At 73.8% G+C, this 94,168-nt stretch carries 85 protein-coding genes; 53 read left to right on the forward strand and 32 right to left on the reverse strand.

What is annotated here, in order from left to right; all coding sequences use genetic code 11:
• A partial coding sequence (locus tag CK505_RS11860; protein WP_095651190.1) for a dihydrolipoamide acetyltransferase family protein occupies nucleotides 1-1,064 on the forward strand: 1,064 nt, incomplete at its 5' end.
• Nucleotides 1,065-1,223: 159 nt separating this feature from the next.
• Here CK505_RS11860 and CK505_RS11865 read toward each other — a convergent pair.
• From CK505_RS11865 to CK505_RS11870, 3 genes are all read right to left on the reverse strand, one after another.
• Nucleotides 1,224-2,477: an alpha-hydroxy acid oxidase gene (locus CK505_RS11865; RefSeq protein WP_095651191.1), complete on the reverse strand. Its 1,254-nt coding sequence runs from the start codon at nucleotides 2,475-2,477 to the stop codon at nucleotides 1,224-1,226.
• Nucleotides 2,478-2,555: 78 nt separating this feature from the next.
• A complete protein-coding gene (locus CK505_RS18480) occupies nucleotides 2,556-2,717 on the reverse strand; it encodes a hypothetical protein (protein WP_017834836.1) in 162 nt (53 codons plus the stop codon).
• Between the two features lie 187 nt (nucleotides 2,718-2,904).
• The gene (locus CK505_RS11870; protein ID WP_017834835.1) at nucleotides 2,905-4,098 is read right to left on the reverse strand and encodes a glycosyltransferase; all 1,194 of its coding nucleotides are present in this window, start codon (nucleotides 4,096-4,098) and stop codon (nucleotides 2,905-2,907) included.
• A 161-nt stretch (nucleotides 4,099-4,259) separates the two neighbouring features.
• Between CK505_RS11870 and CK505_RS11875 the strand changes: the two genes are divergently transcribed.
• Together CK505_RS11875 and CK505_RS11880 are read left to right on the forward strand one after the other, a co-directional pair.
• On the forward strand, nucleotides 4,260-5,126 hold the full coding sequence (locus tag CK505_RS11875; RefSeq protein ID WP_017834834.1) for a UbiA family prenyltransferase: 867 nt from the start codon (nucleotides 4,260-4,262) through the stop codon (nucleotides 5,124-5,126).
• The gene (locus CK505_RS11880; protein ID WP_095651192.1) at nucleotides 5,123-6,556 is read left to right on the forward strand and encodes an NAD(P)/FAD-dependent oxidoreductase; all 1,434 of its coding nucleotides are present in this window, start codon (nucleotides 5,123-5,125) and stop codon (nucleotides 6,554-6,556) included. The genes CK505_RS11875 and CK505_RS11880 overlap by 4 nt, the downstream gene beginning before the upstream one ends.
• 44 nt (nucleotides 6,557-6,600) lie before the next feature.
• On the opposite strand, the gene CK505_RS11885 is transcribed toward CK505_RS11880, so the two are convergent.
• The 5 genes from CK505_RS11885 to CK505_RS11905 all read right to left on the reverse strand — a co-directional run bounded on the left by CK505_RS11885 (nucleotide 6,601) and on the right by CK505_RS11905 (nucleotide 12,386).
• On the reverse strand, nucleotides 6,601-7,782 hold the full coding sequence (locus tag CK505_RS11885) for a prenyltransferase (protein ID WP_095651193.1): 1,182 nt from the start codon (nucleotides 7,780-7,782) through the stop codon (nucleotides 6,601-6,603).
• The gene (locus CK505_RS11890) at nucleotides 7,779-8,135 is read right to left on the reverse strand and encodes a lycopene cyclase domain-containing protein (RefSeq protein WP_095651194.1); all 357 of its coding nucleotides are present in this window, start codon (nucleotides 8,133-8,135) and stop codon (nucleotides 7,779-7,781) included. The genes CK505_RS11885 and CK505_RS11890 overlap by 4 nt, the downstream gene beginning before the upstream one ends.
• On the reverse strand, nucleotides 8,132-10,618 hold the full coding sequence (gene crtI, locus CK505_RS11895; RefSeq protein WP_095651195.1) for a phytoene desaturase family protein: 2,487 nt from the start codon (nucleotides 10,616-10,618) through the stop codon (nucleotides 8,132-8,134). The genes CK505_RS11890 and crtI overlap by 4 nt, the downstream gene beginning before the upstream one ends.
• A complete protein-coding gene (locus tag CK505_RS11900) occupies nucleotides 10,615-11,637 on the reverse strand; it encodes a polyprenyl synthetase family protein (RefSeq protein ID WP_229588493.1) in 1,023 nt (340 codons plus the stop codon). The genes crtI and CK505_RS11900 overlap by 4 nt, the downstream gene beginning before the upstream one ends.
• A 143-nt stretch (nucleotides 11,638-11,780) precedes the next feature.
• Nucleotides 11,781-12,386, reverse strand: a complete 606-nt coding sequence (locus tag CK505_RS11905; RefSeq protein WP_035923226.1) for a MarR family winged helix-turn-helix transcriptional regulator — start codon at nucleotides 12,384-12,386, stop codon at nucleotides 11,781-11,783.
• Nucleotides 12,387-12,424: 38 nt separating this feature from the next.
• On the opposite strand from CK505_RS11905, the gene CK505_RS11910 reads away from it, so the two are divergent.
• From CK505_RS11910 to CK505_RS11920, 3 genes are read left to right on the forward strand one after another with little or no spacing between them, the layout of a single operon-like run.
• The gene (locus tag CK505_RS11910; RefSeq protein WP_095651197.1) at nucleotides 12,425-13,228 is read left to right on the forward strand and encodes a glycosyltransferase family A protein; all 804 of its coding nucleotides are present in this window, start codon (nucleotides 12,425-12,427) and stop codon (nucleotides 13,226-13,228) included.
• Nucleotides 13,225-13,866 carry a hypothetical protein gene (locus CK505_RS11915; protein ID WP_017834826.1) on the forward strand — a complete coding sequence of 214 codons (642 nt, stop codon included), beginning with the start codon at nucleotides 13,225-13,227 and terminating at the stop codon, nucleotides 13,864-13,866. Before CK505_RS11910 ends, CK505_RS11915 begins: the two co-directional genes overlap by 4 nt.
• 3 nt (nucleotides 13,867-13,869) lie before the next feature.
• On the forward strand, nucleotides 13,870-14,418 hold the full coding sequence (locus CK505_RS11920) for a TspO/MBR family protein (RefSeq protein WP_095651198.1): 549 nt from the start codon (nucleotides 13,870-13,872) through the stop codon (nucleotides 14,416-14,418).
• A gap of 26 nt (nucleotides 14,419-14,444) precedes the next feature.
• On the opposite strand, the gene CK505_RS11925 is transcribed toward CK505_RS11920, so the two are convergent.
• From CK505_RS11925 to CK505_RS11935, 3 genes are all read right to left on the reverse strand, one after another.
• Nucleotides 14,445-16,571: a S8 family serine peptidase gene (locus tag CK505_RS11925; RefSeq protein ID WP_095651199.1), complete on the reverse strand. Its 2,127-nt coding sequence runs from the start codon at nucleotides 16,569-16,571 to the stop codon at nucleotides 14,445-14,447.
• Between the two features lie 234 nt (nucleotides 16,572-16,805).
• Nucleotides 16,806-18,461, reverse strand: a complete 1,656-nt coding sequence (locus tag CK505_RS11930) for a S8 family serine peptidase (RefSeq protein WP_095651200.1) — start codon at nucleotides 18,459-18,461, stop codon at nucleotides 16,806-16,808.
• 203 nt (nucleotides 18,462-18,664) lie between these two features.
• A complete protein-coding gene (locus tag CK505_RS11935; protein WP_229587198.1) occupies nucleotides 18,665-19,087 on the reverse strand; it encodes a hypothetical protein in 423 nt (140 codons plus the stop codon).
• 126 nt (nucleotides 19,088-19,213) lie between these two features.
• Between CK505_RS11935 and CK505_RS11940 the strand changes: the two genes are divergently transcribed.
• The 3 genes from CK505_RS11940 (at nucleotide 19,214) to CK505_RS11950 (ending at nucleotide 22,327) form a co-directional block, all read left to right on the forward strand.
• Nucleotides 19,214-19,825 carry a malonic semialdehyde reductase gene (locus CK505_RS11940; RefSeq protein WP_217987552.1) on the forward strand — a complete coding sequence of 204 codons (612 nt, stop codon included), beginning with the start codon at nucleotides 19,214-19,216 and terminating at the stop codon, nucleotides 19,823-19,825.
• Between the two features lie 93 nt (nucleotides 19,826-19,918).
• Entirely contained in the window at nucleotides 19,919-21,091 is a 1,173-nt protein-coding gene (locus tag CK505_RS11945; RefSeq protein ID WP_095651201.1) for a type III polyketide synthase, read from the forward strand.
• A gap of 9 nt (nucleotides 21,092-21,100) precedes the next feature.
• Nucleotides 21,101-22,327 carry an NAD(P)/FAD-dependent oxidoreductase gene (locus tag CK505_RS11950; RefSeq protein WP_095651202.1) on the forward strand — a complete coding sequence of 409 codons (1,227 nt, stop codon included), beginning with the start codon at nucleotides 21,101-21,103 and terminating at the stop codon, nucleotides 22,325-22,327.
• 39 nt (nucleotides 22,328-22,366) lie between these two features.
• Here CK505_RS11950 and CK505_RS11955 read toward each other — a convergent pair whose 3' ends face one another.
• The 10 genes from CK505_RS11955 to CK505_RS12000 form a co-directional block, all read right to left on the reverse strand.
• Nucleotides 22,367-23,458, reverse strand: a complete 1,092-nt coding sequence (locus CK505_RS11955; RefSeq protein ID WP_136341376.1) for a DUF2267 domain-containing protein — start codon at nucleotides 23,456-23,458, stop codon at nucleotides 22,367-22,369.
• Between the two features lie 203 nt (nucleotides 23,459-23,661).
• Entirely contained in the window at nucleotides 23,662-24,984 is a 1,323-nt protein-coding gene (locus CK505_RS11960; protein ID WP_095651204.1) for an MFS transporter, read from the reverse strand.
• Nucleotides 24,971-26,605: an ABC transporter ATP-binding protein gene (locus CK505_RS11965; RefSeq protein WP_095651205.1), complete on the reverse strand. Its 1,635-nt coding sequence runs from the start codon at nucleotides 26,603-26,605 to the stop codon at nucleotides 24,971-24,973. Before CK505_RS11965 ends, CK505_RS11960 begins: the two co-directional genes overlap by 14 nt.
• On the reverse strand, nucleotides 26,598-27,440 hold the full coding sequence (locus CK505_RS11970) for an ABC transporter permease (RefSeq protein WP_095651206.1): 843 nt from the start codon (nucleotides 27,438-27,440) through the stop codon (nucleotides 26,598-26,600). Before CK505_RS11970 ends, CK505_RS11965 begins: the two co-directional genes overlap by 8 nt.
• Nucleotides 27,433-28,374: an ABC transporter permease gene (locus tag CK505_RS11975; protein WP_095651207.1), complete on the reverse strand. Its 942-nt coding sequence runs from the start codon at nucleotides 28,372-28,374 to the stop codon at nucleotides 27,433-27,435. The genes CK505_RS11970 and CK505_RS11975 overlap by 8 nt, the downstream gene beginning before the upstream one ends.
• Before the next feature lie 43 nt (nucleotides 28,375-28,417).
• Nucleotides 28,418-29,839 carry an ABC transporter substrate-binding protein gene (locus CK505_RS11980; RefSeq protein ID WP_229587199.1) on the reverse strand — a complete coding sequence of 474 codons (1,422 nt, stop codon included), beginning with the start codon at nucleotides 29,837-29,839 and terminating at the stop codon, nucleotides 28,418-28,420.
• A gap of 346 nt (nucleotides 29,840-30,185) precedes the next feature.
• Complete coding sequence (locus CK505_RS11985; RefSeq protein ID WP_017834815.1) at nucleotides 30,186-30,944, reverse strand: alpha/beta fold hydrolase; 759 nt, start codon at nucleotides 30,942-30,944, stop codon at nucleotides 30,186-30,188.
• Nucleotides 30,945-31,010: 66 nt separating this feature from the next.
• Nucleotides 31,011-32,234, reverse strand: coding sequence for a PLP-dependent aminotransferase family protein (locus CK505_RS11990; RefSeq protein WP_095651208.1), 1,224 nt, complete (start codon nucleotides 32,232-32,234; stop codon nucleotides 31,011-31,013).
• A complete protein-coding gene (gene speB, locus CK505_RS11995; RefSeq protein ID WP_095651209.1) occupies nucleotides 32,231-33,298 on the reverse strand; it encodes an agmatinase in 1,068 nt (355 codons plus the stop codon). Before speB ends, CK505_RS11990 begins: the two co-directional genes overlap by 4 nt.
• An 82-nt stretch (nucleotides 33,299-33,380) precedes the next feature.
• The gene (locus tag CK505_RS12000; protein WP_017834812.1) at nucleotides 33,381-33,947 is read right to left on the reverse strand and encodes a helix-turn-helix domain-containing protein; all 567 of its coding nucleotides are present in this window, start codon (nucleotides 33,945-33,947) and stop codon (nucleotides 33,381-33,383) included.
• 179 nt (nucleotides 33,948-34,126) lie between these two features.
• On the opposite strand from CK505_RS12000, the gene CK505_RS12005 reads away from it, so the two are divergent.
• The 4 genes from CK505_RS12005 to CK505_RS12025 all read left to right on the forward strand — a co-directional run bounded on the left by CK505_RS12005 (nucleotide 34,127) and on the right by CK505_RS12025 (nucleotide 40,918).
• Complete coding sequence (locus CK505_RS12005) at nucleotides 34,127-35,587, forward strand: sodium:solute symporter (protein ID WP_095651210.1); 1,461 nt, start codon at nucleotides 34,127-34,129, stop codon at nucleotides 35,585-35,587.
• On the forward strand, nucleotides 35,584-37,722 hold the full coding sequence (locus CK505_RS18485; protein WP_255250950.1) for a cytosine permease: 2,139 nt from the start codon (nucleotides 35,584-35,586) through the stop codon (nucleotides 37,720-37,722). The genes CK505_RS12005 and CK505_RS18485 overlap by 4 nt, the downstream gene beginning before the upstream one ends.
• Nucleotides 37,723-37,832: 110 nt before the next feature.
• Nucleotides 37,833-39,254 carry an NAD-dependent succinate-semialdehyde dehydrogenase gene (locus tag CK505_RS12020; RefSeq protein WP_095651211.1) on the forward strand — a complete coding sequence of 474 codons (1,422 nt, stop codon included), beginning with the start codon at nucleotides 37,833-37,835 and terminating at the stop codon, nucleotides 39,252-39,254.
• 80 nt (nucleotides 39,255-39,334) lie between these two features.
• On the forward strand, nucleotides 39,335-40,918 hold the full coding sequence (locus CK505_RS12025) for a thiamine pyrophosphate-binding protein (protein ID WP_095651212.1): 1,584 nt from the start codon (nucleotides 39,335-39,337) through the stop codon (nucleotides 40,916-40,918).
• A gap of 112 nt (nucleotides 40,919-41,030) precedes the next feature.
• On the opposite strand, the gene CK505_RS12030 is transcribed toward CK505_RS12025, so the two are convergent.
• Nucleotides 41,031-42,014 (reverse strand): cation diffusion facilitator family transporter, encoded by a 984-nt coding sequence (locus CK505_RS12030; protein ID WP_176475333.1) that lies wholly within the window; start codon nucleotides 42,012-42,014, stop codon nucleotides 41,031-41,033.
• Nucleotides 42,014-42,493 (reverse strand): ABC transporter substrate-binding protein, encoded by a 480-nt coding sequence (locus CK505_RS12035; protein WP_095651213.1) that lies wholly within the window; start codon nucleotides 42,491-42,493, stop codon nucleotides 42,014-42,016. Before CK505_RS12035 ends, CK505_RS12030 begins: the two co-directional genes overlap by 1 nt.
• Before the next feature lie 272 nt (nucleotides 42,494-42,765).
• On the opposite strand from CK505_RS12035, the gene urtA reads away from it, so the two are divergent.
• The 19 genes from urtA to CK505_RS12130 all read left to right on the forward strand — a co-directional run bounded on the left by urtA (nucleotide 42,766) and on the right by CK505_RS12130 (nucleotide 59,687).
• Complete coding sequence (urtA, locus tag CK505_RS12040; RefSeq protein WP_095651214.1) at nucleotides 42,766-44,022, forward strand: urea ABC transporter substrate-binding protein; 1,257 nt, start codon at nucleotides 42,766-42,768, stop codon at nucleotides 44,020-44,022.
• Between the two features lie 60 nt (nucleotides 44,023-44,082).
• Nucleotides 44,083-44,967 carry an urea ABC transporter permease subunit UrtB gene (urtB, locus tag CK505_RS12045; RefSeq protein ID WP_095651215.1) on the forward strand — a complete coding sequence of 295 codons (885 nt, stop codon included), beginning with the start codon at nucleotides 44,083-44,085 and terminating at the stop codon, nucleotides 44,965-44,967.
• The gene (gene urtC / locus CK505_RS12050; RefSeq protein WP_197722655.1) at nucleotides 44,964-46,157 is read left to right on the forward strand and encodes an urea ABC transporter permease subunit UrtC; all 1,194 of its coding nucleotides are present in this window, start codon (nucleotides 44,964-44,966) and stop codon (nucleotides 46,155-46,157) included. Before urtB ends, urtC begins: the two co-directional genes overlap by 4 nt.
• The gene (gene urtD / locus CK505_RS12055; RefSeq protein WP_197722654.1) at nucleotides 46,154-47,032 is read left to right on the forward strand and encodes an urea ABC transporter ATP-binding protein UrtD; all 879 of its coding nucleotides are present in this window, start codon (nucleotides 46,154-46,156) and stop codon (nucleotides 47,030-47,032) included. The genes urtC and urtD overlap by 4 nt, the downstream gene beginning before the upstream one ends.
• A complete protein-coding gene (locus CK505_RS12060; protein WP_035923281.1) occupies nucleotides 47,032-47,724 on the forward strand; it encodes an ATP-binding cassette domain-containing protein in 693 nt (230 codons plus the stop codon). Before urtD ends, CK505_RS12060 begins: the two co-directional genes overlap by 1 nt.
• 142 nt (nucleotides 47,725-47,866) lie before the next feature.
• Nucleotides 47,867-48,169 (forward strand): urease subunit gamma, encoded by a 303-nt coding sequence (locus tag CK505_RS12065; RefSeq protein ID WP_017834798.1) that lies wholly within the window; start codon nucleotides 47,867-47,869, stop codon nucleotides 48,167-48,169.
• A gap of 31 nt (nucleotides 48,170-48,200) precedes the next feature.
• Nucleotides 48,201-48,578 (forward strand): urease subunit beta, encoded by a 378-nt coding sequence (locus tag CK505_RS12070; RefSeq protein ID WP_017834797.1) that lies wholly within the window; start codon nucleotides 48,201-48,203, stop codon nucleotides 48,576-48,578.
• Nucleotides 48,575-50,287 (forward strand): urease subunit alpha, encoded by a 1,713-nt coding sequence (ureC, locus tag CK505_RS12075; RefSeq protein ID WP_095651216.1) that lies wholly within the window; start codon nucleotides 48,575-48,577, stop codon nucleotides 50,285-50,287. The genes CK505_RS12070 and ureC overlap by 4 nt, the downstream gene beginning before the upstream one ends.
• 66 nt (nucleotides 50,288-50,353) lie before the next feature.
• On the forward strand, nucleotides 50,354-50,842 hold the full coding sequence (locus CK505_RS12080; RefSeq protein WP_017834795.1) for an urease accessory protein UreE: 489 nt from the start codon (nucleotides 50,354-50,356) through the stop codon (nucleotides 50,840-50,842).
• Nucleotides 50,823-51,545: an urease accessory protein UreF gene (locus CK505_RS12085; RefSeq protein WP_095651217.1), complete on the forward strand. Its 723-nt coding sequence runs from the start codon at nucleotides 50,823-50,825 to the stop codon at nucleotides 51,543-51,545. The genes CK505_RS12080 and CK505_RS12085 overlap by 20 nt, the downstream gene beginning before the upstream one ends.
• A 48-nt stretch (nucleotides 51,546-51,593) precedes the next feature.
• Complete coding sequence (gene ureG, locus CK505_RS12090; RefSeq protein ID WP_017834793.1) at nucleotides 51,594-52,247, forward strand: urease accessory protein UreG; 654 nt, start codon at nucleotides 51,594-51,596, stop codon at nucleotides 52,245-52,247.
• A complete protein-coding gene (locus tag CK505_RS12095; RefSeq protein ID WP_095651218.1) occupies nucleotides 52,244-53,140 on the forward strand; it encodes an urease accessory protein UreD in 897 nt (298 codons plus the stop codon). Before ureG ends, CK505_RS12095 begins: the two co-directional genes overlap by 4 nt.
• A 142-nt stretch (nucleotides 53,141-53,282) precedes the next feature.
• A complete protein-coding gene (locus CK505_RS12100; RefSeq protein WP_017834791.1) occupies nucleotides 53,283-53,504 on the forward strand; it encodes a hypothetical protein in 222 nt (73 codons plus the stop codon).
• Nucleotides 53,505-53,595: 91 nt separating this feature from the next.
• The gene (locus CK505_RS12105; RefSeq protein ID WP_176475334.1) at nucleotides 53,596-54,543 is read left to right on the forward strand and encodes an alpha/beta hydrolase; all 948 of its coding nucleotides are present in this window, start codon (nucleotides 53,596-53,598) and stop codon (nucleotides 54,541-54,543) included.
• Nucleotides 54,544-54,679: 136 nt separating this feature from the next.
• Complete coding sequence (locus CK505_RS12110; RefSeq protein ID WP_017834789.1) at nucleotides 54,680-55,153, forward strand: hypothetical protein; 474 nt, start codon at nucleotides 54,680-54,682, stop codon at nucleotides 55,151-55,153.
• A 105-nt stretch (nucleotides 55,154-55,258) separates the two neighbouring features.
• Nucleotides 55,259-56,674, forward strand: a complete 1,416-nt coding sequence (locus CK505_RS12115; RefSeq protein ID WP_095651220.1) for a histidine kinase — start codon at nucleotides 55,259-55,261, stop codon at nucleotides 56,672-56,674.
• A complete protein-coding gene (locus tag CK505_RS12120) occupies nucleotides 56,674-57,378 on the forward strand; it encodes a response regulator transcription factor (RefSeq protein WP_017834787.1) in 705 nt (234 codons plus the stop codon). Before CK505_RS12115 ends, CK505_RS12120 begins: the two co-directional genes overlap by 1 nt.
• Nucleotides 57,375-58,277, forward strand: coding sequence for a hypothetical protein (locus CK505_RS18490; RefSeq protein WP_095651221.1), 903 nt, complete (start codon nucleotides 57,375-57,377; stop codon nucleotides 58,275-58,277). The genes CK505_RS12120 and CK505_RS18490 overlap by 4 nt, the downstream gene beginning before the upstream one ends.
• Before the next feature lie 69 nt (nucleotides 58,278-58,346).
• Nucleotides 58,347-59,687 (forward strand): MFS transporter, encoded by a 1,341-nt coding sequence (locus CK505_RS12130; RefSeq protein ID WP_095651222.1) that lies wholly within the window; start codon nucleotides 58,347-58,349, stop codon nucleotides 59,685-59,687.
• Here the strand turns inward: CK505_RS12130 and CK505_RS12135 are convergent.
• The 3 genes from CK505_RS12135 to CK505_RS12145 are packed head-to-tail and all read right to left on the reverse strand — an operon-like array spanning nucleotide 59,647 to nucleotide 61,624.
• A complete protein-coding gene (locus CK505_RS12135) occupies nucleotides 59,647-60,255 on the reverse strand; it encodes a heme-binding protein (RefSeq protein WP_095651247.1) in 609 nt (202 codons plus the stop codon). The genes CK505_RS12130 and CK505_RS12135 overlap by 41 nt on opposite strands.
• Before the next feature lie 46 nt (nucleotides 60,256-60,301).
• Nucleotides 60,302-61,333, reverse strand: a complete 1,032-nt coding sequence (locus CK505_RS12140) for an NAD-dependent epimerase/dehydratase family protein (protein WP_095651223.1) — start codon at nucleotides 61,331-61,333, stop codon at nucleotides 60,302-60,304.
• Between the two features lie 27 nt (nucleotides 61,334-61,360).
• Complete coding sequence (locus tag CK505_RS12145) at nucleotides 61,361-61,624, reverse strand: DUF3072 domain-containing protein (protein WP_017834783.1); 264 nt, start codon at nucleotides 61,622-61,624, stop codon at nucleotides 61,361-61,363.
• Nucleotides 61,625-61,794: 170 nt separating this feature from the next.
• Here CK505_RS12145 and CK505_RS12150 point away from each other — a divergent pair, with 170 nt between their 5' ends.
• The gene (locus CK505_RS12150) at nucleotides 61,795-62,331 is read left to right on the forward strand and encodes a hypothetical protein (protein WP_035923297.1); all 537 of its coding nucleotides are present in this window, start codon (nucleotides 61,795-61,797) and stop codon (nucleotides 62,329-62,331) included.
• Nucleotides 62,332-62,335: 4 nt separating this feature from the next.
• Nucleotides 62,336-63,163, forward strand: coding sequence for a RibD family protein (locus CK505_RS12155; protein ID WP_095651224.1), 828 nt, complete (start codon nucleotides 62,336-62,338; stop codon nucleotides 63,161-63,163).
• 29 nt (nucleotides 63,164-63,192) lie between these two features.
• Here the strand turns inward: CK505_RS12155 and bcp are convergent, their stop codons facing one another.
• The 3 genes from bcp to CK505_RS12170 all read right to left on the reverse strand — a co-directional run bounded on the left by bcp (nucleotide 63,193) and on the right by CK505_RS12170 (nucleotide 64,864).
• Nucleotides 63,193-63,660 carry a thioredoxin-dependent thiol peroxidase gene (gene bcp / locus CK505_RS12160; RefSeq protein WP_095651225.1) on the reverse strand — a complete coding sequence of 156 codons (468 nt, stop codon included), beginning with the start codon at nucleotides 63,658-63,660 and terminating at the stop codon, nucleotides 63,193-63,195.
• A 72-nt stretch (nucleotides 63,661-63,732) separates the two neighbouring features.
• Nucleotides 63,733-63,918 carry a hypothetical protein gene (locus CK505_RS12165; protein WP_095651226.1) on the reverse strand — a complete coding sequence of 62 codons (186 nt, stop codon included), beginning with the start codon at nucleotides 63,916-63,918 and terminating at the stop codon, nucleotides 63,733-63,735.
• 163 nt (nucleotides 63,919-64,081) lie between these two features.
• Entirely contained in the window at nucleotides 64,082-64,864 is a 783-nt protein-coding gene (locus CK505_RS12170; RefSeq protein ID WP_095651227.1) for an SDR family oxidoreductase, read from the reverse strand.
• A 202-nt stretch (nucleotides 64,865-65,066) separates the two neighbouring features.
• Between CK505_RS12170 and uraD the strand changes: the two genes are divergently transcribed.
• From uraD to aceE, 5 genes are all read left to right on the forward strand, one after another.
• Nucleotides 65,067-65,564, forward strand: a complete 498-nt coding sequence (uraD, locus tag CK505_RS12175; protein ID WP_095651228.1) for a 2-oxo-4-hydroxy-4-carboxy-5-ureidoimidazoline decarboxylase — start codon at nucleotides 65,067-65,069, stop codon at nucleotides 65,562-65,564.
• Entirely contained in the window at nucleotides 65,561-65,887 is a 327-nt protein-coding gene (gene uraH, locus CK505_RS12180; RefSeq protein WP_017834776.1) for a hydroxyisourate hydrolase, read from the forward strand. The genes uraD and uraH overlap by 4 nt, the downstream gene beginning before the upstream one ends.
• A 79-nt stretch (nucleotides 65,888-65,966) precedes the next feature.
• Complete coding sequence (gene pucL / locus CK505_RS12185) at nucleotides 65,967-66,878, forward strand: factor-independent urate hydroxylase (RefSeq protein ID WP_052132657.1); 912 nt, start codon at nucleotides 65,967-65,969, stop codon at nucleotides 66,876-66,878.
• A 236-nt stretch (nucleotides 66,879-67,114) separates the two neighbouring features.
• Entirely contained in the window at nucleotides 67,115-68,674 is a 1,560-nt protein-coding gene (locus tag CK505_RS12190) for a nucleobase:cation symporter-2 family protein (RefSeq protein ID WP_095651229.1), read from the forward strand.
• A gap of 140 nt (nucleotides 68,675-68,814) precedes the next feature.
• Nucleotides 68,815-71,535 (forward strand): pyruvate dehydrogenase (acetyl-transferring), homodimeric type, encoded by a 2,721-nt coding sequence (gene aceE / locus CK505_RS12195; RefSeq protein WP_095651230.1) that lies wholly within the window; start codon nucleotides 68,815-68,817, stop codon nucleotides 71,533-71,535.
• 34 nt (nucleotides 71,536-71,569) lie between these two features.
• On the opposite strand, the gene CK505_RS12200 is transcribed toward aceE, so the two are convergent.
• Nucleotides 71,570-72,343 carry an IclR family transcriptional regulator gene (locus tag CK505_RS12200; protein ID WP_095651231.1) on the reverse strand — a complete coding sequence of 258 codons (774 nt, stop codon included), beginning with the start codon at nucleotides 72,341-72,343 and terminating at the stop codon, nucleotides 71,570-71,572.
• Nucleotides 72,344-72,526: 183 nt separating this feature from the next.
• Between CK505_RS12200 and CK505_RS12205 the strand changes: the two genes are divergently transcribed.
• The 10 genes from CK505_RS12205 to CK505_RS12250 all read left to right on the forward strand — a co-directional run bounded on the left by CK505_RS12205 (nucleotide 72,527) and on the right by CK505_RS12250 (nucleotide 86,230).
• Complete coding sequence (locus tag CK505_RS12205) at nucleotides 72,527-73,942, forward strand: NAD-dependent malic enzyme (RefSeq protein ID WP_095651232.1); 1,416 nt, start codon at nucleotides 72,527-72,529, stop codon at nucleotides 73,940-73,942.
• Between the two features lie 91 nt (nucleotides 73,943-74,033).
• Entirely contained in the window at nucleotides 74,034-75,662 is a 1,629-nt protein-coding gene (aceB, locus tag CK505_RS12210; RefSeq protein WP_035923310.1) for a malate synthase A, read from the forward strand.
• Between the two features lie 11 nt (nucleotides 75,663-75,673).
• Nucleotides 75,674-77,005 carry an aldolase gene (locus CK505_RS12215; protein WP_176337214.1) on the forward strand — a complete coding sequence of 444 codons (1,332 nt, stop codon included), beginning with the start codon at nucleotides 75,674-75,676 and terminating at the stop codon, nucleotides 77,003-77,005.
• Nucleotides 77,002-77,823 (forward strand): bifunctional allantoicase/(S)-ureidoglycine aminohydrolase, encoded by an 822-nt coding sequence (locus tag CK505_RS12220; RefSeq protein ID WP_017834769.1) that lies wholly within the window; start codon nucleotides 77,002-77,004, stop codon nucleotides 77,821-77,823. Before CK505_RS12215 ends, CK505_RS12220 begins: the two co-directional genes overlap by 4 nt.
• A gap of 232 nt (nucleotides 77,824-78,055) precedes the next feature.
• Complete coding sequence (locus tag CK505_RS12225) at nucleotides 78,056-78,862, forward strand: hydroxypyruvate isomerase family protein (protein ID WP_035923312.1); 807 nt, start codon at nucleotides 78,056-78,058, stop codon at nucleotides 78,860-78,862.
• Between the two features lie 75 nt (nucleotides 78,863-78,937).
• Entirely contained in the window at nucleotides 78,938-79,822 is an 885-nt protein-coding gene (locus CK505_RS12230) for a 2-hydroxy-3-oxopropionate reductase (protein WP_017834767.1), read from the forward strand.
• 59 nt (nucleotides 79,823-79,881) lie between these two features.
• Entirely contained in the window at nucleotides 79,882-81,657 is a 1,776-nt protein-coding gene (gene gcl, locus CK505_RS12235) for a glyoxylate carboligase (protein WP_031283718.1), read from the forward strand.
• A gap of 32 nt (nucleotides 81,658-81,689) precedes the next feature.
• Nucleotides 81,690-82,856, forward strand: coding sequence for a glycerate kinase (locus tag CK505_RS12240; RefSeq protein ID WP_095651234.1), 1,167 nt, complete (start codon nucleotides 81,690-81,692; stop codon nucleotides 82,854-82,856).
• A 380-nt stretch (nucleotides 82,857-83,236) separates the two neighbouring features.
• A complete protein-coding gene (allB, locus tag CK505_RS12245; protein WP_255250951.1) occupies nucleotides 83,237-84,640 on the forward strand; it encodes an allantoinase AllB in 1,404 nt (467 codons plus the stop codon).
• Between the two features lie 204 nt (nucleotides 84,641-84,844).
• Complete coding sequence (locus CK505_RS12250) at nucleotides 84,845-86,230, forward strand: 8-oxoguanine deaminase (RefSeq protein WP_095651235.1); 1,386 nt, start codon at nucleotides 84,845-84,847, stop codon at nucleotides 86,228-86,230.
• A 195-nt stretch (nucleotides 86,231-86,425) separates the two neighbouring features.
• Here the strand turns inward: CK505_RS12250 and CK505_RS12255 are convergent, their stop codons facing one another.
• Together CK505_RS12255 and CK505_RS12260 are read right to left on the reverse strand one after the other, a co-directional pair.
• The gene (locus CK505_RS12255) at nucleotides 86,426-88,033 is read right to left on the reverse strand and encodes a nucleobase:cation symporter-2 family protein (protein ID WP_095651236.1); all 1,608 of its coding nucleotides are present in this window, start codon (nucleotides 88,031-88,033) and stop codon (nucleotides 86,426-86,428) included.
• Between the two features lie 158 nt (nucleotides 88,034-88,191).
• Nucleotides 88,192-88,689, reverse strand: coding sequence for a nucleoside deaminase (locus CK505_RS12260; RefSeq protein ID WP_095651237.1), 498 nt, complete (start codon nucleotides 88,687-88,689; stop codon nucleotides 88,192-88,194).
• Between the two features lie 394 nt (nucleotides 88,690-89,083).
• On the opposite strand from CK505_RS12260, the gene CK505_RS12265 reads away from it, so the two are divergent.
• The 4 genes from CK505_RS12265 to CK505_RS12280 form a co-directional block, all read left to right on the forward strand.
• Nucleotides 89,084-90,607 carry a xanthine dehydrogenase small subunit gene (locus CK505_RS12265; RefSeq protein WP_095651238.1) on the forward strand — a complete coding sequence of 508 codons (1,524 nt, stop codon included), beginning with the start codon at nucleotides 89,084-89,086 and terminating at the stop codon, nucleotides 90,605-90,607.
• Nucleotides 90,604-92,988, forward strand: coding sequence for a xanthine dehydrogenase molybdopterin binding subunit (gene xdhB, locus CK505_RS12270; RefSeq protein WP_095651239.1), 2,385 nt, complete (start codon nucleotides 90,604-90,606; stop codon nucleotides 92,986-92,988). Before CK505_RS12265 ends, xdhB begins: the two co-directional genes overlap by 4 nt.
• A gap of 1 nt (nucleotide 92,989) precedes the next feature.
• Nucleotides 92,990-93,844: a xanthine dehydrogenase accessory protein XdhC gene (gene xdhC, locus CK505_RS12275; protein ID WP_095651240.1), complete on the forward strand. Its 855-nt coding sequence runs from the start codon at nucleotides 92,990-92,992 to the stop codon at nucleotides 93,842-93,844.
• Nucleotides 93,841-94,168: radical SAM protein (locus CK505_RS12280; protein ID WP_141246817.1), on the forward strand; the 328-nt coding region annotated here is incomplete at its 3' end. The genes xdhC and CK505_RS12280, both read left to right, overlap by 4 nt.

The following is a 94,168-nucleotide window of genomic DNA, read 5'->3' on the forward strand; positions in this document are numbered from 1 at the left end:
CCGCCTCCGCCGCCCGGCCGGTCCCCGAGCCCGCCCGCGCGCGGGCCGCGGAGCAGGCCGCGTCCCGGGCGGCGCAGGCCGCGGGTGCCGCCCACGACGCGATGGCCTCGGCCCCGCGCCTGGCGCCCACGGTCGTCTCGCCGATCGTGCGCAAGCTCGCCAAGGACCGTGGGGTCGACATCTCCACCGTGCGCGGCTCGGGCCCCGGCGGGCTCATCCTGCGCCGGGACGTGGTGACCGCGGCGGCCGCCCCCGCCGCACCGGCCGCGCGGGAGAGCACGGCCCCGACGTCGTCGGCCCCCGCCCCGGTGCCGTCCACCACCGCGGCGCCGTCCGCCGTGGACGCCCGCACGGGGCTCGGGGTCGCGGAGCGGGTCCCGGTCTCCGGGATCCGCAAGGTCATCGGGCAGGCCATGACCCGTTCCCGCGCCGAGATCCCCGAGGCCACCGTCTGGGTGGACGTGGACGCCACGAGGCTCGTGGAGCTGCGCGCCGAGCTCAAGGCCCAGGACCCCGCGACCGCACCGGGGCTCATGGCCCTGATCGCGCGGTTCGTGCTTGCCGGCCTGGCCCGCCACCCCGAGCTCGCCACGCGGATCGAGACCCTCGAGGACGGCAGCCAGGAGATCGTGCGCTTCGACGGCGTGAACCTCGGCTTCGCGGCGCAGACCGACCGCGGGCTCGTGGTGCCGAACATCCGCGGCGCGCACACCCTGAGCGCCCGCGGGCTCGACGCCGAGCTCCGGCGGCTCACCGAGCTCGCCCGCTCCGGCAAGGCCGGGCCCGCCGAGCTGTCCGGCTCCACGTTCACCCTCAACAACTACGGGGTGTTCGGCACGGACGGGGCCGCGGCGATCATCAACCACCCGGAGGTCGCGATCCTCGGGATCGGCCGGATCATCGACCGCCCGTGGGTGGTCGACGGGCAGCTGGCCGTCCGCAAGGTCACCCAGCTCTCCCTCGCGTTCGACCACCGGGTGTGCGACGGCGGGGCCGCCGGCGGCTTCCTGCGCATGGTGGCCGACGCGGTGGAGAACCCGGTGTCGGTGCTCGCGGACCTCTAGCGGCCCCCGGTCCCGCCGCCGCCCGCGAGGGGTCGCGTCCGGCGCACCCCCATCGCGAGGGGTCGCGCTCGGCCGGTATCGCGGTCACTTGTCGACAGAACGCGACCCCTCGGCAGCGGCGGAGGCGGAACGCGACTCCTCGGTGCGGGGGCCGGTGGTTCAGCGCCGGTCGGCCGGGGCGTCCCGGCGGGAGCGGTCGGGGTGGTGGCGGGCGCCGAGCAGGTGCGGGCCCAGGTCGGCGACCGTCTCGGCGCCCATCAGCTGCATGCTGATCCGCACCTCCTCGGCCAGCAGCCCGATCGCCCGCTCCACCCCCTGCTGCCCGCCGGCCATCAGCCCGTAGAGGTAGGCCCGGCCGATGAGCACGAAGTCCGCTCCGGCGCACAGGGCGGTGATCACGTCGGCGCCGCTCATCACCCCGGAGTCGAGGATCAGCTCGACGCCCTCCCCCACCTCGTCCCGCACCTCGGGCAGCGCGTGCAGCGAGGCGGGGGCGCGGTCCAGCTGGCGGCCGCCGTGGTTGGAGACCACCAGCCCGTCGGCCCCGGCGGCCAGGGACTGCCGGGCGTCGTCCCGGGTCAGCACCCCCTTCACGAAGAGCTTCCCCGGCCACACGGAGCGGATCCACTCGAGGTCCGCGTAGGACAGGGTCGGGTCGAACATCGAGTTCGTGATGGTGGGCAGGTCGGCGCTCGTGCTCGAGAGGGACGCGAACTTCAGGGAGTCGGTGGTGAGGAAGTTGAACCACCACTCGGGCCGGTAGGAGGCGTCGGCCACCGTCCGCAGCGTCAGCCTGGGCGGGATGACCATGCCGTTGCGCACGTCCCGCAGCCGCTGGCCCGCCACCGGGGTGTCCACGGTGACGAGCAGGGTGCCGTAGCCGTGGGCCGCGGCGCGCTCCAGCAGGTCCCGGGACCTGGCCCGGTCCTTCCACAGGTACAGCTGGAACCAGCGGGTCGCGTCCGGTCCGGCCGCGGCGACCTCCTCCAGCGAGCGGGTGCCCATGGTGGACAGCGTGAAGGGGATGCCGGCCCGCTCCGCCGCGCGGACTCCCCCGATCTCACCCTCCGCGTGCATGAAGCGGGTGAAGCCGGTCGGGGCGATCCCGAACGGCAGCGCGGACCGCGCCCCGGCGATCGGCGTGGACAGGTCGGGAGCGGCGATGCCGTGCAGGATCCGGGGCAGCAGCTCGACCGCGTCGAACGCCTCCCGCGAACGCCGGCGGGTCAGTTCGCGCTGGGCGGCGCCGTCCGCGTAGTCGAAGGCCGGGCGCGGGGTGCGGCGGCGGGCGATCCGGCGCAGGTCCCAGAGGTCCGCGGCCCGGGCGAGCCGGGCCGCGCGGCGGTCGAGGGCGGGGGGCTCGAACTGCAGGAGCGGGCGCAGCTCGGACCACTGGGGCAGACGCCGTTCCACGGCGGACCTCCTGACGGTCGGGGTGTTCCCGACCACACTACGTCGGAGGCCCCGACGACGCCTCGGGCGGGGCGCCGTTCAGTCGGTCTCGGGACCCGCGCAGTACGGGCAGTCCTGCTCGACGTCGGCCCAGCTGTGCCGCCCGCCCCGGAGGAGCGGTGCCGCCGGTCCGCGGCCGGCGGCGTCGTCCGGGCGCGAGGAGGTCCGGGGGGAACGGGGCGGGAGCAGGTCGACGGTCATGGTGCAGTCCTCCGGGAGGGGTGGCGGCGGGCGGGGCGTCGCCCGGTCCCTCCAGTATCGGGGGCGTCATCCGTGCGGAACAGCGATGTTTTCCCATGCTGATCCGTCAGCCCCGCTGATGATTTCTGCCGGGGTCGCCGGCCCGGTCACGAGATCCCGGGGACGTGCCCCGGGAGGCGGCCCGCGCTCAGAGGCCGGTGAGGACGTCGAGGGCGGTGTCCAGGCCCTGCTCCGCCCGGACCGCGCGCCCCACGCGCTGCGCCCGCTCCCGGCGGGCGAGGGCGTCGCCCACGGCGGGGACCAGGGCCTCCGCCGTCAGCGACCGGCGCGGGATGGGGGCCGCGGCGATGCCGAGCCGGTGCAGCTGCCGGCCCCAGAAGGGCTGGTCGACGAGGAAGGGCACCACCACGGACGGGACGCCCGCACGGGCCACCGCGTGCACCGTCCCGGCTCCGCCGTGGTGGACCGCCACCGCGGCGTCCGGGAGCAGGGCGCCCAGCGGGGCGGCCGGCACCACCAGCACGTCCTCGCCGCGGCGGTCCGGCGGCAGGGACAGACCGCCCCAGCCCGTGACCAGGAGGGTCCGCAGCCCGTGGGCGCGCGCGCTGTCCACGACCGTCCTCCCCCGCGCGGACGGGTCCCCGGCCGCCATGGACCCGAAGGTCGCCACCAGGCACGGCCCGCCCCGGACGAACTCGGCCACCGCCGGGTCCGGGGCGGGGGCGGCCGCGCCGGGGTGCCAGGCACCGGTCAGGTGCACCCGGGCCGGCCAGTCGGCGGGCCGGGGCAGCAGCTGCGGGCTGATCCCCATCAGCGTGGCGCGGGAGGGTGCGGGGTGCCGGGGCGCCCGGCCGCCGGGCAGCTGCCGGCACGCGTGCTCGACGTCCCGGCGGAACAGCCGGGCGCCGCCGCGGGGCACCGCGTAGGTCGCCCGGTTGAACCGCCCGAGGTCCTTCGAGACCGTGGGCCCGCCCGGTGCGGAGAACTCCCGGGTGGGCGTCGCCACGGGCACGAACTCGGCGAGCGCGCGGGGGACGCCGAGGGCGTCGGCCACGGCCGGCGCGCTGAGGATCAGCGGGTGGTGCAGGACCAGGTCCGGGTCGAACGCCAGGGTCTCGCGCACCGCCGCGGAGAACATCCGCCGCATCCCGGGGCGGACCTCCGCGCGGACGTGGTGCACCGCCGCCCGCGGCGAGGCCCCGGGGGCGTCCATCAGCCGGTGGAAGTCCACGTCCAGGCCGACGGTGTCGATCCCGGCCAGGTCCACCCCGGAGTTCTCCGGCACCCCCAGCCGGACCCGGTGGCCCTGTGCGGCGGCGTGCCGGGCCAGGGCCGCGAAGGGCTCCACGTCGCCGCGGGTTCCGGAGGTCAGCAGCATCATGCGCACCCCCACAGTCTGCCCCGCGGCGGGACGGCGCACGAACGGACCGGCGGAGCACCCCGGGACCGCCGGGGCCCGCCGCCGCAACGGCCCCGGAACCGACGTAGTGTGGGGTGCACCCGGACCCCCGGGTCACCTGACGTCCGAGGAGGTCCGCCGCCGTGCCCCAGGCCGGATTCGCCCCCGCGCTCCAGCGGATCGTGCACATCTCGCGACCGGTGCTCTGGATCAACGCCCTGGGCACCGGCGTGGTGGGCATGTGGCTGGCGGGCTCGCTCTGGCAGTGGGAGGCGCTGCCGCTGCTGCTGTGGCTCACCCTCCCCTTCAACCTGCTGATCTACGGCGTCAACGACGTCTTCGACCAGGACACCGACGCCCTCAACCCCCGCAAGGGCTCGCTCGAGGGAGCCCTCATCCGGTCCGAGGAGGTGCGCACGATCCTGACCGCGGTGCTCGTCACCAACGTGCCGTTCGTCGTCTGGTTCGCCGTGACCCTGCCCCCGGCCGCGCTGGGCTGGATCGCGCTGTACGTCCTGGTCTTCGTGTTCTACTCGGCCCCTCCCCTGCGCTTCAAGGCCCGGGCGTACCTCGACTCCCTGAGCAACGCCGCCTACGCGCTGCCGCTGGTCTTCGTCGCCCACGCGCTCGGGGCGGCCCCCGTGTGGCCCGCGGCCCTCGGCCTGATGGCCTGGAGCGTGGCCAAGCACGCGTTCGACGCCGTCCAGGACATCGAGGAGGACCGCGCGGTGGCCATCACGACGACGGCGGTCCGGCTGGGCGCGCGCGGGACGGCCCTGTGGAGCGGCGGCTGGTGGGCCGTGTCCACGCTGGGCTTCGCGCTGGTCAGCCTCCCGGTGGCCGCGGTCAACGCGCTCATCGCCGGGTGGCTCGTGGTCTCCCTCCTGCGGGACCCGAGGCCGGGGACCGGGCACCGGTTGTACCGGTACTCGATCGCGTTCCCCTACGTCGCCGGCGCCGTGGCCGGCGTGCAGCTGACGGTGGCGCTGTTCTTCGGGCTGTACCCGTGAGCCGCGTCGTCGTCGTCGGCGGGGGGATCGGGGGGCTGACCTCGGCCGTGCTGCTCGGCCACGCCGGTCACCGCGTCACCCTCCTCGAGGCCGCCGACCACCTCGGCGGCAAGAGCCGCCGGCTCGAGGCCGAGGGGCAGCGCCTGGACACCGGACCGTCCCTCTTCACCTTCCCGGGGGTGTGGGAGGAGCTCCTCCGCCGCCTGGACCGGCTGCGGGACGCCGGCCCCGCAGGAGCCGGAGCGCCGAGGGCCGAGGAGACCGCCGGGCTGGAGCTGGAGCGCCTGCCCGCGGTCGGCACGTACTACTACCGCGGCACCCGGTGCGAGCTGCCCGTCCCGCCCGGGCACCCCTGGCACGCGGCCTGGACCCGCTTCGAGGCCGAGCACGGCGTGCTCGGCCCGGACATCACCCGGCTGCTGACCACCGACGTGCTGGACCGGGCGGCCTATCCCGCGCTGGGCCGGCTCGGGACGCTGTACGGGCGCCGGCTCACGACCCGTGACTACCTCGACAGCCTCACCTGGATGCCGGAGGGCCTGCGCGAGGTCATCGCCATCCACACCCTCAACGCCGGTGTCGGCCCGGCACGGACCCCGGCCCTCTACGCGAGCATGCCCGCCGTCATGGCGCGCGACGGCGTCTGGATCCCCCGGGGCGGGGTCTACGAGCTCGTCGAGGCGCTCCGGCGCCTCGCCGTGGACGCCGGGGTCGAGCTCCGCACCGGGGAGCCGGTGACCTCCGTCGCCCGCCGGCGCGTCCTGACCGCCCGGGGCGCGTACCCGGCCGACGCCGTCGTCAGCGGGCTCGACGCCCACCGGCTGGACGGGCTGCTCGCCGGGCGCGCGCCCCGGGCACCGCGCCGGCTCAGCTGCTCGGCGATCGCGGTCTACGCCGTGCTCGACCACGAGCTGCCCGAGGGGACGCCCCGGCACGGGGTGATCATGCCCGACCGGCCCGCCGACCTCTACGCCGACCTGGAGGCCGGGACCGAGCCCGAGCAGACCATGGCCTTCGCCAACCACTACCCGGCGCACGCGGGCCACCCCAACAGCGCGGCCACGCTCGCCCTGCTGCTGACCGCGCCGGCCAACGGGAAGTCCTACACCCTCGAGGACCCGTTCGTCGCGCGCGAGCTCGAGCGCACGGCGCGGGTGCTCGGGCTGCCCGGGCCGATCACGGACCGCTTCCGGAGCGCGGAGATCCTGGACCCCGCGTACTTCGCCGCGCACGGCTCGGCAGGAGGGGCGCTCTACGGCGCCGTGCGTCCCGCGTGGCGCAGCGGCCCGTTCCACGCCCCGGCCCACACGAGTCCGCTGCGGCCGTGGCTGTGGCGGGTGGGCGCCTCCGTGCACCCGGGCGGCGGGCTGCCCGCGGTGCTGGGCGGCGCCATGATCTCGACCGACAAGCTGCTGAAGCGCCTCGGGTAGGGCCGGAGCCCACGGCAGGTCCCCGCCCCGGGCCGGGCGGCCGGTCAGCGGGCGAGCTCCCACGCCCAGAGCAGCAGCAGCGTCGCGAGGAACCCGGTGAGGTAGTTCAGCCACAGGAACCGCCGCCAGCCCCGGTTGGCGCGCTCGCAGCCGGCGTCCGTGATGGTCAGGAAGGGCACGAGGTTGGCGAGGTAGGGCAGCACCAGGAGGGACGCGACCGGCCCGGGCCAGGGGGCGAGCAGCAGGAGCACCCCGGCGGCGAGGTAGAGGGCCGCGGCGGCCCACACCGTGGGGCGGGCGCCCAGGACGGTGGCGATCGAGCGCAGCCCGCCCTCCCGGTCCGCCTGGACGTCCTGCACGGCCCCGAACGCCTGCGAGGCCATCGACCACAGGAAGAACCCGGCGCACAGGGCCACGAGGCCCCCCGACCAGGCCGCGCCGGCGAGCACGAGGCCGTAGACCGCCGGGGACACGAAGTGGGTGGCGGAGGTCGCCGAGTCCAGGAACGGGACCTCCTTGAAGCGCAGCCCCTTGAGGCTGTAGGCCGCCACCGCGAACAGGCTGACCCCGAGCACCGCCGCCGCGGCGGCCCCGCCCGCCAGGAACAGGTACGCCAGGAACGGCAGCGCCGTCAGCACCGAGCCCACGAGGACCGTCCGGTGCTCGGAGCGGTCCACGAGCGCGCCCTCGACACCGCCCTTGCGGGGGTTGCGGAGGTCGGACTCGTAGTCGAAGACGTCGTTGATCCCGTACATCAGGAGGTTGTACGGGAAGAGGAAGAACAGCGTCCCCACCACCAGGGGCAGGTCCACCCGGCCTGTGCTCAGGACGTAGGCCGCCGCGAAGGGGTAGGCGGTGTTGACCCAGGAGACCGGCCGGGAGGTGGCCACGAGGGTGCGCACGGTGGCGGTGAGCCGGCCGCGCTCGGCCAGCCCCCACCACAGCGAGGGCAGCAGCAGCAGCGCGGCGAGCGGGTACGCGAAGTCCTCGACCGGCACGAGGCCGATCCGCAGCTCCGTGATGTGCCCGGCCCCGTAGTCGAAGAACCCGGCGGCGATCATGAGGTTGTCGAACACGACCGTCAGCAGCGCGAGCACGGCGAAGGAGATCCCGAGCACGGCCAGGGCCCGGCGCCGCGGCGGCGCCGGGGAGGGCCGGCGGACCAGCAGGGTGGCCGGGGTCACGGCGAGCGCGAGGAAGACGGGGATCACGAGGGCGTAGGTCACGGGGCGTCCGCTCCTCCGCGGGCCGGACCGGCCGCCGCGGAGCGGCGCGCCAGCGCCTTCTCCGTGAGCCGGACGAGGTTCATCGTCAGGTAGCAGAGGAACACGAGGAACACGACCTCCTCGACGGGGATCTGCGGGGCGACCATCCAGCCGGTCGCCCACGCACTGCGGCTGTGCAGGAAGATCCCGAGGCTGATCCCGGCGACGTCCCAGGCGAGGAAGAACACCAGGCCCACGAGCAGCACGAGGGCCGCCCGGCGGGGGTCCTGGGCGAAGAACAGTCGCTCCCGCACGTCGAGGAGCACCATCCCGGCCAGGCTGAGGAGCAGGAAGCCGAGGTACACGAAGCTCATCCGCGCGGCACCAGGGGTTCTGCCAGCGGTCCGGTGGAGGTGTCCCCGCGCAGGTCCTTGAGCAGGATCTCCGCGCTGATCAGGCACATCGGCAGGCCGATGCCGGGGATCGTCGAGGCCCCGCAGTAGTGCAGGCCGGCGACCTTCCGGCTGCGGTTGGCGCCCCGGAAGAACGCGGACTGCTTGAGCACGTGGGCGGGACCGAGCACGTTGCCGCGCCAGGAGTTGAAGTCCCGCCGGAAGTCCTCGGGGCCCACGGTGTGGCGCACCACCACGCGCTCCCGCAGGTCCGGCACACCGGCCCACGCCGCGACCTGGTCGATCACCCGGTCCGCGACGGCCTCGACCCGCGGGGAGCCGGTGCCGTCCGGTCCGCCCGCGCCCAGCGCGGGGTCGGCGGGGACCGGGATCAGCACGAAGAGGTTCTCGTGCCCGTCCGGGGCCACGCCGGGGTCGGTCGCCGAGGGCTTGCAGACGTAGACGGACGCGGGGTCCGGGACGCTCGTGGGCTCCTCGAAGATCGCCCGGAAGTTCGTGTCCCAGTCCTCGCTGAAGAACAGGCTGTGGTGCGGGAGCTCGGGCAGCTCCCCGCGGACCCCGAGCATCACGAGCACCGCCCCGGGGCCGGTCTGGCGCCGGTCCCAGTACCGCTGCGGGTAGCTCTGCAGCTCGCGCGGGAGCAGCGCGGTCTCGGTGTGGTGCAGGTCCGCGGCCGAGACGACGACGTCCGCCGCCAGCTCGTGCTCCGCCCCGTCCGCGTCCCGCCACACGACGCCGGTGGCCCGGACGGGGCCCTCGGCGGCCGGGGAGGTGCTGATCCGCACCACGTCCGCGCCCGTCCGGATCCGTGCCCCGTGGGCGACGGCGAGCCGCTCGACGGCCTCGACGACCCGGCGGAACCCGCCCTGCGGGTACTGGACGGAGTCCGTGAGGTCCATGTGGCTCATGAGGTGGTAGAGCGACGGCGTCATGCGGGGCGCGCTGGCCAGGAAGACGGCGGGGTAGCCGAGCACCTGCCGCAGCCGCGTGTCCTGCACGGTGCCGGCGGCGAAGTCGTGCAGCGAGCCGGTGAGGTGCCGGGCGAGCTCGGGCAGGCCCCGCACGACCGGCCGGGTGAGCAGCGGCGTGAACGAGGCGTAGGAGGTGTAGAGGAAGTGGTCGACGGCCAGCTGGTAGGTCCGCTTCGCGGAGGCCAGGTACGCCCGGATCCGCTCGCCCGCCCCGGGCTCCACGGACTCGAACAGCGCCACGGTGTCCTCGAGGTCCGAGCGGATGTCGATGGGCCGCTCGTAGCACTCGCCCCAGACCCGGTAGGCGGGGTCCAGGCGGAGCAGCTCGAGCTCCTGGGCGGCGCTGGAGCCCATGAGCCGGAAGAAGTGGTCGAAGACCTCCGGCATGAGGTACCAGGAGGGCCCGGTGTCGAAGCGGAAGCCGTCCCGCTCGAGCCGCCCGGCGCGCCCGCCCGTCGTGCTCCCGCGCTCCAGGACGGTCACGTCCCAGCCGTCCTTCGCGAGCAGGCCCGCGGCGGCGAGCCCGGCGATCCCGGCCCCCACCACCACGGCGTGCCGTCCCCGGGGCCCGGTGGGGCGGCGGCGGGTGCGCGCCCTGACCACGGCGGTCGCGGCGAGCGCGGCCTTGCGGGGGTTCGGCACGCGGATGCGGGAGCTCAGCAGCTCCCGGGCAGGGGTGGCGCGGATCCGCACGGACAGCTCCCGGAACAGGTCGTGGGCGGCGAGGACGGCGGCGCGTGAGGACCCGGGGAGGTCGTCGACGACCGCGCGGGCGGCCGCGAGGTCGGCGTCGATGTCGTCGAGGAGGCGGTTCTTCTCGGTCTCGGAGAACTCCCCGGGCTCCACGCCGGGGAAGTACACGCGGCCGAGCTCCCCGTAGTCCTCGGCCAGGTCGCGCAGGAAGTTGACCTTCTGGAACGCCGCGCCCAGGCGGCGGGCCCCCGCCACGAGCTGCGCGCGGCGCCGCTCGGGCACGGTGCGGCCGGCCAGGAAGACCTGCAGGCACATCAGCCCCACGACCTCGGCCGAGCCGTACACGTACTCGTCGAGGGAGGCGGCGCTGTGCCGGTCCTCGCTGAGGTCGGCGCGCATGGACGCGAAGAACGGGCGCACGAGGTCGGGGCCGATCCCCGCGTGGCGCGCGGTGCGGGCGAAGGCGTGCACCACGAGGTTGCTGCTGAAGCCGCGCTCGATCGCCGCGTACGTCTCGTCCTCGAGGCCGTCCAGCAGCTCCCGCGAGCCCCGGGGCGGGACGCCGGCGCCGGCGCTGGCGCCGTCGACGATCTCGTCGGCGATCCGCACCAGGGCGTAGACGGCGTAGACGTGCGGGCGGATCTCCGGGCCCAGCAGCCGGCAGGCGAGGCCGAAGGACGTGGAGTAGCGGCGGATGACGGTCGCGGCGGCCTGCTGGGCGGTGTCGTCGTACCGGGCGGCGGCCTCGGCCGGTGACCCGGTGTGCTGGGCGGCGGTCACCGGATGCGCTCCGTGGCCCCGGCCACGATGCGGCGCAGGTCCTCCTCGAGGGCGGCGGGCAGGCCCGCGGCGTCGAGCAGGGCGCGGGCCTCGGCCGCGCACCCGGCGACCATGTCCTCGACCTCCTGCCGCGCCCCGCACTGCTCGAGCAGGTCACGGGCGCGCAGGGCGTGCTCGCTGCTGATCTCGTGGCGGCCCAGGATCGCGTCGAGCTCCTCGCCGGCGGGCGTGCGCTGGGCTGCGGCCACGAGCATGGTCCGCTTGCCCTCTCGCAGGTCGCTGACCGCGGACTTGCCCGTGGCCTCCGGGTCGCCGAAGACGCCGAGCAGGTCGTCCACGAGCTGGTAGGCGGTGCCCACGGTGCGGCCGAGGCGCCCGAGCACCTCCACGTCCCGGTCGGGGGCCCCGCCGAGCACTCCCCCGGCCTGCAGGGGGGTCTCGAAGGAGTAGACCGCGGTCTTCAGGCACGTGGCCGCGAGGATCTGCTCGCGGCCGGGACGGGCCCCGGGCAGGGTGTGGTCGACGTCGAGCAGCTCGCCCGCGGCCGAGGAGAACAGGGCGGCGTCGAGCAGGTCGAGGACCCGGGGCAGCCGCTCGGGCGAGAGCCCGGAGCGGGCCACGAGCCGGTACGCGCCGGCCAGGGCGAGGTCCCCGGCGATGACGCCCACGCTCGCGCCGTACTGGCGCGCCTGGTCCGGCCCCGAGCCGGACGCGAACGCCCGGGAGGCCGCGGCGGCGTTGATGGTGGGCTGGTGCCGGCGCAGCTCGTCCTGGTCGATGACGTCGTCGTGCACGATGAGGGCGGTGTGCAGCAGCTCGAACGCCGCCCCGACGGACTCGACCACGGGGTCCGGCTCGGGCGCGGGATAGGCGCCGGCCGTGAGCCGCACGAGGTGCGGACGGATCTGCTTGCCGCCGGAGCTGAGCCGGGCGACCTCGCCCCACAGCCGGGCGAAGCCGGGGTCCACGGCCTCGGCGCGGCCGGTGGCCTCGGCGAGGAACTCCTCCAGGACGGGCACCCGGGCAGGCTCTCGCCCCCCACCGTGCCCGGTCCGCGTCCCGGTGCCCGGACGAGCGCTCGAGAAGGCCGATTCGCGCGAGAAGACCGTCACCATTCCCCCATTCCACCACAGTCCTTCGAAAATCGAATCAATTGTCCGTGTCACGCCGTGCGCGGAGCCGCCCCGGAACCCTCCGGAGCCGCCGCGGGCGGGGTCCCCCCGGTCGCCGCCCCGTCCTCGGGCGCGCCCTCCCCCGCCCGGTGGCCGGCCCGGCGGACCGCCTCGGTGAGCTCGGGCAGGCGCCGCCGCAGGACGTCGATCTCCTCGTCGGTGCAGTCGTCGAGCACCGCCAGGACCTCCTCGCCCATGGCCGAGAACATCTGGCGGCCGGAGCGGTAGGCGTGCTCGGTGGCCTGCAGGCTGACCTCCCGCCGGTCGCGGGGGTCGACCGCGCGCACCAGGTGCCCCGCGGCGACCAGGCGCTTGATCACCGTGGTGGTCGCCGAGCCGCTGAGCACGAGCCGGCGGGCGATGTCCCCGGCGCGGATCGGGCGGCCGGCGCGGTTGGCCTGCATGACCTCGTTGAGGGCGTGGACGTCCTTGTGCGCCAGCCCGAAGCGGCGGCGGACCTGGTCCGCGTACCGCTCGGCCTCGGTGCTGAACTGCTGCAACAGGAAGAGCACGTCGAATCCGCGCCGCCCCCGGTGCGCGCTGCCGCCCGGCGCCGCGGCGCCGGACGTGCTGATCGTGCCCTCGTCGGACTGCATGTGCCGATTCTAGGGCGCGGGCGCGAGAGAATGGGGCCATGACGGAGAGCAGAGACCCCGCCGGACCGGACCTCCCGCCCCCGGGGGCGCCCGGTGCCCCCACGGTGTCCGTGGTCGTGCCGGCCCGGGACGACGCCGTGCACCTCGCGCGCTGCCTGCGGCTGCTCGCCGCGCAGACCCGGCCGCCGGACGAGGTCGTGGTGGTGGACAACGCCTCGAGCGACGGCACCGCGGACGTGGCCCGCGCCGCCGGGGCCCGCGTGGTGTACGAGCCCGCGCCGGGCATCCCGCCCGCCGCGGCCGCCGGCTACGACGCCGCCCGGGGGGAGGTGGTGGTGCGCTGCGACGCGGACACCGTCCCCGGCCCGGAGTGGATCGCCGGGCTGCTCGCGGCCCTCGCGTCCCGCCCGGACGTGGTCGCCGTGGCCGGCCCGGGCCGCTTCCACGGCCTGCCGCCCGGCCTCGACCGGCTGCTCTCCGCCCTCTACATCGGCCTGTACGTGCTCAGCACGGCCGCCGCGCTGGCCCACCCTCCCCTGTTCGGCACCAACATGGCGATGCGCCGCTCCTGGTGGCTCGAGGTCCGGGACGGCGTCCACCGGCACGACCCGGAGCTGCACGACGACTTCGACCTCAGCTTCCGGCTGGACCCGGCGCACCGGATCCTCTTCCGGCCCGGCCTGTCCGTGGGCATGTCCCCGCGGGCGCTGCGGGGCGGGCGCCCCGCCGTCCGCCGGCTGGCGCGCGCCTTCCGGACGATCCGGCTCAACTGGGCCGACGAGCGCCCGTGGGAGCGGTGGCAGGCGCGCCTGGGGCACCGGCTGCCGGGGGGCCGCGCATGAGCCGGCTCGCCCTGGCGGTGCGGTGGCTCGGCCCGCTCTCCGTGCTGCTCACCGCGCTGTTCTTCGACGCCGTGGGCGCCTCCGTGATGATGCTCGTGTGCCTGGCCATCACCATCACGTGGCGGGCCCGGCTGCCCGCGGCCCTGGAGATCATCACGGACCTGACGCTGCTGGTCGCGGCCTGGAGCTCCGTGTTCCTGCTCTACGAGAGGTACGACCACTGGGACCTGGTCGTCCACTTCGCGGCCACCGCGGTGCTGGCCGAGCTGACGTTCCGCGCCCTCGAGCGGTGGTCCCGGCTCTCGTCCCCCGGCCCGGTCTCCCACGTGGTCCTGGTCAGCTCCCTGGGCGCGGCACTGGCCCTCGTGTGGGAGTACCTCGAGTTCGCCGGCTACTACCTCGTGGACCCCCAGGTGAACGTGGGCTACCTGGACACCATGGGCGACATGGCCGCCGGCCACGCCGGGGCGGTGGTCGCCGGGATCCTGGGCACCTGGGCCCGGCAGCGGGCGGACGCCTCCGGCGGCACCCGTCCGGACGGGGACGCCGCCGGCCCACCGGACCGCACCGGCCCCCGGGACGCCGTCGGGAGGCGGCACGCCGCCGAGGACCCGGACACCACCGAGACGAAGGACTGACCCATGTTCTGGACGAACCTGCTCAAGACCAGCGCGCAGACGGGGGCGGCCGCCGCGGCCGGCACCGCGGCCTCCGCCGGGGTGGACAGCCCCTGGTACCGGGACCTGCGGAAGCCGGGGCTGCAGCCGCCGGCCGCCGTGTTCCCGGTCGTGTGGACCGTGCTCTACGCGGATCTCGCGGTGACCTCCGCGGCCGTGCTCACCGAGCTGCAGCGGCAGACCCGCCCGGGCGCGCACCGCCGCGGACCGCGGGTGCGGACGATCCGGCGCCCGGGGTGCACCCCGTCCGAGGCGGCACGGCGCGAGCGCGGCTACCGCCGGGCGCTCGCGCTGAACCTCGCCCTCAACGCGGGGTGGAGCTGGGTCTTCTTCACGAAGCACGACACCGGCCTGGCCACGGTCACGGCCGCGGCGCTGACCGTCAGCACCGCCGATCTCGCGCGCCGGGCGGCGCAGGCACGGCCCCTGCACGGCGCCGCCCTGCTCCCCTACGCCGGCTGGTGCGGCTTCGCCACGGTCCTGAGCGCCCGCATCCACCAGCTCAACTCCTGAAGCGGGTCCGGGCGGCCCGGGCCCGCTCAGCGGGCGGAGACCGTGATCGCGCCGTGGCGGTAGCCGATCGACCCGCCCTGGAAGCGCTGGACGACCGTGTCCCCGGAGCGCTGCTCCGGGGTCACCGGGTAGCCCAGGCGGCCGTGCTCGCCCCGGAGGTCGGCGTGGGCCCGGCCGATCGCCCCGCGCACGGGCTGCGCGCCGGTCGCGGGCGACCACAGGATCCTGCCCCGCTCGAAGGACTGGTGCGCCCCGCCGGCCGGACCGCGGTGCTCACCGCCCAGCGGGTGCCCCAGCAGACCCGTCTCCGCGCCGAGGGCCGCCCAGCGCGCGCCGACGGCGCCGTGCACGGGGGCCGCACCGGTCCCGGCGCTCCAGACGACCGTGCCCCGCTGGAAGTGCTGGTGGACGCCGCCGGCGCCGTTGTCGCGCTCCCCGGTCCGGGGATAGCCCAGGAGGCCGTTCACGCCGCCGGCGCGGTTCCAGGCGCCGCGCACACCGCCGTGCACCCACCGGGCGCCCGAGTCCGCGCTCCAGTAGACGGCCCCGCGCTCGAACTCCTGGTAGCAGCCGTCCTGGGCGAGGCCGCACCATTCGTGCGAGCGCGGCGCCCCGGTGGAGGCGCCGATCCGGGCGTGGAGGGCGCCGATGGCGCCCTGGGTGCGGTAGCCCTCCTGGAGCGTGGCCCGGGCGACGGCGGCCCTGGGGTGCACGAGCCCTGCGCCGCAGCCGCCCGGGCAGGACCCGGGCAGGGGCCGGGCCGTGGCGGCCAGGACCTCCTTGACCTGGGCCGGGGAGAGGGACGGGTCCGTCTCGCGGACCAGCGCCACGACCCCCGCGACCGTGGGGCTGGCCATCGAGGTGCCGTACTTGTAGGAGTAGGTGCCGCCGCCGGGCCGGGCGCTCCCGGTGTCGGCGGTGGACAGGATCTGCCGGGAGGGGTCCCCGCCCGGGGCGGCCAGCGTGACCCGGCCCCAGTTGGAGTACCCGGCGCGGGCGCCCCGGTCGGTGCTGGCGGCCACGGTGATCACCCCCCGGCAGTTGGCCGGGGACTCCATCCTGGCGTCGCGGTCGTGGTTGCCCGCCGCCACGACCACGCTCGCCCCGCGGGACAGGGCCCGGTCGATCCCGTCCTGCAGGGCGGCCGGGCACGTGCCGGAGAGGAAGCCCAGGCTGAGGTTCACCACGGTCGCCGGGTGGGGGTTCGCCGGGACGGCGTCGACGTCCTCGCCGGCGGCCCAGGCGATGGCCACGGCGATGTCGGACACGTACCCGTCCCCGCAGGCCCCGAGGGCGCGCACCGGCAGGAGCGTCGCGCCGTGGGCGACACCGGCCACACCGGTGCCGTTGTTGCCCCGCGCCGCCGCGATGCCCGCCGTGTGCGTGCCGTGCCAGGAGGAGGAGCGGGCGGCGGAGCCGGATCCGCACTCGCCGGGACCGGCGTGGTCCCCCTCGTCCCGCGGGTCCGGGTCCCAGCCGTCCCCGTCGCGGGAGTGGCCCGGCTGCACGCCCCCGGCGTGCAGGGAGACGAAGTCGTGGCCCGGTGCCACGTTGGCGTCCAGGTCGGGGTGGGACGTGATCCCGGTGTCCACGACCGCGATGGTCTGGCCCCTGCCGGTCGCCCGGTCCCAGGCGCTGGGCAGGTCGAGGCCTGCCGCGGCGGGCTGGAGGTTCCACTGCGACGTCGCGTAGTACGGGTCGTCGGGCACCGCGGCGATGCTCGCGAGATGGTCCGGCTCGGCGTACTCGACGGCCGGGTCCTCCTCGAGGGCGCCGGTCAGGGTCTCGAGCTGTTCCGCGTCGAGGAGCCCGTCCGCCGCCACGACCCGGGCCGAGTCCACGGTCCGGCTGATCTCGTCCAGCAGGGGCGCCGCCGCCGGCTCGCCCGCCGCCGCGCCCCCGGGCGCGATCCGCTCCGCGGCCTCCGCGTAGACGCGCTCGCGGGCCCGCGGGGCGGGTTCCGCGCCGTCCTTGAACTTCACGATCACCCGGTCGGTCGCGCCGGGGCTCCCGGTCCCCTCCGCAGCGGGCGCGGGCGCCGGTGCGGCGGGCACGGTGGCCTCGGCCGGGGGCCGGGCCGCGGCGGGGGCCGCGGCGCCGACCAGGATCAGGACCAGGGCGGCCGCCAGGGCGCGGCCGTGGAAGGACGTCATGGACTCTCCAGCCGGTGGGGGTGCAGCGCGCAGCGGGGGAGCTGCGGCGCGCCGACCACGGGAAGGGGAGTCGGCGCCGCTGCGCTCAGCGTACGGAGCGTCTGCTCGTGTTACCGAATGGGAAGATCCATGCTTTTCGCTGGACTTAGAGGTGGTCCCGGAGGAACGGCCCGGGGACGACGACGGCGCCGCCCACCCCGAGCGGGTGGACGGCGCCGGCGGGCGGGGCGAGGGTCAGCCGGCGGCGGGGATCGCCCACCACTGGGCCGGGAGGACCTGCTGCCAGCGGGCCCCGAGGCCGGAGTTCCAGACGATCCAGCCGTTGGCGAACTCCTGGAAGCAGGGCGTGCCGCCCAGGGCGCACAGCTCCCGGGAGCGGGCCTCGCCGGTGGTCGCGCCGATCTTCCGGTGCAGCGCCCCGATGCCGCCCGCGGTGCTGAAGGGCTCGCCGCCCTGCACCGCGACCAGCGCGGAGACCGGGTCGACGATGCCGGCGCCGCAGCCGGGCGCGCACCCGCCGGGGGCCTGCCGGGCCGTCGAGGTCAGGGCGTCCTGGAGACCCGCCACGCCCAGCCCCGGGGCGAGCTCCCGGAGCAGCGCCACGGTGCCGGCGACCGCCGGGGCCGCCATGGACGTGCCGTTGCGCTCCGTGTACGTGGGTGCGCCGAGGCCCTGCGCCCCGGCGTTGCCGGTCGAGAGGATCTGCGCGTAGGGGTCCCCGCCCGGGGCCGCGACCGTGACCGAGCCGAAGTTGGAGTAGGGGGCCAGCGCGCCCGAGACGTCCGTCGCGGCGACCGAGATCACGCCGGCGCAGTTGGCCGGCGCGGACTGCGCGGCGTCCACGGCCTGGTTGCCCGCGGCCACGACCACGGGGATCCCGCGGTTCACGGCCTCGCTGATCGCGGACTGCAGCACCGCCGGGCACTCCCCCGGCACGCCGAGGCTGAGGTTGATGACCGTCGCGGGGTTCGGGTTGGCGGCGGCGCCCGCCACCGGGGCGCCGGCGGCCCACAGGACGCCGGCGGCGACGTCGGTGATGTACCCCTGGCTGCAGGCGCCCACGGCGCGCACGGGCAGGATCCTCGCGTCCGGGGCCACCCCCGCGACGCCCAGTCCGTTGTTCGCGTCGGCCGCGGCGATGCCGGCCGTGTGGGTGCCGTGCCAGGTGGAGCTCGGGGGCATGGGGCTGTTGGGGCACAGCACGGCGTCGGGGTAGTCGCCCATGTCCGTCGGGTCGGCGTCCCACCCGTCGCCGTCCCGGCCGTTCTGGGCCGTGGAGACGAAGTCGTAGCCGGGCAGGACGTTGGCGTCCAGGTCGGGGTGGGCGGTGATGCCGGTGTCCACGACGGCGATGGTCTGCCCGGCGCCGGTGGCCCGGTCCCACGCGAGGGGCATGCCCAGTCCGGCCGGGTCGTCCCACAGGCTCCACTGCAGCGCGGCGTAGGACGGGTCGTTCGGCACGGCGGTGGTGGTCGCCAGGAGGTCCGGCTCCGCGTACTCCACGGCGGGGTCCTGCTCCAGGGCGGTGGTCAGCGCGTCGAGCTCGGCGCCGGCCAGCATCCCGTCGGTCCGCACCACCTGGGCGCCGTCCGCGGTGGCCGTGGTCTCCACGAGCCCGGCGCCCCCGGACCGGCCGGCGGCCTGCGCGTACACGACGTCGCGGGAGTCCTCGGGGGCGGTGCCGTCCCGGAACTTCACGACGACGCGGTCGGTCGCCGCCGCCGTTGCCGAGTCGGCACCGGGAGCGGTTCCGGTGGTCGCCGGGACCGGCTGGACGGCCTGGCCCGCGGTCGCGGCGGCCCCGGGCTCCGCCGCGGCGGAGCCCAGCGGGACGAGGGCGAGGGCGGCCGCGAGCGCGAGGGAAGCGGTGGTGCTGCGGGTGGTGGTCAAGGATTCCTCCGGCCGTCGGGACGGGAGGCGGGATGGTGCGCACGGCCCACCCCCCGATGGACTGGAGCGAGAGCGATCCCCCTGCGGAAACGGAGCCCCCACTCCTGTGCTCTGCCCAGCGTAGGGACGGTGTGCGTGTGTGACCGAATGCGAACCCCGTGGACCGGGGTCCGGGGGACGCCCCCGGGCCGGGCGGCGGGCCCTCAGCCCGCCCGGGCGATGCGCAGGGCTGTGGCGATCAGGGGGACCTGCAGGGGGAGCCGCACGAGCGTCACGGCCCGCCGGACCGGGGAGCCGCGGCGGGCCCGCCAGGCCATGGTGACGTTGCCCGGCCACACGCCCACGAACAGGGCGGCCGCGGCCCAGCCGCCGGCGCGGCGGGTGCCGGGACGGAGCAGCAGCGCCCCGACGCCGATCTCCGCCGCCCCGGAGCCCAGCGTCCAGGCGCGGGGCGGGCCCGGCAGGGACCGCGGGATCAGCCCGTCGAAGAGCGCGGGCCGGACGAGGTGGAGCACGCCCGTCCCGCACAGGGCCGCGCCCAATCGGAGGGCGCGTGCCGCCTCGGCGCCGGAGCGGGCCGCGCGGCGGTCCGGTCCGGACAGGAGCTGCGGGAGACGGAGGGGCATGGGGCCAGGGTACCCAGCGGGAGGCGCCGCGACGTGACGGACGGCACACGACGTCCCCGGCATAGACCCGCCCCGCTCTTTGTTGACGTGTACATCAAGATGACCGTGCCTCCGAAAGGACACCCCGTGGCCCCCGAGACCCTGCAGGACCAGCTCACCCTCGACGCCCTCGCCGCCGACCTCCTCTTCCGCGAGGCCCGCACGGCCTCGGAGTTCCTCGACGACCCCGTGGCCGACGAGCAGCTCCGGGCGGCCTTCGAGCTCGCCAAGATGGGCCCCACGGCCATGAACATCCAGCCGCTGCGCGTGACGTGGATCCGCTCCGCGGAGGCCCGGGAGCGCCTGCTCCCCCACATGGCCGAGGGCAACCGGGCGAAGACCGCCGCGGCGCCCGCCGTCGCGGTGCTCAGCTACGACGTGGACTGGCACGAGCACCTGCCCGTCGTCTTCCCGCCCGCCGCCGGCAACCAGGAGATGTTCGCGGGCAACGAGGAGCTGCGCGCGCAGATGGGCCGGGACAACGCCCACCTGCAGGCCGGGTACTTCGTGCTGGCCGTGCGCGCCGTCGGTCTCGCCGCGGGCCCCATGGGCGGTTTCGACGCCCCCGGGGTGGACGCCGAGTTCCACGCGGGGACGAGCCTGCGCGCGCTGATGGTCGTGAACATCGGCGCCCCCGCCGCCCCGCGCCACGACCGGCTGCCGCGCCTGGACTTCGACGCCGCGACCCGCACTGTCTGAGGCGGCCCCGGGCGGACCCGCCGGCCGCGGGTCCGCCCGGCCCCCGCGCGCCCTCCGTGGCACCTGTCGGCCCGAGGACGGATACTGGACGGGATGACGCCCGCACTCCTGTCCCTCGGCACGGCCCTCCCGCCGCACGTGCTCGAGCAGACCGACGCCCAGGACCTCTACCAGGCCCAGCCCGGCACCGACCGGCTCAACGCCCGGCTGCTGCGCACGGTGTTCGGCGCCTCCGGGGTTCGGCGCCGGCACACGGTGCTGTCCGAGCTGGTCGAGGACGGCGCCCGCGCCGGATCCCCGTACATCACGGAGGACGGCCGGTTCCTGACCCCCCTCACCGGCGTCCGGAACCGGACCTACGTGGAGCAGGCCCCCGCGCTCTTCGCCGAGGCCGCGCGGGACGCCCTCGCCCGCTGCCCCGGGCTCGACCCCGCGACCGTCACCGACGTGGTGACCGTCTCCTGCACCGGCTTCTTCGCCCCGGGCCCCGACTACCAGCTGGTCCGGGACCTCGGCCTCGACCCGGCCGTCCGCCGTGCGCACATCGGCTTCATGGGCTGCCACGGCGGGCTGATCGGGCTGCGCCAGGCCGCGGCCATCGCCACGGCGGACCCGGACGCCGTCGTCCTGCTCGTGGCCGTGGAGCTGTGCACGCTGCACCTGCGCCCGGCCCGGGACCCGGACGCCATCCGGGGGGCCGCGCTCTTCGCCGACGGCGCCGCGGCGGCCGTGGTCAGCGCGCGGGCCCCCGAGGGCGTCACCCCGCTGCTCGAGCTCGACCGGTTCCGCACCCTCGTGATCCCGGACGGGGAGGACGCCATGGCCTGGACCATCGGCGACGCCGGGTTCGAGATGATCCTCGGCGCCGCGGTGCCCCAGGTCCTCGAGGACAACATCCACACCGCCCTCGCCGCGCTGCTGGACGGGCCGGAGGGGCCCGTCGACCGGGACCGCATCACCGACTGGGCCCTCCACCCCGGCGGCCGCGGCATCCTCGACAAGCTCGAGGACACCCTGGGGCTGCCGCCCGAGGCGCTGCGGGAGTCCCGCGACGTGCTCGCCACGCGCGGCAACATGAGCAGCGTGACCGTCCTGCACGTCCTGCGCCAGGTGATCGACGCGGCCCCGGCGGACGAGACCCGCACCGTCTGCGCCCTGGCGTTCGGGCCGGGCCTGACCGTAGAGTCGGCGCTGTTCACGATCCCCGCCCGGGCCGCGGCACCGGCCGCGGAGCTCGATCCCGCCGCGGCCGTCCCGATCCGCTAGGAGGTTCCCGTGGACCACGACGTCGTCGTCGTCGGCGCCGGGCTCGCCGGCCTGCAGTGCGCCCACCTGCTCGAACGGCACGGACTGGACGTGGTGGTGCTGGAGGCCTCCGACGGCGTCGGGGGCCGGATCCGCACCGACACGGTCGACGGCTTCCGCTGCGACCGCGGGTTCCAGGTGCTCAACCCCGCTTACACCGAGCTGCGGCGCAGCGTGGACGTCGCGGCCCTGGGGATCCAGAAGTTCGACGCCGCCGCCGGGGTCCGCCGCGGCGACGGCATCGACGTCCTCGCCGACCCCCGCCGCGTCCCCTCCCGGCTGCCGGGGACGCTGCGCAGCCCGCTCGTGGAGCTGCGCCGGCTGCCCGCCCTGGCGGCCTGGCTCGCCCCGGGCCTGGACCTCCGCGCACGGCGCCGGGAGCGGCGGGACCTGCCCTGGCACGAGTCCCTCGACGCCGCCGGGGTGCGGGGACCGCTGCGGGACCTGGTGCTCGAGCCGTTCCTGGCCGGCGTGATCCTCGAGGACGAGGGCCGCACCTCGGCCGCCTTCGTGCGCGAGCTCGTCGGCTGGTTCCTGCTCGGCACCCCCGGCCTGCCCTCCGGGGGCATGGGCGCGCTCCCGGCCTGGATCCACGACGGGCTCCGGTCCCCGGCCGTCCTCGGTGCCCGCGTGGAAGCGGTGGAGCGCACCGGGAACGGGTGGACCGTGGGCGCCGGGGACGCCGCCTGGCGGGCGTCCTCCGTGGTCGTGGCCACCGAGGGCCCGGCCGCCGCCCGGCTCCTGGACCTGCCGGACACCCCCATGAAGGGCGAGGCGACCTGGTGGTTCGCGGCGGACGCCGCGCCCTCCGACCTCGGGTGCCTGGTCCTGCCGGGCGAGTCGACCGGCCCGCTCGTCGACACGGCCGTGGTCAGCAACGCCGCCCCCAGCTACGCCCCGGACGGCCGGGCGCTGATCCAGGCGACCGCCCTCCTGCCGCGGGGCGCCGAGCTCCCCGCCGAGGCCGACGTCCGCCGGCAGCTGGGCACGATCTGGTCCGCCGACGCCGCCGCCTGGGACCTGCTGACCGTGCACGAGGTGCGCCGGGCGCTGCCGGAGCAGCCGCCCGGGCTCGTGGCCGACCGGCCCGCCGCCCTCGGCGACGGCCTGTACGTGTGCGGCGACCACCGCACCGACGGCTCGACCCAGGGCGCCCTGCGCTCCGGGCGCCGCGCGGCCGAGGCCCTGCTGGCCTGAGCCCGCTGGTTGCGGGGGGGGTGACCCGGCCGCGCCGGGTCAGTCGTCGTAGGTGTCGGCGAGTCGGCGGCGCTGGTGCTCCCGGCGGCTGTAGGTGGCCTCGCGGATGGCCTCGTCGCTGTCGAAGTTCGAGCCCAGGGCGCCGGCCAGGGTGCCCAGCGACGCGGCGAGCCAGGACAGGTGCAGGTAGTCGAGGAGATCGACGGGATGGCCCAGCTGGGACTCGAGGTAGCCGGCCTCGATCACCGCCAGGCCCACGAGGAGCAGCATCGCCCACAGGAGTACGTACATCAGGGCCACGCTCAGCCACACGGTGATGACGGTGGAGGCGTTGTCCGACCGGGACCGCCAGGGTTCGCCGTCGTCCGCGGAACGGTTCCACAGGCCGTTGTGGAGGATGAGCCAGCCGCTGAGCGCGGCGGTGACCACCACGCTGATCGTGGCCAGCCGGAGCGGGGACAGGACGTCGGACATGTTCCAGATGGAGGCGTAGAAGATGCCGAAGGCGCCGGTGGCGGCCGCGGCCGCCACGCAGCTGGCCAGGGCCGGCAGCAGGCGCCCGGGCTGGTTGCTCAGGATCATGCCGATCAGCAGCCGCAGCCGGTTCATCCGCCCGGGAAGCACGACGTAGGCCGCGCCTCCCGCCTCCCCGGAGGAGACCTTGCGCGCCGCCGCCCGTCCCAGGGCCCCGTGCACCGCGGACGGCGAAGGGGCGTCCTCGGCGCCGTCCCGGATCGCGCCGACCAGGGCGGCCAGCAGCCGGCAGGCCTTGCGGGAGAAGTGGTCAGCGCCCAGGCCCGGCAGCGAGACCAGCGCCGCGGCGTCGGCCGCGCCGACCTCGCAGAGCAGCGGTTCCCCGTCGTGGACGCGCGGCAGGTCCGTCAGGTACACCACGAAGTCCCACCCGTGCTCCTCGCGCAGCCGGCCGGCCTTGTCCAGCAGCGGGATGTTCCCCTCGGCCGTCAGGGGCAGGGTCTCGCGGCTGACCTCCACCGTCCAGGAGATCTCCGGGCCGGAGCGTTCCCGGCCGGAGCGTTCCGCGAGCGCCCGCGGCAGGTCCTCGGCCACCCGGCGGGCCACCTTCTCCGGCAACCCCGGATCAGCGAGAACCCCTACGGTCAGTGACTGCACATGGCCTCCTCCCCCGAGCGCACGGCACGTGGCGCCGCGGCCTCGGAGGCTGCCCCGCGGAGCAGCTCGACGTCGTCCCCCGAGCTTAGCCATCGGCAGGCCGACGACCGGACGGAACCAGTGGGGCGCCGGTGCGCGAGGTTCCCGCCGCCGTTGCGGAGCCCCGTCCCCTGCCGAGGAGCAGGCCCCGCGGCCGCCGGTCGTCAGCGGGTTCGTCGAGCCGGTGCCGTGGTGGAGGGCGCGTCGGCGGGCCGGGCGGTGCGGTGGCCGCGGAGCACGGTCGGCAAGCCCGCGGCGGCCAGGAGCGCGAGCACGACCAGAGGCGCCCAGGGGGTGCCGGGCCACCAGTGGTGCCGGTCGGTGAGATCGAGCAGCTGCCCGAGCACGGCGTTGCCGGCCAGCACGGTGATGCCGCCGCAGGTGGCGGCCAGCCCGTAGTAGGCGCCCCGCCCCGAGGTGGGTCCGTGCGCCGGGACGAACGACGGGATCAGGGACAGGATCGTGGGGGTCAGGAGCATGTGGCCCAGGATCAGGACGGCGACGGCGCCCATCAGCGGCGCCATCGAGCCGGAGGCGGTCCCGGGGTGCATCGAGGTCGCGGCGACCAGGGTGAACGCGCCGGCTTCGAGCACGAAGCCGACCGCCAGGGCGGCGCCGGGGCCCATGCGCAGACCGGCGGCGGAGACCGGCAGCTGCAGCAGCAGGGTCAGGACCGAGGCGAGCAGGAACAGCGCGCCGAGCCAGGCACCGTCGAGGCCTCGCCGGCCCAGCTCGACGGGCACGGCGAAGTAGAGCTGGTGGTAGGCCAGCATCTTCATCCCGGCCAGTGCGCAGAACGTCACGAAGCGCCGATCCCGCAGGCAGGCCCACCGGGGGCCGGCCGCGGAGGGCGCCGCGGCGGGCAACGCGGCGTCTCGGTCCGGCTGATGGTGGGCCGGTTCGGCCGGGAGCAGGTACCAGAGCAGGACCGTCACCGCGGTGAACACCCCGATCCCCAGGAACAGGGCCGCGTCGAATCCCCAGCCCAGGAGGAACGACCCCAGCACCGGGCCCAGGACGGCGCCGATCTCTCCGGTGATCGCCAGCCACACGAACACCGACCGCCGGCGGCCGGTCCGGCGGCCCGGGCCCTCCGTCCCCGCCGGCTGGTCGGCGTGGGAGAGCCGGGACTCCAGGGCGGGTGAGAACAGGGCGCCCCCGGCACCGGTGAGCACCGCGCCCAGGAGGAACAGGGCGAAGTCGGACGCCGCCGCCAGCGTGGCGTAGCCGACGATGCGCACCAGGCAGCCGGTGAGGACGGCCCGGCGGGCACCCCACCGGTCGGCCAGCATGCCGCCGATGAGGAACATGCCCTGTTGACTGAAGGTCCGGGCTCCCAGCACCAGTCCGATGGCCGCGGCGCCCAGGCCGTACTCGGTGCCCATGGCTCCGGCCAGGAAGGGCACCACGGCGTAGAAGCCGAGGTTGAACACCAGCTGCGCGCCCAGCAGGGTGCGCGTCTCGGCCCGGTGGTCACGGAAGGGCATCGAGCTGCTCCTCGGACAGGCGGTGGGTGTCCAGGATCGCGCACACCTGGGGCAGTGCCGCCGCCACCAGCTGCCTGCTGTGCTCGTGGCGCGGTCGGGCGAAGAGCTCGGAGGTCTCCGCGAGCTCGACCAGGCGGCCCTGGAAGAGCACCGCGACCCGGTGGCTCATGTAGCGGACGACGCTCAGGTCGTGGGAGATCATCACCAGCGACAGGCGCCGGTCCCGGTGCAGGCGCAGCAGCAGGTCCAGAACGGTGCGCTGGGTCACCGCGTCCAGGGCCGAGGTGGCCTCGTCGCAGATGAGCACCGCCGGTTCCAGCAGCAGTGCTCTGGCGATGGTGAGCCGCTGCAGCTGGCCTCCGGAGCACTGGCCGGGACGCCTGTCCAGCAGCTCCGGCTCCAGTCCCACCTCCCGCACGACCTCGTGGATGCTCGCACGCCGTTGCCCGGGCGTGCCGTTCCGGTGCCGCAGGAGGGGGGCCTCGAGGCTGGTGCCCAGCGGCATGCGGGGATCGAAGGAGTCGTGCGGGTCCTGGAAGACGAGCTGCACGTGCGAGGCCGCCGCGCCGGAGCCGGCGCGGTCGGCGCCCGGGGTGCTGGTGACCCGTCCGCTGTCCGGTGCCTCGAGTCCGACGATCAACCGGGCGAGCGTGCTCTTGCCGGAGCCAGACTGGCCCAGCACCCCGAGGATCTCGCCCTCCCGCAGGTCGAGGGACACCCGGTCCACCGCGGGACGGGCCTCCCGCCGCCTCGGCCCGAAGCGCTTGGTGAGGTCGTCCAGCACCACGAGGGGGCGCGCCCCGCCGGTGGCGGGCGGAGTCCCGGTGGGGGTGAGGGCAGATGCCTCCAGGAGGGCCTTCGTGCACGTGCTGCGCGGATCGTTGAGCACGGTGCCGGCCGGCCCGGACTCCTGCACGCGCCCGGCGTCCAGCACCACGACCCGGTCGGCGTAGGCGGACACGGTGGCCAGGTTGTGGGTGATGTAGAGGACCCCCAGCCCTCGGTCGCGCCGTTCGCGGTCGATCAGCTCCAGGATCTGCCGCTCGAGCACCGTGTCCAGGGCTGACGTCGGCTCGTCGGCCAGCAACAGTCCGGGGCGACCGGCCAGGGCCAGGGCCACCATGGCCCGTTGGGCCATGCCGCCCGAGAGCTGGTGGGGACGTGCCCGGGCGCACCACCGAGGGTCCTCGAACCCCACTTCGGCCAGCAGTTCCAGCGTCCGTGCACGAGCCTGCGTGCCGCGGAGGCCGGCATGGAGCGTCAGCGGTTCCCGCAGGTGCTCGCCGACGGTCCGGCGGGGGTTGAACATGCGCTGGGGCTGCTGGTAGAGCATGCCGATCCGGCCGCCGCGCACACGGTTCAGCTCCGCTTCGCCGGCCCGGGCGAGGTCGGTGTCACCCAGCCGGATCGTCCCGGCGTCCCGGTGCACCTGCGGGGGCAGCAGGCCCAGGACGGACATGGCCGTCAGGGTCTTGCCCGACCCGGAGGCGCCCACCAGCGCCACGAACTCCCCCGGAGCCACGGTGAGGTCGACGCCGGACAGGAGGGGGCGGCCAGCGGCGCCGTCCGCGCCCGGCCGGTGGCTGAGGTGCAGGCCCTCGACGACGAGGCGCTCAGACATCGTGTTCCGTCCGCGACGATGCCGGCAGCAGCATGCGGGTGCTGCTCATGTGCGCCAGCCGTTGGCCGATCAGGGTCACGCACAGCGCAACGGTGAAGACCACCAGGCCCGGGGCGAGGACCGTCACCGGCGCCCGGACGGCGTACGGCTGGGCCGCGGCCAGCATCGCCCCCCAGTCCGACTGCGGCGGCTGCACCCCCAGCCCCAGGTAGGACAGGGCGCCGACGGTGATCAGGAACTGGCCGAACCGCAGGGCGGCCTGCCCGAGCAGGGGCCCGGACAGGTGCGGCAGGATGTGCCGGAGGACGACGAAGGACGGCGAGCACCCCAGGACACGCGCGGCCTCGACGAAGCCGCGGGCCGAGACGTCGTAGGCCAGTGCCCGGGCCAGCCGGGCGAAGGGCGTCCAGCCGGTCACGGTCAGGGCCAGGAGCAGGGACAGGGGGCCGGGACCCAGCACGGCGACCAGGAACAGGGCCACCACCATCTCCGGCAGCGCCAGCAGGACGTCGTTGGTCCGGGTGAGCAGCTCGTCCACCCACCCCCGGCGGCGGGCGCTCAGCACCCCGATCCCCGTGCCGATCGCAGCGGTCAGCACGGTGGCCACGGCGGCGGTCACCAGGGAGAACCGGCCGCCGTCGAGCAGCCGGCTCAGGGTGTCCCGGCCCAGGTGGTCCGTCCCCAGCCAGTGCGCCGGGCCGGGCGGGGCGAGCCGTGCCGTGAGGTCCTGGGCTGCCGGCGGGTACGGTGCGATCCAGGGCGAGAACACCACGGACAGCACGATCAGGGCCAGGAGCGCCGCCGCCGCCCGGACCAGGACGGGCCGGTCACGCATGACGCCCCCTGATCCGGGGGTTGAGGATGCCGTGCACCAGATCCGCCGCGGTCGTCAGGACGACCGCCAGTCCCACGACCACCACCACGCCGCCCTGGGCGAGGGGGATGTCGCTGTTGCGGACGGCGTCGAACAGCAGCCTCCCCATGCCGGGGATCGCGAAGACGACCTCCACGATGACGGACCCGCCCAGCAGACCGGCGAACCACACGGCCACCAGCGTGGTGAGGGGCAGCAGACCGTTGGGGAGCACGTGGCGCCAGACCGCCTGCGGGTGGCTGAGTCCCCGGGCCCGGGCGGCGACGACGTGCTCGGCGCCCAGCGCCTCGAGCATCCCCTCGCGCACCGCCGAGGTGAAGTAGCTGATGGGGCGCAGGGCCAGGACCGCCACCGGAAGGACCGCGGACGCGGGGCCCTCCCACCCGGCGGAGGGCAGCAGGGACAGCTGCAGCGCGAAGACCAGCACGAGCATCGGGGCCAGCCAGTACTCGGGCATCGCGATGAAGGCCTGGGTGACCGTGGTGATCACCCGGTCGGCCGGGCGCCCCTCCTGCAGGGCGGCCACGGCCCCCAGCACCACGGACACCGCGGCCGCCACCCCGAGGCTCACGACCACCAGGCTCACGGTGATCCACAGGGCGGGCAGCACCTGCTCGATCACCGGTGTCCGGCTGGCGTAGGACAGGCCCAGGTCACCGCCGGCGAGCCGGCCGAGCCAGCGCAGGTACTGCACCGCGAGGGGGTCCTGGAGTCCCAGCTCGAGCGCCAGCCCCTGGGCGGCGGCGTCGTCGACCACCTCCCCCGCCACCCGCGACCGGATGATCTTGCGCACCGGGTCCCCCGGGGTGACGTAGGGGATGAGGAACACCACGAAGGACGCCAGCAGGACGGTGACCCCCAGGGTCGCCGTCCTCCTGGCGAGGAACGCCGTCATCGACGCCCCCGCGCTCGCGGGGCTCTGCGGCTGCCGGTCGTGCTCACGAGCCGGACTTCGTCGTCTCCGCGCGCAGCACGTACCGGGACAGCGGGTCCTGGACGTAGTTCTGCAGGTCGGTGCGGACCGCGTCGATGGCCTGCTCGTTGACCAGCCAGACGTTCACGGCCTGGTCCTCGAGGATCTTCCCGGCCTGGGCGTACAGCTCGTAGCGCTGCTCGGCGTCGGCGGTCCCGGCGGCCCGGGCGATGAGCGCGTCGTAGTCCTCGTCGCAGAAGTGGCTGAGGTTGTAGCTGCCCTCGCACGTGTAGTCGGCGGTGAGGAACCCGATCGGGTCGGCGATGTCGATCAGGCGGTTGCGCTGGCTGAGCACCATGTCGTAGTCCCCGGACAGCAGGTCCGGCTCCACCGCGGCGTACTCCTTGGTCGTGATGGTGACGGGGACGCCGACGCTCTCCAGGTTCTCCTGGATGACGGTGGCCACGTCGGCGAACTCGGCCCGCTCCACGATCGCGATGATCTCCAGCGGCCGCTCGGCGGTGTAGCCGGCGGCGTCCAGGAGCTCCTTCGCCGCCGCCACGTCCTGCTGCGGCGTCTCGGCCTCCTCGCCCGCCCAGGGCTCGGACGAAGCGAAGGGCCCGGTGCTCGGCAGGGCCGCGCCCTCGTAGACGCTGCCGGCCAGGGCGTCGAGATCCAGTGCGGAGCGGACGGCCCTGCGGAAGTCGACGTCGTCGAACGGCGCCCTGCCGTTGTTCATGTACAGCGTCGCGGTCCGCGGGGACTCGGCCTTGAGGACCTCGACGCCGGGATCGGCCTCCAGCGCGGACAGGTTGGCGACGGGGATGGACAGGGAGACGTCGGCCTCGCCGGTCTGCACCTGCGTCGCCCGCGTCGCCCCGTCCGTGATGAACCGGACCTCGGCCCCGGCGAGCTGCACCGGTCCGCCCCAGTAGTCCTCGTTCCGGTCCAGGGTCAGTGACTGCTTGGGCTGCTCCGAGACCGGGGTGAACGGCCCGGTGCAGTGCCCGAACGGGTCCACCGCCCCGCCCTCGAAGGCGGCGGGGGCCAGCACGCCGGTGTTGACACTGGCCAGCCGGTAGGGAACCAGGGGGCTCTCCTCCGGAGTGGTGACCCGCACCGTGCGCTCGTCGACGGCCTCGACGCCGCTGACGACGGCCGGGCTGAAGGCCCGGGCCGGGACCTCTGCGTCCAGGACGTTCTGGAGCGAGGTCACCACCGCGTCGGCGGTGAGCGGGGTGCCGTCCTGGAACTGCACGCCGTCCCGCAGGGTGAAGTCCCACTCCGTGGGGGAGACCTGGTCCCACTCCGCGGCCAGGGCCGGGACGATCTCCCCCTGGACCTCGTCGTAGCGGGTCAGGGTCTCCAGGCAACCGGACAGGGACAGGATGTAGGCGGCGTCGCTCTCGAGGGCCCAGTCGGCCACCGGTGCACGGAAGTTGTCCACCACGATCCGCTGGCCGGTATCCGCCGCCTGCTCGCTCCCTCCGTCCCCGCCGCTGAAACCGCACCCGGACAACGTGAGAACGGCGACGGCACCCGTCGATGCCGCTACCCGGAAAACTGCGCGCACAGAACCACCTCAGTTCGACGTCCCTGGACAGAGCGCCCGCCGAGGACATGTGAATGATCGGGGAATCCCCCGGAGGAGAGGTTAGGCTACCCTCAGTCCCCGGTCCACTCGGCGGACCGGGATCGTCACGAACGGGACCGGATCCGGCGTCCGCCGCGGAGGTGCCGGTGCTCCGTCGGGGCCGTCCGCCCGACGGCGACGCCCCGTCGGGCCCGTTCCGTCAGGATCCCGGCCGGCGCCGTCTCGGGGCGAACGTGGCCGGCTTGTCGGCGGCGTGGAAGTCGGTGATCAGGCGCGCGCACAGCTGCGGCTTCTCGACCAGTACGCCGTGGGAGGCGTGCGGGACCACGGCCAGCTCCCCGTGGGGCAGAGCGCGGTACGCGGCCACGGCGTGCTCGAGCCGCACCTCGTCGTCGTCGCCGACGAGCACCAGGACGGGGAGGTCGAGGCCCGCCAGGTCCGCGTCCGTGAAGACCGGCCCCTCCTCGTGCATCCGCCGCAGCTTCGCCGCGACCTCGCCGTAGTGCTCGCGCCCGTCGGGGGAGACCTCCGCGTAGGCGTCGACCATGAAGGCCGGCACCTCCGCCTCGCCCGCCAGGACGCCGGGCTCCCACCCGTCGCGGTGGTGCACCCCCGCCGCCAGCACCAGGTCCCGGACCAGGTCGGGACGGCGCAGCGCCACGGTCAGGGCGACGACGGCGCCGTCGCTGTACCCCAGCAGGTGCACCGGGGCGCCGGCCTCCTCCTCGAGGAAGGCGATCGTGTCCTCGGCCATCGCCGCGTAGGAGAGCGGGCCCTCCCGGTCGGGGGTGCGGCCGTGCGCGCGCTGATCGGGGGTGATCACCCGGTACCGGCCGGCCAGTTCCGCGACCAGCGGGCCCAGGGCCCGGGAGTCCGTGCCCCCGGGGTGCAGCAGGACGAACTCCGGCCCGCTTCCCCGGGCGCGGAACCACAGTCCCCCGGCCCGCTCCTCGCTCATGCGGTCAGTATCGCCCCTCCCGGGGACACCGCACCAGCTCCGGGGGCGGCGCCGAGGCCCAGCAGGTCAGTCGCGCAGCATCTCCCCCACCCGCCGGACCCCTTCGGTGATGTCCTCCGGCGAGGCCGCGGAGTAGGCGAGGCGCAGGCTCGTGGAGGCGCGCCCGTCCGCGTAGCAGGCGCCGCCGGGCACCAGCACCACGCCGTGCCCGATGGCCCGGCCCAGGAGGTCCCCGTGGTCGAGGGCCGGGTCCAGGTCCAGCCACGTGAAGAAGCCGCCGGCGGGACGCGTCCAGCGCACCCTTTCGGGCATGAACCGCTCGAGGGCGGTCATCATGGCGGCGCAGCGCGCGCGGTACAGGTCCACCGCTCGGTCCAGGGCGGGCCGCCAGTGCTCGCTGGCCACGTACTCGGCGGCGAGCTCCTGGCCGAGCACGGACGGGTGGATGGTCACGGCCTCGGCCGCGATCTGCAGCCGGGCCCGCACCGCCGGCGCCGCCGCGATCCAGCCGACCCGCAGCCCGGGCGAGAAGATCTTGGAGAAGCTGCCCAGATGGATCACGGTGCCCGGGTCCAGCGAGTACAGGGACGGGAGCCGGTGGGCGCGGTCGAAGCCGAGCAGCGCGTACGGGTCGTCCTCGAGGATGAGCACCCCGCGCTCGGCGCAGACCTCCACGAGCCGCCGGCGCCGCTCCTCGGTGAGGGTCACCCCGGTGGGGTTGTGGAAGTTCGGGATGGTGTAGACGAACTTCACGCTCCGGCCGGCGGCCCGCAGCCCGTCGATCCGCCCGGCGACCGCCTCGGGGTCCAGTCCGTCGTCGTCGACGTCCACGTGGGCGACCTCGACCTCGTAGCTGCCGAACACGCCGAGGGCCCCCACGTAGGTGGGGCCCTCGGCCACGACCACGTCCCCCGGGTCGCAGAACAGCTTGGTCACGAGGTCGAGACCCGCCTGGGACCCGGCGGTGATCTGGATCGTGTCCGGCGTGGTCTCCGCGCCCTGCAGGCGCATGAGCTCCACGACCAGCCCGGGCAGGCGCCCGATCCCGGCCCCGGAGCCGTACTGGAGCACCTCGGGGCCGCGCTCGGCGAGGATCCGCGCCGACATCGCGGCCACCACGTCGTGCGGGAGCACGCTCATGTCCGGGTTGCCGCCGGCCAGGGAGATGATCCCGGGGCGCATCGCGATCTCGAACACGGCCCGGACCGGGGAGGGGCGGAACTCCTCGGAGCGGTGGGCGAACAGCGAGGTGTGGTCGGGCCGGGGGGCCACGGCCGCGCCCCCGGTCACCGGCCCTCCCCCGCCGGGGCCTGCGCCGGGACGGCGTCCCCGTAGACGTGCCCGGCCAGCCCGTAGGCGGGTCCGCCCGGCGCCGCGCCGGGTCCCAGCGCGAGGAGGCTGATGAGCTCGTAGGCCACGTGGGCGGCCGCCACCCCGGTGATCTCGGCGTGGTCGTAGGCCGGGGCGACCTCGACGACGTCGCAGCCGACCACGTTCGTCCCGCGCAGCCCGCGCAGGATCTCGAGCACCTCCCGGCTGGTCATCCCGCCGGCCTCGGGGGTCCCGGTGCCGGGGGCGTGGGCCGGGTCCAGCACGTCGATGTCCAGCGAGACGTAGAGCGGGCGGTCGCCGACGCGCTCGCGCAGGTGCGCGACGACGGCGTCCACCCCCAGCCGCATGACGTCGGCGGAGGAGACGATGCCGAAGCCGAAGCGGGCGTCGTCGTCGAGGTCCTCGGTGCCGTAGAGCGGCCCGCGGGTGCCGACGTGGCACACGGCGTCCGTGTCGAGCAGGCCCTCCTCGAACGCCCGGCGGAAGGGGGTGCCGTGGGTGTACTCGGCGCCGAAGTAGGTGTCCCAGGTGTCCAGGTGGGCGTCGAAGTGCAGCAGCGCGACCTCGCCGTGGCGCGCGTGGGCGGCGCGCAGCAGCGGCAGGGCGATGGTGTGGTCGCCGCCGATCGCCACGAGCCGGGTGTCCTCGCCCATGAGCTCCTTGGCCTGGGCCTCGATGGAGGCGATCGCCTCGGGGATGTCGAAGGGGTTGGCCACGATGTCCCCGGCGTCGGCGACCTGCGCCCCGGCGAACGGCGAGACGTTCTGCGCGGGGTTGTAGGGGCGCAGCAGGCGCGAGGACTCCCGGACGTGGTTGGCCCCGAACCGGGCACCGGGCCGGTAGGAGACGCCGGCGTCGAACGGCACGCCCACCACCGCGATGTCCGTGTGCTCGACCTCGTCCGTGCGCGGCAGGCGGGCGAACGTGCCCAGCCCCGCCCAGCGCGGGGTCAGGGCGGCGTTGACGGGTCCGACGACGGGGGCGCCGTCCGGGGTGGTGCCGGTGATGCGCTCGGGGTTCATGGTGTGCGGTCCTCTCGGTGGATGCTGACGGGGGTGCTGACGGGGGTGCCGGCGGGGGCGGCGGACGGGCCGGGCGGGGGGCTCACGAGCCGAGGATCCACAGCAGCACGGCGTCCTCGGTGCCGGGGTTCTCCCAGGTGTGCGGTTCGGAGCCGGGGAAGGTGACGGTGTCCCCGGCCGCCAGGTCGAAGGTGCGGTCCGGGACGTGCAGCCGGAACCGACCGCTGATCAGGTGCAGCACCTCGGTCTCGCAGTCCATGCTGTACATCGCGTCCTCGCCCCGGCCCCCGGCGGCCACGCGGGCCCGGATGACCTGGACCTGGCGCTGGGCCGACGGCGTGACGAGCTGCTCCTCGATGCCCTCGCCGCCGAGGTCGATGTGCGGGGCGTCCTCGAGCCGGACCAGCTCCACGTCGGCGGGCCCGGCGAAGAGCGCGCCCACGTCGATCCGCAGCACCTGGCACATCCGCACCAGGGAGTCCACGGACGGGGAGGTGATGTCCCGCTCCACCCGGCTGACGAAGCCCTTGGTGAGGCCCGCGGCGGAGGCGAGCTGGTCGATGGTCATGTGGCTGCGCCGCCGGTGGTTGCGCAGCCGCGACCCCACGGCGGCAGTGTGCCCGGAGCTCTCGATGGGCAGTGCTTTCACGACGACGACGCCTCCTCCCGGACGGTTTTACCCGCCCGTCACGACCCGGACCCGTTCCCAAAACATGATCTGCATCATACTATGTGGGACAACTTTTGTTTCTTGTAGAGCAACCCCGTTCCGGGGAGGCTCCCGATCGACCCCGTGGGCGCCCACGCCCCGAGGAAGCAGCGACACCCATGAACGTGCTGATCATCGTGCTGTACCTGGTCGCCATGGTGGCGGTCGGGCTCTGGGCCAGCCGCCGGGCCCACGACGCCGAGGACTACCGGGTGGCCGGCCGCCGCCTGGGCCCCGGCTTCTACACCGGGACGATGGCCGCGGTGGTCCTCGGCGGCGCGTCCACCGTGGGCGGGGTGGGCCTCGGCTACACCTACGGCATCTCCGGGATGTGGCTGGTGGTGGCGATCGCCACCGGCCTGGCCGCGCTGAGCCTGTTCTTCGCCGGCCGCATCCAGTCCCTCAAGGTGTTCACCGTCTCCCAGATGCTGCAGCTGCGCTACGGCGAGCGCGGCGGGGCCAAGGCGTCCTCGTTCGTGATGCTGGCCTACACCGTGATGCTCTCGGTGACCTCCACCTCCGCGTACGCCGCGATCTTCTCGGTCCTCTTCCCGCTCGACCGGTCGTGGGCGATCCTGCTCGGCGGCGTGGTGGTCGTGGCGTACTCCGTGCTCGGCGGGATGTGGTCGATCACGCTCACGGACATGATGCAGTTCGTGTTCATGACGGTCGGCATCTTCCTGGTCCTGCTGCCGTTCTCCCTCTCCGCGGCGGGCGGCTGGACCGGGCTCGAGGACCGGCTGGACGCCACGTTCTTCACCTGGGACGGCATGGGCACGCAGGCGATCGTCACCCAGTTCGTGGTCTACGGCTTCGGCATGCTGATCGGCCAGGACATCTGGCAGCGCGTCTTCACCGCCCGCTCCCCGCAGGTCGCCCGCTGGGGCGGGCTCGCCTCCGCGGCCTACGTGGCGCTCTACGGCGTGGCCGGGGCCGTCATCGGGATGACGGCCGCCGCCGTGGCCCCGGACCTCTCCGCCCCGGACGACGCGTTCGCCACGATGGCGCAGCAGTACGTCCCGGCCGGGCTCGGCGGGATCGTGCTCGCGGCCGGGGTCGCCGCCATGATGTCCACGGCCTCGGGCGCGCTCATCGCCGCGGCCACGGTGGCCCGCGTCGACGTCGTGCCGACCCTGAGGTCCCTGCTCACCCGGCACGCGGCCCCCGCCCCGGAGGGCACCGCCGAGGCGCTGCGCGGGGACCGGATCTACGTGCTCGTCTTCGGCGTGGTGATCACGGTGATCTCGATCTTCGTCTCGGACACCGTCACCGCCCTGACCATCGCCTACGACATCCTGGTGGGCGGCCTGCTCGTCGCCATCCTCGGCGGGCTCCTGTGGCGGCGCGGCACGAGCCTCGGTGCGGCCCTGTCCATGCTCGTCGGGTCCGTGGTGACCGTGGCGTCCATGGCAGTCTTCGGCGTGCTGGCCAACGCCCCCATCTACCTGGGACTGGCGAGCTCCGCACTGGTCTACGTGGTGGTCTCGCTGCTGTCCCGCCCCACGCACGCCGGGGTGCTGCGGCAGTGGAACGAGCGCCTCGCGGGCTCCGGCGCCGACCGCGCGGAGGCCCGCCCGTGAGCGCCTGGTCCCGGCTCTCGGACCACCTGGACGAGAACTCCGAGGGCTACGGCCCGCTGCGCGGCACGCTGGGCGCGGGCCGGATCGGGATGATCTGGCTCGCGGCGAACCTGGTGGTGACCACCCTGCTGACGGGGACGCTGTTCGTGCCCGGGGTGTCCTGGCCCACGGCTCTGGCCATGATCGTCCTGGGCACGCTGATCGGCGGGGCGGTGCTGGTGCTCGTGGGGAACATGGGCACCCGCACCGGTCTCGCCACCATGTCCCTGACCAAGGGCTCCTTCGGCCTGCGCGGGTCCTTCCTGCCGGTGGCCGCGAACGTGGTCATCCTCATGGGCTGGAGCTGGGTGCAGGCGATGCTCGCCGGCGTCACCGTGAACTTCCTCGTGGCGCAGGCGACCGGCTACTCGAACCCGGTGCTGTTCTCGGTGCTCTGCCAGGCACTGGTCGTGGCGCTGGCCGTCCTCGGCCACGAGGGCATCGCCCGGGTGGAGCCGTGGCTGGCGGTGGTGATCCTGGGCATCATGGCCTGGGTGTTCACGGTGGCGTTCACGTCCTACCCCGTGGCCGACTTCGCCGCCCTGCCCGTGGACCCCGGGGCGGGCTGGTCCCCCATCGCGGTCCTCGACGTCGTCATCGCCACGGCCATCTCCTGGACCGTGCTCTCCGCGGAGTTCAACCGGCTCGCCCGCCGGCAGTCCGCGGGCATGATCGGCTCCGGTGCGGGGTACGTCCTGTCCACGGTCGCGGCCATGAGCCTCGGGGCCACCGCCGTCGCCTACGTGGTGCTCGACGGCGGGGAGGCGGTCGGGTTCGACCCGACGGTGCTCGTCGCCGCCTTCGGCGCGCCCCTGGCGGTGGTGGTCTTCCTGTCGGTGATGGCCACCAACACCATGGTCGTCTACGGCATGGTCTCCTCGGTGGTGAACCTCACGCCCTCGCGGAGGCTGCGGTTCCTGCCCACGGCGCTCGTACTGGGGGCCGTGTCGGTCCTCGGGTCCACCCGGCTGGGCCTGCTGGACCAGTTCACCGAGTTCCTGGTGCTGATCGGCTCGCTGTTCATCCCCGTCTTCGCGATCATGCTGGTGGACTACTACGTGGTCCAGCGCGGCGCCTACGCGGCGGACATCCTGCGCGGGCGCGGCGGCCGGTACTGGTACCGGGGCGGGGTCAACCCCGCCGCCGTGGCGGTGTGGGTCGTCGGCGCGGTCTGCTCGCTGGTGCTCACCTACGTGCTGCCGAGCTCCGTGGGCGCGACCATTCCCACGTTCGTCCTCTCCGCGGCGCTCTACCTGCTCTGGGCCCTGGCGGCGAAGCGGATCGTGCCGGGCCGGCCGGTCCAGCGCCACCTCGCCGAGGCGGGGAGGACCGGGACGGACGGGGCCGGGCGCGGGACGGGGCCGCCGCGCCCGAGCGGACCGGCGGACCCTGCACGGTCGGCACTGTCGGCGCGGCCGGCAGGCCGGAGGAGGCCGCCGATGCGCCTCGTTGACCTGAGCCACCCCGTGGAGGCCGGCATGCAGGTCTTCCCGGGAGACCCGGCCGTGGACTCCCGGCTCGCGGCGTCCGTCCCGCGGGACGGCTTCCAGGTGGCCGAGCTGCACCTGGGCACGCACAGCGGCACGCACGTGGACGCCCCGCTGCACACCGTGGACGGCGGCTCGCCCGTGGACGAGCTCGACCTCGCCCGCCTGGTGGGACCGGCGCGCATCGTGCACGTGCCGGAGCTCCGGGAGCACGAAGTGATCCGCTGGGCGCACGTCCGCGCGCAGCTGGAGGACGTGCGGGCCGGCACGATCGTGCTGTTCCGCACCGACTGGTCCCGGCACTTCGGCACCCCGCGCTACCTGGCGCACCCGGTGCTGGACGTGGAGATCGCCGAGCGCCTGCTGGCCGCGGGCGTGCACGTGCTCGGCACGGACACCCTCAACCCGGACCGCACCCCGGACGCCGGCGCGTCCGGCCCGCCCGAGCTGCCGGTGCACGCGGCGGTCCTCGGGGCGGGCGGGGCGATCGTCGAGAACCTGACGAACCTGCACGCCGTCGACTGGCGGGACCCGTTGGTGAGCGTTCTGCCGCTGCGGTTGCGCGGGCTGGACGGCTCCCCGGTGCGGGCGGTGGCGATGCAGCCGTGAGCCCCGCGCCGCCGCTGCCCGGTCCCCGCCCCGGGACCACGACGCCACCGACGCCGACGCCGACGCCGCCGCCGCCGCCGACACCCGACCACTCCCGAGGAGACCCCGCCATGACCGCCGACGCCCGATCCACCGCCCCGTCCGCCTACCGGTCCGTCAACCCGGCGACCGGCCGGGTCCTGGCCGAGCACCCGACCGCCACCGACGCCCAGGTCCAGGAGGCCCTGGCCAGCGCCGACGCCGCGTTCCACGCCTGGCGGACCCTGCCGATCGAGGAGCGGGCGGCCGTCGCGGCCCGCGTCGGGACGCTGTTCGCCGAACGGGTCGAGGAGCTGGCCGCCGTCATCACCGAGGAGATGGGCAAGCCGCTCGCCGAGGCCCGGGACGAGGTCGCGTTCTGCGCCGAGATCTTCGCGTACTTCGCCGAGCAGGGCCCGGCCCTGGCCGCGGACCAGCCCATCACGGCCTCCGGCGGCGGCCGGGCGGTGGTCCAGAAGCGCCCCGTGGGGGTGCTGCTGGGGATCATGCCGTGGAACTACCCCTACTACCAGGTGGCCCGCTTCGCGGCCCCCAACCTGGTGCTGGGCAACACGATCGTGCTCAAGCACGCCGAGTCCTGCCCCCGGGCGGCCCTGGCCCTCCAGCAGCTCATGGACGACGCCGGGGTGCCGGCCGGCGCCTACGCCAACGTCTTCGCGAGCCACGACCAGGTCGCGGACATCATCGCCGACCCGCGGGTCCAGGGGGTGTCCCTGACCGGGTCCGAGCGGGCCGGGGCGAAGGTCGCCGAGATCGCCGGGCGGAACCTGAAGAAGGTCGTCCTCGAGCTCGGCGGCTCCGACCCCTACGTCGTGCTCGACACCGACGACGTGCGCGAGTCCGCCCGGACGGCCTTCGCCACCCGGATGGGCAACACGGGCCAGGCGTGCAACTCCAACAAGCGGATGATCGTCATGGCCGACCTCTACGACGAGTTCGTGGTCGAGCTGACCCGCCTCGCCGCCGCGCTGGTGCCCGGCGACCCGTCCGCCGAGGCCGACGGCACCTACGCCCCGATGGCCTCCCGCGCCGCCGCCGAGACCCTGGCCGCCCAGATCCGCGAGGCCGTGGAGGCCGGAGCGACCCTGCACACCGGCGGGACCCTCGCCGAGGGTCCCGGGGCGTACCTGGCCCCGGCCGTGCTCACCGGCGTCACCCCGGGAATGGCCGCCCACCATCAGGAGCTCTTCGGCCCCGTCGCGGTGGTCTACCGGGCGGCCGACGACGACGAGGCCCTCGCCCTGGCCAACGACACCCCCTACGGCCTGGGCGGGGCGGTCTTCAGCACCGACCCCGAGCGGGCCCGGCGGCTCGCCGAGCAGCTCGAGTGCGGGATGGCCAACGTCAACGCCGCCGAGGCCGAGGGCGCCGAGATGCCCTTCGGCGGGGTCAAGCGCTCCGGCTACGGCCGGGAGCTGGGCCCGCTGGGCATGGACGAGTTCGTCAACAAGCGCCTGCTCTACGTCAAGGACCGGCCCGCCGGGGAGGGCTGACCGCCGGCGTCCGCCGCACGGCCCGCTCCACCCGCTCCACCCGCCCCGCACCACCCGCCCCACCCCCTGGAGGACCGCTCATGACCGCCCGCAGGACCACCGCCCGTGCCGTGCTGGAGACCCTCCGGGGCTACGGCGTCGACACCGTCTTCGGCATCCCCGGGACCCACTCGCTCGAGTTCTACCGTCCGCTGCGCGAGCTGGGCATCCGGGCGGTCACCACCCGCCACGAGCAGGGCGCCGCGTACGGCGCCGACGGGTGGAGCCAGGTCTCCGGGCTGCCGGGCGTCGTCATCACCACGTCCGGGCCGGGCCTGCTCAACTCGCTGTCCGGGGCGGCCACGGCCTACGCCGAGTCCCGCCCGATGATCATCCTGTCCCCCGGCCGTCCGGTGGGCCACGACTTCCGGGACATCGGCTCGCTGCACGAGACGAAGAACCCGTCCGCGGCCGTGGACGCGATCGTCGGCCGCAGCCGCCGGGTCACCAGCGGGGCCGAGGCCGTGACCATGGTCCACGACGCCTTCCGGGACTTCGCCCACTCCCGCCCCCGGCCGGTGCACATCGAGATCCCGCTGGACGTCCTGGAGGCGGAGCTCGACTACACCGACCGACAGGTGGCCCCGCGCCGGCTCGGCGCCCCGCAGCCGGCACCGGTCGACGACGTGCGCCGCGCCGCCGAGGTGCTGCGGGACGCCGAGCACCCTGTCATCCTCGCCGGCGGCGGCTCGCTGGCCGCCGGCGCGCGGCTGCTCGAGCTCGCCGAGCTGCTCGAGGCGCCGGTCATCACCACGACCAACGGCAAGGGCGCGATCCCCGAGCGGCACCGCCTCTCGCTGGGCGCCGACCTGCGCCTGTCCACCGCACACGAGTTCCTGCGCTCCGCCGACGCCCTGCTGGTGATCGGCTCGAAGGTGGGCGAGGCCGAGCTGTGGGGCGGGGACATCACGCCGCGGGGCCCGGTCGTGCGCGTGGACATCATGCGGGACCAGATGCTGTGCAACCTGGACCCGGACATCGAGCTGCCCGGCCACTCCGCGGCCGTGGTCCCGCAGCTCCTCGAGGCGATCGGCCCGCTCGCCCCGCGCCCCCCGCGCGACCTCACCGAGGTCTTCGCCCGGCTCGACGACGAGGGCCGCCGCACCGCGCCCGAGCTCGCGGCGCTCAACGAGACGATCATGGCGGTGGTGCCCGAGGACACGATCATCGGCGGCGACTCCTCCCAGGTCACCTACCTGGGCTCCACCACGTTCTTCCGCGCCCAGCTCCCGCACTCCCTGCTCTACATGGGGACCTACGCGACCCTGGGCTACGGCCTGCCCGCCTCGATCGGGGCGAAGCTCGCCGCCCCGCACCGGCCCGTGCTGTGCCTCGTGGGCGACGGCGCCCTGATGTTCTCGATCCAGGAGCTGATGACCGCCGTGGAGCTCGGCGTGGACCTGCCGATCGTGTGCGTGGACAACGGCGGCTACGGCGAGATCCGGCAGAACATGACCGACCGGGACATCGACCCGCTCGCCGTGGACCTGCGGCAGCCGGACTGGCCCGCGCTCGCGGAGGCCTTCGGCGCGGTCGGGTTCGAGGCCACCCCGGAGAACCTGGCCGAGAAGGTCGTCGAGGCGCTCGCGGTCGAGGGGCCGAGCCTGGTGCACCTGAAGATCTGACCCCGCCGAGGGGTCCGGTTCCACCCGCCTCCCTGCCGAGGGGTCGCCTCCGGTCGGAACACAGCCCGGATGGACTCGGGACGAGACCCCTCGCGCAGGGGCAGGGAGCCCGTCAGCGCGGGACCTGGTCCTCCGGCAGCTCCGCCACGGGGGCGAGCACCACGTCCTCGATCTTCCAGTCCAGGTCCGCGCAGCGCTTCCGGGCGGCCGCGAGCTGCTCGAGCGTCGGGACGACCCCTTCGGCCGGGACCACGAAGGCCTCCACGTGGAAGACGTGGCCCTCGTCGCGGACCCGGACGCCCACGTCCTGCACCCAGGGCTGCTGACGCAGCACCGTCTCCATCTCCTGGAGGAGAGGGTGCGGCGCGGCGTCGTCGTAGGTGGTCGGGCGGGAGTCCACGAGGTCGGCGACGGCCCCCTGGAGGTTCGTGGCCCCGTCCTTGAGGATCGACGCGGAGACCACGAGCGCCGCGACCGCGTCCGCCCACCACAGGCCCATCCCGATGCCCAGCACACCGACCGCCGTGGCCAGGCCGGTCATCCAGTCCGCCTTGTTCATGTCGGCGTCGGCGTAGAGCACCTTGTCGTGGAGCTCCTCCGCGAGCCTCATCTTCATCCGGCCCAGGACCACCGGCGGGATGCTGGTGAGCGTCATCGCCGCCACCATCAGCCACCCGGACCACACCGGCGTGCCGAACAGGTTCGTGACCCCGATCGGGGGCCGCTCGCCCCGCAGGAGCCCGGAGCCGGAGTCGACCACGAGGAACGCGCCCATCGCCAGGAGCGCGACCGCCGCCACGAGGTGGCCCACGCCCACGGAGCGGTGGTAGCCGTAGGGGTGGCGCGGCGTGGGGCGCCGGCCGGCGACGCGGACCGCCACGAGGAAGGCGAGGGGCGGCAGGAACGAGAGCGAGTCCTCGATCCAGGCGACCTTCATGGCCTGGGACTGCCCGGCCACGAGCGCCACGACGGCCACGGTCACGGCGAGCACCCCGAGGGTGATCTTCTCCAGGCGCACCGCACGCGCCAGGGTGCGCGCCTGCGCGCCGGTGAGCTCGGTGGACCCGAACCGGGCCTTCGCCCCGGACTGCGACATCACCCCTCCTCCCGTTCCACCAGGAACGTCTCGAGCTCGGTGAGGAAGCCGTTCTCCCCCAGCCGGGTGGCGAGCACGATCTTCTCGGTGCGGCCGTCCCCCGTCTCGATCTCCGTGTGCGGGCGGGTCAGCGCGGCGTGCTTCTCCCAGGGGGACGTCTCGGTGAGGCCTGCGACGACGACGTCGAGGTCGCCGCCCTCGAGCGAGCGGATCAGGTGGCTCTCGGCGCCGGGGGTCCAGACGACCTCGGCGTCGATCCGCTCGGCGAACTCCTCGACCAGCTCGACCTCCACCCCCGAGGGACGGCCGCTGTCGGCGACCTCCGTCCAGGGCGGGCTCTCCGAGACCCCGGCCCGCAGCTCACCGCCGCGCACCCGGTCGAGGGTTCCCTCCGGGTCCTTCGGGAACCCGGAGCCGCACCCCGTGACCAGGGCCGCGGTCAGCACCGCCACCGCGAGCGGGCGCACCGAGGGGGACATCGCCGCACGACCTTTCCGCAGCACCGGGGCGGTCCCGGCGGACCGCGCTCTCCATCTGTCCTGAGCATACGGAGTTCCCTCGGACGGCGCCGCTGCGGGACCGGTCGACACACGCCCGAAACCGGGCGCCGCGTCCGACATCGCCGGGAAACCTCTGCGCCGCACCCCGGAAATCCCGGCTGGCTAGCGTCGCTCCCATCCCGGCGGACCGGGTCCTGCCCGCAGGACCGCCGCCCGGCACCCAGCGACTCCTCCCCGGAAAGCAGGACGGCATGACGGTCCCCGCACGGCGCGCTCTGATCCCGGCCCTCGTGGCCGCCACGCTCCTCACGGGGTGCGGCGCGAAGTACGACCCGCGGCCGAGCGCAGAGGCGGCCCAGGCACCCTCGAGCTCGTGCGTGGACACCTCCGGGGACAGCGTGAAGGTGGGGCTGCTCAACTCCCTCTCGGGCACGATGGCCGTGAGCGAGACGACCGTCAACCGTTCCCTGAACCTCGCGATCGAGGAGATCAACGCCGACGGCGGGGTGCTCGGCAAGGAGCTCGACCCCGTCACCGAGGACGGCGCGAGCGAGCCGACGGTGTTCGCGGAGAAGGCCGCCAAGCTGATCCGGCAGGACTGCGTGGCCGCGGTGTTCGGCGGCTGGACCTCCGCGAGCCGCAAGGCCATGCTCCCGGTCTTCGAGGCCCAGGACTCGCTGCTGTTCTACCCGGTGCAGTACGAGGGGCTCGAGGCCTCCCCCAACATCTTCTACACCGGGGCCACCACCAACCAGCAGATCGTCCCGGCCCTCGACCACCTGCGGGAGCAGGGGCACCGGCGGATCTTCCTGGTGGGCAGCGACTACGTCTTCCCCCGCACGGCGAACCGGATCATCAACGCCTACGCCGCGGCCCACGGCATGGAGGTGGTGGGCGAGGAGTACGTGCCGATGGGCTCGACCGAGTTCTCGACCATCGTCAACAAGCTCCTGGCCTCGGACGCCGACGCGGTGTTCAACACCCTCAACGGCGACTCCAACGTGGCGTTCTTCCGCCAGTACACCTCCGTGGGCCTCGAAGCCGGTGAGGTGCCCGTGGTGTCCGTGTCGGTCGCGGAGGAGGAGGTCCCCGGGATCGGCGTGGAGAACGTCGCCGGCCAGCTGACCTCCTGGAACTACTACCAGACCGTCGACACCCCCGAGAACGAGCGGTTCGTGCGGGCGTTCCAGGACCGGTACGGCGGCGGGCGGGTCACGAGCGACCCCATGGAGGCCGCCTACACGTCCGTGCACCTGTGGCGGGCGATGGTCGAGAAGGCCGGGTCCTTCGACGTCGACGCCGTGCGCGAGGCCGCCGACGGGACCGTGGTCGAGGCCCCCGAGGGCACCGTCGAGGTGGACGGGGAGACCCAGCACGTCACCAAGACCCCGCGCATCGGCCGGATCCGCGAGGACGGGCTGATCGAGACGGTCGAGGAGGCCGCCGAGCCCGTGGCCCCCGACCCGTTCCTGACCGGCTACGACTGGGCCGACGGCGTCTCCGGCTGAGCCGCCCCGCCGCCGCCGGCACCGCCCCCGACGCCCCGCAGACCGAGAGAAGAGCCGTCCATGGAAGTCATCGTCAGCCAGTTGTCCGCCGGGCTCAGCCTCGGCTCCATCCTCCTCCTCGCGGCCGTGGGGCTGTCCCTGACCTTCGGGCAGATGGGCGTCATCAACATGGCCCACGGCGAGTTCATCATGGCCGGCGCGTACACCGCGTTCACGGTCCAGCAGGTGCTCGGCCACGCCGGGGTCTCCCTGCTGCTGTCGATCCCGATCGCGTTCCTCGTGGGCGGGGCCCTCGGCCTGCTGGTCGAGGGGCTGCTGCTGCGGCGGATGTACCACCGGCCGCTGGACACGCTGCTCGTCACCTTCGGGGTGTCCCTGGTCCTCCAGCAGGTGGCCCGGGACGTCTTCGGCGCCCCCAGCGTGGACGTGCGGCTGCCCGAGCTGCTGCAGGGCCCCGTGGAGGTCCTGGGCGTCCCGGTCCCGGCGTCCCGCGTGTTCCTGCTGGCCCTGGCCGTCATTGTGGTCGCCGCCCTCGCGCTCGTGCTCCACCGCACCTCCCTGGGCCGCCGGATCCGCGCCGTGGTGATCAGCCGCGACCTCGCCGAGGTCAGCGGGATCTCCTCCCGGCGCACCGACCAGCTGACTTTCTTCATCGGCTCCGGGCTCGCCGGCGTGGCCGGGGTGGCGCTGACCCTCGTGGGCTCCACGAGCCCCACCCTCGGCACCACCTACATCGTGGACGCCTTCCTCGTGGTCGTCGCCGGCGGCATCGGCCAGATCCGTGGGGCCGTGCTCGCCGCGGCGGGCCTGGGCGTGCTCCAGGCCTTCGTCGAGTACTCCACGACCGCCTCGATCGCCAAGGTCCTGGTGCTGGTCGCCGTGGTCGCCTTCCTGCAGCTGCGCCCCCAGGGGATCTTCAGCGTCCGAACGAGAGGTCTGGCATGAGCACCACCAGCGCACCCCGTCCCGCCGCCGCGTGGCGCGACCGGCTCACCGGGCCCCGGGGGGCCGCCGCCGGGCTGGCCCTCGGCGCGCTGCTGCTGCTCGTCCTGGCCCCCCTGACCCTCGGCGGGTTCGGCCTGGGCCTGCTCGGCAAGTACCTGTGCATCGCCATGGTGGCCGTGGGCATCGGCCTGGCCTGGGGCCGCGGCGGGATGCTCACCATGGGCCAGGGCCTGTTCTTCGGCCTCGGCGCCTACATCATGGCCATGCACCTGCAGCTCGCGGACACCCGGCTGCTGGGCGAGCAGGTCCCCGAGTTCATGCGGCAGAACGGCGTCACCGAGCTGCCCGCCGTGTGGGCCGTGTTCGCCCACCCGGTGGCCGCCGTGCTCGGCGTGGTCCTGGTGCCGGCGGCGGTGGCCGCGGCCCTGGGCCTGGCGATCTTCACCCGGCGGGTCAAGGGCGCCTACTTCGCGATCCTGTCCCAGGCCCTCGCCGCGGCCTTCGCGGTCTGGCTGATCGGGCAGCCCGTCCTCACCAACGGCTCCAACGGGCTGAGCAGCTTCCGCTCCCTGTTCGGCTACGACCTCGCCGACCCGCGCAACCAGCTGCTCCTCTACCTCGTCACCGCGGCGCTGCTCCTGGCCATGGTGGCCCTCACCTGGCAGCTCCACCGCAGCCGGTGGGGCGAGCTGCTCGTGGCGGTGCGGGACCAGGAGGAGCGCGTGCGCTTCCTCGGCCGAGATCCTGCCCTCGTGAAGACCGCCGCCTACGTCCTGGCCGCGGTGATGGCCGGGATCGGCGGGGCGCTGTTCGTCCCGGTGGTGGGGATCGTCTCCCCCGCCGACGTCGGGGTGATCCCGTCCATCGCGTTCCTCATCGGCGTGGCCGTCGGCGGCCGCGCGACCCTGCTCGGGCCCGTGCTCGGCTCGATCGCCGTGTCCTTCGCCGAGACGTCCCTGGCCTCCGCGTTCCCGTCCTTCTGGGTGTACCTCCAGGGCCTGCTCTTCGTGCTGGTGGTCGGGTTCCTGCCCGGCGGCATCGCCTCGCTGCCCGGTGTGCTCCGGCGTCGTCGCCGCACCCCCGCGACCGCCCCCGGCGACGGCGACGGCCACGGCTCCGGAGGGGCCACCACCCCCGACGACCCCGTCCCCACCCCGGCAGCGGCCCTGGCCGCGGAGGAGGCCCGATGAACGCCGCCGCACGCCCCGAGATGCTGTCCGCGCGCCGCCCCGAGTGGAGGAGCTCCCTGCTGGGCCGCACCCCGCCGCAGCCCGGCGGGCTGCGCACGGGCCGCCCCTCCTACCTCGAGATCACGGACCTCACCGTGTCCTTCGGGAGCTTCACGGCCGTGGACGGCGTGGACCTCGTGGTCAACCAGGGCGACCTGCGCTTCCTCATCGGCCCCAACGGCGCCGGGAAGACCACCCTCATCGACGCCGTGACCGGGCTCGTCCCGGCGCGCGGGTCGATCGACCACGACGGCCACCAGCTGGTGGGCCGCAGGACGCACCGGATCACCCGGCTGGGCGTGGGCCGCACCTTCCAGACCGCGAGCGTCTTCGAGCAGCTCACGGTCCTCCAGAACCTCGACATCGCCGCGGAGGCCGGCCGCCCGCCCCTGTCCCTGCTCGCCGCCCGGCGGTCCGTGTCCCGGGAGGTGGAGGAGGCCCTCGAGATCATCAACCTCTCCGCCCTGCGGGACGTCCCGGCCGGGGTGCTGGCCCACGGGCAGAAGCAGTGGCTCGAGATCGGGATGCTGCTCGTGCAGAAGGCGCAGGTTCTGCTGCTCGACGAGCCCGTGGCCGGGATGAGCCACGAAGAACGGGAGCAGACCGGTGAGCTGCTGCGCCGGATCGGCGGCGACCGGATCACGATCGTGGTGGAGCACGACATGGAGTTCCTGCGCCGCTACGCCACCTCCGTCACCGTGATGGCCGACGGCCGGGTGATCAGCGAGGGCTCCGTGGCCCACGTGCAGGCCGACCCGCGGGTCCAGGAGATCTACCTGGGCACCGCGGCCACCGCCGCCGCCACCGCAGCCGACTCCCGGGAAGGGGACTCCTGATGCTCGAGCTCCAGGACGTGCACACCGGCTACGGCCGCACCGAGGTGGTCCACGGCGTGGACCTCACCGTCGGTGGGGACGCCGTGGTCGCCCTCCTCGGCCACAACGGGGCGGGCAAGACCACGCTGCTGCGGGCGGTCGTGGGCCTCAACAGGGTGACCTCCGGCCGGATCCTGCTCGACGGCGAGGACATCACCGGGCTCAGCGGGCACGCCCGGGTCCGCCGCGGCATGGCCTACGTCCCGCAGGGCCAGCGCTCCTTCGGCGGGCTCAGCGTCCGGGAGAACCTCCAGGTGGTGGCCGACGGCCGGCGGAACGGGCGGGCCGCCGTCGACCGGTCCCTAGCGATGTTCCCGGCCCTCGAGGGGCTGCTCGAGCGCCGGGCCGGGCTGCTCTCGGGCGGGCAGCGCCAGCAGCTGGCGATCGCCCGCGCCCTGATCACCGAGCCGTCCCTGCTGATCCTCGACGAGCCCACCGAGGGCATCCAGCCGTCCGTGGTCCAGGAGATCGAGCAGAAGATCCTGCAGCTGGCCGCCGGCACCGGGATCCGGGTGCTGCTGGTGGAGCAGCGGATCGGCTTCGCCCTGGGCTCGGCCACGGACTGGTACGTCCTGGACTCCGGGCGGGTCAGCGCCTCCGGCCGCGCCGGGGAGCGGGCCGAGGAGCACGCCCGGGCGGCGCTCGCCCTGTGAGCCGGCGCGGGCGCACGCGCCGGGGCGCCTGCCCGGGCGCCCGCGCCCCGGCACGTGCCGGAAACACCCGGTGAACCTCGCCGAAACACGGAGCCCCTACGGTGACGACTGTCCCTGAGCACCCGCCGTCCCGAGGAGAGCCGTGCACCTGACACCCCGTGAGCAGGAGAAGCTGCTGGTCGTCGTGGCCGGCGACCTCGCCCGGCGGCGCCGGGACCGGGGGCTGCGGCTCAACCACCCGGAGGCGGTCGCCCTGATCACCGCCGAGCTGCTGGAGGGCGCCCGGGACGGCCGGACCGTGGCCGAGCTCATGTCCTGGGGCTCCACGATCCTGGCCCGGGCGGACGTCATGGAGGGCGTGCCGGAGATGGTCCACTCCGTCCAGGTCGAGGCGACCTTCCCGGACGGCACCAAGCTCGTCACCGTCCACGACCCCATCCGCTGACCCGCCCGCCCCCGGCACCGAAGGAGCGCCCGTGATCCCCGGAGAGTACGTCCTGCGGCCCGAGCCCGTCGTGATCAACGCCGGCCGGCCCACCACGGAGCTGGACGTGGTCAACCGCGGCGACCGCCCCGTGCAGGTGGGCTCGCACTTCCACTTCGCCGAGGCCAACCCCGGCCTCGAGTTCGACCGGACGGCGGCCCACGGCTTCCGCCTGGACGTCCCCGCCGGCACCGCGGTGCGCTTCGAGCCCGGCGACCGCAAGCGCGTCCGGCTCGTCGCCCTGGCGGGGCGCCGCGAGGTCCACGGCCTCGCGAACCGGGTGAACGGGCCCCTCGACGCCCCCGGCACGGACGCCCCCGGCACCGACGGCGGCCCCCGCCCCGACGCTTCCGGGAAGGAGCAGGCATGAGCCACGAGATGTCCCGCGCCCAGTACACGAGCCTCTACGGGCCCACCACCGGGGACCTGGTGCGTCTGGCGGACACCGAGCTGTTCCTCGAGGTGGAGCACGACCGCACGGTACCCGGGGACGAGGTGGTCTTCGGCGGGGGCAAGGTCATCCGGGACGGCATGGGCCACAACGGGCGGCTGACCCGGGACGACGGCGTGGTGGACACCGTGGTCACCAACGCCGTGGTGCTCGACGCCTCCGGGATCTACAAGGCGAACGTCGGCATCCGGGACGGGCACATCAGCGGGATCGGCAAGGCAGGCAACCCGGACATCATGGACGGCGTCGACATCCTGATCGGCGCCTCCACCGAGGTGATCGCCGGCGAGGGCCGGATCCTCACCGCGGGCGGGATCGACTCCCACATCCACTTCATCGGCGCCGACCAGATCGGCACGGCCCTGTCCTCGGGGATCACCACGATGTTCGGCGGCGGCACGGGCCCCGCCGAGGGCTCCAACGCCACCACGATCACCCCCGGCGCGTGGCACCTCGCCCGCATGTTCCGGGCACTCGACGGCTACCCGATGAACTTCGGGCTGCTCGGGAAGGGCCACGCGAGCGCCGCCGAGCCCCTCGCGGAGCAGATCCGCGCCGGCGCCGTGGGGCTCAAGATCCACGAGGACTGGGGCGCCACCACGGCGGCCATCGACACGGCCCTGGGCGTGGCCGACGAGTTCGACGTGCAGGTGGCCATCCACACCGACACCCTCAACGAGTGCGGGTTCCTGGAGGACACGGTGGCCGCGATCGGCGGGCGCGTCATCCACACGTTCCACACCGAGGGCGCCGGCGGCGGCCACGCCCCGGACATCATCCGCATCGCGGCCCTGCCCCACGTGCTGCCGTCCTCGACGAACCCCACGCTGCCCTTCACCCGGAACACGGCGGAGGAGCACCTGGACATGCTCATGGTCTGCCACCACCTCAACCCGGACATCCCCGAGGACGTGGCGTTCGCGGACTCCCGGATCCGGCCCGAGACGATCGCCGCCGAGGACGTGCTGCACGACCTGGGCGTGTTCTCCATGACCTCCTCCGACTCCCAGGCCATGGGCCGCGTGGGCGAGGTGGTGCTGCGCACCTGGCAGCTGGCCGACCAGATGAAGCGGCGCACCGGGCCCCTGCCCGAGGAGACGGGCCGCGGGGACAACGCCCGGCTGAAGCGCTACGTGGCCAAGTACACGATCAACCCGGCGGTCGCGCACGGGATCGCCGACGTCGTGGGCTCGGTCGAGCCGGGCAAGTTCGCGGACCTCGTGCTGTGGGACCCGGTGTTCTTCGGGGTCAAGCCCCACGCCGTCCTCAAGGGCGGGCAGATCGTGCACTCGCTCATGGGCGACCCCAACGCCTCGATCCCCACCCCGCAGCCGCAGCTGATGCGGGACGCGTTCGGCGCGAAGGGCACCGCCCCGCACGCCAACTCCATCACCTTCATGTCCCGCGCCGCCGTCGAGGCGGGCGTCGGCGAGCGCCTGGGCCTGCGCAAGCGGGTGCTGCCCGTGGGCGGGATCCGCGGCCTGACCAAGCAGGACATGCGGCACAACCACGCCACCCCGGAGATCGAGGTGGACCCGCAGACCTACGAGGTCCGCGTGGACGGCGAGATCGCCACGTGCGAGCCCGCCGAGGAGCTGGCCATGGCCCAGCGCTACTTCCTGTTCTGACCGGCCCGCCGCCCGGGCCCCGCACACCCTGAGACACCCCGAAGCCCCACGAGAGGACCCGCACCCGTGATCGTCGAAGCCGTCCTCGGCAACCTGGCCGAGCTCACCGAGCCGGAGCGCGCCGGCCTGCACCTGGAGCGGGTCGCGCTCTCCGGGCCCGAGCTGCGCAAGCGCGTCCAGCGGGTCGTGACCGACCACGGCACCGAGGTGGGGATCCGGCTGAGCTCGCGGCGGGAGCTCAGGGACGGCGACATCCTGCACCGGGACGGCCACAGCGCCGTCGTCGTCTCGACCCTGCCCACCGACGTCCTGGTGGTCGCGCCCGCCACGATCGAGCAGATGGGCTTCGTGGCCCACTCCCTGGGCAACCGGCACCTGCCCGCCCAGTTCCTCGGCCCCGCGGCCGGGGTCCCCGAGCTGCCCGGCCACGACGGGGTCATGGTGCTCCAGTACGACCACACGGCCGAGGCCTTCCTGCAGGGCGCCGGGGTGCGCTTCGCTCGCGTCGAGCGGCAGATGGAGGTCCCCTTCCGCCATGCCGAGCACACCCACTGAGCACTCCCCCGCGGGCGCCGCCGGATCGCTCGCCGGGACGCTCGCCGTGCTGCAGCTGGCCGACTCCGCCCTGCCCACCGGCGCGTTCGCCCACTCCCTGGGGCTCGAGACCTACGTGGACGACGGCACGGTCCACGACGAGCCGAGCTTCCTGGCCTGGGTCCGGCACTGCCTGCACCACCAGGTGGTGCCGGCGGAGGGCTGGGCGGTGCGCGCGGTCGCCACGGCGGCCGACGACGACGCCGTGTGGCGCGCCGACGACCTGCTGGCCGCCCAGGCCCTGCCCGTCCAGGTGCGGGACGCCGCGACCGCGATGGGCCGGCGGATGACCGACATCGGCGCCGAGAACTTCCCCTCCCCCCGGCTGCTGGCCTACGCGCAGCGCCAGCGCGCCGGGACGAGCCGCGGCAGTCCCGCGGTGGCCTTCGCGCTCGTGGGCGCCGGCCTGGGCGTGACCTGGGAGCAGCTGGCCGGCGCGTACCTCTTCTCGACCGTGACCTCCCTGACCCAGAACGCCGTGCGCGGCATCCCCATCGGCCAGAACGCGGGCCAGCGCGTGCTGCGCGCCCTGCACGAGGACGTCGCCCGCGGCGTCGAGCGGATCGGGTCCATGGCCGACCACGAGGCCGGGGCGACCAGTCCCGGCCTGGAGATCGCCCAGATGCGCCACGCCTGGCAGCGGGCCCGCATGTTCATGTCCTGACCCACCACCGCACCGACCGCACCGACCGCACCGACCCAGGAGCTCACCATGACCACCGTCTCCCCCGCCCCCTCCGCGCCGACCGGCCGCGGCCCCGTGCGCATCGGCGTGGGCGGGCCCGTGGGCGCCGGCAAGACCCAGCTCGTGGAGCGGGTCACCCGGGCGCTGATCCACGAGGTCTCGATGGCCGCGATCACCAACGACATCTACACGATCGAGGACGCCAGGATCCTGGCCCGCAACGGCGTGCTTCCGCTGGACCGGATCGTGGGCATCGAGACCGGCGGCTGCCCGCACACCGCGATCCGCGAGGACACCTCGATGAACGAGGCCGCGATCGAGAAGCTGTGCGCCCAGCACCCGGACCTGCAGATCGTGTTCGTCGAGTCCGGCGGGGACAACCTCTCCGCCACGTTCAGCCCGGAGCTGGTCGACTTCTCCATCTACGTCATCGACGTGGCCCAGGGCGAGAAGATCCCCCGCAAGGCCGGGCAGGGCATGATCAAGTCCGACCTGTTCGTCATCAACAAGACCGACCTCGCCCCGCACGTCGGCGCCGACCTCGACGTCATGGCCGCGGACTCCGCCGTGTTCCGCAAGGACCGCCCGTTCTGCTTCACCAACCTCCGGACCGACGAGGGCCTCGAGCGGATCCTCGCGTGGATCCGGCACGACGTGCTGATGCTGGACATGGTCCCGTGACCGCCGCCGCGCCCGCCGCCGCGGCACCCGGCCGGTGTGCCGCGCCGGCCTCCGCGCCGGCCTCCGCGCCGACGGGCCGGCTCGAGCTGGTGCTGGTGCCCCGCGGGGACCGGACCGTGGCGGCCCACCAGTTCCACGCCGGCGCCCTGCGCGTGCTGCGCCCGCACCACCTGGACGGGTCGGGGCAGCCGTGCTTCGTCGTCGTCAATCCCGGCGGCGGGTACCTCGGCGGGGACCGCTACGAGCTGGACGTCACGGTCGGGGCCGCCGGCACCGCTCTGGTCACCACCCAGTCCGCGACCAAGGTCTACCGCACCCCGACCGCCCCCGCCCGCCAGGACGTACGTCTCGCGCTCGGCCCCGGCGCGGTCCTCGAGTACCTGCCGGACCAGCTCATCGCCTACGAGGACGCCGACTACGTGCAGTCCACGACCGTGACGATGGACCCCTCGGCCTGCCTCGTGGCGGGCGAGGTGGTCACCCCCGGGTGGGCGCCGGACGGCACCGTCTTCCGCTACCGCGGCGTGGTGCTGCGCACCGAGGTGCTGATGGGCGGGCGCACGGTGGTCCTCGACAACCTCCGCCTGCGCCCGGGCGAGGATGCCGTGGCCGGGCTCGGCTTCCTGGAGGGACGCACGCACCTCGGCTCCCTGCTGGTCGTGGACCCCCGGGCGGACCGGGAGCTGGTGGAGGAGGTCCACGGCCTGCTCGCCGCGGCCGAGGCCCGGGTGCCGGGGCTGCGGTGCGGGGTCTCCGAGCTGCCGGTGCCCGGCCTCGTGGTCCGCGCCCTGGGCCCCGGCTCCGCGGAGCTCACGGCCCTGCTCCTGGACGTCTCGGCGCTGCTGCGTGCGCGGTGGACGGGACAGCCGCGCGTGGCGCTGCGGAAGTACTGAACCCCGCCGGCCCTCCCTCCGGGCCCGGGGCGGCCCCCGGGACCGAGGAGAGGACATGGGACGTCAACCAGCCGGAAACGCCGCGGCCACATGCCGGGACGAGGATGGGGGAACCGGGCGCACGAGACGGAAGGGGCTCCCCATGACCGCGAGCAACAGATGGATCCTGGGCCTGGCCCGGGTGCGGCCGGGTGATCGGATCGAGGCCTGGGAGCACCGGCAGCCCCGCTTCACCGGCACGGTCAGCGAGGTGGTCCCGCAGCTGGGGATTGCCTGGGTCCTCGAGGACCGCACGGGACTCCGGCGGCTGGTCTCGATCCGGGGCCACCGGCTGCGCCGGTCCGAGCTGGTGACCTCGGCCTGACCGCCCGGGACCCTGGCACCGGCGCCGGAACGCGCGCACGATGGACCCCACGGGCGGGCACCAGGACCCGCCGCGGCCGGTGGAGGACACGATGCCAGAGGCTCTCACGTTCGACTCGGGCGGCGTCCCGTGCGCCGCCGCGCTGTACCGCCCGGCGCCGGCCGGCGCCGCGGCGCCCTGCGTGGTCATGGGCCACGGCTTCACCGGCACCCAGGACCAGCTGGCCGAGCACGCCGCCGGCCTCGCGGAGCACGGCCTGGCCGTGCTGACCTTCGACTACCGGCGGTTCGGCCGCAGCGGCGGCGCACCCCGGCAGATCGTGGACGCCGCGGAGCAGCTCGAGGACTGGCGCGCGGCCGTGCGCCTGGCCCGCTCCCTGCCCGGCCTCGACCCGGCCCGCACCGCGCTGTGGGGCAGCTCGCTGTCCGGCGGGCACGTCCTGCGGCTGGCCTCCGAGGACCGGCGGACCCGGGCCGTGGTCGCCCAGGTGCCGGAGTTCGGCAAGGGCTCCGAGAGCACGGCCGACGAGATCCGGGCCAAGAAGCAGCAGGAGCACATCCCGCTCGGGCTGCTCCTGCGGACCACCGTCCGGCTGCTGGCCGCCGCGGTCCGCGACGAGCTGCGGGGACGGCGCGGGCTCCCCCCGCGCTGCATCCCGGTGTTCGCGCTCCCCGGGGACGTGGGCGCGATCATCGACCCGGACAGCGACCGGTATCTGGAGCAGGCCGTGGAGACCGGCCCCACCTGGCGCAACGAGTTCGCGCCCCGGCTGCTCCTCCACCCTCCCGTGTACCTGCCGGGCACCGCCGAACGGGTGCGGGCGCCGCTGCTCGTGTGCGTCGCGGAGCAGGACACCGAGACGGATCCGTGGCGGGCCGCGCGGATCGCCCGGGCGGCGCCGCGGGGCGAGGTCGTGACGTACCCGGTGGGGCACTTCGCGGTCTACGAGGACCCCGTGCGCTCGCGCGTGCTCGAGGACCAGGCCCGGTTCCTGGTCCGCCACCTCCGCCCCGGGGCGGAGCCGGCCGGCGGCCGCTGACGGTTCCCTCGCCCGGAGCGGCCGAGGCTCCGTCTGCCGGGGGAGGCCCCGGGGCGGGCCGCGCCGATAGCGTGCTGGGAGCGGCCCCGGCGACGGACGCGGGCCGGCCGCGCCGACCTCCCCCGGAAGGACCCCGATGATCGACGCCCTGCAGGAATTCACCTCCTCCCTGCCGCCGCTGCTCCAGTGGCTGGGGGTGGTGGTGGCAGGAGCGATCCCGTTCGTCGAGTCCTACTTCGGGTCCGTCGTCGGCGTCCTGGCCGGCCTCGACCCGGCGATCGCCGTCGGGGCCGCCGTCGTCGGCAACGTCGCCTCCATGCTGGCGCTGGTCCTGGGCGCGCACGGCCTCCGCCGCAGGTTCGCCGGCGACCCCCGGGAGCCCTCGCCCCGGCAGCAGAGACTGCGCCGGGCCTTCGACAAGTACGGGGTGGCCGGTGTGAGCCTGCTCGGCCAAACGATCCTGCCCAGCCAGATCACGGCCACCGCCATGGTCTCCTTCGGCGCGGACCGCAACGCCGTCATCCGGTGGCAGATCGTCTCCATCGTCCTGTGGGGCGTCGCCTTCGGCACCCTCGCGGCCATGGGAGTCGGCCTGCTGGACGCCGGCTGAGCCGCGCCGGCGCCCGGAGCGCCGGGCCGGGGTGCGGAAAACCGCAGGCGTACCAGGTGGAGAACGTCGCTGCGGCGACGACCCCCGCGACCGTAGCGTGAAGGCATGAGCACACCGCACGAGACCCGGCCCCTTCCACCCGTACCGTGGGGCAGCCCCGGCACCGATCCCGGCAGCGGTCGTGGGACCCCGGACGACGCCCCCCGCCCCGCAGGCGGTTCCCGGCCCGCGGGCCCCGCCGCCGGGGCCCGGTCCCGGGAGTGGGGACCGTGGTCCCCCAGGACCCTGTTCTTCGGCACCACCGACCTCGTGGTGGACGCCGCGCTCGGCACGCTGTGGCTGACGGCCCTCGTCTCCCTGGTCTCCGCCGGCTTCGCCTCGCTCGCCGCCCTGGTGGGCGTGGTCCTGCTCGTGGCCGCGATCTACGCGGTCCGCGGGATCGAGTGGGTCGAGCGCCGCCGCACGCAGGCGGCGTTCGGGCTGCACCTGCCCGCCCCGCGCCGGCGCCGCTCGCCCCGCACCGACGGCTGGCGGATCGTCCACCAGTGGTGGCTGGACGTCTCCGACGCCGCGTTCTGGACGGGACTGCTGCACCTGCTCCTCACCACGGTCCTGGGCTGGGTCGCCGTGGCGGCCCTGGCCGGCACCGGCGCCGCCGTCGCCCTGGCCTTCGCGCCGCTCTACGCGGCGCCGAACAACCCGCTCTGGCCCTCCGAGGTGGTCGGGACGTGGCCGGACTGGGCCGTGGTCCTGACCGGGATCACCCTGACCCTCCTCGGGCTGCTCGTCGTGGTCCTCGCCGTGGCCGCGCACCGGGGCCTGTCCCGGCTGCTGCTCCGGGTGGACGAGGCGGCGGAGCTGCGCCGCCGGGCCGCCGAGGCCGCGGCCGCCCGCGAGACCGCCGTCCGCGGCGCCCGCACCGAGCGCTCCCGGATCGAACGCGACCTGCACGACGGCGTGCAGCCCCAGCTCGTGTCCGTGGCCATGAACCTGTCGATGGCCCAGCGCCGGATCGACCACGACCCCGCCGGGGCCAAGGACCTCATCGGGGAGGCGCATGCCACCACCAAGGCCGCGATCGCCGAGCTGCGCCGCCTGGCCCGGGGCTTCCACCCGGCGGTCCTGGAGGACCGGGGCCTCGATGCCGCCCTCTCCGCCGTGGCCGCCCAGTCCCCCGTCCCGGTCGCCGTGGACGTGCGGGTGCCGCGGCTGGCGCCGGAGACCGAGGCCGCCGTGTACTTCGCGGTCTCCGAGGGCATCGCCAACATCGTCAAGCACGCCCAGGCCGGCGCCGCGTCGGTGCGGGTGGGCCTCGAGACCGATCCCGCGGGAGGCACCCGCGTGGTCGCCCGGATCGTCGACGACGGCCGCGGCGGCGCCGTGGTGGTCCCCGGCGGCGGCCTGTCCGGGATCGCCGACCGGATCCGCTCCGCGGGCGGGCACTTCTTCCTCGACTCCCCCGCGGGCGGGCCGACCGAGCTGACCGTCGAGCTGCCGGTCGACCGGGGGGCGGGATCCTGATGCGCATCGTCATCGCCGAGGACGCCGTCCTCCTGCGCGCGGGCCTCGTCCGCCTGCTCACCGAGGCCGGCCACGAGGTGGTCGCCGACGTCGACACCGCCGAGGACCTGCTCCGGGCCGTCGAGGAGCACGAGCCGGACTTCGCCCTCGTGGACGTGCGGCTGCCGCCGACGTTCACGGACGAGGGCATCCGCGCCGCCGTCCTCGTCCGCTCCCAGCACCCGCGGATCGCGGTGCTCGTGCTCTCGCAGTACGTCGAGGAGCGCTACGCCTCGGAGCTCATCGCGTCCCGCCGGGACGGGCTGGGGTACCTGCTCAAGGACCGGGTCGCGGACGTCGACCAGTTCCTCGAGTCCGTGGAGACCGTGGGCGCGGGCGGCACCGTCCTGGACCCGGAGGTCGTCTCCCAGCTGCTCGTGCGCTCGCGGCACCGCCAGGACCTGGAGCTCCTCTCCCCGCGGGAGCACGAGGTGCTCGGGCTCATGGCCCAGGGGCTCTCCAACGCCTCGGTCGCCGCGAACCTCTTCCTCACCGAGTCCTCGGTGGAGAAGCACATCCGCTCCGTGTTCACCAAGCTGGGCCTCGCCCACGAGGACGGCGGCAACCGCCGCGTCCGTGCGGTCCTGCGCTACCTCGGCTACCCGGACCCCGGGCCCGGCCACACCCCGTCCGCAAACCCGTCCCACCAGGAGCACCGGCCATGAGCACCCACCCCGAGCACCCCGCCGCCCACGACTCCTCCCACGACGTCGTCAGCGACAACGAGCGCACGGCCTGGCTCGTCCCCACCGCCGTGCTCGGCGGCATCGGCGCCCTCCTCCTGCTGGGCGCCGGCGGTGCCACCGCCGCTGCGTCCCTGTCCGTCCAGGAGCACCGGGTGGACACCACCGTGACCGAGTCCGTGGACACGGTCGTGGTCGACGGCCGGTCGGCGGTCGTCGAGGTCGTGACGGCCGATGTCCCCGATCTGCGGGTGGAGTCCGTGTACGCCGGGGTCAGGCTCGAGAGCGCCCCCGAGCCCCGGGTCGAGGACGGCCGGCTGAGCATCGACGCCCTCCCGTCCCGCTCCTGGCCGGGCGCCGGCAGCGGGATGCACGTGCGGATCACCGTCCCGGCCGCGGACGAGCCCGTGGACCTGCGGCTCTCCGGGGACGCCGGCGCCCTGAGCGTCGAGGGCGACTTCGGCGACGTCCGGCTCGACACGGAGGCCGGCGTGATCGAGGCGAGCGGCAGCGCCCGCACCCTGTGGGCGTCCTCGGAGGTCGGCGCCGTGGACCTCGACGGGATCCGGGTGCGCGAGGACCTGGACGTGCACACCGAGGTCGGGGCCACCGAGGTCCGGCTCGTGGGCGAGGCCCCGCGGCGCGTGGCCGTCACGACCCGGGCGGGGGCCGTCGAGGCCGCGGTCCCGGACGCCGACTGGTGGACCCCCGCGGTCGCCGGCGCGGACGACCGCGACCCCGAGGACCTGACGGCGGCCACCGTCTGCGCCGCCGTCCCCGACGACCGCCCCTGCCTGTACGTGGCCTCGGCCGTGGGCGCGGCGGAGATCACCTACGGCGGCCGGTCCGCCGCCCCTGGCAGCGGGGCGTCCGGGCGGTAGACTGGACCCTGTTGTCCGGGTCGGGCGCACCGGGAGGGGGGACGGTGCGCACATCCTCCGAGGACCCCTGTGAACCCCCTGACCACCCCTTCCACGGCCGAGCGCGCGGCCCGCGTGCCCGCCGCCCCGGCCCCCGCCGCGGAGCACCCCGCGGCCGCCCCGCACGACACCGGCCGCCGGACGACGCCCTCGTCCGGCGGCCGGTACGCCCGGCTCGTGCAGCTCGCCGGGCGCGACTTCCTGCCGATCGCCTTCGCGGCCCGCCTGCCCCTGGCCATGCTCACCGTCGGGGCGCTCACCCTCGCCACCGCCGTCAGCGGCTCCTACGTCGTCGGAGGGCTGGCCGCCGGCGCCGTCGGGGTCGGCTCGGCGCTGGGCGGGCCCCTGATGGGCCACCTCGCCGACCGCCTGGGCCAGCAGGCCGTGCTGCTGGTCTCCGCCCTCGCCCACGCCGTGGCCATCGCGCTGCTGCTGGTCACCGCCTACGCCCCCGCGGGCCCGGACGCGCCGGCCGTGCCGCTGCTCGTCGGCGCGTCCCTGCTCGTGGGCGCCACCTGCCCCCAGGTCGGCCCGCTGGCCCGGGTGCGGTGGCGCGGCCTGGTCGGCGGAAACCGGCGCGAGCTGGACACCGCCCTGTCCTACGAGTCCACCGCCGACGAGCTGACCTTCGTGCTCGGCCCGGCCCTGGTCGGTGTCCTGGCCTCCCTGGTCGCCCCCTGGTCCCCCTTCGTCCTCGCGGCCGTCCTGACCCTCACCATGGTCACGACCTTCGCCGTGCACCCCACGCGCCTGGCGGTCCCGGCCGTCTCCCGGGAGGACCGGCGCCGAGCGGCGGCCCGTCCCGTTCCCGTCCGGGAGCGGGTCCTCGTGCTGCTCCCCGTCCTGGGGATGGTGGCCATGGGCGCCTTCTTCGGCGCCGTGCAGAACGGTCTCAACGCCTTCGGCGGCGAGTTCGGCATCCAGAGCGCGACCGGTCTGCTCTACGCCGTGCTCGGCATCAGCTCGGCGGCCGCGGCCCTGTCGGTGGCGTGGTGGCCGCAGCGCTTCCCGCCGGCCTCCCGCTGGCTGGTCAGCTCCGGCGCCATGGCCGCCCTGAGCCTGCTGTTCCTGCTGCCGAGCGGGATCGGGTCGATGCTCGTGGTGCTGCTGCTCGCCGGTCTGCCGCTGGGGCCCGCCATGGTCACGATCTACACCATCGGCGGGGACGTCGCCCGGCCGGAGCGGCTGGGCACGGTCATGACGATGCTCGCGAGCGGCGTGGTCCTCGGTTCCGCCGTGGGCGCGGCGTCGGCCGGGCTCCTGGCCGAGACCGCCGGGCACCGGGGCGCGTTCGCCGCCGCGGTCGGCGCGGCCTGCGCCATGGTCCTGATCAGCGCGGTGCTGGCCGCGCTCCGGCGCCGGGACCGCTGACGGGCAGGACCACCTCGTTGCGGCGCAGGAACGCCGGGGTGAACGGTGGGTCGAACCGCGCGAAGCGGGCCGCCGCGACGGGCACGAGCCCCGCCTCCCGGACCGCCCGCTCGAGCCGCAGCCGGTGCTTCTCGTAGGAGCTGCGCGTCCACCGGCCCCGGTAGCGCAGCACGGCGGCGAGGACCGCGGGTTCCACCCTGATCCGCACGGCGGGGTCGGACGGCACCGGTGCCGTCGCCGCCGTGACGGACGAGGGCAGCACGAAGGCGACCACGTGCGCGCCGGCCGTGTCCTCGGACCCGCCGGACGCGGACCGCTGCCACACGGGAGCGGTCATCGCGATCTTCTGGGGCCCGGCCCCGCCCTGGAGCACCGGAGCGGTCATCGGGATCTCCCGCCGCCCCTGGTTGTTGCCGCTGATGTAGCGGAACAAGGCGTTGAAGGCGGCGTTGCCCGCCCGCTCGAAGGACCCGTGGACCTCGACCTCCGCGAGCACGTGCTCCGGGTAGTGCCGCAGGTCGAACGTTGGGTAGTGCCGCACCGTCGAGTACGGCTGCTGCTCGGTCATGGCGGCACCGTACGCCACGACGCCTCCAGCGGGAAGGACCGGCCGGCTAGACCAGCGGCGACTTGGGCCGGTGCTCCTTGTTGCCCAGGCCCTCCCGGCCGTCCAGGTTGTCGACGAGCTCCCGCAGCGCCTCGAGCGAGCTCACGCTCTCCGACCAGCCGGTGACCTCGCGGATCCGCGTGGTGTCCATGATCGGCACGGCGCCGGCCAGGTCGATCCATCCGGGGTCGGTGGGCTGCAGCCGCAGCCGGTAGGTGATCGCCACGAGCGCGCGCACCAGGGCCGGCGGCACGGGCAGCACGCGCCGGGCGCCGAGCACCTTCGCCACGCCGTCGGCGCCGAGCACCGGCTCGGCGGCGACGTTGAACGCCCCGCCGGCCCGGTGCTGGACGACCCGCCAGAACGCGTCCGCGACGTCGTCGGTGTGCAGCGTCTGGAAGCGGAACTTCTCGGGGAACGGCAGCACGGGCAGGCGCAGCCGGGCGATGAGCTTCCTGGGCACGAGGGCGCCGAAGAAGTAGTCCCCGATCTCGGGGGCGGCGTCCGCCTGGAACAGGAAGCCGGGCCGCAGCCGGGTCACCACGATCCCGGGGTGGGCCTCCTCGAACCGGTTGAGCAGCGCCTCCGTCTCGGCCTTCTGCACGTTGTAGTGCGAGGTCTCGACCCCGCCGACCGGCCAGGACTCGTCCACGGCCCGGTCCTTGGGGCCGGGGCTGTAGGCGCCGAGCGAGGAGGGGTAGACGATCTGGGGCACGCCGGCGAGCACCACGGCGTCGAGCACGTGGACGAGGCCGTCCACGTTCGTCTCGTGCATCAGCGCGAAGTCCCGGTTCGGGCGGATGAGCCACACGAGGTGGATCACGGCGTCCGCGCCGGCCATGATCTCCGCCAGCGCCGCGGTGGACTCCTTCGCGGCGACGTCGACGGTGTGCCACTCCACGCCGTCGTAGGGCTCCCCGCCCCGCTCGGGCCCCTCGCGGGAGACCCCGACGATGTGGGTGACCTCCGGCGCGGCGTGCAGCCGGCGGAGCACCGCGGTGCCCACGTTGCCCGTGGCTCCCAGGACGACGATCTTCACGGTGCTCCCCCTCCGCCGGTGCAGGACCTACTGGTCCTGGACCCTGCCGCTCTCGCCCTGCAGGCGGTCGATGTGCTTGGACGCCTCGGCCTTGGTGAGGTCCGCCGGCAGCTCCTCCCCGGCCTCGCGGGCCAGGGTGTCGAGGTAGCTGCGCTGCGCGCTGGTCATCGGCTCCTCGCCGGTGGCCCACTCGTCCGGGTCGCGGTCGAGCCCGCTGCCCGGTTCGGGGCTGGAGGCGCCGATGGTCTGCTGCTCGTCGGGGTCCGGGGATCCGCTCGCGTTCTCAGTCATGCGCCCCATGATAGTCACATCCCTTATGGTTTCCGCCCGGCCCGGCGGCCCCGCACCCCGTCCTGCCGCACCCCTCCTGCCGCGAGGGGGACGGAGTCAGTAGGCTGGTGGCCCCGGGGAGATCCGTGCTGGGCCCCGGCGACGCCCTTCCCACGAGCGAGGAGTAGCAGATGAGCGAGCAGCCGCCCACCGGCCCGAACGGCGCCGCGGGCGCCGGAGTCCGGTCCGACAAGCTCGAGGCCTACATGCTCGGGCACTACATGGGGGCCCTCTCCGGGGTGCGGCTCTTCGACGAGGCGGCCACCACGTGGGCCGGCACCCCCTACGAGGGCCGGTTCGCGGCGTTCGTCGACGAGATCAAGGACGACATCGGCCGCCTCGAGGCGATGATCGACCGTCTGGGCTCCGGCCGGCGCACGGTGGCCAAGGGGCTGGGAACCGTCACCGGCATTGCCTCCCGGCTCAATCCGCTGAGCCGGATCCGGGAGCGGACCGGCATCGCCGCCCACGGTGAGCTCGAGATGCTGCAGTCCCTGGTGGTCGCCAAGCGCAGCATGTGGGTCACGCTCCTGGAGCTCGCCCCCGCCGAGCCGCGCCTCGACACCGAGGAGCTGAGGACCCTCGAGGCCGGGGCCGCCGACCAGTACGACCGCCTGCGGGCCATCGCCGCGGAGACGGCACGGGACCGGTTCCTCGCCCGGGACTGACCCCGTGACCGACAGCTCCGCGCCCCGCGGCACCGGGGCCGCCCCACCGCCCGCGGACGACGACGCCTCCGGCCCGGTCGCCCCGGACGCCTCCCCCGCCGCCGCTTGGGAGGCGCTGCTCGCCGGCCGGACCGGCCCCGTGCCGCCGCCGGGGGCGGAGCTCGTCGAACGCTACGGACCGCTCGTGGCGCACCGGGGCCCCCTCGTCCTCGCCCAGCTGGGACAGAGCCTGGACGGGTTCATCGCCTCGCGCACCGGGCACGCCGAGTTCGTGACCGGCCCGGAGGACCGGGAGCACCTGCACCGGTTGCGCGCACTCGTGGAGGCCGTGGTCGTGGGCGTCGGCACCGTGGTCGCCGACGACTGCCGGCTGACCGTCCGCGCCGTGCCCGGCCCCCATCCCACCCGGGTGGTCCTGGACCCCTCGGCGCGCGCCCCGCTGACCTCGGCCGTGCTCACGGACGGCGCCGCGCCCACGCTGTGGGTCGTGGGCGAGGACGCGGACGCGCCCACGGCGCCGGCGCCGCATGTCGCGGTGCTGCGGGTGCCCGTGGACGAGCACGGGCTGGCACCCCGGGCCGTGCTCGAGGCGCTGGCCCGGCGGGGCCTGCGGCGGGTGCTCGTGGAGGGCGGCGGGCGCACCGTCTCCGGGTTCCTCGCGGCCGGGACGCTGCACCGTCTCTACCTCACCACCGCACCCATGCTCATCGGGGACGGGGTGCCGGGCATCCGGTTCCCCGGCGCGGACCACCTCTCCGGGGCGCTGCGCGCCCCGGTGCGCCGCTTCGTGCTCGGCGACGACCTCTGCACCGAGCTGACCTTCCGGGCCTGAGCCCATCCGGGTTCGACGACCGGCGCGGCTCAGGCGCCCAGCCGCTCCCGCAGGCTCTTGACGTGGCCCTCGGCCTGGACGTTGTACTCCGCGGAGCTCACGGTGCCGTCCTGCTCGATGACGAAGGTCGAGCGGAGCGGGCCGGTCCGGGTCTCCCCGTTGACCGCCTTCTCCCCCCAGGCACCCCATGCCCGGGCGGCCTGACCGTCGGGGTCGGAGAGCAGCCGGTAGGGAAGGTGGTACTCCTCGGCGAATCGGGACAGGGTCTCGGGGTCGTCCCCGGAGACCCCGAGCACGGTGTAGCCCAGGTGCTGGAGCGAGGCGAGGCTGTCCCGGAAGTCGCACGCCTCGGAGGTGCAGCCGGGGGTGAAGGCCTTGGGATAGAAGTAGACGATCACCTTGTGGTCGCGCAGCTCGGAGAGCCGGACCTGCTGTCCTTCGTGGTCGGTCAGTGCGAGGTCGGGGGCCTGCCGGCCGGTCCGGATCTGCTGGGTCATGGGTTCTCCTCGAGGGGTGGATCGGTGGAGCGAGCCGGCGCGCTGGTCTGCACCGGCTCCTGGAGGACGTGGTTACGGGAGGCGTCGAGCGGCCGCGCGGCCCACCATCGCGCCCACGCAGGCCGAGGACACCGCGAGCGCCCACAGCGGTGCGGTCCGCCGGTGCCGGTGCAGCGGGCGGCTGAGGTCCGGGTCGCAGTCGATGGCGGTGTAGTCGAAGAAGATCGCGGGTGCGGGCGACGGCGCGGTGTGGTTCACGGGTTCCTCCAGGATTCGTACTATGGAATTAAGTTTCCACAATATGAAATTAGTACCTCCTGGGGCGCTCGTCAAGAGGGGTCGCGAGAACGGGTGCCCCCGGAGACAGTGTCGCGGAGACAGCGTCGCGGAGGTCCCCGGCGCGGAGCGCGGCACCGATCCGTCAGCCGCGGCCGGCGAACGGCATCCCCGAGGCGGTCAGCACGAGCGAGTTCACCGTGGCGGAGGCGGGCAGCTCGGCCATCATCAGCACCGCCCGCCCCACCTCTTCGACGGGGAAGCTCGGTTCCGGTCGCAGCGTGCCGTCGGCCTGCAGGGAGCCGCCGTCCGTGCCCAGGCCCGCCAGCAGCTCCGTGGCCGCGTTGCCGATGTCGATCTGCCCGCAGGTGATGCCGTAGGGGCGCCCGTCCAGGTCCAGGGACCGGGTGAGGCCGGTGACGGCGTGCTTGCTCGCGGTGTAGGCCGCGGACAGGGGCCGGGGCGCGTGCGCGGAGATCGAGCCGTTGTTGATGATCCGCCCACCCCGGGGCTGCTGCCGCTTCATGATCCGGACGGCCTGTGCCGAGCACAGGAACGTCCCGGTCAGGTTGACCTGCAGGGTGCGCTGCCACTCGTCGGGATCGATCTCGTCCGCCCCACCGCGGGGCCCGAACGTGCCCGCGTTGTTGAACAGGACGTCGATCCGCCCGGTCAGCTCCTCGATCTCCCGGAAGGCCGAGGCCACGCTCTCGGCGTCGGCCACATCCACCGGGACGATCCGGGCACCGGGTGCGGCCTCGGCGGTCTCCACCAGGGCGGCACGCCGCCGGCCGGCCAGCACCACCACCCACCCGGCCGCCAGGAAGGCGCGCGCCACCGCGCGGCCGATCCCCGAACCGGCTCCCGTCACCACGAGCACCTTGTCCTCCGCACCCGGACCGCCGTGCCGATCCCCTGCTCCATCCATGACGTTCCTTCCGCACTCCCTCGGCATGACCGCAATCCTCCTGCCCCGCGGTGAAACCGAAGTTTCACTCCCGGCATCTCTCTGCAAAAAATCAGTAACACAAGGATGCGACCATTGACTTCCAGCTTGTGAGCCAGTTCACTATACGTAGTGAAAGTTTTCTTCCACATTACGGAATACAGAGAGGTGACAGGCACACTCCATGGAGCTCACCGCGTTCAACTCCCTCAACAGGACCCAGGCGGCCGAGGTCGTCCGTCCGGCGCTCGACATCCCGCGCTGGGTGGAGGCCGTGGTCGACGCCCGGCCCTACGCCCACCATGATGCCCTGCTCAGCACGGCCCGGACGGCCGCGAAACCGTTCGGCGCCGAGGAGATCGAGAGAGCCCTGTCCCACCACCCTCGCATCGGCGAGCGGGCCGAGGGCGACCACGCGGAGGCCGGGCTGTCGCGAGCGGAGCAGTCCGCGGTCGACCCCACGGACACCGACGTCCAGCAGCGCCTGCGCGAGGGCAACCTCGCCTACGAGGAGCGGTTCGGCCAGGTGTTCCTCATCCGCGCCGCCGGGCGCACCCCCGAGGAGATCCTCGACCAGCTCTCCACCCGCATGGACAACGACCCCGGGACGGAGCAGGCCGTGGTCGCCGACCAGCTGCGCCAGATCGCCCTCCTCCGACTCGAAGGACTCGTCACCCCATGAGCTACGTCACCGCCCACGTCCTCGACTCCGTCACCGGCACCCCCGCCCAGGGGATCGCCGTGGCCCTCGAGGCCGCCGACGGCACCTCCATCGCGACCGCCGAGACCAACGCCGACGGACGCGTGCCCGAACTGGGCCCAGAGACCCTGGAATCCGGCGACTACCGGATCACCTTCGCCACGGGACAGTACTTCGCCGGCCGGAACCAGCCGACGTTCTACCCGTTCGTGACGGTGAACTTCACGGTGCAGGCCGAGGAGAGGCACTACCACGTGCCGCTCCTGCTGAGCCCGTTCGCCTTTTCCACCTACCGGGGCAGTTGACCCAGGAGTCGACGGGTCAACCCGTCTTCGACCGCCCCGATCAGCAGATACCGCCTTCCACACTCCAAGGAGAAACGTCATGACCGACGTCATCACCGAGAAGACCACGGACACCGTCGTCCTGGGCAAGAACCAGTACGGCAAGGCCGAGAACCACGTGGTGCGCATCAACCGCGACACCGACCGCCACGAGATCCGCGACCTCGTGGTCACCTCGCAGCTGCGCGGCGACCTGGAGGAGGTGCACACCCTCGGCGACAACGCCCACTGCGTGCCCACGGACACGCAGAAGCAGACCGTGTTCGCCTTCGCCCAGCAGTACGGGATCGAGTCCCCCGAGCAGTTCCTGCTCGAGCTCGCCGACCACTTCACCGGCGAGTTCGAGTGGATCACCGGTGGTCGCTGGGCGGCCCAGGAGTACGCGTGGAACCGTATCAACGACCACGACCACTGCTTCGTGCAGCACAAGGACGAGGTGCGCACCGCGGTGGTCGTCGCCGACGGCGAGGAGCGCACGGTGATCTCCGGGTTCAAGGACCTCACGGTCCTGAAGTCCACGCAGTCCGGCTTCACGGGCTACCCGAAGGACAAGTACACGGTCCTGCCCGAGACCGAGGACCGGATCATGTCCACGGACGTGGCCACCCGGTGGCGCTACAACACCACCGACGTGGACTACGACGCCGTCTACGAGAACGTCAAGAAGATCATCCTGACCAAGTTCACCGACCACTACTCCAAGGCCCTGCAGGAGACCCTCTACCTGATGGGCAAGGCCGTCATCGAGGCCCACCCGGAGATCGACGAGATCAAGTTCTCGTGCCCGAACAAGCACCACTTCGTGTACGACCTCGGCTTCTGCGGCCTCGAGAACGACAAGGAGACCCACTGGGCGGCCGACCGCCCCTACGGACTCATCGAGGCCACGATCCAGCGCAAGGGAGCCGCGGAGAACGAGTCCGCCTGGATGGGCATCGCAGGCTTCTGCTGAGCACCGCACTCCCCGGTGCCGCCCACGGCGGCACCGGCCGGGGTCCGTCGTCGTCCGTGCGCGACGACGGCGGACCCCCGCACCCTCCTGCGGGCGGCGCCCACGCTGCCGGCTCACCCGGCGCCCCGCGGCGCCCACCGCGCATCGCGCACCTCTCCACCTCCTCGCTCCGCCCCGGTCCCGCCCCTTCGCCGGCACCGGGTCTCTCCCGTCACCAGGATCCTTAGGAGAACACCATGGCCAGGTCACGCACCGCCGAGCCGCCCACCACCACCCGCGCCCGCCCCGAGGACGAGTACCTCGGCGCGGGCGCCAGCCTCGGCTACGGGCTGCAGCACGTGCTCACCATGTACGGCGGCATCATCGCCCCGCCGCTCATCATCGGCGGGGTCGCCGGCATGACCCCGCAGGAGCAGGGTCTGCTCATCGCGGCCTCGCTGTTCGTGGGCGGACTCGCCACGGTCCTGCAGTCCTGGGGCCTCAAGTTCTTCGGCTCGCAGCTGCCGCTCGTGCAGGGCACCTCCTTCGCCGGCGTGGCCACCATGACCGCGATCGTCCAGAGCGGCGGCGGCATCCAGGCCGTCTTCGGCGCCGTCATCGTCGCCTCGGTCGTCGGCTTCCTCATCACACCGTTCTTCGTGAGCATCATCCGCTTCTTCCCGCCGGTCGTCACCGGCGTGGTGATCACGTCCATCGGCCTCACGCTGTTCCCGGTGGCGGCCCGGTGGGCCATGGGCGGCAACGCGCAGTCCCCCGAGTACGGCTCGGTCGGCAACATCGCCCTGGCCGGCCTGACCCTGCTGATCATCATGCTGCTCTCCAAGCTGGGCAGCGCCGCCATCTCCCGGCTCTCCATCCTCATCGGCCTGGTGCTCGGCACGGCCGCGGCCGCGGCGCTGGGCATGGCGGACTTCAGCCAGGTGCTCAGCGGCGACATCTTCGCCGTCCCGCAGCCGCTGGCCTTCGGTCCCCCCGTGTTCGAGGTGGCGGCCATCCTCTCGATGTTCATCGTCATCCTCGTGACCCTCACCGAGACCACCGCCGACATCATCGCGGTCGGCGAGATCGTCGACACGAAGGTCGACAAGAAGCGCATCGCCGACGGCCTGCGCGCGGACATGGCCTCCTCCGCCCTGGCCCCCCTCTTCAACGGCTTCACCCAGAGCGCCTTCGCCCAGAACGTGGGGCTCGTGGCCATCACCGGCATCAAGAGCCGCTTCGTGGTCACGGCCGGTGGCCTCATCCTCGTGACCCTCGGCCTGCTGCCCGTGCTCGGGCGGGTCGTCGCGGCGGTCCCGCCGCCCGTGCTCGGCGGGGCCGGCATCGTGCTCTTCGGCAGCGTGGCCGCCTCCGGCATCCGCACCCTGGCGAAGGTGGACTTCGGCAACGGCGCCAACCTGATCATCGTGGCCACCTCCATCGGGTTCGGCATGCTGCCCATCGCCGTGCCCGAGATCTACGCGAACTTCCCGGCCTGGTTCGAGACGATCTTCCACTCCGGCATCAGCTCGGCGGCCGTGATGGCGATCCTGCTCAACATCCTGTTCAACGAGTTCCGCGCCGGCAATCCGCCGAGGGGCACCGGCTCCGTCTTCGCCAACGCCCCGGTGCGCGCGGTGCACTACGAGAGCATCGAGCATCTGCAGGACCACCTCCAGGAGGGCGACACCGTCAGGAACGGCAAGCTCGTGGACTGCGACGGCAACGAGGTGCCCGTCATCACCGCCGCCGGCGAGATCATCGACACCAGGGTCTGCAAGCCCCAGGACGGCTCGAGCGGCTCGTCCGCGCACTGACCCGCCGGCGAACCTCCACCGGTCTTCTGCGGCGCCGGGGATCCCGGCGCCGCAGGAGGCCGGTCGGACGCGCCTCTCCTCCACCCCTGGCTTTCTCCACCCATGACCACTGAGAAAGAGTTGACGTGACCCCTGAGCACATGGTTGAACACCGCAACCGGCCGACTCCCGAGGCCCCGGACAGCACATCGGCCGCAGCCGCGCAGTGGCTGGGTTCGTTCGAGGACCTCATCGAGAAGCAGGTGCGGGAGCGGACGCAGTACCTCCTGCAGTCGTCGGCACCACGACCCGGGTCCGCGGGCCCGGCCGCGCCGACGGTCACCACGGACTACGTGAACACGATCCCCGTGGACCAGGAGCCGGAGTTCCCGGGCGACGAGGAGATCGAGCGCACCTACCGCCGCTGGCTGCGCTGGAACGCCGCCGTGATGGTGCACCGGGCCCAGCGCCCGGAGATCGGCGTGGGCGGTCACATCTCCACCTACGCCGGCGCGGCCACCCTCTACGAGGTCGGCTTCAACCACTTCTTCCGCGGCCCCGACCATCCCGGCGGCGGGGACCAGGTCTTCTTCCAGGGTCACGCCTCCCCGGGCATGTACGCCCGGGCGTTCCTGGAGGGCCGGCTCACCGAGGAGCAGCTGGACGGGTTCCGGCAGGAGAAGTCCAAGGGCAGCGACGGCATCCCGTCCTACCCGCACCCCCGCTCCATGCCCGACTTCTGGCAGTTCCCGACCGTGTCCATGGGCATCGGGCCGATGAACGCGATCTACCAGGCGCAGTTCAACCGCTACCTGCACCACCGCGGGATCAAGGACACCTCCGAGCAGCAGGTCTGGGCGTTCCTGGGCGACGGCGAGATGGACGAGCCGGAGTCGCGCGGGCTGCTGCAGCTGGCCGCCAACGAGAAGCTGGACAACCTGAACTTCGTGATCAACTGCAACCTGCAGCGCCTGGACGGGCCGGTGCGCGGCAACGGCAAGATCGTCCAGGAGCTGGAGGCCTTCTTCCGCGGCGCCGGCTGGAACGTGGTCAAGGTGCTGTGGGGACGGGAGTGGGACCCCCTGCTGGCGGCCGACACGAACGGCGAGCTGGTCCGGGTCATGAACGAGACCCTCGACGGGGACTACCAGACCTTCAAGGCGGAGTCCGGCGGGTTCGTCCGCGACCACTTCTTCGGCCGGTCCACCACCACCAAGGAGCTCGTCGCGGACATGACCGACGACGAGATCTGGGCCCTCAAGCGCGGCGGCCACGACTATCGGAAGGTCTATGCCGCCTACCGGGCGGCCACCGAGTTCCGGGGCAAGCCCACGGTGGTGCTCGCGATGACGGTGAAGGGCTACGGGCTGGGCGCCTCTTTCGAGGCGCGCAACGCGACCCACCAGATGAAGAAGCTGACCCTGGAGGACCTCAAGGCCTTCCGCGACCTTTTGCGCATCCCGGTCACCGACGAGCAGATCGACGACGACCTCTACGGCGTCCCGTACTACCACCCCGGCCCCGACGCCCCGGAGATCCGCTACCTTCTCGAGCGGCGCAAGGAGCTGGGCGGAGGCCTGCCCGTGCGCCGGGCCCGGCACGCCCCCGTGGTGCTGCCCGGCGACGACGCCTACCGGTCCGGCAAGAAGGGATCGGGCAAGCAGATGGCGGCCACCACCATGGCCTTCGTGCGCGTCCTGCGGGATCTCATGCGGAGCAAGGACTTCGGCCACCGGATCGTGCCCATCGTCCCCGACGAGGCCCGGACCTTCGGCATGGACTCGTTCTTCCCCACGGCGAAGATCTACAACCCCAACGGGCAGAACTACCTCTCCGTGGACCGAGAGCTGATGCTCGCCTACAAGGAGTCCCCACAGGGCGTCCTGCTCCACCCGGGGATCAACGAGGCCGGCGCCGTCGCGGCCTTCACCGCCGCCGGCACCTCCTACGCCACCCACGGCGAGCCCATGGTGCCGTTCTACATCTTCTACTCGATGTTCGGCTTCCAGCGCACCGGCGACTCCTTCTGGGCCGCCGCCGACCAGATGACCCGCGGGTTCATCATCGGGGCCACCGCCGGGCGCACCACGCTCACCGGCGAGGGCCTCCAGCACGCCGACGGCCACTCCCCCGTGCTCGCCGGCACGAACCCGGCCGTGCGCAGCTACGACCCGGCCTACGGCTACGAGATCGCCCACATCGTCCGGCACGGCCTCGAGCAGATGTACGGCCCGGACTCGGCGGACCCGAACGTCATGTACTACCTGACGGTCTACAACGAGCCCTACCAGCAGCCGGCCGAGCCGGAGGACGTCGACGTCGAGGGCATCGTGCGCGGCATCCACCGGGTCGCCGGCTCCGCGCACCCCGGCCCGAAGGTGCAGCTGCTCGGCTCGGGCGTGTCGGTGCCGTGGGCCCTGCAGGCCCAGCAGGTGCTGGCCGAGGAGTGGGGGGTCTCCGCCGACGTGTGGTCGGTGACCTCCTGGAACGAGCTGCGCCGCGACGGCCTGGCCGCCGAGCAGGAGGCGTTCCGCAACCCGGCAGCACCGCGCCGGGTGCCCTTCGTGACCCAGCAGCTCGCAGGGGCGGAGGGGCCCGTCATCGCCTCCACGGACTTCGTCTCGGAGCTGCCGGACCGGATCCGGCAGTACCTGCCGAACGACTTCGCCACCCTGGGTGCCGACGACTTCGGCTTCTCGGACACCCGCGCCGCGGCTCGGCGCTGGTTCGGGATCGACGTGCACTCCATCGTGGTGCGGGCGCTGCAGATGCTCGCCGACCGGGGGGAGGTGGACGACGGGGCCCCGGCCCGGGCGTTCGAGCGCTACCGCCTGGACGACGTCACCGCCGGCACCACCGGCAACGCCGGCGGCGACGCCTGATCCCGCACCCGCCTCCGACAGCGACGCCCGGGAGTCAGGCCGTGACGGGCATCAGCTCGGCGGCGATCGCCTCGGCCGCCCGGCGCAGCACGGGCACGGCCCGGCGGCCGAACTCCTCGTCCACCCGGGACACCGGTCCGGAGACGGAGATCGCCGTGGGGGTCGGCGCCCCGGGCACCGCCATCGCGAAGCAGCGCACGCCGAGCTCGGTCTCCTCGTCGTCGATCGCGTAGCCGCGCTCCCGGATCCGGTCGAGGTCCGCGAACAGCTCCTCGAGGGTCCCGATGCTCTTGGGCGTGGGCGTGGCCATGCCCGCCGCGCCCACGATGGCACGGACCCGTTCGTCCGGCAGGGTGGCGAGCATGGCCTTGCCCACACCGGTGTCGTGGGTGTCGGCCCGGCGGCCCACCTCCGTGAACATGCGCATGGACCGGTTGGACTGGGCCTGGGCGATGTAGACGACCTCATGGCCGTCGAGCACGGCCATGTTCGCCGACTCGCCGAGCTCGGCCACCAGCTCGTCCAGACGCGAACGGGCCGCCGAACCGAACTGCCGCCCGGCGGCCTCCCCCAGCAGGATCAGCCGCGGCCCCAGCGCGTAGTTGCGGTTGGGGAGCTGACGGACGTAGCCGGAGGGCACCAGCGTGCGCAGCAACCGGTGGATGGTGGGCAGCGGAAGCTTCACAGCGGCGGAGAGCTCGCTGAGCGACATCTCCCCACCGGCCGCGGTGATCACCTCGAGGAGCTCGAAAACGCGTTCCACCGATTGCACCCCGCCCGAACCGGCTCGTGTGGTCGTCGTGGTCATGGCCATCTCCCGTCGGTACAGCCCGGCCGCCTCGTGCGCCGGGCGAGATCTCGGTGGCCGGATCCGTGACAGGTGTCACGAAAGATCCTTGCCAACCTCGGCTGGCTCCCATAATATCCATAATACGAAAGTTTCATTCCACGATGCGACTGAAATGGTCGCACCACAGCCCCTGGAGGAACCATGGCCACGCCCAGTCCCGGATACTCGATGATCCTGCGTGTGGAGGCCCCGGCAGGCCTCACCGTCACCAGCGAGCTCGCCGCCGCCGCCGCTCGGGCCGGCGCGGCCGTGACCGCCCTCGACATCGTGGAGTCCCACGCAGACCACGTCGTCGTCGACGTCAGCTGCAACGTCTCCGACGCTTCCCACCGCGACGAGGTGCGCGACTCCCTCGAGGCGCTCGACGGCGTCCAGGTGCGCAAGATCAGCGACCGCACGTTCCTGATCCACCTCGGCGGCAAGATCGAGGTCACCCCCCGCGTCTCGCTGCGCAACCGTGACGACCTCTCCCGCGCCTACACCCCCGGCGTGGCCCGGGTCTGCATGGCCATCCACGACAACCCCGGGGACGCCCGGCGGCTGACGATCAAGCGCAACACGGTGGCCGTGGTCACCGACGGCACCGCGGTGCTCGGCCTGGGCGACATCGGCCCGGCCGCCGCCCTGCCGGTCATGGAGGGCAAGGCCGCCCTGTTCAAGGCGTTCGCCGGCGTGGACGCGTGGCCGGTCTGCCTCGACACGACGGACACCGACGAGATCGTGCGCATCGTCAAGGCCATGGCGCCTGTCTACGGCGGGATCAACCTCGAGGACATCGCGGCCCCGCGCTGCTTCGAGATCGAGGCCCGGCTCCGCGAGGAGCTCGACATCCCGGTCTTCCACGACGACCAGCACGGCACCGCGATCGTGGCCCTGGCCGCGCTGTTCAACGCCCTGCGCGTGGTGGACAAGCAGATCGGCGACATCAAGGTCGTGGTCTCCGGGGTGGGCGCCGCAGGGCACGCCATCATCCAGCTCCTCAAGGCCCAGGGAGTGCAGGACATCATCGCCTGCTCCCGCAAGGGCGCGATCCACCGCGGGGAGAGCTACGACGACCCGCACCGGCAGTGGATCGCCGAGAACACCAACGAGACCGGGTTCTCCGGCTCGCTCAAGGAGGCCGTGGTGGGCAGCGACGTCTTCATCGGCGTCTCCGCCCCCGACCTGCTCGACGGGGCCGACGTGGCCGCCATGAACGACCGCGCGATCGTCTTCGCCATGGCCAACCCCGACCCCGAGATCGATCCCGGCGTCGCCGCGGAGCACGCCGCGGTGGTCGCGACCGGCCGCTCGGACTTCCCGAACCAGATCAACAACGTCCTGGCCTTCCCGGGCCTGTTCCGCGGCCTGCTCGACGCCGGGGCATCCGACATCACCACCGACATGCTGGTCGCCGCCGCGCAGGCCATCGCCGACTGCGTGGCCGAGGACGAGCTCAACGCGAGCTACATCGTCCCCAGTGTCTTCGACCAGCACGTGGCGCCGGCCGTGGCCGAGGCCGTGCAGCAGGCGGCCCAGCAGGACACCCGTCAGCTCGCACCGGTGGCCGCCCGCTAGCAGCGCGGCACCGAGTCCGCACCACCGGGCGGCGACGCCCGGCACCACGGGCGGCGACGCCCACCGAACCCAGCACCGAACGGAGACCACCATGGCCATCGAGTTCACCACCCCCGCCGGCCTGGACCGCGCGAGCGAGATCCTCACCGCCGAGGCCCTCTCCTTCGTGGAGGCCCTGCACCACAACTTCGCCGACCGCCGCGCCGAGCTGCTCGGCGCCCGGGAGCAGAACCGCCGCCGGGCCGCCGAGACCGGCACCCTGGACTTCCTGCCGGAGACCCGGGAGATCCGCGAGGGGGACTGGACGGTCGCCCCGGCGCCGCCGGCCCTGCAGGACCGCCGGGTCGAGATGACCGGGCCCGCCTCGCCGGCCAAGATGGCGATCAACGCGCTGAACTCCGGGGCCAAGGTGTGGCTCGCCGATCTCGAGGACGCCTCGAGCCCCACCTGGCACAACCAGGTGGACGGCGTCCTCAACCTGCGCGACGCCGCCCGGGGCACCCTGAGCTTCACGTCCCCGGAGGGCAAGCAGTACGCCCTGCGCCAGGACGCCCCGCTCGCCGTGGTGGTCACCCGGCCCCGCGGCTGGCACCTGCCGGAGCACAACGTCACGGTGGACGGGCAGCCGGCCTCCGGCGCGCTCGTGGACTTCGGCCTGCACTTCTTCCACACCGCGAAGCTCCTGCTGGCCAACGGGCACGGACCGTACTACTACCTGCCGAAGCTGGAGTCCCACCTCGAGGCCCGGCTGTGGAACGACGTGTTCACGTTCGCCGAGGAGCACCTGGGCATCGAGCACGGCACCGTCCGGGCGACCGTGCTCATCGAGACGATCCCCGCGGCGTTCCAGATGGACGAGATCCTCTGGGAGCTGCGCGAGCACGCCTCGGGGCTCAACGCGGGACGCTGGGACTACCTGTTCAGCATCATCAAGTACTTCCGGGACGCCGGCGAGAAGTTCGTCCTGGCGGACCGCTCCACCATCACCATGACGGCCCCGCTGATGCGGGCCTACACCGAGCTGCTCGTGCGGACCTGTCACCGCCGCGGGGCCTTCGCGATGGGCGGCATGGCCGCGGTCATCCCCAACCGCCGGGACCAGGAGGCCACCGAGGCCGCGTTCGCCAAGGTGCGCGCGGACAAGACCCGCGAGGCCGACGACGGCTTCGACGGCTCCTGGGTGGCCCACCCGGACCTGGTGCCCACCTGCCGCGAGGTCTTCGACGGGGTCCTCGGCGAGAGGCCCAACCAGGTGGACCGGCTGCGCGAGGACGTGCGGGTGAGCGCCGAGCAACTGCTCGACGTCGCCAGCGCCGGGCGGGTGAGCACCCAGAAGGAGCTCGCGGCCAACCTCTACGTGGCGATCCGCTACACCGCCGTGTGGCTCTCCGGCAACGGGGCCGTGGCCATCCACAACCTCATGGAGGACGCCGCGACCGCCGAGATCTCCCGCTCGCAGATCTGGCAGCAGATCCGCAACGGCGTGGTCTACGAGGACACCGGGAACACCGCGACCCGCGAGCTCGTGGCCGAGGAGCTCCAGCGGCAGAAGGAGGTCCTGCGCGAGGAGGTCGACCCGCAGTCCTACGAGGCGCACTTCGAGCCGGCGGCCGCCCTGATCGCCGATCTGGTGCTGGGCGAGGACTACGTCGACTTCCTCACCCTGCCCGCCTACGAGCTGCTCGAGCAGTCCGACCGCGACCGGGTGGCCACGAAGTGAGCGCCGGCGACCTGGACACCGGGACGCTGGGCACGGCCTTCCGGCAGCGCGCTGCGGAGCGGCTCGCCGGCACCGACGCGCTGCTCCAGCGGTCCTACCCGGGGGACCCCGGTACACGCCAGCCCGTGCACACCGTCTACCTCCCCGCCGACAGCTTCACCCCGGAGACCGCCCGGCAGTGGGGAGAGCGCGCCGCCCGGTCCGTGGCCGGGCTCGGTGCGGCCTCCCTCGCGGAGCAGGTGGCCCCCGAGGGTGCCGCCCCGGGTCTGGTCGACCGGGTGGCGCGAGCGGTCGAGCACAAGCTCGCCACCGAGCCCATCGAGGACGTCCGTCTGGACTTCGAGGACGGTTTCGGCGACCGCGGGGACCAGGAGGAGGACGAGTGGGCCGTGCGCGCGGCGCGCACCGTGGCCCTGGCCGTCCGGGAGGGCACCGCGCCGCCGTACATCGGGATCCGCTTCAAGTGCTTCGAGGCCGCCACCCGGGACCGCGGCCTGCGCACGCTCGACCTGTTCGTCACCACCCTGGTGCGCGAGGGCGGGCTGCGGGAGGCCGGGCACAGCGAGGACGGCCTCCCCCGCGGCCTCGTCCTCACCCTGCCCAAGGTGAGCACCACGGAGCAGGTCGACGTCATGGTCGAGGCCTGCGAACAGCTCGAGGCGGGCCTCGGGCTGCCGGCGGGGCGGCTGCGGTTCGAGGTGCAGATGGAGACGGCCCCGATGATCCTGGGGACCGACGGCACCTGCCCCATCCCGGCGATGCTCCACCGGACGGACGGACGGGTCGAGGCCCTGCACTACGGGACCTACGACTATTCCGACTCCCTGCAGATCGCCGCCCAGTACCAGTCCATGGAGCACCCGGCCGCCGACCACGCCAAGGCCGTCATGCAGGTCGCCGTGGCCGGCACCGGGGTGCGGCTGTCCGACGGCTCCACGAACATCCTGCCCACCGGGAGCGACCGGCAGAAGCTGGCCGCCTGGCGGCTGCACGCCCGTCTGGTGCGCCGCTCCCTGGAGCGGGGCTACTACCAGGGATGGGACCTGCACGCGCACCAGCTGCCCACCCGCTACCTGGCCACGTACTTCTTCTACCGCGAGGGCTTCCCCGCGGCGGCGCTGCGGCTGAAGAACTACGTGCACGGCATCGAGTCGGAGATCATGGACGAACCGGCCACCGCCCGCGCCCTGGCCCGATTCGTCCACCGCGGCGTGCTGTGCGGCGCGATCTCCGGGGAGGAGCTCGAGGAGAGCGCCGGCATCGGCGAGCACGAGCTCTTCTCCCTGGCCCACCCCAAGGCCGCGGCACCGGCCGCATCGACCACCGGAGGCGACTTCAGATGACCGAGACCACCTACCACGCGCCGCACGGCGGCCACCCCGACCAGACCCAGCTGCTCACGGACCGGGCGATGTTCACGGAGGCCTACGCGGTGATCCCGCGCGGGACCATGCGGGACATCGTGACCAGCCGGCTCCCGTTCTGGGAGGACACCCGGGTCTGGGTGCTCGCCCGGCCTCTGTCCGGCTTCGCGGAGACCTTCTCGCAGTACATCGTGGAGGTCGGCCCCGGCGGCGGCAGCGACCGGCCCGAGACGGAGGCCGGCGTGGAGGGCGTGCTCTTCCTCATGGAGGGGGCGCTCGTCCTGACCGTCGACGGGGAGGAGCACGAGCTCGTCCCCGGCGGCTATGCCTTCCTCCCGCCGGAGTGCGAGTGGACCGTGCGCAACCGCGGCGGCGAGCCCGCCCGCCTGCACTGGATCCGCAAGGCCTACGAGTACGTGCAGGGCATCGAGGTGCCGGAGCCGTTCGTCACCAACGAGCAGGAGGTCGAGCCGACGGCCATGCCGGGGACCGACGGCAAGTGGGCGACCACGCGCTTCGTGGACCCGGACGACGTCCGGTACGACATGCACGTGACGATCGTGACCTTCGAGCCGGGGGCGGTGATCCCCTTCGCCGAGACCCACGTCATGGAGCACGGGCTCTACGTCCTCGAGGGCAAGGCCGTCTACCGGCTCAACCAGGACTGGGTCGAGGTCGAGGCCGGCGACTTCATGTGGCTGCGGGCGTTCTGCCCCCAGGCCTGCTACGCGGGCGGCCCCGGCCGGTTCCGGTACCTCCTCTACAAGGACGTCAACCGGCAGATGAAGCTGCGCTGACCGGACGGCGATCCCGTCCCCACCGACCGGACCCCGTGCCGCCCTGCCACCGCGGCGGCACGGGGTCCTTCCATGCCATCGGACCACACCCCATAGTTTCCACATCCCGAAATAATTCTTCCAATCAGAGATTGACCTGCGTCACAGGGGACCGTACGCTGTTTCACAAGACAGAAGTTGACTTCCACATTCCGAAATACGTGGTGGTCCCGTCCGAACCAGGAGGATCCAGATGTCCTACACCGTGAACTGCTCCATCCTTCTCACCGACCTGCCCCTGCTCGAGCGCCCCGCGGCCGCCAAGGCCGCCGGCTTCGACGCGGTCGAGTTCTGGTGGCCCTTCGCGGAGTCCGTGCCCGCGGACCGCGACGTCGACGCCTTCGTGGACGCGATCCGGGACGCGGGGGTGCAGCTGAGCGGGCTGAACTTCAACGCAGGCGACATGCCGGGCGGAGACCGGGGCCTCGTGTCCTGGAAGGGCCGCTGCGGGGAGTTCAAGGAGAACATCGCCGTGGTCGCCGCCATCGGCGAGCGCACCGGCTGCAAGGCCTTCAACGCGCTCTACGGCAACCGCCGGCCCGAGCACACGCCGGAGGCCCAGGACGAGCTGGCGGTGCGCAATCTCGTGGCCGCCGCCGAGGGCGTGGCGCGCATCGGCGGGACCGTGCTGCTGGAGCCGGTCTCCGGCACCGAGGCCTATCCCCTGAAGACCGCCCAGGACGCCCTCGACGTCATCGCGAAGGTCCGGGCCGCCGGTGCCGACAACATCAGGCTGCTCGCCGACTTCTACCACCTGTCGGTCAACGGTGACGACGTCTCCGCGGTCATCGAGAAGCACGCCGCTGACTTCGGCCACATCCAGATCGCCGACGCCCCAGGGCGCAACGAGCCCGGCACCGGCGAGCTCCCGCTCCAGCAGTGGATCGAGCGCAGCCGGGAGCTCGGCTACTCGGGCTACGTAGGCCTCGAGTACAAGGCGTCGCAGCAGGACCCCTTCGCCTGGACCGCCGCGTGGTCCGCGGCCCGCGCCGGCGCCTGACGCCGCTCCTCCCCGCACCTGCCACCACGGCCCGTCGCACGCACCGCACGGGCTCCCACAGTGAGGAATCCCACCATGACCAACGTCACCGTCATCGGACTCGGCATCATGGGCCTGCCCATGGCCAAGAACCTCGTCACGGCCGGCTACGACGTCGTCGGCTTCAACCGTTCGCAGGACAAGATCGACCAGCTCGTCGAGGCCGGCGGCAAGGGCGCGTCCAGCGTGGCCGAGTCCGTCGCGAACGCCGACGTCGTGATCACGATGGTCCCGGACTCCCCGGACGTCGAGGGAGTCGTGACCGGCGAGGACGGCGTCTTCGCCCACGCCGCGCAGGGCACCGTCTGGATCGACGCGAGCTCCATCCGCCCGGACGTGGCCGCGCGCCTGTCCCGGGAGGCCGTCGAGCACGGACTGCGCCCGCTGGACGCCCCGGTCTCCGGCGGGGAGCAGGGCGCCATCGACGCCGTGCTCTCGATCATGGTCGGCGGCGAGGCCGCGGACTTCGAGGCCGCCCGCCCGGTGCTCGAGGCCGTCGGGAAGACGATCGTGCACGTGGGCCCCGCCGGCTCCGGGCAGACCGTCAAGGCGGCCAACCAGCTGATCGTGGCCGGCAACATCCAGCTGCTCGCGGAGGCCGTCGTCTTCCTCGAGGCCTACGGCGTGGACACGGACGCCGCGCTGAAGGTCCTCGGGGGCGGCCTGGCCGGTTCCAAGGTCCTGGACCAGAAGGGCCAGAAGATGCTGGACCGCAACTTCGACCCGGGCTTCCGGCTCCAGCTGCACCACAAGGACATGGGCATCGTGACCTCCGCCGCCCGGGAGGCCGGCGTGGCCGTGCCGCTCGGCGCGATCGTCGCCCAGCTCGTGGCCGCCACCGTCAACAAGGGCGACGGCGGACTCGACCACTCGGGTCTCTTCAAGCTCGTCGAGGAGCTCTCCGGCCGCTCGGGCCGCTGACCTTCCCCACCCCACCGCTTCCCGACCCGATCCCGGGTCCTGCTTCCAAGGAGTTCATCATGGCCAGAATGCGCACGGTCGACGCCGTCGTCGCCATCCTCGAGAAGGAGGGCGCCACCGAGGCCTTCGGCCTGCCCGGCGCCGCCATCAACCCGTTCTACTCGGCGATGCGCGCCCACGGCGGCATCCGGCACACCCTCGCCCGGCACGTCGAGGGCGCCTCGCACATGGCCGACGGCTACACCCGGGCCGCCCCCGGCAACATCGGGATCTGCGTGGGGACGTCCGGGCCTGCGGGCACCGACATGATCACCGGCCTCTACGCCGCGTGGGCGGACTCCGTCCCGATCCTGTGCATCACCGGCCAGGCCCCCGTGGCCAAGCTGCACAAGGAGGACTTCCAGGCCGTGGACATCTCCTCGATCGCCGCGCCGGTCACCAAGATGGCCATGACGGTGCTGGAGCCCGGCCAGGTGCCGGGGGCGTTTCAGAAGGCCTTCTACCTCATGCGCTCGGGCCGGCCCGGTCCGGTGCTGCTGGATCTCCCCCTGGACGTCCAGCTCGCCGAGATCGAGTTCGACATCGACGTCTACGAGCCCCTGGCCGTCCACCGCCCCGCGGCGACCCGCGCGCAGGCCGAGAAGGTCCTGGACATGCTCTCCTCCGCGCAGCGTCCGCTCATCGTGGCCGGCGGCGGCATCATCAACGCCGATGCCTCGGCGCAGCTGGTCGAGCTCGCCGAGCTGCTGGACGTGCCCGTGATCCCGACCCTCATGGGCTGGGGCGCCATCCCGGACGACCACCCGCTGATGGCGGGCATGGTGGGCCTGCAGACCTCCCACCGCTACGGCAACGCGACGTTCCTCGAGTCCGACTTCGTGCTCGGCATCGGCAACCGGTGGGCCAACCGCCACACCGGCGGCCTGGACACCTACACCCGGGGTCGCACGTTCGTGCACATCGACATCGAGCCCACTCAGATCGGACGCGTCTTCTCCCCCGACCTCGGCATCGTCTCCGACGCCGGCGCGGCCCTGGAGATCCTCATCGAGGTCGCCCGGGAGCGGAAGGAGCGGTTCTCCGTGCCGGACTGGTCCGTGTGGGTCAAGGACTGCGCCCAGCGCAAGGGCTCGATGCAGCGCAAGACGCACTTCACGCAGGTCCCGGTCAAGCCGCAGCGCGTCTACGAGGAGATGAACACCGCCTTCGGCACGGACGTCACCTACGTCTCCACGATCGGGCTCTCCCAGATCGCCGGCGGCCAGTTCCTGCACGTGCACGGCCCCCGCCAGTGGATCAACGCCGGCCAGGCCGGCCCGCTGGGCTGGACCGGGCCCGCCGCCCTCGGCGTCGTCCGGGGCAAGCCCGAGGCCACCGTCGTCGCGCTCTCCGGGGACTACGACTTCCAGTTCATGATCGAGGAGCTGGCCGTCGGGGCGCAGTTCAACCTGCCCTATCTCCACGTGGTGGTGAACAACTCGTACCTGGGCCTCATCCGCCAGTCCCAGCGCGGGTTCAAGATGGAGCAGAACGTCTCCCTGGCGTTCGAGAACATCAACTCCCCGGAGACCCAGGGCTACGGAGTGGACCACCTCAAGGTGGTCGAGGGCCTGGGCTGCAAGGCCCTGCGCGTGACCGATCCCGAGAAGCTGCAGGAGGCCTTCGGCCAGGCGCGGGTCCTCCTGGAGAAGCACCAGGTCCCCGTGGTGGTGGAGGTCATACTGGAGAAGGTCACCAACATCTCCATGGGGACCGAGATCGACAACGTGGTCGAGTTCGAGGAGCTCGCCGTCAGCGGCGTGGACGCCCCGACGGCGATCGCCCTGCTCGACTGATCCCCGTCCGCACAGAACAGGAGGCACGCCCCGTGCGCATCGTCGTCGCCCCGGACAAGTTCAAGGGTTCGCTGGAAGCCACCGACGTGGTGGAGCACCTCGCGGCGGGCATCCGGTCCGTGGAGCCGTCCGCCACGGTCGTGGCCGTCCCGGTGGCCGACGGCGGCGAGGGCACCCTCGACGCCGCCGTCGGCGCCGGATTCGTCGCCTGCTCCACCACCGTGACCGGTCCCGCCGGGAACCCCGTCGAGGCAGGGTTTGCCCTGCTCGACCGGACCGCGGTGGTGGAGATGGCCCTGGCCTCGGGACTGGCCGCGCTCCCCGTGGACGAGGACGGCGCACCCGTGCTCGACGCCGGGGGCGCCACCAGCCGCGGCACCGGGGAACTGGTCCGCGCCGCCCTCGATGCCGGAGCCACCCGGATCGTCCTGGGGGTGGGCGGCAGCGCCTGCACCGACGGCGGTGCGGGGCTGCTCCAGGGCCTCGGCGCTCGCCTGCTGGACGACGAGGGCGCCGAGCTGGGCCGCGGAGGCGCCGAGCTCGCCCGGCTGGTCCGGGTGGACCTCACCGGGCTGGATCCCCGGGTGCGGGACGCACAGTTCGTCCTGGCCGCGGACGTCGACAACCCCCTCACGGGGACCAACGGTGCGGCGGCCGTGTTCGGCCCGCAGAAGGGCGCCGACCCGGATCTCGTCGCATCCCTCGATGCCGCCCTGACGGTCTTCCGGGACCGGCTGGCGGACGCCCTGGGCCCGGCCGCCCTGACGGCGGCCGGGGCCCCCGGCGCCGGAGCCGCCGGCGGCGTGGGCTATGCAGCCCTCGCCGTGCTCGGGGCCCAGCGCCGCCCCGGCATCGACGTGGTCCTGGAGTTCGTGGGGCTCGCCGACCGGATGGTGGGCACCGACCTGGTCGTCACCGGGGAGGGCAGCCTCGACGAGCAGTCGCTCGGCGGGAAGACCCCCATGGGGGTCGCCACCACCGCGCACGCCGCCGGCGTCCCGGTGGTGGCCGTGTGCGGCCGCACCACCCTCGACGAGGAGACCCGCAGGGCTGCCGGTTTCGTGCGCACCTATGCCCTCACCGAGCTCGAGCCGGACCCGCGGGTCAGCATGCGCGAGGCCGGCAGGCTGCTCGAGCAGGTGGGCGCCCGGCTCGCCCTCGAGCTCCCCGCTTTGCTCACGGGGACCCGACCCAACTGATCGATCCGGCGGCCCGCGCGGACGCCGAAGACGAGGAGGAGCTCCGAATGACGGAGAAGAAGACGCCGCAGCGGCCGGGGACCACCGACCGGGGCGGGAAGCAGAGCAACGAGCAGGGGCATCGACCGGATCCGGGTCAACCGTCCGCGGAGCCCGGACAGCGCGCGGACGACGCTTCTGACGCCGCAGGGCGTGCGCAGCAGGTGAGTGCGGATCCTGCGGCGATCGCCCGGGAGGACTCCGCCCGCGCGGCCACCAAGCCGGCCGCCGCCCGGAGCGCCTTCGAGGCCGAGCAGGCGCACAAGCTGGACGTGAGCCACGACGTCAACGACCCCGAGCGCGTGCGCCGGCTGATCGCCGACTACAAGCGGGAGCACGGGATGCCTGCCGATGCCGCGGAGGCCTCCCGCCCGGCGTCGGGTGACGCCGGCACCGATGCGCACGGCCACCGCGAGTTCGACCTCGTGGTGCGGGGGCAGAACGTCTCCTGCGGGGACCACTTCGCTCCCCGCGAGGTCGGCGTGCGCAACGGCAGGATCGTGGCCATCGAACCCCTCGGCGCCGGCCTGGTCGGCCGCGAGGTCGTGGAGCTGGCCGAGGACGAGCACCTGCTGCCCGGCCTGGTGGACACCCACGTGCACATCAACGAGCCCGGCCGCACCGAGTGGGAGGGTTTCGCCTCCGCCACCCGCGCGGCCGCCGCCGGGGGCGTCACCACGGTCCTGGACATGCCGCTCAACTCGATCCCGGCGACCGTCAACGTGCCGGCCCTCGAGTACAAGCGCCTCTTCGCCCAGGACAACGTCTTCGTGGACGTCGGCTTCTGGGGCGGGGCGATCCCCGGCAACAAGCCCGACCTGCGCGAGCTGCACGACGACGGCGTCTTCGGCTTCAAGTGCTTCCTGCTGCACTCCGGGGTGGACGAGTTCCCCCATCTGGAGGCCGACGAGATGGAGGAGGACCTCGCCGAGATCAAGACGTTCGACTCGCTGATGATCGTGCACGCCGAGGACTCCCGGGCCATCGACCGTGCCCCGCGGCCCGAGGGGGACGTGTACGAGAACTTCCTGAAGTCCCGCCCGCGCGGCGCCGAGAACCTGGCCATCGCCGAGGTCATCGAGCGCACCCGCTGGACCGGCGCCCGCTCCCACATCCTGCACCTGTCCTCCTCGGACGCTCTGCCCATGCTCGCCACCGCGAAGCGGGACGGCCTGGACATCACGGTGGAGACCTGTCCGCACTACCTCACCCTGCTCGCCGAGGAGGTGCCCAACGGCGCCACCGCCTTCAAGTGCTGCCCGCCCGTGCGGGAGGTCGGCAACCGCGAGCTGCTGTGGGAGGGACTGATCGACGGGACCATCGACTTCATCGTCTCCGACCACTCCCCCTCGACCCTGGACCTCAAGGACCTCGACAACGGCGACTTCGGGGTGGCCTGGGGTGGTGTCTCCTCGCTGCAGCTGGGGCTGTCCCTGATCTGGACGGAAGCCCGGCGCCGCGGAGTGGACCTGGGCCGCGTGGTGGAGTGGATGTCGACGAAGCCGGCCCAGCGGGCCGGCCTGCGCGCCAAGGGCAAGGTCTCCATCGGCTACGACGCCGACCTGGTGGTCTTCGCGCCCGACGACGCCTTCGTCGTGGACGCCGGGAAGCTGCATCACAAGAACCCCATCACCCCGTATCAGGGCAAGGCGCTGTCCGGAAAGGTGCGCAGAACCTATCTGCGGGGCAGCTCCGTGGACTTCCGGACTCCGTCGGGCCGACTGATCCGGCGCGGGGAGAGCTGACCGGACGCCGTCCGGGCCCGTCGTCGTCGGGGCCCGGACGGTTGAAGGCGAACATCCGCCGGTGCTACGGTCACCGGGACCGCGGGAGCGGTCTCCTGGATCAGCAGACAGGACCTCACTGAGCTGGCGGCGCCGCGTGCCGCCCTCGGAACACACGAGGCGCACGGCGCCGGTGACGAGACCTGCGACCGATCGGAGAACCCTGTGCGTCCCCACACCTCGAATTCCGGCTCCCACCTGCTGTGGCTGCGCGAGCCCCTGGCCCTGTACACCGGCGAGGACACCTCCGCGGACACGGCCGGCGGTGTCGTGGTGGACACCGCCTCCGGCACCGTGGTGGAGCTGGTCCCGGCCGGCGGAGCCCCGACCGTTCCGTGCGGGGTCCTCGACGCCCGGGAGCACGTGGTGGTGCCCGGGCTGATCAACACGCACCACCACTTCTACCAGACGCTCACGCGTGCCTGGGCGCCCGTGGTCAGCGTCCCCCTGTTCCCGTGGCTGCGGGACCTCTACCCCGTGTGGGCCCGTCTGCGCCCCCACGACCTGCAGCTCGCGACCACGGTGGCGATGGCGGAGCTGCTGCTCTCGGGCTGCACCACGGCGGCCGACCACCACTACCTGTTCCCCGGCGGCATGGAGCACTCGATCGACGTGCAGGTCGAGGCCGCCCGGAGCCTCGGCATGCGGGCCGTCCTCTCCCGGGGATCCATGAGCCTGGGCGAGCGCGACGGCGGGCTGCCCCCGCAGCAGACGGTGCAGGAGGCGGAGACGATCCTCGCCGACAGCGCACGCCTGGTGGGGACCTACCACGAGCGCGGCGACGGCGCCCGGACCCAGATCGCCCTGGCCCCGTGCTCACCGTTCTCGGTGACGCGGGAGATCATGCGGGACACCGCCGTCCTGGCCGGCGAGCTGGACGTGCGGCTGCACACCCACCTCGCCGAGACCATCGACGAGGAGGACTTCTGCCGGGAGCGCTTCGGGCTGCGGACGGTCGACTACCTCGAGTCCACGGGCTGGCTCACCGACCGGACGTGGCTGGCCCACGGCATCCACTTCGACGACGCCGAGGTGGCCCGCCTGGGCGCGGCCGGGGTGGGCGTGGCCCACTGCCCCACGTCCAACATGCGCCTGGCCTCCGGGATCTGCCGGGCCGTGGAGCTCGAGGAGGCGGGAGCCCCCGTGGGGCTCGGGGTGGACGGGTCCGCCTCCAACGACGCCTCCAACCTGGTGCAGGAGGTCCGGCAGGCCCTGTACGTGCAGCGACTGCGCTACGGGGCGGAGGCCGTGACCCCGGAGCGGGCCCTCGGCTGGGCGACGCGCGGCTCCGCGCGCCTGCTCGGGCGCCCGGACCTCGGTGTGCTGCGCCCGGGCGCCCAGGCGGACCTCGCGATGTTCCGGCTGGACGGGCTGCGCTTCTCCGGCGCCCACGACCCGCTCTCCGCGCTTCTGCTGTGCGGCGCGGAGCGCGCGGACCGGGTCATGGTGGGCGGGCGCTGGCTCGTGGAGGACGGTGCGATCACCGGGCTGGACGTGGAGGCGCTCACCGCCGAGCACTCCGCGGCGGCCCGCCGCCTGGTGAACGCCTGAAGCTCCCGGCCCCGCCGGGCCCGATGCTCGCGGGCCGGGCCGGGACGGGGCGCCGCGGCCCGGTGGCAGCGAGCTGAGCGGACCGGCCCGGACACCGTCGCAGGGGCGTTCCCCGCTTCCGCCCGGCGGTGCGCCGGGCGGAAGCGGGGAACGCCCCTGGTAGAGGCCTCGCACGTGGGGTGCGAGCCCGGGTGCTCAGGCCGTCGCGTCCTTGGCGGCGAGGACCGTCCGGATCTGTCCCGTGTGCGTGATCTCCCCGTCGTCGATCATCCTCCGGACGTCGTCGAAGTGGTGCTCCGCCACGACCGCCACCTCGGCTCCGTCGCTGTCCACCACGGCACCGTCCTGGATCCGGTCGCCCTCCCGCAGGTGCGCCAGGGTGTCCGCCCGGACGACCCGCACCGGCGCCGCCGCCATGACGGACTGGTGCCGGGAGTTGCCGGCGGCCAGCTCGTTGAACAGCAGGTTGAGAGCGATGGCCACGAGTGCTGCGGCGCTGATCCCCGAGCCGAGGATGGTCTGCGTCCAGGAGGGGAAGCCGGCGTAGAACTGGGGCGCGGCCACAGGGATGAGGCCGAACGCGAAGGCGACCGCCACGATGACGAGGTTCATCGAGTTGTTGAAGTTCACCTTGCCCAGCGTGCGCACGCCGGAGGAGGCCACCGTGCCGAAGAGCACGATCGACGCGCCGCCGAGGACCGGGGTGGGAATGGCCGCGACGACCTCGCCGATGACGGGGAACAGCCCCAGTCCCACCATGATGACGCCGGCGGCCGTGACCACGAAGCGGCTGCGGACGCCCGTCACCGCCACGAGACCGACGTTGGCGGCGAAGGCCGTCTGGGTGAACGAGTTCAGCAGCGGCGCCCCCGCGGAGGAGAGCATGTCCGCCCGCAGGCCGTTGGCCACGCGCTTCGAGTCGACCTTGGCCCCCGTGATCTCGCCCACCGCGAGGATGTCCGCCGTGGTCTCGGTCATCGTCACGAGCACCACGATGAGCATCGAGATGATCGAGGCGACCTCGAAGGTCGGGGGGCCGAAGGCCAGGGGCGTTGGGAGGGTGACGATACCGCCCTGGCCCACACCGGAGAAGTCCACCATCCCCATCGTGTGGGCGATCACGGTGCCGAGCACGAAGGAGAGCAGGATGGACAGGCGCGAGATCATCCCGACGCCCACCTTGGACAGCACCAGCACGATGAGCAGGGTGATCCCGGCGAGCGCGAGGCTGCGGGGGTCGGCGGCGCCGCCCTCCCCGCTGCCGGCGGCCCAGGAGATCGCGACCGGCAGCAGGGAGATGCCGATGACCGTGATCACCGTTCCGGTGACCACCGGCGGGAACAGCCGGAGGACGCGGGAGAACGCGCCGGCGAGCAGGAAGCCCACCACCGAGGAGACGAGCACGGCCCCGAAGATGGTGGTCAGGTCGTTGCCACGGGCCAGGATCGCGAGCATGGGGGCGACCCCGGCGAAGGACACGCCCTGCACGAGCGGCAGCCTGGAGCCGAGGAAGGGCGCCCCGAAGCTCTGCAGGACGGTGGCGACCCCGCCCATGAGCAGGCAGGAGCTGATGAGGAGGGCGATCTCCTCGCCGGAGAGCCCGGCGGCCTGCCCGATGATGAGGGGGACGGCGACGATGGCGCCGTACATGGTGAGGACGTGCTGGAAGCCGTAGGCGGTGGTCCGCCCCAGCGGCAGCCGCTCGTCCTCCGGTCCGGGCGCGTGCGCCGGGCGCCCACGGCGGATCGTGCGGGCCGCGGTCGTGCGGGCGTCGGTCGGACGGTCAGGTGTGGTCGATGACATGGAAGGTGCCTCCTTCAGCGCGCAGGCGTCGGCTCTGCTGCGCAAGGTCCGGCGATCCTCTGTTTTTCCGGGGCCCGGCCGCTGCCGGCGGGTCTCCCGTGAAGTGTCCAGATCTGATGGTCCCGGTAGGAGCCGACCGGGGCGGCGGGGTGCTCGGATCAGTACGCGGTGCGCTGGGCGTTGCCGGTCCAGGCCTCGAACGGTTCCGTGCGCGTGGCGAGGGCGACGTGGCGGACCGGAAGGGCCCGGTCCCGCTCCTGCGCGCTCCGGGCGAAGAACTCGTAGAACTCGGCGTCGTCGAATCCGCCGGCCGCGGCGTCGTGCCGGTCGGCGGCGAAGTACACCGCGTCCAGCCGGGCCCACAGCGAGGCCGAGAGGCACAGCGGGCACGGTTCGCAGCTGGTGTAGAGCACGGCCCCGCTGAGGTCGAAGGTCCCCAGCTCGCGGCAGGCGCTGCGGATGGCCATGACCTCCGCGTGCGCTGTGGGGTCGTGGTCCGCCGTCACGCGGTTGACGGCGGGGAACTCCCGCCCGTCCGCGGTCACGACGACGGCGCCGAACGGCCCGCCGTCGCCGGCGGCGTTCTCCGCCGCGAGCTCGACGGCACGTTCCAGGTGGACCTGGGTGCGCGGAGCGGTTTCGTGGATGGTCGACATGATGCTCAGGTCCTCACGGATCGTGGGGAACCCGAGAAACGGCTTGTCCGTCGGCGGGCCCGCCCGGCTGTCAGATCATGCCCGGTAGATAGCCCCGGTCGACCGGGGCCCGCCTTTGACTGAGGCCAACCTAGGGGAGATCGACGTGATCCACAACACATTGTGGAAGAATTCTTCCAGATACACCCTGACCTGGTGGTGGCGCCCGAACTCTTGCGGCCCCGTCACGGCGTGGTTATGGTGTGACTCAGCCTACGGCGGGTCCTGAAGCGGACTATCTACCGGGCGAGCAACGACGAATCGCGCTGGTCCGCCGCCAGAGAGCTCCCGGTACCCCCGGGGAACCACCTGACTCCAGGTCGCGGCCAGTGGCATGCACCGAGGAGCAGCAGGCATGAGCGACATCCGAGTGACGGTCAACGGTCGTACCCGGAGCTGTGACGGGCTCGGCCCGCACACCCGGCTGCTGGACTGGCTGCGCGGCGAGGGACTGACCGGGGCCAAGGAGGGCTGCGCCGAGGGCGAGTGCGGTGCCTGCGCGGTGCTGGTCGCCCGGCCGGACGGCGAGGGACGCAGCCGGTGGACCTCCGTCAACGCCTGTCTGCCCCCCGCCGCCGCCTTCGACGGTCAGGAGGTCGTCACCGCAGAGGGCCTCGGCACCGCGGGCGGCACCGGCACGCCGGCGGCGCTGCACCCCGTCCAGCAGGAGATGGCGTTCCGGGGAGGCTCCCAGTGCGGCTACTGCACCCCCGGCTTCGTCTGCTCCATGGCCGCCGAGTACTACCGGCCCGAGCGCAAGGCCCCCGGCGCGACCGCCGAGGCGGCCGCCGGGGCGCAGACCGGCACCGCGGTCGTCGGCGAGGAGCACGCGGCCGACCACGAGTGCGGGCCCAACGGTTTCGACCTGCACGCCCTGAGCGGCAACCTCTGCCGCTGCACCGGCTACCGGCCCATCCGCGACGCCGCCTACGCCCTGGGGACTCCGGCCGACGCCGACCCCCTGCTCCGGCGCCAGGAGCGGCCCGCGCAGCCCGCCCCGCCCACCCGGGTGGAGGCCGACGGCGCACGGTTCGTCCGTCCCGGCTCCCTGGAGGAGCTCTTCGAGCACCTGGAGGACACCCCGGACGCCCAGCTGGTCGCCGGTTCCACGGACGCGGGCGTGGGCGTCAACATCCAGCACGCCCGTCCGCCGCTGACCCTGGCGGTGGACCGGCTCGAGCAGCTGCGCACGCTCGAAGTGGGACAGGAGCAGGTCGAGATCGGGGCGGCCCTGAGCCTGTCCGAGGTCGAGCGCGGCCTCGCCGGGCGGGTGCCGCTGCTGGACCAGCTCTTCCCCCAGTTCGCCTCCCGTCTGATCCGCAACGCCGCGACGTTCGGCGGCAACCTCGGAACCGGCTCGCCCATCGGGGACTCCGCCCCGGCGTTGCTGGCCCTGGGCGCGTCCGTGGTCCTGGCCTCCGCCGGGGGCGAGCGCGAGGTGCCCCTGGACGAGTACTACACCGGGTACCGGCAGAGCGTCCGCCGCCCCGGGGAGATCATCCGTGCCGTGCGGATCCCGCTGCCGACGGCCCGGTACAGCGCGTTCCACAAGATCGCCAAGCGACGCTTCGACGACATCTCGAGCGTGGCCGTCGGCATCGCCGTGCACGTGGAGGCCGGCACGGTCACCTCCGCGCGGATCGGCCTGGGCGGGGTGGCCGCCACCCCGATCCGCGCGCAAGCCCCGGAACGCATCCTCAGCGGTGCGCCGTGGAACCGTGACACGGTCCTCGCCGCGGCGGCCGAGCTGGCCGGGGAGGGCACCCCGATCGACGACCACCGGGCCAGCGCCCGCTACCGCTCGGCCATGCTCGAGCAGGCCCTGCTCAAGTTCTGGACGCAGCACGCGTCCGCCCCCGACATGGAGGTGTCCCGATGACGTCCCTCGCCGACCGCCCCGTCAACCCCGTGGTGGGCGTGCCCGTCGCGCACGAGAACGCCGCCCTGCACGTCACGGGCACGGCCCTGTACACCGACGACCTGATCGTGCGCCACCAGGACGTGCTGCACGCCTGGCCGGTGCAGGCTCCGCACGCCCACGCCCTCGTGCTGGACCTGCGCACGGCCCCGGCCCTGGCGGTCCCCGGGGTGGTCCGGGTCCTCACCGCCGCGGACGTGCCCGGGGTCAACGACGCCGGCACCAAGCACGACGAGCCGCTGTTCCCCACCGAGGTCATGTTCCACGGGCACGCGGTGTGCTGGGTGCTGGGCGAGACCCAGGAGGCCGCCCGGCTGGGCGCCGCAGCGGTCGAGGTCGACTACGAGCCGCTGCCGTCGCTGGTCACCGTGGCCGAGGCGATCGAGGCCGGCAGCTTCCAGGGCGCTCAGCCCACCGTCAGCCGCGGGGACACCAGCACCGCGCTGGCCACCGCGGCCCACCGCTTCAGCGGTGAGTTCGAGTTCGGCGGCCAGGAGCACTTCTACCTGGAGACCCACGCCTCCTTCGCCTACGTCGACGAGGGCGAGCAGGTCCTGGTGCACTGCAGCACCCAGCACCCCACGGAGACCCAGGAGATCGTCGCCCACGTCCTCGGCCTGCACAGCCACGAGGTCACCGTGCAGTGCCTGCGCATGGGCGGCGGGTTCGGTGGCAAGGAGATGCAGCCGCACGGCTACGCCGCCGTCGCCGCCCTCGGCTCGGTGCTGACGGGCCGGCCGGTGCGGCTGCGGCTCAACCGCACCCAGGACATCACCCTGTCCGGCAAGCGCCACCCCTACCACACCCGGTGGGAGGCCGGTTTCGACGAGAGCGGCCGCCTGCAGGCCCTGGAGGCCACCGTCACCAGCGACGGCGGGTGGAGCCTGGACCTCTCCGAGCCCGTGCTGCAGCGCACGCTGTGCCACATCGACAACGCCTACTGGATCCCGCACGTGCAGGTCCACGGCCGGATCGCACGGACCCACAAGACCTCCCAGACCGCGTTCCGCGGCTTCGGCGGCCCGCAGGGCATGCTGGTGATCGAGGAGGTCATGGGCCGCTGCGCCCCGTTGCTCGGCCTGGACCCCACGGAGCTGCGCCACCGCAACCTCTACGTCCCCGGCCAGACCACGCCCTACGGCCAGCCCGTCCGGCACGCCGAGCGGCTGCGCACCATCTGGACCCAGCTGCTCGACCGGGCCGAGGTCGAGCGCCGCCGCGAGGAGATCGCCGCCTTCAACGCCGCCCGCCCCGACACCAAGCGGGCGCTGGCGGTCACCCCGGTCAAGTTCGGCATCTCGTTCAACCTCACGGCCTTCAACCAGGCCGGCGCCCTCGTGCACGTCTACAAGGACGGGTCCGTGCTCATCAACCACGGCGGCACCGAGATGGGACAGGGGCTGCACACCAAGATGCGCCAGGTCGCGGCCACGGCCCTGGGCGTGCCCATGGAGACCGTCCGGCTCGCGCCCACCCGCACGGACAAGGTGCCCAACACCTCCGCGACGGCCGCCAGCTCCGGGGCGGACCTCAACGGCGGGGCCGTGAAGAACGCCTGCGAGCAGATCCGCGACCGGCTGGCCGAGGTCGCCGCCCGCAAGTTCGACATCCACCCCGATGACGTCCGGTTCGTCGACGGCACGGTCACCGGGATCGGCTTCCATGACCGGCAGATGTCCTTCGCCGAGCTCGCCCACGACGCCTACTTCCAGCGGATCTCGCTGTGGGCCGCCGGGTACTACCGGACCGAGGGGCTGCACTGGGACGGCGCCCGGATGCAGGGCGAGCCGTTCAAGTACTTCTCCTACGGCGCCTCCGTCTCCGAGGTGGAGGTCGACGGCTTCACCGGCGCGTACCGGCTGCTGCGCACCGACATCGTCCACGACGTGGGCGACAGCCTCTCCCCGCTGATCGACGTGGGGCAGATCGAGGGCGGGTTCGTCCAGGGCGCCGGCTGGCTCACGCTCGAGGAGCTGCGCTGGGACGAGTCCGACGGGCCGCACCGGGGCCGGTTGGCGACCCAGGCGGCGAGCACCTACAAGCTGCCGAGCTTCTCGGAGATGCCCGAGGAGTTCAACGTGCACCTCTTCGAGGAGGCCACCGAGAGCGGCGTCGTCTACGGCTCCAAGGCCGTGGGGGAGCCGCCCCTCATGCTGGCCTTCAGCGTGCGCGAGGCGCTGCGGGAGGCCGCGGCCGCGTTCGGGCCGGGCGGGCGGAGCACCGAGCTCGCGAGCCCCGCCACCCCGGAGGCCGTGTTCTGGGCGGTCCAGGAGGCGCGCCGCGCCCTGCCCGTGGCGGACGTCGCCGCCTCGGCCGCTCCGGCCGCTCCGGCGGCGCGCTGACGTGGACTGGCTGGACGCCCTGCAGCACCTGCGCGCGGAGGGCGCGCCGGGGGTGCTCGTCACCGTCACGGAGGTGCGCGGGCACGCCCCCCGGGAGGCGGGGGCCAAGATGGTCGTGGCCGAGACGGACACGTGGGACACCGTGGGCGGAGGCAACCTCGAGGCCACGGTGGTCGAGCGGGCGCGGGTCCTCCTCGCCACTGGGGCCACGGATCCGGAGACGATGACCTTCTCGCTCAACGAGCACGCCGCCGTGGAGCACGGGCGCCAGTGCTGCGGAGGCGTGGTCAGCGTGCTGCTCGAGCCCCAGGGCCCCCGCCCCGTGGTCGCCGTGTTCGGTGTGGGCCACGTGGGTCACGAGCTCGCCCGGGTGCTGTCCCGCCTGCCCCTGAACCTGCACCTGGTGGACAGCCGGGAGGGTCAGCTGGCCCCCGCCCGTCTGGCCGACGTCACCGACGGGGCCGCGCAGGTCCGCCTCCACCACAGCCCCGTCCCGGAGAACGTGCTGGCCGGGCTGCCGGCCGGGGCGCACGTGCTGATCATGAGCCACGACCACGCCGAAGACTTCGTGCTGTGCGACGCCGCGCTGCGCCGGGACGACCTCGGCAGCGTGGGCCTGATCGGCTCCCGGGCCAAGTGGTCGAGGTTCCGGGCGCGGCTGCGGGCGGAGGGGCACTCCGACGCCGCGCTGGAGCGCATCGCGTGTCCCATCGGGCTCCCCGGCATCCCGGGCAAGGCCCCGGCGGTGATCGCCATCAGCGTCGCCGCCGACCTGCTCGGGCGGTTCGGTGCCGCCGCGGCTCCGGCGCACCCCGGCCGCCGGGGGCCGGAGACGACCACCGAGGCGGTGACATGAGCGTTTCCCTGGGACTGCCGCGGCTGCGCGACACCGGTCCGGGCCCCAGCGGCGCCCCGGCCGGGGCCGGGCTGATGGACCGCCACGGCCGCCGCGCCACCGACCTGCGCCTGTCGGTGATCGACAAGTGCAACCTGCGCTGCACCTACTGCATGCCCGCCGGCGGCCTGCCCTGGCTGCCCGCCGCCCAGCTGATGACCCCCGCCGAGATCACCCGCATCGTGCGCGTGGGCGTCGAGCAGCTCGGGGTCACCGAGCTGCGCCTGACCGGCGGGGAGCCCCTGGTGCGGGCCGACCTCGAGGAGATCGTGGCCGGGGTGCGGA

This window comes from Kocuria sp. WN036 (genome assembly GCF_002287015.1).
GTDB classification, from domain to species: domain Bacteria; phylum Actinomycetota; class Actinomycetes; order Actinomycetales; family Micrococcaceae; genus Kocuria; species Kocuria rosea.

Excerpts from the sequence above, each read along its gene's own strand:
- CK505_RS12020 (WP_095651211.1), top strand. The coding sequence starts at position 37,833 with ATGACCGCCGACGCCCGATCCACCGCCCCGTCCGCCTACCGGTCCGTC.
- CK505_RS12260 (WP_095651237.1), bottom strand. The coding sequence starts at position 88,689 with ATGTCGACCATCCACGAAACCGCTCCGCGCACCCAGGTCCACCTGGAA.
- CK505_RS11975 (WP_095651207.1), bottom strand. The coding sequence starts at position 28,374 with ATGACGGCGTTCCTCGCCAGGAGGACGGCGACCCTGGGGGTCACCGTC.
- CK505_RS12145 (WP_017834783.1), bottom strand. The coding sequence starts at position 61,624 with ATGACTGAGAACGCGAGCGGATCCCCGGACCCCGACGAGCAGCAGACC.
- CK505_RS12105 (WP_176475334.1), top strand. The coding sequence starts at position 53,596 with ATGCCAGAGGCTCTCACGTTCGACTCGGGCGGCGTCCCGTGCGCCGCC.
- urtD (WP_197722654.1), top strand. The coding sequence starts at position 46,154 with ATGAACGCCGCCGCACGCCCCGAGATGCTGTCCGCGCGCCGCCCCGAG.
- CK505_RS12005 (WP_095651210.1), top strand. The coding sequence starts at position 34,127 with ATGAACGTGCTGATCATCGTGCTGTACCTGGTCGCCATGGTGGCGGTC.
- CK505_RS12100 (WP_017834791.1), top strand. The coding sequence starts at position 53,283 with ATGACCGCGAGCAACAGATGGATCCTGGGCCTGGCCCGGGTGCGGCCG.
- bcp (WP_095651225.1), bottom strand. The coding sequence starts at position 63,660 with ATGACCCAGCAGATCCGGACCGGCCGGCAGGCCCCCGACCTCGCACTG.
- ureC (WP_095651216.1), top strand. The coding sequence starts at position 48,575 with ATGAGCCACGAGATGTCCCGCGCCCAGTACACGAGCCTCTACGGGCCC.
- allB (WP_255250951.1), top strand. The coding sequence starts at position 83,237 with ATGCCTGCCGATGCCGCGGAGGCCTCCCGCCCGGCGTCGGGTGACGCC.
- speB (WP_095651209.1), bottom strand. The coding sequence starts at position 33,298 with ATGAACCCCGAGCGCATCACCGGCACCACCCCGGACGGCGCCCCCGTC.
- CK505_RS18490 (WP_095651221.1), top strand. The coding sequence starts at position 57,375 with ATGAGCACCCACCCCGAGCACCCCGCCGCCCACGACTCCTCCCACGAC.
- CK505_RS11935 (WP_229587198.1), bottom strand. The coding sequence starts at position 19,087 with ATGCCCCTCCGTCTCCCGCAGCTCCTGTCCGGACCGGACCGCCGCGCG.
- urtA (WP_095651214.1), top strand. The coding sequence starts at position 42,766 with ATGACGGTCCCCGCACGGCGCGCTCTGATCCCGGCCCTCGTGGCCGCC.
- ureG (WP_017834793.1), top strand. The coding sequence starts at position 51,594 with ATGACCACCGTCTCCCCCGCCCCCTCCGCGCCGACCGGCCGCGGCCCC.
- CK505_RS11960 (WP_095651204.1), bottom strand. The coding sequence starts at position 24,984 with ATGCCCTTCCGTGACCACCGGGCCGAGACGCGCACCCTGCTGGGCGCG.
- xdhB (WP_095651239.1), top strand. The coding sequence starts at position 90,604 with ATGACGTCCCTCGCCGACCGCCCCGTCAACCCCGTGGTGGGCGTGCCC.
- CK505_RS11890 (WP_095651194.1), bottom strand. The coding sequence starts at position 8,135 with ATGAGCTTCGTGTACCTCGGCTTCCTGCTCCTCAGCCTGGCCGGGATG.
- CK505_RS11905 (WP_035923226.1), bottom strand. The coding sequence starts at position 12,386 with ATGCAGTCCGACGAGGGCACGATCAGCACGTCCGGCGCCGCGGCGCCG.
- CK505_RS11985 (WP_017834815.1), bottom strand. The coding sequence starts at position 30,944 with ATGAGCGAGGAGCGGGCCGGGGGACTGTGGTTCCGCGCCCGGGGAAGC.
- CK505_RS11965 (WP_095651205.1), bottom strand. The coding sequence starts at position 26,605 with ATGTCTGAGCGCCTCGTCGTCGAGGGCCTGCACCTCAGCCACCGGCCG.
- CK505_RS12115 (WP_095651220.1), top strand. The coding sequence starts at position 55,259 with ATGAGCACACCGCACGAGACCCGGCCCCTTCCACCCGTACCGTGGGGC.
- CK505_RS12225 (WP_035923312.1), top strand. The coding sequence starts at position 78,056 with ATGTCCTACACCGTGAACTGCTCCATCCTTCTCACCGACCTGCCCCTG.
- CK505_RS12205 (WP_095651232.1), top strand. The coding sequence starts at position 72,527 with ATGGCCACGCCCAGTCCCGGATACTCGATGATCCTGCGTGTGGAGGCC.
- CK505_RS11945 (WP_095651201.1), top strand. The coding sequence starts at position 19,919 with ATGACGCCCGCACTCCTGTCCCTCGGCACGGCCCTCCCGCCGCACGTG.
- CK505_RS12150 (WP_035923297.1), top strand. The coding sequence starts at position 61,795 with ATGAGCGAGCAGCCGCCCACCGGCCCGAACGGCGCCGCGGGCGCCGGA.
- CK505_RS12190 (WP_095651229.1), top strand. The coding sequence starts at position 67,115 with ATGGCCAGGTCACGCACCGCCGAGCCGCCCACCACCACCCGCGCCCGC.
- CK505_RS12220 (WP_017834769.1), top strand. The coding sequence starts at position 77,002 with ATGACCGAGACCACCTACCACGCGCCGCACGGCGGCCACCCCGACCAG.
- CK505_RS11870 (WP_017834835.1), bottom strand. The coding sequence starts at position 4,098 with ATGATGCTGCTGACCTCCGGAACCCGCGGCGACGTGGAGCCCTTCGCG.
- gcl (WP_031283718.1), top strand. The coding sequence starts at position 79,882 with ATGGCCAGAATGCGCACGGTCGACGCCGTCGTCGCCATCCTCGAGAAG.
- CK505_RS12135 (WP_095651247.1), bottom strand. The coding sequence starts at position 60,255 with ATGACCGAGCAGCAGCCGTACTCGACGGTGCGGCACTACCCAACGTTC.
- CK505_RS12200 (WP_095651231.1), bottom strand. The coding sequence starts at position 72,343 with ATGACCACGACGACCACACGAGCCGGTTCGGGCGGGGTGCAATCGGTG.
- CK505_RS12110 (WP_017834789.1), top strand. The coding sequence starts at position 54,680 with ATGATCGACGCCCTGCAGGAATTCACCTCCTCCCTGCCGCCGCTGCTC.
- CK505_RS11910 (WP_095651197.1), top strand. The coding sequence starts at position 12,425 with ATGACGGAGAGCAGAGACCCCGCCGGACCGGACCTCCCGCCCCCGGGG.
- CK505_RS12120 (WP_017834787.1), top strand. The coding sequence starts at position 56,674 with ATGCGCATCGTCATCGCCGAGGACGCCGTCCTCCTGCGCGCGGGCCTC.
- urtB (WP_095651215.1), top strand. The coding sequence starts at position 44,083 with ATGGAAGTCATCGTCAGCCAGTTGTCCGCCGGGCTCAGCCTCGGCTCC.
- CK505_RS12035 (WP_095651213.1), bottom strand. The coding sequence starts at position 42,493 with ATGTCCCCCTCGGTGCGCCCGCTCGCGGTGGCGGTGCTGACCGCGGCC.
- CK505_RS11915 (WP_017834826.1), top strand. The coding sequence starts at position 13,225 with ATGAGCCGGCTCGCCCTGGCGGTGCGGTGGCTCGGCCCGCTCTCCGTG.
- uraH (WP_017834776.1), top strand. The coding sequence starts at position 65,561 with ATGAGCTACGTCACCGCCCACGTCCTCGACTCCGTCACCGGCACCCCC.
- CK505_RS12085 (WP_095651217.1), top strand. The coding sequence starts at position 50,823 with ATGCCGAGCACACCCACTGAGCACTCCCCCGCGGGCGCCGCCGGATCG.
- CK505_RS18480 (WP_017834836.1), bottom strand. The coding sequence starts at position 2,717 with ATGACCGTCGACCTGCTCCCGCCCCGTTCCCCCCGGACCTCCTCGCGC.
- CK505_RS11970 (WP_095651206.1), bottom strand. The coding sequence starts at position 27,440 with ATGCGTGACCGGCCCGTCCTGGTCCGGGCGGCGGCGGCGCTCCTGGCC.
- pucL (WP_052132657.1), top strand. The coding sequence starts at position 65,967 with ATGACCGACGTCATCACCGAGAAGACCACGGACACCGTCGTCCTGGGC.
- CK505_RS12025 (WP_095651212.1), top strand. The coding sequence starts at position 39,335 with ATGACCGCCCGCAGGACCACCGCCCGTGCCGTGCTGGAGACCCTCCGG.
- CK505_RS12230 (WP_017834767.1), top strand. The coding sequence starts at position 78,938 with ATGACCAACGTCACCGTCATCGGACTCGGCATCATGGGCCTGCCCATG.
- CK505_RS12060 (WP_035923281.1), top strand. The coding sequence starts at position 47,032 with ATGCTCGAGCTCCAGGACGTGCACACCGGCTACGGCCGCACCGAGGTG.
- aceB (WP_035923310.1), top strand. The coding sequence starts at position 74,034 with ATGGCCATCGAGTTCACCACCCCCGCCGGCCTGGACCGCGCGAGCGAG.
- CK505_RS12170 (WP_095651227.1), bottom strand. The coding sequence starts at position 64,864 with ATGGATGGAGCAGGGGATCGGCACGGCGGTCCGGGTGCGGAGGACAAG.
- CK505_RS11920 (WP_095651198.1), top strand. The coding sequence starts at position 13,870 with ATGTTCTGGACGAACCTGCTCAAGACCAGCGCGCAGACGGGGGCGGCC.
- CK505_RS12030 (WP_176475333.1), bottom strand. The coding sequence starts at position 42,014 with ATGTCGCAGTCCGGGGCGAAGGCCCGGTTCGGGTCCACCGAGCTCACC.
- uraD (WP_095651228.1), top strand. The coding sequence starts at position 65,067 with ATGGAGCTCACCGCGTTCAACTCCCTCAACAGGACCCAGGCGGCCGAG.
- aceE (WP_095651230.1), top strand. The coding sequence starts at position 68,815 with ATGGTTGAACACCGCAACCGGCCGACTCCCGAGGCCCCGGACAGCACA.
- urtC (WP_197722655.1), top strand. The coding sequence starts at position 44,964 with ATGAGCACCACCAGCGCACCCCGTCCCGCCGCCGCGTGGCGCGACCGG.
- CK505_RS11925 (WP_095651199.1), bottom strand. The coding sequence starts at position 16,571 with ATGACGTCCTTCCACGGCCGCGCCCTGGCGGCCGCCCTGGTCCTGATC.
- CK505_RS12265 (WP_095651238.1), top strand. The coding sequence starts at position 89,084 with ATGAGCGACATCCGAGTGACGGTCAACGGTCGTACCCGGAGCTGTGAC.
- CK505_RS12255 (WP_095651236.1), bottom strand. The coding sequence starts at position 88,033 with ATGTCATCGACCACACCTGACCGTCCGACCGACGCCCGCACGACCGCG.